This window comes from Caldisericia bacterium, assembly GCA_026414995.1.
Taxonomy (GTDB): domain Bacteria; phylum Caldisericota; class Caldisericia; order B22-G15; family B22-G15; genus JAAYUH01.
Genome location: JAOAHY010000004.1, coordinates 1 through 101,161 on the forward strand (window position 1 = coordinate 1; position 101,161 = coordinate 101,161).

Sequence of the window (101,161 nt, forward strand, 5' to 3'; positions counted from 1 at the left end):
AAGGTAAAGATCCACTTCCAAGAGATGTTATAGTAAGAATAATTAGAAAAGAAGTGCCATAAAAAGATTTGTAAAAAAATATTGAAATTTTAGGGAGATCATAAATTGATCTCCCTTTTTTAATATCTCTTGACAAAATTTAAAAATATGCTATAAAACTATTGGTAATTGACAATTAGGTAGGTTTTAGTACCAAGAAGCGATGAACCTTTGATCCCAATTTGGGCGTCATGGGACAAAGGGGAGCTAGTGACGCAACCGGCTTGGTATTTTTAATTTGGTACTAAACCAAGAGGCGTTGAACTCTTCACTCCAATATGGGCGCCAGGGAGGAAGAGTGAGCCAGTGGCGCAACCGGCTTGGTTTGTTTATTTTATAACAAACCACTTCAAAAATATTACCACTGGGAAAGCCTCTAACATGCTGGCGTTAGTATGTTTAGAGGTGTAAGTTGAGAAAAAAACTCAATAAATTTTTGCATGTCAAAAACAAAAAAACAATCTTCATAATCATATTTATTATCTTATTTATAAACTTCTTCTATTTGAATTCATTAAAAAACTCACAAATATATGGATTTGAAAAAGATAGTTATATAATTTTAAAACCAATAGTTTTACTTGTTGAATTTCCTGATTTAAAATCTAATTCAACAATTTCTACTCCAGAATATTATCAAAAAACACTTTTTGATAAAAATAATAAAAGTCTTTATGATTATTTTCAAGAAAATTCAAACAAAAAACTTGAGATTTTAGGAAAAGTTTATTTAAACAAAAATTCAGAATCAAAATGGTTTGTTGCTCCAAGAAATTATGATTTTTACGAAAATAATAGTTTTGGTATGGGTAAATATCCAAATAATACTCAAAAATTATTAGAGGATATAATAAACATAACTGACGAAATAATAGATTTTTCTCAACATGATGGAAATAATGATGGATTTGTTGATGGAATAATAATTATTTATGCTGGTTCATCAATTTCAACAAGTGATACAAAAAGAATTTATCCACACTCATGGTCTGTATCTTCTTTAATAAAAGATAAGATAAAAATTTCAAAATATGTTGTAATATCAGAGTATAAAAATAAACCAGGAGATTTCGTTATAGGTCCTTTATGTCATGAATTAGGACACCTCTTAGGAGGTATTGATTTATATGATTTAGATTCACATAAAAATTTTTACTATGATGGACATGTTTCAAATGGTTTAGGAAAATGGAGTATAATGGCTTATGGAATTTGGGGTAAAAAAGATATAAGAGGTGATACACCTTCACACTTCGATGCTTGGCATAAAATATATTTTGGGTGGATTGAACCAAAAATAATAAATGAAAAAGAAGTATATATATTAATTGAACCTGTGGAAAAAGGCGGTTTTATTTACAAAATAAATATTCCTCAAAATCCTAATAAATATATTTTAATTGAAAATAGACAAAAAATTGGTTTTGATTCAGATTTACCATCTGAAGGAATTTTGATTTATCTGGTTGATGAATCAGTAAAAAATAATTCACTTGCATATTCTCCTTATAAAGATACGCCAAATAAAGGTAATTATAAAGTTTCTATTTTACAAAAAGACAGTTTATTTGAACTTGAAAGAGGAAAAAATTATGGAGATGAAAATGATACTTTCAAAACAGGAGATGAATTTTCTTTGAGAAGTTATTTTAAAAATTTTAATTTATCAATAGAGGTTAAAATTAAAATATTAGAAAAAGTGGATTTATCTTATAAATTAAAAATTGAAATAATTGATTAATTTTCTTGACAATTGATAAGATTAAAATATAATGAAAATATAAAATTTCATAAATTAAGGAGGATTGAGCAATGAGAAAGAATCCACCTGAGAAGGTTACTGAAGATAAGGTGTGTTTTGATGTTTCTGAAATAGAACCAATTTTATCTGGACCATCTCTCCATTTGAAACCATGGAGTCCAAAAGCAATTAAACTCTCAACTGGTGAAACAATGTTAATAAGAGAAGCAAAACTTGAAGAGGCACCACTTCTTTTAACATACTTAAGAAAATTTTTAGATATTGATCATGATTTTTATGACATTGTAGGAGCAAGAGTTTATGCTGAGGTTCTTGGATGGTATAGAAATAGATTAAAAGATCCTTATACTCTTCTTGGAATAATAGATGGAAAAGTAGTTGGTTTTGCCAATGGAAGATTGATGAACAGAGATATCAATATTTCTCTTCATACAATGGCATTTAGACGTGGAGGAAAAATTGGTGCTGTAATGTATTACGCAAAAACATGGTATGCATTTGAAATTTTAGGTAACAAAGAATTTTGGGCTACTTATGAGAGTTATAATGGTTGGAAAAGATGGGGTATTGGAATGGCACAGCCTTCTTATCCATGGCCAGAATATCAACATGAACTTGGTGGTGCAAGAGTCTATTATGTAACAAAAGAATATTGGGATGCAGTTGTAAAAAATTATATTAGAGACATGGTTGGTGCTGATTTTGAAGAACCAACAGAAGACCTGATTAAAAGAAATGAAAATATTTACATGCCAGAAACTCTTGAGGAATAAGGTATAAATTTTTTTTAAAAGACTGCCCCCTATAAAATTAATAAGGGGGCTTTTTTATTTTTATAATCTAAAAATGTTATAATAAAACAATGAAAGGAATAAGACCAGAGAAACTTAAAAAGATGGTAAAAGAAGAAGTATCATTAATTTTAAGAGAAAAGATACAAGATCCAAGAATAAGAGAAAAATATTTAACTGTTACGGATGTTGAGTTTTCATCTGATCTTAAACATGTTGATATTTATATTTATGTTCATAATATAGAAGAAAAAGAATTAGTTTTTGCAGGATTAAAATCTGCATCAAAATTTATACAAGAAGAAATTGGAAAGGATTTAAGATTAAGATATACTCCAATTGTTCACTTTAAGGAAGACAAAACACTTGATAGAGGAATGAAGGTAATCGAAATTCTAAATAAAATAAAAGAAAAAGATGAAGAAGATAATAGAGACAATAAATAAACATAAAAAATTTCTTCTCATTTCACATGAAAACCCAGATGGAGATGCGGTTGGTTCTGTTTTAGGACTCTATTTTGGTTTAAAAAAAATTAAAAAGTTAGTTTTTCCAGTACTTCCAGATCCGGTTCCAAAAATTTATTCATTTTTAAAAGGTACAGAAAATATTAATAATGATTTTGAATTAGATGATATTGAAGTTGCAATAGTTCTTGATTGTGCTGATATAGGAAGAGTAGAAAATTTAAAAAGAAAATTAACCAAAATTCCTAAAAAGATCAATATTGATCATCATCCATCTAATTTTTCTTTTGGTGAAATAAATTATATTGATCCAAAATCTTCATCAACCTCAGAATTAGTTTTAAAGATTCTTAAAAGATTGAATATTGAAATTGATAAAGATATTGCATATGCACTTTATACTGGTTTAATGACGGATACAGGAGGGTTTAGATTTGCAAATACAAATTTAAATACATTTAAGGCAGCAACATTTCTTGTAAAAAAAGGAGCAAATCCATTTTATATTTCAGAGATGGTTTATAGTATGAAACCTTTAAAGGCTCTAAAACTTCTTGGAAGAGCACTTGAAAAACTCAAAAAAGAGAATGGAATAATATATTCAATTTTAACTCTTGAAGATTTTAAAGAGTTTGGAGCAGAAGAAGAAGATGCTGAAGGAATTGTTGAATATCTAAATAAATCAAATGAAGCTAATATTTCAATTTTATTTAAACAGAAAAATAATGGATTTTATAAAGTTAGTTTGAGAAGCAAAGGAGATAATGATGTTAAAAATATTGCATTAAAATTTGGTGGGGGAGGTCATATGAATGCAGCTGGTTTTGATATAAAAGATGATCCCAAGATTATTCTTGAAAAAATAATATTGGAGTTAAAAAATAAATGAAAGATATCTTAAGTGGAATTATAAATTCATTTAAACCACCTGGAATAACATCTTTTCAATTTATGAATACAATTAAGAAGTTATGTAAGTTTAAAAAAGTAGGACACGGTGGAATTCTTGATTTTATGGCACAAGGTGTTTTACCGATACTTATAGGAGAAGCAACAAAATTAACACCTCTTTTGTTTCTTTTACCAAAAGAATATGAAGGAGAAATAACATTTGGAATAAAAACTGATACTGACGACATTTGGGGAAATGTTTTAGATAAAAAAGATTCATCATTTATTAATTATGAAATAATAAATAAAATAAAAAATGAGTTTATTGGAAGATTAACTCAGGTGCCTCCCAAATACTCTGCAAAAAGAGTATCAGGACAAAGAGCATATGAATTAGCAAGAAGAGGAGAGACAGTTGATTTAAAAGAGAAAGATATAGAAATATATCAATTTGAGATTTTAGATTTCGAAGAAAGTGAATTTCCAAAATTAAAAATTAAAGTCCTTTGCTCATCTGGAACATATATGAGAAGTTTAGCAAGAGATATAGGCGAGAAACTCGGTACATATGGAACTCTATCTTATTTGATAAGAACAGCTGTTGGAAAACTTGAACTAAATGATAGTTTTCATCTTTATGAAATAGAAGATATTGTTATAAATAACGATTTAAACAAATTAATAATCCCTATTAGTGATTTTCTTGATTTCATTCCTAAGGTTCAACTTCCACATAAAAAACTTAATTTATTTATTAATGGATCTCAGATAAAATATGAACATCCATTTTTAAAGGGCGGTTTTGTACTTGTTATTGATAGTAATTTTGAGGCTATTGGAATTGGAAAATATATAGAGGAGAGTGGAGTACTAAAACCAATTAGAATATTAAAGACAAATGAAAGTATTTAAAGATTTTGAAATATTAAAAGAACCAATTGCTCTTTCAATTGGAACTTATGATGCAATTCATTTAGGACATCTTGAAATAATCAAGAAAATGAAAGAAAAGAGTTTAAAGACATGTATAATTTCTTTTTATCCTCCACCTTTTATTTTTTTTGGAATTGAAAAAAATGTTTTATTTACTCAAGAAGAAAAAATTAAAATTTTTGAAGAATTAGAGTTGGATTTTTTATTTATTATAAATTTTGATGAAAAAATTAAAAATCTTAAATCTGAAGATTTTATAAAAATACTAACTTCAAATTTAAATATTAAATATTTAATTGTAGGAAAAAATTTTAGATTTGGAAAAGACAAAGATGGAGATAAAGAAAAACTTGATAAATTTAGTAAAAAATATAATTTTATTCTTGAATTAATTGAAGAAAAGAAGATAGGAAAAGAAAAAATAAGTAGTAGTAAAATTAGACATCTTATAAGAATAGGAGATATAGATAGTGCTAATAAAATTTTATATAAGAATTATTTTGTTTTTATAAAAAATAAAAATGATAAATTAGAAGTTGACTCTCTTAAACTCTTACCACCTGATGGAAATTATAAAGTTAAAATAAATAAAAAAGATATGATATTAGAAATAAAAAACAGAAAATTAATTCTTAAAGAAAATGTTGATATAGAGCAACCTATTATAGAGTTTTTAAATAAATTAGGTTAAAACTATTTAAATAAAGAGAAATTTTTGTATAATTTCATTTATAAGAGTGAATTATCAATTTAGGAGGACTTTTTATGGATTTAGATAAAATTTATTCACCTAAAGAAGTCGAAAAAGAAATTTATGAGTTTTGGCTAAATGAAAATATTTTTTTTTCAAATAATAATAGCGAAAAAGAACCATACTCAATAGTCATGCCACCTCCTAATGTTACTGGTTCACTTCATCTCGGTCATGCATTCAATTCTACTCTACAAGATATTATGATTAGATATAAAAAAATGAAAGGCTTTGAAGTATTATGGCTTCCAGGAGTTGATCATGCTGGAATTGCAACACAACTTATGGTTGAAAACGACTTAATTAAAGAGGGAATAACTAAAGAAATTTTAGGAAGAGAAAAATTTCTTGAGAAAGTATGGGAATGGAAAGAAAAATATGGGAACAGAATAGTTGAACAACAAAAAAGATTAGGTATTTATGCTGATTGGTCAAGACATAGATTCACAATGGATGCACAATACCAAAAAGCAGTTCTAAAAGCTTTTGTTGCTCTATATAATGAAGGTTTAATTTACCAGGGAGAATATATGATAAATTGGTGTCCAGTTTGTAAAACATCGCTTTCAGATTTAGAAGTGGAACATATAGAAGAAAAAACAAAACTTTATTATATTAAATATCCATTTAAAAATTCAAATGATTATATTGTTGTTGCTACAACAAGACCTGAAACAATGTTAGGTGATACTGCAGTAGCTGTTAATCCAAAAGATGTAAGATATAAAAACTACATTGGAAAAATTTTAATTTTACCAATAGTTGAAAGAGAAATACCATTAATTGAAGATGAAATTGTTGATATGGAATTTGGTACAGGTGCCGTAAAAGTTACACCAGCACACGATCCAATCGATTACGAAATTGGATTAAAACATAACTTAGATAAAATAAATATTTTAACAGAAGACGGAAAAATTAATAAGAATGGTGGAAAATTTGTAGGTCTTTCTAGATTTGAAGCAAGAGAAAAAATAATTGAAGAATTAAAAAATAAAGGTTATCTCATTGATGTCAAAGATTATGTTCATACTGTTGGAATACATGATAGATGTAAAAATTTAATAGAACCATATATTTCAAAACAATGGTTTGTAAAAATGAAACCACTAGCAGAAAAAGGACTTGAGGCAGTAAGAGATGGAAGAATAAAAATTATTCCTGAAAGATGGCAAAAAGTATATGAAGATTGGTTAGTTAATATTAAAGATTGGTGTATATCAAGACAAATTTGGTGGGGACATAGAATTCCTGTATATTACTGCAAAAATTGCAATAAAATGTATGCAAGTGAAAATGAATTAAATATTTGTCCAGATTGTAAAGGAGAATTAGAAAGAGATAAAGATGTTTTAGACACATGGTTTTCTTCAGGTTTGTGGCCTTTTGCAACTCTTGGCTGGCCAGAAAAAACAAAAGATCTTGAATTTTATTATCCAACGTCTCTTCTTGTAACTGGATATGATATACTTTTTTTCTGGGTAGCAAGAATGGTTATGTTTGGTTTATATTTTATGGGGAGAGAGCCTTTCAAACATGTATTAATTCATGGTTTAATAAGAGATGAAAAGGGAAGAAAAATGAGTAAAACTCTCGGAAATGTTATAGATCCAATAGAACTTATTGAAGAATATGGTGCAGATGCTACAAGATTTACATTTTCTCAACTATTTACGCTTGGTGGGCAAGATGTAAATCTTTCAATCGGAAGAATAAAATTTTCAAGAAATTTTATGAATAAAATTTGGAATTCTGGGAGATTTGTTATTAATTTTCTTAAAAATTATAACCCTGAAGAAAAATTTGAAATTTCTTTAAAAAAAGAAGATAAATGGATTTTATCAAGAATGTATGAATTATCAGATCTTGCTAATAAATATATAGAAAATTATGAATTTGGAGAAATAACAAAAATTTTGTTTGAATTTTACTGGCATGAATTTTGTGATTGGTATATAGAATTATCAAAATTTAGAGAGGATAAAACAAATAAGCATGTATTGTTTACAGTTTTTGTAAATTCTTTAAAACTTTTTCATCCCTTCATTCCTTTCATTACTGAAAAGTTATATAAAATGCTTTTATCTAAAGAAAAAACAATTGTTTCATCAAAGTATCCTGAAAAAGAAGATTTTATATTTGATGAAAACTCTATTGAAGAGTTTAAAACTTTCATGGAGATAAATAAAAGTATAAGAAATTTAAAGAGTGTTTTAAATATACCTTTAAAGAAAAAAGAGAAAGTACATATAAAGTTTAATAAAGAGTTTATAGATTATTGGAAAAATTACATTGAGAAATTATCTTTTTGTGAAATTTTAAGTGAAGAAATAAATTTAAAAAGTATTAAAGATATAGTTCAAGGAGCTGAAATTTTTCTTTACATAGAAGAAGATTATCCTATTGAGGAAAGAATAAAAATTATGGAAAAAGAAATTGAAGCACTTAAAAGAGAGATTTCTTCATTAAAAGATAGGTTAAACAATAAAGATTTTCTCGAAAAAGCACCTTCTGAAGTTATAGAAGAAGTTAAAGAAAAATTGACTGATAATGAGAAAAGATATGAATTACTCTTAATGCATATTGATGAACTAAAAGATTAAATGTTCTCCTATTTTGAAGCACTTGAATTTTTAGGTAAAAGAGAAAGAAGAGGAATTAAACCAGGTTTAGAAAGAATAGAAAGATTATTAAATGCATTAAATAACCCACATCTTAATAAAAATATTATTCATATTGCAGGAACAAAAGGTAAAGGATCTACAGCAACTTTTATTACTAATTTGCTTATATCTCATGGTTTTAAAGTTGGGTTATATACTTCACCACATCTTCAATGTTTCAGAGAAAGAATTTCTATAAATAAACAATTAATCGAATCAAAGTATTTTGGAGAAAATATTTTTGAAATTAAAAAAATTTATGAAAATGACTCAAAATTTTCTGATATAGGAGAACCAACACTATTTGAAATTCTAACTGCTTTAGCATTCAAATATTTTGATGAAAACAATGTTGATTTTATTGTACTTGAAGTGGGATTAGGTGGTAGGTTAGATGCAACTAATGTAATCGAAAAATCTTTAGTTTCAATTATAACTACAATAGATTATGATCATATGGAGATACTTGGTAATACACTAAAACAGATTGCTTTTGAAAAGGCAGGAATAATTAAAAAAAATTGTCCTATTGTTGTTTCAAAACAAAGAGAAGAAGCAATGGAAGTTATAATAAATAGATCAAAAGAGTTAAATTCAGAAATTTTTATTGAAGATAAAGATTTCAAAGTATTTAATATAAATTTTTTAAAAAATAAAACTATTTTCTCATATAAATCTAAAGAGAAAACTTTTGAAGATTTAGAATTAAAATTACTGGGTAGATATCAAGTTTCAAATTCATCTTTAGCCATTAAAGCACTCGAAATATTAGAACTAAATGGTCTAATAAAAATAAATGAAAAAAAATTAAGGAGTGGATTATATAATAGTTTTATTGCAGGAAGAGGTGAAATAATAGAAAAATTTGGTAAAACTTTTATAATTGATGGTTCTCATAATGTAGTATCTATATCAGAACTAAAAGAGTTTATAAAAACATATTTTGATTGTGGTAAAATTAATTTGATTTTTGGTGTTTTGGGAGATAAAGACATCGAGGGAATTTTTAGAGTATTGATACCAATAATAGACAAAGTTATTTTAACTGCTCCAGAAGGAGCAAAAGAAAGAAGAGTATCACCAATAAAACTTGGTGAAATTTATAAAAATTTAAATCCAAAAGGAAATATTTTTATAGCAAAAAATATAAGAGAAGCTTTTGAAGAGTCATTTAGATTTTTTGATAATAAACTAATACTTGTAACTGGTTCTTTTTATGTTGCAGGAGAATTTAGAACACTTTTAAATAAATATAATATTTATTAGGAGGTGATTTTGGGAGAAGTTGTGAATGATATTTTTGAACCATTAATTAAATATACAACTTACTTTTATATTGTTCTTATTCTTTTAAATTTGTTGATTGCATACTGGGCATTTCAAGATTCTAAAAAAAGGGGATTTGGGCCATATTTATGGTTACTTTTAATTCTATTTGGCGGTATAGTATTTCCATTTATTTATAAATTAATCTCAAATCCATCCTGGATATTTCATATACTTTCAATACCAATTGGAGGGTTAATACCTCTTTTAATTTATTTATTAATAAGACCACCATGGACTAAAGAAGAACTTGAGATTGATAGGCTTGAAAGAGAGACCTTACAACTTGAAAGGGAATATTGGGCATATCTTCTATCAAGAGAAAAAGCAAAATGTCCTAATTGTGGAGCACCCGTAAGAGAAAATTATCTTATATGTCCATATTGTAAAACAAAATTAAAAAAAGAGTGTATTTTTTGTGGAAAACCAATAGAAATCGATTGGGACATCTGTCCGTATTGTAGTCATGAACAGAAAAAGAAGGAGGAAAAAGAATAGATGAAGACTTTAACATTTAAAAAAGGAGGGGTTCATCCAGAAGAATCAAAATTGACTAAAAACAAAAAAATAGAGGAATTTATAGATATTGAAGAAGTTATTATACCACTTCATCAACATACTGGTGCTCCAAATGAACCACTTGTAAAAAAAGGAGATTATGTTAAAGTTGGTCAAAAAATAGGTGATTCTAAAGCAAAAGTTTATGCACCAATTCATTCACCAATATCAGGTGAGGTTATTAGTATTGAGAATGTTATTTTACCAACAGGCAAACCGTCTCTTGCAATTAGAATTAAAAATGATAAGAAAGAGGAAAAAATTTTTGAACCTAGAACTTTATCTCAAATTGAATCATTATCTAAAGATGAATTATTGTATATTATTAAAGATGCTGGAATTGTTGGAATGGGCGGTGCAGCGTTTCCAACTCATATAAAACTTTCTCCACCACCTGATAAAAAAATTGAATATATGATTATTAATGGAGCAGAATGTGAACCATTTTTAACTTGTGATTATCAATTAATGATTGAAGAAAGCGAAAATATTGTTAAAGGAATAGAAATATTGAAAAAAATTATTGATCCTAAAAAGATATTTATTGGAATCGAAGACAACAAAATTGAAGCAGCAAAAGAATTAGATAGGTTCATTAAAACAAGCAATCTCGATGGTTCTACTGAAATTGTAATTCTTAAAACAAAATATCCTCAAGGGTCAGAAAAACATTTAATAAAAGCAATTACAGGAAGAGAAGTTCCATCAGGAGGTTTACCTTTTGATATTGGTTGTATTGTTCAAAATGTTCAAACAGTATTTGCAATAAAAGAAGCTGTCTATGATGGAAAACCTTCTATTGAAAGAGTTATAACAGTTAGTGGTTCTGGTGTAAAAGAACAAAAAAATTTAAGAGTAAAAATAGGGACTATTTCAGAAGAAATTATAAAGTATTGTGGTGGTGTAACTCAGAATCTTAAAAAAATAATTTTTGGTGGTCCCATGATGGGATTTTCATCTTATACTCTTAGTATTCCTATTACAAAGGGAACATCTGGAATTCTTCTATTTACAGATAAAGAGATAAAAGAATATGAGGAATATCCATGTATAAGATGTGGAAGATGTGCTGATTCATGCCCTATGTATCTTATGCCAATGCTAATCGATGCATATTCAAGAATCGAAGATTTTGATAAGGCAAAATATTATGGTGCATTAGATTGTATTGAATGTGGTGCATGTGCTTATATTTGTCCTTCTAAAAGACATTTAGTCCAAAGCATTAGATTTGCAAAAAGTGAACTTTTAAAGAAAAAGTAAGAGGAGGGAAAATGAGTGATTATAAAGTAATTGTTTCTTCTTCTCCACACATAAGAGATAAATTGTCAGTTTCTAAAATTATGAAAATGGTTTTTTTTGCTCTTCTTCCAGCAGCAATTTGGGGTGTTTATTCTTTTGGAATTCAAGCACTTTTTATTATTCTAACTAGTATTATAACAGCAGTTCTTTCAGAGTATCTATATGAAGTTATAACAAAGCAAAAAATAACAATAGGTGATTGGAGCGCAGCAGTAACTGGTTTACTTCTGGGTATGATAACATCCCCCTTTACTCCATTATGGATTATTGCTATTGGTTCTGCATGTGCTATTATAATTGCAAAACAACTTTTTGGTGGAATAGGATCTAATTTCATTAATCCTGCACTTTTTGGAAGAGCAGTAATATTTTTATCATGGACAGGTATATTAAATAAGTGGGTTGAGCCACAATATAACTTTTTTAAAGTTTTATATAGAAGTAGCGCTACACAAATTATTACATCTGCAACACCGCTTGATCTTTTCAGATCTGGACAATTAAAAATTACCTCTTCTTTATACCTTGATCTTTTCTTTGGAAGAATTGGTGGTTCAATAGGAGAAACTTCTAAATTCCTTCTTATCATTGGATTTATTATTTTAATTTTAATTAGAAGAGACATTATTGATTTAAAAATACCAATTTCTATTCTTCTAACAATTTCAATTATTTCATTAATTTTTAGACAAGATCCTCTTTTTCATATACTATCTGGAGGTTTAATTATTGGTGCTCTTTTTATGGCAACAGATTATGTTACAAGTCCAATAACAAATTTAGGAAAAATAATTTATGGAATAGGTATAGGTGCATTAACTTTTATAATTAGAAATTGGGGAATATATCCAGAAGGAGTTTCTTTTGCAATTTTGTCAATGAATGTAGTAACTCCATTTCTTGATCAACTTAAACCAAGAATTTTTGGAACTGGAGGTAAAAAGTGAATAAAATAATTAAATCTGGATTAACTGTTTTTATAATAGCAACAATAGGCGCCCTTCTTTTATCCTGGGTTTATTCTTTTACCTCTCAAAAAATTGAAGAACAAAAATTTGAAACAATAAAAAGTGCTATAAGTGAAATATTTCCAGATGAATCTAGTTTTGAATTGTTGTCTAATTTTTCTAATAAAGAGATAGGTGGAGGTATAAATATTATTGAAGTTTATAAAGTTGTTCTAAAAGATGAGAATATTGGTTTTGTTATTAGAGCAAAATTCTCTGGTTATGGAGGTAAAATTGAATCACTTATTGGTTATGAAGGTGATAAATGCAAGGGTATATATGTATTAGAACACAGTGAAACTCCAGGATTAGGTTCAAAAATAGTTGAAGGTTCTTTTAAAAACCAATTTATTGATAAAAAATTGAGTGATCCTTTTAAGGTTAAAAGTGATATAACACCTATTTCTGGTGCTACAATATCATCTAACGCAGTTTCAAATGCTGTTAAAAAAATTGGAGTTTTCTATCTTGAAAATTTAAAAGGGAGGCAATAAATGAAAAAAAATCTTTGGAAAGAATTAGCCAAAGGTTTAACAAGAGAAAATCCAATATTGATTTTGATGTTAGGATTATGCTCTGTTCTTGCAGTTTCAACTGATGTTGCAAATGGTGTGGGTATGAGTTTAGGTTTTAGTTTTGTTTTAATAACTGCAGAACTTCTTTCATCTGCATTTAGAAAAATAATTCCAAATGAAGTTAGAATTCCTATTTTTTTAATATTTATTGCTGTTCCAACTACAATTGTTGATTTAATAATGAAAGCCTATTTTCCACCTTTATCAAAATCTATGGGTGTTTTTATACCTTTAATTGTTGTTAATTGTATAGTTCTTGGTAGAGTTGAGGCTTTTTCTTATAAAAGGTCTTTTTCAGAAACTTTAATGGATTCATTAGGAATGGCAATTGGATATTCATGGGTAATTATTTTGTTAAGTGTTATTAGAGAAATTTTAGGGAAAGGAACTTTTCTTGGAAAAGAGGTTTTTTCAAAAAATTTTCAACCAATGTCAATACTATCTTTTCCACCTGGTGGATTTTTCTTAATAGCAGTTTTTATTGCTGTTTTAAATGCAACTTTAAAAAGGAGGAAATAGATGTTAAATAATTTAATTAAAATTATAATTGCTGCAACTATAGTTGACAATATGGTTTTTATTAGATATCTTGCTCTATGCTCTTATGTAGGAATAACAAGTTCAATTGATGCATCAATTGGTATGACTTTTGCAGTTATATTTGTTCAAACACTTGCAACAGCGATAACTTGGATCATTTTCCATTTCTTTATGAAAGGTCTTGAATATTTACAAATAATTGTATTCATCTTTACAATTGCATCACTTGTTCAACTTGTTGAAATCTATTTGAAAAAAAATGTTCCATCTCTTTATAAAGCCATGGGAATTTATCTTCCTTTGATTACAACAAATTGTATGATTCTTGCAGTAACTTTAATAAATATTGACAAAAATTATAATTTCATTGAAAGTTTAGTATATGCAATTGGCTCTGCATTGGGTTATGGTCTTGCGCTTTTGATTCTTGCAGGTATAAGAGAGAGATTAAAGATTTCAAATGTTCCAAAATTTTTTAGAGGATATCCTCTTGTTTTTGCTTCTATGGCTCTTATAGCAATTGCATTTTTAGGGTTTAAAGGTCTAATTAAATAGGAGGATAAATTTATATGAATATAATTTTAAAATCTGTTGTTATAATGGGGGGTATTTCAATTATTTTTGGAATTCTATTATCTTTTTTTAATAAAATTTTTGAAGTAAAAGTTGATGAAAGGGTTTCTGAAATTCAATCACTTCTTGCTGGTGCAAATTGTGGAGCTTGTGGTTATCCTGGATGTGAAGCATTTGCAAACGCAATAGTAAATGAAGGAATAGATCCAACAAAATGCAAAGTAACAAATGGAGATAATATGAGCAGAATTCTTGAAATCGTGGGTAAAAACCCTTTAAATATTGATAAAGAAAGACCTGTATTAAAATGTGTTGGAGACATATATACAGAAATTAAAAGAGCAAGTTATTCTGGAATTGAAGATTGTCGAGAAGTTCAATTTGCTTTTAATGGTGATAAAAATTGTGAATATGGGTGTGTTGGTTTTGGAACATGCGAAAGAGCATGCCCTTTTGATGCAATAAAAATGAAAGATGGTCTACCAGAATTTGATTACGACAAATGTACTGGATGTGGAATTTGCTCTAGAATTTGTCCAAGAAATGTAATAATAATGTTAAAATGGAGTAATTATGGAATTATTATGTGCAATAGTCCCAAAAAAGGAATTGATGTTAGAAAAGAGTGTAAAAGAGGTTGTATTAAATGTGGTATTTGCATTAAAGTTTGTCCAACTAAAGCAATTTCATGGGGTGAAAATGGTTTACCTAAAATTGATATGAATTTATGTGATCTTTGTAAATTATGTGTTGAAAAATGCCCAACTCATGTTATAAAAATACAAAGAGATGATGTTATACTAATATATGAGGAGGAAAAAATAAAAGTTTGAAATTTAAGAAAATTATTTACAACAACATTATGTTAAATTATAATAAAAATGTGAAAAAAATAATAATTATATTTATTTTATTAAATTTAATTTTTGTTATTCCAAAAATAGGTTATTCAGAAGAAAAGGGATATAAAAAAATTATAACAATAAAAGAAAACGGAGGAATTTTAAGAAACCCAAATTTTATATATTTAACAATAGAAGATGAAAATTTAAAAAAAGATTCAAATTTTATTCTAATTGATTCTAAAACTAATAAAGAAATACCTGTTCAATTAATAAATCAAGAGGATAAAAAGGTTAAAATAAGATTTGAATTAAATTTAAATAAAGGTGAAGAAAAAAAATTAGAATTTAGATTTGCAACTAAAGAAAAAAGAACAGAATTAGAAAATATATATTTTTCATATCCAAATTTTATTGGAACTGAATTTTATGGTATTTCATTTGAAAAAATTTATATTGTTGGTTTGAAAGAATGTGATGTAAAAGTAATTACAAAGGATGGAAAATCTCTTTTTGAAGGAAAAGTTAAATATGGGCAATTTAAAAGAATAGATCTTTCAAAACCTCAAATTTTTTATGTTAAATCAACAGGTCCAATTATGGTCATTTCTTCTTCAATTGGTGATACAAATATAAATGAACCGCAAGATAAAAGTGATGATGATTTAACTTATTATATTGGAAGCGAAGGTGTAATTTTTACTAATAAAGATATGTTTATTTCTTCTTTTGCTGATAATAATAAAATTTATATAGAAGATGCTGGAGGAAAATTAATATACAATGGAAAAATTGATAAGTTAAATCCACTCACATTCTCTTTTAAATATGCTTCAGTTATTTTATTTAAATCTGATTATCCTGTTTTAATTCAATATGGAAATTTTGATGATTCACCTTTTTTGCCAATGATTTCTTATAAAGGAAATTTAAATGCATTCTCATTTAAAGATTTAACTGTTTTTTCTCCAATTTCTGATATAAATTACAATATCAATTTAATAAAATCGAAAAAAAATTTAAAAGGTACAATAAATAAATCAGAAATTAAAGAAATTGAGACAGAAATTGAGGGATTTGATCTTAATATACAAAAATTGTCATATATTTATACATTCGGAACTTCATCAAATTTTGGTGGAGAACAAATACTATCAGTAACAGGAATTCCAAATGAAAAAGAGTTTAATTTTATTACTGGAAAAATTTCAACAAAATTCTCAAAAGGCCACAAAAGAGTTATTTATGTTTTGGCATTAGAAGATGATACTGAAGTAAATTTAATTGATTATAACAATAATAAAAATCAAAAAGTTACACTTCAAAAAATGTCTATTTTTCAATATGAAACTGAAATATCTAAATCTCAAATTTCAATTAAATCAAATAAAGATGTACTTGTTTTTGAATCAACAAATCACCTTACAAGGGAAATATTATTTAATATTTCACCAGTAAAGGATGAATCTATTTTAATAGATATAGGAAAAACAGAACCTATTGGTACAGGAACAACACCACCATCGAAACCTGAAACACCAACTGGAAAACCCCCAAAAGTTGAAATACCAGAGGGTCTAATAAATATAATATTATGGGAAATTACTCTTCTGCCACTAAGATTTACTAATTTTATTAATAATTTAAAAATTGTTAGTGATTTATTTAAGAATATTGAATTTATAAAAATTGCTTTACCAAAATTTTCTATTAAACTTCCAGCTTTTATTGATGAGATACTGCCTCCATTTTTAAAAGGTTTTAACTTTTTCTTATTAATTATTTTAATTATTCTATTATTAATTTTGATAATTCTTTTAATGAGAAGAAAAAAGATAGAAAAACCAAAAGCACAAATTGAAGAAATTGAAGAGATTGAAATACCTGGTGTAGAAAAAATAAAAAAAGAGCCTAAATTAGAAGAAGTTCAACAAAAACAAGAACAGATTGAAGAAATAAAATTAGAAAAAGAGGAAGTAATAGAAATTAAGCCAGAAGAGAAAGAAAAAGAAACAATAGAATTTAAAAAGGATTATGAGATAAAAGAAGAATCAAAATTTGAAGAAACTATACCAGTTATTTCGATACCAGAAAAACCAAAAGAACTTATACCAAAAGAAATAGTTTCAGAAAAAATTATAGATACAACAATTTTAAAAGGTAAAGTTGTCATTGATAGAAAAACTTTATTAAAAATAATTGAATTAGATTTATTTCCATTTCTACAAGAAGCGTATATCGATTCGAAAGCTGTTTCAGATTTGCCAATTAAATATAGAACTTCTGAAAAAATTAAACCAGTTGAATTAACTAAATATGAAGAAAGTATGGCAGAAGACCTTGGTAAAAGAGTAGGTGGTTCAAAAGAAACAGGAGAAGCTATTGCAATTGCGTTAAGAATGAAAATTGATAAATGCATAGTAGGTGAAAAGTTTAATAGAGTATTTCAAAATATAAATATATATTCTTATGAGAAATTAGGGTGAGTTATGAAATTTTTAATTGGAGGTATTTCTCCACATCCCCCACTTTTAATACCTGAAATAGGTGGTTTAGAAAGAAAATATGTAAAAAAAACCGATGAAAGTTTATTTATTCTTGCTGAAAAAATTATAAAACAAAGAGTTGAAACCATTCTTTTCATGTCACCTCACTCTCCTTTTATTAGAGATGGTATAACAATTTTTTCAGGAGATACCTTATATGGAGATTTTTCACAATTTGGAGCAAGTGAGGTTTGTTTTGAATATAAAAATGATATTGAACTTGTTGATTCTATCATAAATATAGGAAAAAATTTCGGAATTAAATTTTATAAACTTCCACCTGATTATACACTTGATCATGGTATTTTAGTTCCACTTTATTATCTAGATAAATTAAAGGATTATGAATTTAAAATTGTCTGTATGAGTCAACATTTTACACTTGATAGAGATAAATTTAAAATTTTTAAAGAAATTTTTAATGAGATTGATTTACCTGATAAAAGAATAGCTTTTATTGCTTCTGGAGATATGTCTCATAGATTACTTTCAACAGGTCCTTATGGATTTCATCCAAGTGGACCCAAATTTGATAATTTAGTTATAGAAGCAATTAAAAATGAAAATTTTGAAGATTTACTATCTATACCAGAAAATTTAATTGAAGAAGCAAGCGAATGTGGTTATAGATCTATTCTAACACTTTTTACATTAATGCCATTTGATGAATTTAAAGCAGAAATTTTATCTTATGAAGGACCATTTGGAGTAGGATATTTAGTTTGTATAGTAGAAAGGAGAGAAAATGCATAAACTTGTAAAACTTGCTAAAAATACAGTTGAACTATATGTAAAACAAAGAAAGATTTTTATACCAAATTTAGATGAATATAAAGAGTATTTAAATATCAGAAAAGGAGCTTTTGTTACTATTCATAAAGGGAAAGATTTAAGAGGTTGTATTGGTACATATCTACCAACAAGAGAGAATGTAATTGAGGAAATTATATACAATGCAATTGCATCTGCAACTGAGGACCCTAGATTTCCACCAGTTTCTCAAAATGAACTCGATGAATTAACATATTCTGTTGATTTGCTTGAAGAGCCAGAAGAAGTAAAAGATTTAGAAGAACTTAATCCCCAAATTTATGGAGTAATTGTTTCAAAAGGTTTTCGAAGAGGTCTTCTTTTACCTAATATTGAGGGTGTTGATAGTGTGGAAGAACAATTAAGAATTGCAAAACTTAAAGCAGGTATACATCCAAAAGATACAGATGTAAAAATATATAAATTCAAAGTTACAAGATTCCATTAATAAATGAATAAAAAAGATGAAATTTATATGAAGGTAGCCCTCTATGAGGCAAAGAGGGCTTTTTTAGAATATGAGGTACCTGTTGGAGCTGTAATTGTAAAAGACGGAATAGTAATTTCAAGAGCACATAATAAAAAAGAGAAAAATAAAGATTCTACATCTCATGCAGAAATAAATGCAATAAGAATTGCAACTAATAAATTGAATGATTGGAGATTAAATGGTTGTGAAATTTATATAACTAAAGAACCTTGTTTAATGTGTGCAGGTGCAATTATTGAATCTAGAATTAAGAGAGTTATATTTGGTTTTTTTGATAAAGAACATGGCGCTTTTGGAGGTAAAATAAATATTTTGGAATATTTAAATGCTAAAATTATAATAGTGAATGGAATTCTTGAAAAGGAGTGTTTTGAAATATATAGAAATTTTTTTGAAATTTTACGGAGAGGTGGCTGAGCGGTCTAAAGCGCCTGCCTCGAAAGCAGGAAAGCGGATTTTATCCGCTTCGCGGGTTCAAATCCCGCCCTCTCCGCCATATATTTAGGAGGAAAAAATGAAACCATTTGTTCTAGTAGTTGACATGATTCATGATTTTATTGATGGTAAATTTAAGAATGAAAGGGCAAAAAAAATAATTCCAAACATACAAAAACTAATTGAATTTGCAAGAGAAAAGCAAATTCCAATTATTTATTTAAAAGATTCTCATGAAAAAGGAGATCCTGAAGAGAAACTTTGGGGCGAACACGCTTTAAAAGATTCAAAAGGAAGCGAAATTATTGAAGAACTTAAACCTAAAAAAAATGATTATATAATTTTAAAAAGAACTTATTCAGGTTTTTTTAAAACTGACCTAGATCTTTTATTAAAAAAATTAGAGGTTGATACTGCTTTTGTAGTTGGAATTTCCACTGACATTTGTGTTCAAAATAATGTTGGAGAATTATTTTATAGAGGATTTGATATTTATGTTTTAAATGATGGAACAGCATCAATAAGTGAAGAAAACCATGAAATTGCATTGAATTATATGAAAAATATTTTTAATGCGAAAATTATCTCTCTTGAAGATGCACTAAAACTTCTTGAGGAGGTAAAATGAAAATTTTTAGAGTACCAACAGAAGAAGAAATCAAACAAGGATTATGCACTGATGCATATTTTGTAAGAACAGAAGAAGTATTAAAAGGACTAAACGATGAAACAGAAGTAACTATGGAACTTATGACTAAAAAATTTCCTGATAAAAATTATACATTTGGAGTTCTAGCAGGGCTTTATGAGGTTGCAAAACTTCTAGAGGGTTTGCCAGTCGATGTGGATGCTATGGAAGAGGGAGATTTTTTCTTTCCAGAGGAACCTGTTTTAAACATTTCAGGTAAATATATTGATTTTGTTAGATATGAAACATCAATATTAGGTTTTATATGTTCATATTCAGGTATAGCATCAAAGGCAATTAGAGTAAGAATTGCAGCAAAAAATAAAACAGTTCTCTCATTTGGAACAAGAAGACAACATCCATTTCTTGCTCCAACAATTGAATATGCAACATACATAGCAGGATTTGATGGAGTATCTAATGTAATTGGTGCTAAATATTTAGGCAAAGAAGCAGTTGGAACTATGCCTCATGCATTAATTCTTGTTCTTGGAGATAATAAAAAAGCATTTAAAAGCTTTGATGAAATTGTTGATAAAAAAATTCCTAGGATATGTTTAATAGATACATCAGGCTCACCTATTACAGAACTTGAAGATGCATTAGAAGTTTTAGGTAAAAATTTAAAGGGTGTTAGAATTGACTCTGGTAATTTAAAAGCAATTGGAAAAGAAATAAGATGGTATTTGAACCTGAAAGGTAGAAATGATGTTTTGATATATTTCAGTGGTGGTTTAGATGAATATTCTATCGTAGAATTAAATGATGTTGGTGATGGCTTTGGAGTTGGAACAAAAATTGCTGATGCTGATGTTATTGACTTTGCATTAAAAATTATAGAAGTAAATGGAAATCCTAGAGCAAAAGTTGGAAATTATCCAGGAAAGAAACAAGTATTAAGAAATGAAAAATTTGAAGATATAGTAACATTATATGGCAATAAAAAAGAGGGGTTTAAAGAGCTTTTAAAACCATTGATCAGAAATGGTAAATTAGTAAGAGAAATTCCTGAACCAGATAAAGTTAGAAAAAGAGTCTTAGAAAATTTAACTTTATTACCAGATTATTTAAAAACAATAGTTGGGGAGAAAGAATTTCCTGTTAAATTGATACCTAATTTAGTATAATTATATATGGAACTTGGAAGAAGAGATGGTCGCAGTTAACCTCTTTAAAGGTTAACTGAGGAAAGTCCAGGCTCCATGGGCAAGAGTGCTGAACGCAAGTTCAGCGGGAGTAATCCCGGGAAAGTGTCACAGAAACTACACCGCCAGGATCTTTTAATCCTGGTAAGGGTGAAAAAGTGTGGTAAGAGCACACTATGGGATCAGGTGACTGATCCCATGGACAAACCCCACTCGGAGCAAGGTCAAATAGGAGAACTTTGCCCAATTATATAAGTTCTCGGGTTGACCGCTTAGATAGATGACCATCTTAAACACAGAACCTGGCTTATCTTCTTCCAAGTTCCTATTTACATTCCTTTAAAGGTTAATTCTATTGCTGTATCTATAGATCTTTGTAATATTTCAGGCAGACCCTCAATTTTAACATTTAAAAACCCTCTTAAAATTAGTGAGATAGCGTCATCTTCTTTTATTCCTCTTGACATTAGATATTCAATTTCATCTTTAGCAATTTTTCCAACAATTGCTTCATGACTCATTTCAACATCTTTATTTTTAGAATATAATTCAGGAATTGTAATAATTTCTCCTAAATCTTTTAACATAATTCCGTTGCATTCCATATGTGCTTTAATATTCTTACCTTTTCCTATAAGTGACCCTTTTGAAATTATTTTTCCACCATCACTTATAACTCTACTTATTATTTCACCACTTGTTTCGTCACCATTCAAGAAAATTTTTCCACCAATATCAAGATGTGTATCTTTATCAGCAAAAAGAATTGAAACAAGTTTTGCTTTTGCTCTTTTTCCTACTAAATAAATATTAGGTTCACTTTGAGTACTTCTGACTTTCTTTAATGAAACATAATTTGAAATAAATATTCCATCTTCATCTACAAGTGCTGCACTTCTAGGTCTAACAATAACATTGGGTGCCCAATCATGAATCATAGTAAAAGAAATTTTTGCGCCTTTTTTAACATAAAATTCTGTAACTGCAATATGGGAACCTCTATCTGAATATGTTGCAGCTGCGCAACCATTTATTAAGTTTAACTCAGAGTTCTCTTCTGCTATCACTATATTATGAACTATTTGTGAATAACCTATCTTCTTGATCAAAAAACATGTTTGAATTGGTAAATGAGTTTTAACATTTGGTAAAGTTCTAATAAAAAAACCAGATAAGCCTTTTTTTGCTACTAGTCTAGTATAAACATCTTTATCTTTATCTATTATTCTAAAAATATAATTATTAAGTTCAGGATACTTTTCTAATGCTTCTTTAAGTTGTAAAATTTCAACACCTTCTTGCTTCAAACTTATATTATATATACCTTTATCAATAAACAAAAATGATCCAATTCTATTTTTTTCTTCTATATCTACTCCAACTTTAAGGAGTTTTTCTATATCTTCTTTTTTTAAATCTTCATCTATGTTATACATCTTTCACAACCTTTAAATCCATTTTCTTTTATGTTTCTTAAAATTTCATTTGGATTTCCTTCACATAAAATTTTTCCATCATATAAAACATAACCTCTGTCAACTTCAACAAATTCAAGAATACCACCTGTATGTGTTATTATTATTCCAGATTTTTTTCTATTAACAATATTTAAATCTTTTTGTAAAAGTTTATTTATTGTATCACCTATAATTTTTATATTTTCAAGGTCAACTCCAGATTCTGGTTCATCAAAAATTATAAAATCTGGGTCTTGAGCAATAAGTTGAATAAGTTCAGATCTTTTTAATTCTCCACCTGAAAAACCTAAATTAATATCTCTTTCAAGAAGGTCATTTAATTTTAAAATATCAATGTAATTCTTATAATTACTGTTATTTGATATAATTTCAAGAATCTTTTTAAATTTAATTCCTTTTATCGAAGGAGGCTTTTGAAATAAAACTCCAATTCCTAACTTTGCTCTTTCATCAATTGAAAGATCGTTTAATAATTTATCTTTAAATATTATTTCTCCTTTTTTTATTTTATAACCACTAAAACCAAGGATTGTTAAAATTAGAGTTGTTTTGCCACTACCATTTGGGCCAAATATAGATATTGTATCACCTTCTTTAATTGTAAGGTTTATTCCTCTTAAAATCTCTTTACCATCAACTTCAACATAAAGATCATTTATTCTTAAAATTTCTCTTTTCTCCATATAAGACCTTTTTAAATTATAACACTAATATTATAATTGATATAATTTAACAAAAACAAGAGGTGTGTCATGCTTGAAGTTGAAGAGAAAGCAAAAAAAGCATTTTTATCGAAAATAAAATTGGGTGAGTTAAGTAGTGAAATAAAAAATCATGTATTAAATATTATGGCTGATAAATTAATTCAAAATATTGAAAAAATTTTATATGAAAATAAAAAAGATATTTTAAATGGAGAAAAAAATGGTCTTTCGAAATCTTTGCTTGATAGATTATTGCTTAATGAAAAAAGGATTTTAGATATGGCACAAGGCATTAAAAATTTAGTATCACTTCCAGATCCAGTTGGTGAAATTGTAGAAGGAACTACAAGGCCAAATGGATTAATAATTTTAAAAAAAAGGATCCCAATAGGTGTTGTTGGAATGATTTATGAAGCTAGACCAAATGTTACAGTTGACGCAATTTCTATTTGTTTAAAAAGTGGAAATGCAGTTATCTTAAGAGGAGGTAGTGAAGCAATTAATTCTAATCTTATCCTTTATAAAATTTTAAGCGATGTTGCTTATAAAAATGGAATTCCTGATGGAGCTATTCAAATGATTGAAAATACAGATAGAAAAGAAGTAGAAGCAATGTTTAATTTAATTGAATATATTGATGTAATTATACCAAGGGGAAATAAGAATTTTATAGATTTTGTTAAAAGAAATTCAAAAGTTCCAGTTATTGAAACAGGAGCAGGTGTTGTTCACATATATATTGATAAAGAATTTGACTTAGAAATAGCTAAAAAAATATTAGTAAATGCAAAGGTTCAAAAGCCATCTGTTTGTAACGCAGTTGAAAAACTTTTAATTCATAAAGATATTCCAAAAGAATATGTAATTGAAATTTTAGATGAATTAAAGAATAATAATGTTGAAATTATTGGAGATAAATATATAAATTCAATTTATAAAGATTCAAAACCTGCAACTACAGAAGATTGGGATTTAGAATATCTTGATTTAAAAATAACAGTGGGTATTGTTAAAGATATTGATGAAGCAATAGAACACATAAATAAACATAGCACACATCATTCTGAAGCAATAATATCAAATAATTATGAAAACATAATGAAATTTTTGAATTTAGTTGATTCTGCTTGTGTATATGCAAATGCATCAACAAGATTTTCAGATGGTGGCGAGTTTGGATTAGGTGCAGAAATTGGAATTTCTACACAAAAATTACATGCAAGAGGACCTATGGGTTTAAGAGAATTAACTTCAACAAAATATATTATTTTAGGTTCAGGTCAGATAAGAAAATAATTGTTTATGCTAAACTTATATTGATTAAACCTTCTAAGGAGGTTAGAAATATGAAAATAAGTTTTTTTGGTGCAGGAAAAATGGGAGAAGCAATTTTATCAGGTTTAATTAACAAAGGTTTTAATAAAGAAGAAATATTTGTTTCTGAAATTGTTGAAGAAAGATTAAAATGCATAAAAGAAAAATATGGAATTAATGGTTCAAATAAAAGTTTAGATGCTTTTAACTTTGGTGACATTTTAATTTCTGCTGTTAAACCTCAAAACTTAAAAGATTTATCAGAGGAACTTAAAGAACAGGATTTTAAAGATAAAATTTTACTTTCTATAATGGCAGGTGTAAAAATAGAAAAATTATTAGAGTCATTTAAAGTAAAAAAAGTAGTAAGAACTATGCCTAATATAAATGCACAAATTGGTGAAGCTGTAACTCTATGGACAGATATTGGATTAAATGAAAGTGAAAGAGAATTTGTGAGAAAGATTTTATCATCATTTGGTGAAGAGATTTATGTTTTAAAAGAGGATCACATTGATATTGGAACATCAATTAGTGGTTCAGGTCCTGCTTATGTTTTTTATTTTCTTGATGCTTTGATTGATGCAGGAGTTTATCTTGGTCTTTCAAGAGATGTTTCAGAAAAACTTTCAATTCAAACAATTTTAGGATCTATTTTACTTAAAAAACAAACTCAAGAAGAAGCACATAAATTGATTCATATGGTAACATCCCCAGGTGGTACTACAATTGAAGCATTATATAAATTTGATGAGAATAGATTAAAATATACAATTATGAGTGGTGTTATTGAAGCATATAAAAAGAGTAAATTGCTTGGTGAAAGCAAAAAATAACATTTATAAGTGATAATAGCAATTATGTTATAGGAGTTAATAATGTATGAAAACATAAAAGTTAAAAAAGTTATTGAAAGAAATATCAAAGAATGGGATGGTAAAGGTGCTACAATTTTATATCTTGGTGGATGCAATTTTAGATGTCCTTATTGCAATCAGAGGGATTTAGTTTTAAATCCATCTTTACTTCCTGATATACCTTATGAAGAGATAAGAAATTTTTTATTGAGTAATAGAAAATGGATTGAAGTTGTGGTTATTAATGGTGGTGAGCCTTTTTTAAATCCTTCTCTTTTACCCTTACTTCAAGATTTAAAGAAATTAGGCTTTTTAACAAAAGTATTAACTAATGGTTCAAATGAAGCATTAATTAGAAAATTACTTCCAACAAAATTAATTGATTTACTTTCTATTGATATTAAAGCTCCAATAAATGAATCAAAATACAAAGAAGTTGCGAAAGTAAGTATTGATTTAAGAAATATTAAAAATTTGTTACTTTTTTTAAAAAATAGTTCTTTTGATTATGAAATTTCAGTAACTCCTCATCCATCAACTATGAGCGAGGAAGATTTTGAAGAGATTATTGACAATATTGGTAGTATAAAAAGATTTGTTATTAGAAAAATCGAAAAAGGTGATTTTTTAGATGAAAAAATTAAAAATATAGATACATATTCAGATGAATTTATCCATATGCTTTATTTAAAAGCAAAAAGATGTTTTAAAGATGCATTAGTAAGATTGATCTAAAAATTGTAAATTTAAATTATATTTTAACTTTTAATAATATGAATGATTTATTAAAAAAAGATTTAGATATTGAGAAATATATTAAATTAAATAGATATTCAGAATTACTATTGAATTCACCAAAGAAAATTCCCATTATGTGTGAATTGAATTTAGATAAAATTTATAAAAAATATATTGAAGAGTCATTTTACTATATAGATTATATAAATGATGGAGAAAAAGTTTTAGATTTAGGAAGTGGCGCTGGTTTCCCTGGGATACCTTTATCAATTATTCTTGAAAATTCTGATTTTTATTTAATTGATAGAAAACAAAATGTTTGTAAATTTTTAAATTATATAAAAGAAAATCTTAATTTAAATAATGTTTATATTTTAAACTTAAGAGCAGAAGAATTAAAAAAAGAAAAATTAAAGTTTAACAAAGTAGTTGCAAGAGCATTTAATAGAATAAATTATATTTTAGATCTTATAGATGAAATAATATATAAAAATGGATTAGTGATTCTTGGAAAAGGAAGAAATTTAGACAATGAAATTAACTCTCAAATTAACAAAAATTTTATGTTATATAAAAAAATAAAAACATATTTTGGTTATATTGTTGTTTATAAGAAAATTAATTAAATATTATTGAAAAAAATTAAATTTAATATAAAATAAAGAGAGGTCGGGGCGTGGCGCAGGTTGGCTAGCGCACCAGCATGGGGTGCTGGGGGCCACTGGTTCAAGTCCAGTCGCCCCGACCATTTTAATTTAAATTACTAAAAACGGGATATGGCCCAGTTTGGAAGGGCGCTTGGTTCGGGACCAAGAAGTCGTGGGTTCGAATCCCACTATCCCGACCAGGAAGTGAAAAATGGATAAAAGAATCCCTTTACTTTTTGCATTAAAAAATTATATTGATAAAAAAAGACCTGCATTTCATATGCCAGGTCACCACAGAGGAAAGGGTGTTCATAAATTTTTAAAAGAACTCTGGGGTGAAAATATATTTTTATTTGATATTACAGAAGTTGAAGGTATGGATTACCTTCATAAACCAGAAGGTGTAATAAAAGAGGCACAAGAATTAGCAGCAAAGGCTTTCGGTGCAAAAAAAACTTTCTTTTTAATAAATGGAAGCACTGTAGGGAATCTTGTCATGCTTGTTTCAACATTGAACCCAAAAGATAGTGTGATACTTCAAAGAAATTCCCACAGATCTATTATTGGTGGTCTCGCAGTTTTTGACTTAATTCCAGTATATATTCAATCTGAAATACATGAAACTACTGGTATTCCATGGGGTATTAAACCAGAAACATATGAAAAAGTTGTTAAAAATAATAATTCAAAAGTATCTTTTATAACTTCACCAAACTACTACGGAATGTGTGAAAATATTGAGGAGATATTAAAAATAGGTAGAAAGTATAATCAAACTATGCTTCTTGATGAAGCTCATGGTGTACACTTTCCTTTTAATTCAAAACTTCCAATTAGTGGAATAAAATTAGGATATGATATGATAGTTCAATCTGCTCATAAAACTCTTCCATCATTAACTCAAACTTCATTTTTACATATAAATGGAGAAAATATTGACATGGATAGAGTTTTTGATGCATTAACTTTTCTCGAGTCATCATCTCCAAGTTATCTTTTTATGACATCATTAGATGTTGTAAGATATCAAATGGAAACAGAAGGAGAGAAAATTTGGAATGAGGTTTTAGAGTTAGCAGAGTATACAAGAAATGAAATAAATAAAATAGATGGTTTGTACACTATTGGTAAAGAGATTCTTAATGATGGAATATATGATCTTGATTTAACAAAGATTACTGTTAATACAAAAAATATTGGTCTTACCGGATTTGAGGTTGAGGAAATTTTAAATAAAGAATATAATATAGAGATAGAACTCTCTGATTCAAATAATATACTTATATTTTTAACACCTGGAATAACTAAAGATGAGATTGATGCTCTTATTTTAGCTTTGAAAGATATAGTTATGAAAAAAAGAAAAAAACCAATTGAAAATAATTTTGTTTTACCAGAAATACCACCTATGGCTGCAACTCCTAAAGAAGCGTTTTTAAGAGAAAAAGAAATTATTGAACTTACTAATGCAAAAGGAAGAATATCAGGAAAAATTGTTTCAGCATACCCTCCAGGTCTTCCAATTCTTGTTCCAGGTGAAATAATAACTGAAAATATTTTGAATTATTTATTAGATCTTAAATCACAAGGAGCTAATCTTCAAGGATTTATGGATAAAGATTATAACTTTATTAAAGTTTTAAAATAATATATAATAATAAAGTTGGTTTTTTAGGAGGGTATATGGAGGTTGACTTTATACAAAAGATTTATGAAAAAGAAAAGGAAATAGAAGATAGAATTGAGAAATTTAAAAAGGATTTAGAAGAAGAAAGAAAAAAGTTTATAAAAGAAAATGAAGAATATTTAAAAAAAGTAGAAGAAGAATTTTCAAAGAAACTAGAAGAAGAGTTATTAAATTTAGAAAAAGAGTATGAAGATAAATTAAATCAAAAAATTGAAACAATAAAAGAAGATTTCAAAAACAAAAAAGAAAAATTTGAAAAGAACTTTGAAAAAGCATTTGATTTTATTTTAGGGAGGATTCTAGAATAAATGGCAATAGATAGAATGCTTGAAATTCATATCTTTTTGCCAAAAAAAGAATTTTCTAAATATTATCAATTTTTAAAACTCGAAGGCAAAGTTGAAATTGATGAAATCCAAAATATAAATGGTCTTTCATATTTTAAAGATAAAGATCCAGAAAAATATGATGAAATATTAAAACAAATTGAATTTTTAATACAAGAATTATCAAAATTTAAAAAGAAAGGTAATTTTATAAAAGATTTTATTCCAGAAAGAATTGAGTTAAGTTTTAGTGAACTTCAAAATTTAGTACACAATTTTGATATTAAAAAAGTTTATGAAAAAATACATAGTATAACAAAAAAAGAGGAAAAAATTAAAGATGAAATAAAAGATATAGAACATAAATTAAAAGTTCTTTCACCATATTATAACTTAAATTTAAATATTGAAATTTTATCACTTATAAAAACTTTGAATTTAAAAATTGGTGAATTAAAAAAGGTAAATTTTAAAAAAATAGAAGAGAATAAAGAAAGATGCGAGACAAGAATTATTTCAGAAGATAAAAATAATTTTTATATTTTAATTGGTTATAAAAGAGAAGATTTTGAATTTGAAAAATTACTCGAAAAATTGGAATTCAAAGAATTAGAGATTAAGAATTTCAAAGGAAAACCTAAAGAAATTGTTGATATGTATAAAGATAAATTGATTTCATTAAATAAGACTCTTGAGGATTTGGCTAAAGAAAAGAAAAAAGAATCTAACTCTATAAAAAAAATTGAAATAATAAGAGAGTATTACTTAGATAAAAAATATGAAGAAGAAACTAAATCAAAAATAGTTGAGTCAAAATTCTTAACCTATATATTCGGATATATTAGGGAAAAAGATTTTAATGAACTAAAAAATAAAACAAAAGAGAAATTTCAAAGAGTTTTAATATATGCTCAAGAACCAAAAAATATAGAAAAAGTTCCTGTTTCTCTTTCAAATAATAAATTTATTAAACCCTTTGAGATGCTTGTTAATATGTATGGTTATCCTAAATATAGAGATTTTGATCCAACTCCTTTTTTAGCACCATTCTTTATTTTATTCTTTTCTCTTTGTTTTGGTGATGTAATATATGGATTGCTTCTAATACTAGGCTCTTTTTTTATAATTAAAAAATTTAATGTTCATGAAAAAGACAGGAATTTCTTTTATTTCTTTATAATTCTTGGTATATTTTCAACTATTGTAGGAGTGTTAACAAATTCATATGCAGGTGATTTAATATCTTTTCCAAAACTTGCAATAATTGACCTTCTTGAGGAAAAACCAGGTGAAACTCCAGGTCTCATAAAAATGCTTATTTTTTCTCTTGCTGTTGGTTTTATAACACAAATTTTTGGTTTAATTTTAAAAGCATTAGATAATATCAGAAAAGGAAATATATTAGATGCAATATTTGATCAATTTTCTTGGATTATTGCATTAATTGGAATTATTCTTTATATTGTTTTATCAAAAAATCCAATTTTATCTAAAATTGGTTTATATTTATTCATATCAGGAATTTTAATAATAGTATTAACTGGTGGAAGGAGTTCTAAAAAACTAACCGGAAAAATAATTGGTGGGATTGTTTCTTTATATGGTATTGTGAGTTCATATGGTTTTTCTTCAGCATTAGGAGATATTCTTTCATATTCCAGATTACTTGCATTGGGATTTTCAACAACAGTCTTGGGAATTCTTATAAACACAATCGCAAGGATGTTTTCAAAAGGAATTTTAGCACTGTTAATAATTCCATTAATTTTAGTATTAGGTCATGGATTAAATATATTTATGGGTCTTTTGGGATCATTTGTTCATCCAACAAGGTTAATATTTTTAGAGTTTTTTGGGAGATTTTATGAAAATGGTGGAAAGAAATTTACACCATTTAAGTTTAAGAGTGAAAAAGTGATAATAAAAAACTAAAGAAAGGAGTGGTTAATATGTCAGAAGTTTATGGGTTAGTTTTTGCAATTTTAGGTATGGCCTCTGCGATTACATTAGCTGGAATTGGATCTGCAATTGGTATTGGAATTTCAACAATGCAAACTGCTGGTGTTCTCTCAGAAAAGCCTCATTTATATGGAAAACTTTTCGTTATTACTGCACTTCCAGGAACACAAGGTTTTTATGGTTTCATACAACTTTTCTGGATTGCAACAAGAATAGGTTTGTTTGGAGGAGTTCCTAAAATACCAGTTAATACCGGAATGCAGCTATTTTTTGTAGGTCTTGGAATGGGTATGGTTCAACTTATTTCTGCGATTTGGCAAGGAAAAGTTTCTGCAGCATCAATTAATCTTGTTGCAGAAAAAGAAGAAGAGGCAGGTAGAGCAATAATTTTACCAGGTCTTGTTGAAATTTATGCAGTCATATCACTTATTGCAGCAATCTTAGTAACTCAGTTTATAACCCAAGGTCTATGAATATAGATGAATTAATTAAAGAAATTGAAATAGAGGGGGAAGAAGAGATAAAAAATTTAAATGAAAAATTTAATCAAGAAATAGAAAAATTAAAAAAGGATTATGAAGAAAAAGTCAAGTTTATTCAATTAAAATGGAATGAGTTGATAGAAAAGGAAAAAACTTCTTTTAGAGAAAAGAAAGAACTAGATATTAAAAATAAAATAGAATTAATAATTCTAAATTTCAAAAATGAAATTTTAGAAAGTTTTAAGAGTTATTCATATCAGTTATTAGAGTCTCTTTCTGTAAAGAATTTAAGAGATTTTTATAAAAAAGAAATAATAAAAAATGTCGAATCATCAGATGTTGAGGTTCACTTCGATAAAAAGATAAAAGAGATTTTTAATGAAAATTTTAAAAAAGAGATTACAGAAGAAATAGAAAAGAGATTTCCAAATACCCATATAAAATTTATAGAAGATAATGAAGTTTTTGTGAAAGGAAAAAGTTATATCTCAAAAATCTCTCTTGTTGATAAATTTAATGAAATTTTTAATGAGAATATTCTCAAAATTTCAAAAATTATATTTGAAGAAACATGAAACTGAAATTTAGTAACTATTCTTATTTATCAGCAAAATCAATCATACTTATAAGTTATTTTCCAAAAGTAGAAACATTAAAATCATTTTTATCTCTCTCAAAAGAAGTTTTTTTAGATCATATTAAAAAAAGTTATGAAATTGAAACTGAAAGTTTAAATTTAGATGAAATTTTACTTCTTGACTGGAACGACACAATAAAAAGATTTAAAAGAATTCTTTCTGATGAAAATCTGTATAAATATTTCGAGATTGAAAAAGAATATGAAATTATTAGAGATGAAAATAATCTATTTGAAAAGGAATATGAAAAAATTAAAAAAGAACTCTTTCTTTTAAACTTTTCAGATTTCTTTAAAAATTTTATAAAGTTAAAAATTGATTTCTATAATATTTTAAGTTTCTTAAAACACAAATATTTTGGTACTTATTTTAGATTTATTGATAGCGGAAGGCTAAATTACAGATTGTTCAAAAATTATGAAAAAGAATCATTAGATAGTTTTATTGAATTTATTAATTTAAAATATCCTGAAACTTATGAAAAAAATCCAATAATTTTTTTTGAACTATTCGACAAAAAAAGAGATGACATATTAATAAATTATCTGAAAAATTCAAAATTTTTAGTATTTGGCCCTGAGATAATTTTTTCCTATCTTGTTCTTAAAAGCTTAAATAATATAAATCTTAGATTAATTTACCATGGAATTACATATAATTTACCTCATGATGAAGTGCTAAGGAGGTTAAGAGTTATAAATGAGTAAAATTGCATATTTTGGAGATGAAATAATTTCTAAATTTTTATCTTCTTTTGGAATAAAAACTTTTAGTGAAAATATTATTGAAAATTTTATAAATTCATATAAGAATGATGAATATTCAATATTGATAATATCAGAAGAAGTTTCTCATGAAATATTAAAAGTTTATGAAGAATTAAACAAGAAAATTTTACCAGTTGTTTTATTTTTACCTTCAAAAGGAAAAAGAGAGGAAATAAATTATAAGTATATTAAAAAACTTACTGAGAAAGCAATTGGAGTTGATATTCTTGAAAAAGGAGAATAAATCATGGAAAAAGGAATAATTTCAAAAGTTTCTGGTCCTCTTGTTGTAGCAAGAGGGCTTAAAAATGCAAAAATGTATGATGTTGTTTATGTTGGAAAACTAGGTCTTCTTGGAGAAATAATTCAAATTAAAGAAGACCTATCATTTATACAGGTGTATGAAGAAACAAGTGGAATAGGCCCAGGTGAAGAGGTTATAACATCAGGTGAGCCACTTTCTGTTGAATTGGGTCCAGGTCTTATTGGTTCAATTTTTGATGGAGTTCAAAGACCACTTGACATCATAAGCTCAAAACATGGTTCTTATATTGTAAGAGGTGTTAAAGAAAATTCAATTCCAAGAGATAAAGAGTGGGAATTTGAGGCAATAATAAAGGAAGGAGAATTCGTTGAAGAGGGGGACATAATTGGAGTTGTACAGGAAACAGAGATTGTTAAACATAAAATTTTAGTACCAATTGGAATTAGAGGTAAGGTAAAAAAAGTATTTAAAGGTAAATTGAAAGTAGAGGATCCAGTTGCAATTATTGATTCTGATGGAAAAGAAATAGAAATTAAAATGTTAACTCATTGGCCTGTTAGAATTCAAAGACCATTTAAAAAGAAACTACCACCAGATATACCTTTAATAACTGGTCAAAGAGTTATAGATGGTTTCTTTCCTATTGCAAAAGGCGGCACTGCTTGTATACCTGGTCCTTTTGGTTCTGGTAAAACTGTAACTCAACATCAACTTGCAAAATGGGCTGATGCAGATATTATAGTTTATGTTGGTTGTGGTGAAAGAGGAAATGAAATGACAGAAGTTTTAATAGAATTTCCAGAACTTAAAGACCCAAAAACAGGATATCCTCTTATGAAAAGGACAATATTAATTGCAAATACATCTAACATGCCTGTTGCTGCAAGAGAAGCTTCAGTTTTTACTGGGATTACACTTGCAGAATATTTTAGAGATCAAGGATATGATGTTGCTCTAATGGCTGATTCAACTTCAAGATGGGCTGAGGCAATGAGAGAAATTTCAGGTAGATTAGAAGAAATGCCCGGAGAGGAGGGGTATCCCGCTTATCTTGCATCTAGAATCGCTTCTTTTTATGAAAGAGCAGGAAAGGTTATTTGTCTTGGAAAAGATTCAAGAATATCCACTTTGAGTGTTATTGGTGCTGTTTCTCCACCAGGAGGTGATCTTTCAGATCCTGTTGTGCAATCAACTTTAAGAGTAACAAAAGTTTTTTGGGGACTTGATGATGCACTTGCTTCACAAAGACACTTTCCTGCTATTAATTGGTTAACAAGTTATTCTCTATATACAGTTGACTTAGATCCTTTTTATAAAAAAAATATAAGTGAAGAATTTCCAAAATTAAGAGAAAAAGCAATGGAAATTCTTGAAAAAGAAGCAGAACTTGAAGAAATTGTAAGGTTAGTTGGTATAGATGCTTTATCTCCAAAAGATAGATTAATACTTGAAACTGCAAAATCAATTAGAGAAGATTTTTTGCATCAAAATGCTTATCACGAAATTGATACATACACATCATTAAATAAACAATATTTTATGCTTAAAGCAATTCTTTTATTTTATGAACTCGGAAATATAGCATTAGAAGAAGGTGTTGAACTTGAAAAAATAATAAATCTTCCATTTAGAGTTGATATTGCTAGAGCTAAATATATTGATGAGAAAAGATTAGAACTTTTTGATGAACTATACAAAAAAATAAAAGAAGGTTTTAATGAAGTTATGAATGTTAAGGAGGAAATTAAATAAATGGCAAAAGAGTATTTGACAACAAGCGAAATCGCTGGTCCATTAATGGTTGTTCAAGATGTTTCAGGTGTTAAATATGGAGAACTTGTTGAAATTACTCTCAAAAATGGAGAAAAAAGAAGAGGACAAGTTATGGTTGCTGAAGAAAATAAAGCGCTTATTGAACTTTATGAACCTTCAATTGGAATAGATCCTAAAGAAGCAAGAGTAAAATTTACAGGAAAAGGTCTTGAAGTTCCAGTTTCAAAAAATATTTTAGGTAGAATTTTTAATGGTTTTGGAGAACCAATCGATGATGGACCAAAAATTATTCCTGAAGATTTAAGAGATATAAATGGAAATCCTATTAATCCATATTCAAGAGACTATCCAAATGAATTTATTCAAACAGGAATATCTGCTATTGATGGATTAAATACTCTTGTTAGGGGACAAAAATTACCAATTTTTTCAGGAAGTGGACTTCCTCATCCAAGACTTGCTGCTCAAATAACAAGACAATCTAAAGTTTTAAAAACAGGAGAACAATTCGCAGTTGTATTTGCTGCTATGGGTATCACTTTTGAAGAAGCAAACTTTTTCATTTCAGACTTAAGACAAACTGGTGCAATTAATAAATCGGTTTTGTTTATAAACTTAGCAAATAACCCAGTTATTGAAAGAATTGCTTTACCAAGAACTGCTTTAACAGTAGCAGAGTATCTTGCATTTGATCTTGATATGCATGTTCTTGTTATTTTAACAGATATGACGAACTATTGTGAAGCACTTAGAGAAATTTCTGCTGCAAGAAAAGAAGTTCCTGGAAGAAGAGGTTATCCAGGTTATATGTACACAGATCTTGCAACAATTTATGAAAGAGCAGGAAGAATTAAAGGAAAAAAAGGTTCAATAACACAAATTCCTGTTGTTAGTATGCCTGAAGATGATAAAACACATCCAATTCCAGATTTAACAGGTTATATTACAGAGGGTCAAATATTTTTATCTAGAGAACTTTATAAAAAGGGAATATATCCTCCAATTGATGTAAGACCCTCTCTTTCAAGATTAAAAGATAGAGGAATAGGAAGAGAAAAAACAAGAGAAGATCATTCAGATTTAATGAATCAATTATATGCAGCATATTCAAGAGGAAAAAACGCTGAAGAGTTAGCAAAAATTTTAGGAGAAACTGCATTATCAACTGTTGATAGAATTTTTGTAAAATTTGCTGAAAGATTTGAAAGAGAATTTGTAAATCAAGGTGAATATGAGAATAGATCTATAGAACAAACATTAGATATTGGATGGAAACTTTTATCTATGATCCCAATACCTGAATTAAAGAGAGTAAGAGAAGAATATATTGAAAAGTATCTTAAAAGATTCTTAAAAGAGGAGAAAGTATGAAGTTAAGAGTAAATCCAAATAGAATGGTTTTGCTTACTCTAAAAAAGAGACTTACAGTTGCAACTCGCGGTCATAAACTTCTTAAAGATAAACTTGATGGAATGATTAAAGAATTTGTTTCTTTAATAAAAGATTTTAAAGAAAAAACAAAAAATTTGGATGAAGAATTTTTAAAACTTGAAAAATTAATAATATTATCTTATTCTCAACTTGGAAAAGAAAGATTTGATTTATTAACTAAAAAAAGATTAGAAATATCCTTAACCTATGAAAAGAAAAATATTATGGGGGTTAATGTTCCTCAATTTAAAATAAAAAGTATTAGTGAAATTTTTAACTATCCTTATACACTTTCAAATTTTGAGTTTGATTTAGCAAATCAAGTTTTTAAAAATTTTATTGAAAAATTAATTGAATATATAAATATTTATAAAACATTAGAAGAACTTGCTAAAGACATAGAAAGAACAAGAAGAAGAGTAAATGCACTTGAATATATTTTAATTCCTTCTCTTAATGAAACAATAAAGTTTATAAAAATGCGACTTGATGAACTTGAAAGGGAAACACACGGGAGATTAACAAGAATTAAGGAGATAATAAGAGGAGAGGCAGAAAGATAAACTGCTTCTCCTCCTTTTTAATTATTAAATTTCAAATTTTGAAATATCTATTAATTTTCCACTACTTATAACAAATTTTGGTTCTCTGTGATATCTTAATGCTTCTAAAACATTGTCTTCATTTAAAACTACAATATTTGCAGGATTCCCCTCTTTTAATTCATGATTTTTAAGACCTATTGCTTTACCTGCATCAATAGTAATCATATCATATAACCTTTCCATATCACTTTTTGTTGTCATCCATAAAATATGAGATACAAGAAATGCGACTTCTAACATATTGTTTCTTCCATAGGGATAGTATGCATCAGATATATCATCTTGTCCTAAAACAACAAGAACACCTTCTTCTAACATCTCTCTAACTCTTGCATGTAGTGGGCCTGTATGTGGATCAGTAACAACACCAACTCCTCCCTTTTTTAATAAAGCAATTAATTTCATAAGATATGGAGTTGGATAAAATTGCATTGCTCTTGCATGATGAGCAAGAACTCTTCCAATAAAACCTTCTTTGATTGCTTTTAAAGTTAACATTTCAAGTGTTTTAAGAGTAGGATCACCTGCATCATCTACAAGCATTGATATATCTCTATCATATTTTTTTGCAAGTTCAAACATTTTATCAATGTGTTCTTTTTCATCTTCATCTGTATATTCAATCCAAGGAATTCCACCAACAACATCAGCTCCCATTTTTAAACTTTCTTCAACAAGTTCAAAAGCTCCTTTTTCTCTTACTACACCATCTTGAGGAAAAGCAACTACTTGAAGATCTAAAACACCTTTAAATTCATCCTTTGCTTTTAAAAGCGCTTTAACACCTTCTAATTTTGCTTTTGAATCAACATCAGCAAAACCTCTTACATGCAATACACCATAACGAACTGCATGATTTAAAGCTCTTTTCACATTAGGGAAAATCCACTTTTCATCATATTTAGATTTTACAAGTGCTGCTAATTCTATTGCAGTCATAGCTTTACCCATATTTTCACCATGATAATCTTTTAGTGCTTCCTCTTCCATCATCATAAAGGTGTAGACTTTACATAGATGAAGATGTGGATTTACAAATGATTCTGTTACAAGTTTACCTTCAGCATCAATCAAAGTATTAGCATTCTCGTTTAAATTTTTTGAAATTTTTTCAATTTTTCCATCTTTAATCCCAATCGAATAAAGACCTTCCATTTTTCTTAATTTTGCATTTTTAATTACAATATCATACATATAAACCTCCTATTATTTATTTTGTTTTAAATATCTTTGAGCAAGTTTTGCACCATCTAAAATAGATTCATAACCTGTGCATCTGCAAAGGTGTTTATCTAATGCATCAATTATTTCATTTTCATCTGCATCTATATTTTTACTGTAAAGAGCATATAGTTCCATTATTATACCTGGAATACAATATCCACATTGAACAGCACCAGAATCAATCATTGCTTTTTGAATTGGATGCAACTCTCCATTTTTAGATAGACCTTCAATTGTTAAAATTTCCGCATCATTTAATTTTTTAACTGAATATATACAACTTTTAACTGCTTCACCATTTACTATAACTACACATGTTCCACAAGAAGCATCATCACACCCTCTTTTTGTTCCGGTTAAATTTAATTTTTCTCTTAAAATATCTAATAAATTTTCATTTCCTTCAACTTCTAAAACCTTTTCTATTCCATTAACTTTAAATTTAATCTTTTCCATTTTTAAACTCCTATTTTTTCATTTTGTTTTTCTTTAATAATCTCTAAAATTTTTTCTTTTGATACTGGAACTTCAAATAGATCAACACCTAAAGCATCATAGATTGCATTTAAAATTGCTGGAGCAACTCCTAAAACTGGATGTTCACCTATTCCTCTTGCGCCATAAGGACCGATTGATTCAGGTGTTTCAATAAAAATAACTTCATATTTTTTAGGCATATTTTTAATTGTTGGAAATTTGTAAGTTGAGAAATGTGGATTTACTAATCTTCCGTCTTTATCAAATTTTAGTTCCTCATAAAGTGTACTTCCAATTCCCATCATAACTCCTCCAACAATTTGACCTCTTAATTGAACTGGATTTATAACTCTTCCTATATCAAATGCTGAAACAAAGTTATCTATAATAATTTCTCCTGTCTTTTTATCAATTCTAATCTCACAACCTTGCGCACCAAAAGTGTAAGACACCCCAAGATTACCTTCACCAGTTTCTGGATCTGGATTTGAATATCTTGGTAATCTTGCATCTGCTGTTGCTTGAACCACTTCTCCAACAGTAATGCCATCTTTATCAATATAACCTCTTACAAGATCTGGTATATTAACAAATATTTCTGGATTATGTTTAAAATAAATTTTTTCACCATCATACTCAAGCATATCTTTATCAACTCTCAAGGCTAATGCTGCATTTTCTTTTAATTTCTCAATTGCTCTTAAGCATGCTCTAATTAACGCTCTTCCTCCTTGAACTGTAAACATAGAACCAATTGTTTGCCACTCCCATGGAGAAAATTGAGTATCGATTTCTGTATAAACATGAATTTTTTCAGGTGAAATTTTTAGAATTTCAGCTGCAACCTGTTGAACTACAGTTCTTAAACCTTGTCCTACTTCAGCACCACTCATAACAACATTAACGCTTCCATCTCCATTAAATTTAATAAAACACCCTTTTGAAGAATTTGGAGCGCCTTTTGGACCTTTAACAACTGCTGCAAATCCTCTACCATAAAAATAATTTTCATCTTCTTTAGGTTTTTCTTTATTGTATATGATTTCTTTAACTGCATCTGAACATTTTTTAACATCACCATAGTCTTCAGTATAGATTTCTCCTGAGCCAAATTTTTTGCCTCTTTTTAAATAGTTTTTTTCTCTTAGTTCAATTTTATCTATATTAAGTTTTCTTGCTAAAATATCCATTAGTCTTTCAATAGCAAAATGTGCATATTGATAACCATAACCTCTAAATGCACCAACAGGAGGTGTATTAGTATATACAGTAAATCCTTCACAATAAGCAATAGGAAATTCATATACTCCCAATGTATGAGTTGCTGCCATTGTTATATTAACTCCTGTATCAGCATATGCTCCAGTGGAGTGATAAACTTTTGATTTAACAAATACTAATGTACCATCTTTTTTTGCGCCGATTTTCATTTGAATTCTAACTCCATGTCCGATTAATGTGCTTGTATAATCTTCTTTTCTTGATGCTACCCATTTTACAGGATAACCTTTTACATGACTTGCAATATAAGCAACAGTTTGTTCTATTGTCACATCAGATTTATAACCAAAACATCCACCAATTTCTGGAATATGAACTCTAACATTTCCAGAAGGCACTCCATAGGTTTTAGCTAAATCATCTTGAATAATGTGAGGACAAATTGAGGATGACCAAACTTCTATTGTGTTGTCTTCATGAAACCAAACTATTGCACCATGTGGTTCAATTGCACTTGATGAACCAAATTTATAATTAAATTCTCCTTCCACAACAACATCTGCTTCTAGTTCGCCTTTTTCCATATCTCCTCTTTTTAATAAATAATAATTTGCAATATTTGTCTTTGGTATAGGTTTATATGTTGGAAGATGCCAATATTCACCATTTCTTTCATGTATCAATACTGCATTTTCTTTTAGTGAATCTAATGCATCTAAATAAACTGGTAATTTTTCATACTCAACTTTAATTTTTTTCACTGCTTGTTTTGCATGTTGAGGAGTATCTGCAATAACAGCAGCAACTGGTTCTCCGATATATCTAACCTTGTCAACAGCCATTGGATATCTATCTTTTATGCAATCTCCATATGTAAATTTGCAATTTTTCCCAGTCACTACTTTTACAACTCCTTCACTTTTTTCTGCTTCAGAGGTATCAATTGATAATATTTTAGCGTGAGCATATGGTGGAGTGAGAATTGCTGCATAAAGCATGTTAGGAAGTTTTATATCATCGAGGAAAATTGCTTTACCTGTAACTTTTTTTATAGCATCAGGCCTTTTTATATATTTTCCAATATAATTAAAATTATACATTTAATATATCACCTCCTTTTGGGTATATTTTATTTATAAATAATAATTATAAAATTGTCAAACTTAAACTTTTAATAAATCAGAGACCTTTTTTGTTAATTTTTTTAAATCTTTTGGAGTAATGCCTAATTCAGGTTTTAATAATAAAAATAAAACATTTGTTTCTCTAGTATATCCAATATGCCTTAAATTTTTAAATCCAACTGTATCTTTAGAAAGTTCAATTAAGTTTTCTAAATCTATTTTATTTTTATAAAAAACATAAAACTCTTTTCCATCAAATGTCATATTTTCTTTTTTATATGTTTCTATATTATCTATCATAGGTCCTGGGAAATAAAAATGTTTCTTAATTATATGCGCATCATATCCAAATTTTTCATTTAATCTTAAAACTACATATAATCTATCATGTTTTCTTGTTAAATAAGAAATAGGTAGATATAACAAACTATGTCTAGGTAATAATGTTAATGTTAATTCTAATTTTTTTATAAGTTTGTCATTAAAATCATAATTTGCTTTAAATCCAATATAACCACCAATATAAGTGTAAAGTTTATCTTTTGGTTTTAAATTTTCTTCAAAATCTCTAATATATTTGACCATCATTAGAGTATTTAATTTTCTTCCTTTAAAAAATTGAAGGGAGGTTAAACCTCCCAAAATTAACATTAAAAGTATGATCTGTCCTTGTGTCATCTAAATCTCCTCTTTTCCGCTTAAAACTATTACTTCAGTGAAACCCTCTTTATTAAGTGTGTCAACAATTTTTTTTGCTATAGTATTTAAAATATATGATTTCATAAAAAGATATGAAGGAGAGAAATAATCTGGATAAAAAGATTTTAATTTAATTTCAATTCTTGTAAATTCAATTTTTATTTCTCTTATATAATCTCCAGTTATTAAATCTAAACCTGTTGTAGGTTCTTCAATTTTTGATAAAATTCTTTTTATTCTTTTTATTAATTCTTCATCTCCTACGGTTCTCATACTAATATATAATTATCATAAAATTTTATTAACTCTTCAATACCACGAGGTGATTTAGAAAGAAGAGGTATTTGTTTAATTTTTATATTTTTAATTTCATCTTCCATTTTTTTTATTACACTATCTTGTTCTTCAATTTTTCCTTTTATAACTTCAGGTGGATTTTCACATATTAAATATTTATTCAAATAAATATTTTTAATTTTTATTCCAAATTCAGATAATGCTTCTATAATTCTTTTAGTTTCAAAAAGAGCAAGATCTTCTGGCATTGTAACAATATTTATTGAAGTTGAATTACCAGAGAAAAGATTCATCATATTTTCCATTTCATTACTATATTTAACAAGTTCTATCATTATTTGATCTTCTCTTTCGTCTGATGTTAAATTAATTACTTCATCATCTAACTTTGCTTCTATTTTACCTTTTACATTTTCAACCATTTTTCTCCTATCAAGAATTTTTCTTCTTATTCCCATTAATCTTTTTGACCAAAGTAAAGTTAATTTTGGTAATGCAAGAACTCTAGTTGTTATTCCAGTTGGAGGTGTATCAAAAACTAGAATATCATATTCATGACATTCTACATATTTTTTAATTGCTTCAAGAACAGCATATTCTTCAATTCCAGGTGAATATCTTAATATATCAAAATATCTATCTAAATTAAAACTTGTAAGGTATCTATAGGTATTTTTTAAATTCCTTGATAAGTCTTCAAGATACTCTTTTATCATTTTGTCTAAATCAACTTCTACTGCAAAAAGATTTTCTGTAAGTTTTCTAACTTTATTCGAGAGTTCTATATCAAATGCATCTCCAAGATTATGTGCTGGATCAAGGGATGCTATCAAAATTTTTTTATCTTTGTTATATACAGAAATACCAGTGGCAAAACTTGCTGATATTGTTGTTTTTCCAACTCCCCCTTTTCCAAGAAAAAAATATATTTCCATATATAATTCACCTTTAATCTATATCAAACATACCAGCTGTTTCAGCAAACGCATCATCTAGATTTTTACTTCTTGTTATCATAACAAATATCTCTTTTTGCATAAATGGTAGAATTCTTAAAATTATTCCAGTTGGAGGAGAAGGAATGCCTGCAAATGTGCCCATTGTTAGAAGTGCAAAAACATTTTCTAATTCTTCTAGCTCTTTTTCAATAAGGGAGGTAGAAACCTCCCTTAATCCCAGATCTAATCCTATTAAAATTTTTTTAAGGAGGTCGAAGAGTCTTTTCATTAAATTTTATTTTGTTTCTACCTCAGGGATTGCTCCCTTTCTCCATCCACCCAAGAAATCTATTACGAGGATTACATTAAGAGCTAACATTACAATAGTAAATCCACCAAGCATATATCTATTAAATACTGGTGTTGTTTTTGGTATTACGACAATAAGATACCAGAACAATGCAACTGTAACTGTAATCCATAAGAACAATGCTGGGATGAGAACTGCCATTTGCCATGCAGGTTTCGCTTTTTGAACTTGTTTTACCCATACTGCTGCTGTTATCATAGCAATTGAAGCAAGCAATTGGTTAGAACCTGCAAATCCTGGCCAAAGTACTGTATAACTTCCACCCCAAATTAATAAAAGACCAAGACCTGCAGCGATAATTGAACCAACCCATTTATCAGCAATTACTTTATAGAATCCTTCACTTACTTTTTTAACAGGTTCCCAAATTTCGCCCCATGCATATCTTGCTAATCTTACTGAGGTATCAAGTGTTGTTAAAACAAATGCTGATACCCATAGACCAGCAAAAGTACTACCAACATTTTCTGGAAGTCCAACTGCAGTTGTCATTTTTCCAAATGATCTTGTCATAACACCAAGAGCACCACCAACTGCACCTGCTGCTTTAAGGTAATTGTTTCCAAGATAAACTTTATCTGTCATTAATGCATTAAGATCAACTTTTAATTCTGTTAATTTAGCAGCTGCTCCTTGGAAAACTTGCATACCAAATGCTGCAATAGAAGTAATAACAAGTGTTGAAAGAAATCCTTCTGTAAACATACTTCCATATCCTACAAAAAGTCCTGACAATTCATTATCTAACTGTTTTGAAGAAGTTCCTGATGCAACAATTGAGTGGAATCCTGAAAGTGCACCACATGCAATAACTAGTGGAACAGTTGGCCAGAAAGGAGATGGTTGACCTCCTACAGTTCTAGCTGAGAAAATTGTAAATACAGGCCAATTAAATCCTCTAAATGCAAAAACTGCTGCGACTAATCCTAAAATTAATCCTGCCCATAAAATATAAGCATTAAGATAATCTCTTGGTTGTAAAAGAATCCAAACAGGTAGAGATGATGCTAAAATACAATAGATTGCTAAAATAATATACCATGTTTTTGCATTTGTTATTTTAACAAATGGAAATGCAAATCCGATATACAAACATAAAATAAGCATTATTATTCCTATAATAGATGCGACTGTGAATGAAAGTTTTGTTCTATAAAGTAATATACCCTCAATTATAGCAATAAATATGAATAGAACTGATGCTGTTGCAATTGATGGGTTTGTTGTTGCAAGACCTGTAAATACTCCCATAAATGCAGAAATAACAAGTAAGAGTGCAAAGTATATAAATAATTCAAACGAATATTTTGTTCTGGCTGTCATTAATTTTCCAGAAACCCATTGAATTGATTTTCCATCATATCTTACCGATGCCATTAAGGCAAGATAATCATGAACACTTCCAATAAAAAGATTTCCAAACCAAACCCAAAGAAGACCTGGAACCCAACCCCATGCCATTGCAATTGCAGGACCTGTTATTGGTCCAGCACCTGCTATTGAAGCAAAATGGTGACCATATAAAACCCACGGTTTTGCAGGAACATAATCAACATTATCTCTTAATTTTACTGCTGGGGTTGGTCTATTGGGATCTGCTTTTACAACTTCTTTTTCAATTCTTTTACCATAAATAAAGTAAAATAAAACATAAAAAGCTAACCCGATAACCGCAATTAATGCTGTCATTTGTTAATTTACCTCCTTTTTAAAATTTTCAAAGAGCCAAAAAGACCCTTCGACCTCCACTGATATTTTAATACAATATTATTTAATTTGTCAACTATAATTCTTCATATATTTCTGGGAGGTCGTTTTCAAATAAAATAATGTCGTTTGGTTTAATGAAATTTTTTAAATAATTATTTGCTTCATAAAAATTTTTAAAAATTGATATGTTTTCCAATTTAAATCCAACTTCTTTTAAACCTTCATATATTGGTTTTATTCTTTTTCCCCCAACTAAAAAAACATAATCAACTTTATTTAACAAATATTTTCCTAAATTTTTATTTTCTTCATATTCACTTTTACCAAGTTCAATAAATCCTGGTGTTATTATTATCTTTCTTCCTTCTTTATATTTTGATATTAAATCTATTGCCATTCTTGCGCCAATTGGATTAGAATTATATGCATCATCAACTACTATTACATTACCACTTTTTAATACATTTAATCTATGATTAAAGGGTTCTAGAATCTTGACTTTTTTAATAATTTTTTCTATATCTATTTTAAAATTAATTGCAACCTCAATTGCAATCAATAAATTTCTTATTGTTTCTAATCCTACAAGTTTTGTTTCAAAGAAGGTTTCAAAATCTAAAAATTTTGTTTTAAATTTTGTTCCATAAAGAGTCTCTTCTATTATTTCAATAAATGGATAATTTCCTTTATAAATTGATATTTTTGAAATTTTCTCATTTTGAAAATTTTTTAAAAATTCATCATCTCCATTCAAAATCAATTTTTCACATTTATTAGAAGAAATACTATATTCAATTAAATATTTAAATTCATTAAAAATTTTCTCCTTTGTACCAAATTCCTCTAGATGTTGAATTCCAATTGAAGTTATAACAAGAATATTAGGCTCAATTAATCTAAGTAATCTTTTAAAACCACCTTTTTCATTTTCAGCAAGTTCTACAACAAAAATTTCTGTTTCATTTTTAAGATTCTCTCTTATAAATTTAGTAATTCCCATTGCAGTGTTATAACTTTCAGGAGTCATTTGAGTTTTAAAATTATCTTTTAATAATTCATAAATGAAATATTTTGTGCTGGTTTTTCCATAACTTCCTGTTATTACAATTATAAATGGTTTATATTCTTTAATTATTTTTATTGCATCATTAAAATATTTTTCATTTATTAAACTTTCAATTGGATAGATTAAAATATTTAAAATTAATAAAATAAAAGGAGATAAAAATATAAGATAGGGAGTTAAATATAATGAATGATTAAGGTAAATTAATATTAAAACTATTAATAAAAAAATAGTTGTTAAGATAAAAATTCTTTTGCATCTTTTAGTAAATTTTAAACCTTTTTTTGAAAATTTCTTTCTTTTTTTATATAAATTAAAATTATAAAATAGAGAATAAAAAAGAAAAATCAACAAAATTAAGTTTAATAATACTCTATTTATCTTTAATAAAAAACTTAATGAAATTAGGATTATCAAAATTATTAATACAATATCATCAAAAATATAATCTTTTGATCTTTTGAATAAATGTCTTAAGTATTTAATATTAAAATATTCTAATATTTGTAGAACTTGAAGATACCAAAGAATTCTTAATAGTAAAATTAAAAATGTTATTATAAAAATTGATAGTTTAATAAAAGTTTCAATTATTATCATTATATATTTCTCCTAAAAAATTTTTTATTTCATAGATTGTTTTTGATAAGTTGTTAAGATAAGGAAAATGTCCTGCATTTTTTATAATTACAAGTTTTGAGTTTTTTATATTTTCTTTAATTAAATATGCATGTTTTAAAGGAAGTTCTTTATCATTTTCTCCCCAAATTATAAGTGTTTTTGTTTCTACCTCTTTCATTATAGGTAATAAATCTTCATTAACAATTTTAACAAGTGTATCTCTCATAACTCCATCAACGCTTTTATAATCTTTTGAACCAAAAATTTTCCTTAAACTATTTAATAATTTTTCTTGTTTTTCACCTTTTATTGTCTTAATTATTATTTTTTTAAAAAATTTAAAAGTATTCTCGGAAAACCTTTGTTTCAATGTTTTTTTATCTCTTATTCCAGCGCTATCTATTAAAATAAGACCTTTAATTTCACTTTTTCTATTTGCAGCAACTCTTATTCCAATTCTTCCACCAAATGAGTGTCCAATAATTGTGTAATCTTTTAAATTAAGATAATCAATAAATTTTAAAATTAAATTTTTATAATCCTCACCATTAAAGGATCTATAAGGTATATCACTTTTACCAAAACCAGGAAAATCTATTAATATAACTTTATATTCATTTTTCAAAATATTTGATATTGGATATAAAGAATTTGTATTTCCACCCCATCCATGAAAAAATAAAATAGGTTTTCCATCACCATATATTTCATAATAAATTTTCAAATTATCGATTAGAGCAAACATTACTTATTAACCTTTTTTCACATCTTTAAAATCTTGAAGTAGTATATCAGTATCAATAGATGTTATGTTTTTATTTTTATCTTCAAAAATTTCTATGGAAAGGTTAATTAAATTATCAATTAATTTATCAAATGATATTCCTGATGCTTCCCATAAATAAAAAGATAATGCACCAGGTAGTGTATTTATTTCATTTATATAAACTTTTTCTGTATCCCCTTCCATTAGAAAATCAACTCTTGCTATTCCTTTGCAATCTATTGCTTTAAATGCTTTAACAGCAAGATCTTGTATTTCTTTTGTTTTTTCATCGCTTAATTCTGCAGGAATTATATGTCCAAATCTTTTAAACATTGAGCTTCCTTTTGTATTAATTTTATATTTTGAATCATAATCGAGGAAAACTTTTGGAGTTTTCACTTCTTCAAGTTTTGAAGGTATCACTTCAATATTCCCTAAAACAGAGCAATTAATCTCTCTTAAATTTTTTACCCCTTCTTCAACAATTATTTTTGAATCATAATGTTTAGCAACTTCAATTCCATAAAAAAGTGTATCTTTGTTTTCTGCTTTTGTAATTCCAATACTTGAACCAAGATTTGCTGGTTTTACAAATAAAGGATATTTAAGATAATTTTCTATTTTTTTTAAAATTTCATCTTTATTTTTTTCCCAATCATATCTTGTAAACCAAAAGTAATTTACGATTGGTAAATTGTTAGCTTTAAAAATTTCTTTCATAATTACTTTATCCATTCCTATTGAAGACGAAAGAACGCCGCACCCTACATACGGAATATTCAACATTTCAAAAATACCTTGTATTTTACCATCTTCACCATAGGTTCCATGTATTACGCTAAATGCTATGTCAATAAATAATTTTTTACTTATAATTCCTTCTAATTCTAGAGTTAATATATTATCATTTGTTATTTTTATACCTATAATTTTTTGAGAAATTTTTGGTATATTTGATAGATTTCTGAAATTTTCTATTTTAAGCAAATTTTCTCCTGTAAACCATTCACCATTTTTTGATATATAAATAGGAATTATTGAGTATTTTGATTTATCAATTGCATTGTAAACTTGTATTGCAGTAATTATAGAAATTTCATGTTCAACAGATTTAGATCCAAAAAAAAGACCAATTCTTTTTTTCATATCTTAAATATTTTAACATAAATTCTATTGTTATAATAAATTAAAAGGAGGTTATTATGGAATTAATAGAATTATTAAAAAAAGGAATACAAAGTGAAAATGAAGCTAAAAGGTTTTATTATAAACTTTCTGAAAAAGTTATTGATGAAAAAGTTAAAAAAAGATTAATTAGGTTTTTTAAAGAAGAAGAAAAACATGAAATATCATTAAAAAAATTACTTATAAAAAATTTTAATATTGAATTTAACGCAGATGAAAGTTTTAAAGAGAATCCAGAATTTTCTAATGTTAATGAAGATTTAGGCAAAGATATTAAATGTATTGATATTGTAAAAATTGCTATTAAATCGGAAATGAATGCGGTTGAATTTTATTCAAATATGGTGAATAAATTTAGAGATGGAAGAGATAGAAGAATTTTAAATTCACTGATTAAAATGGAAAAGAATCATGAAGAATTATTAAGAAGAGAATATGAGTTGCTTAAAAAAGAAGATTATTGGATAAAACCATCGATGGAAAACCTTGGTGATTTAAGATTATAAAATTAATAATTTATTTAAAAAGTAGTAAAATAATATTAATTTATTTTTTTAAAGCTCTTTTTATTGTTAATAAGGAGTTGAAATATGTTATCTATTGAGGAACAATTAAAGATTATTAAAAGAGGTACTCTTGAAATAATAAATGAAGAAGAACTTATAGAAAAACTTAAAAAAGGGAGACCGTTAAGAGTGAAACTTGGTGTTGACCCTACATCACCTGATATTCATTTAGGTCATACTGTAGTTTTAAATAAACTTAGAGACTTTCAGAATTTAGGTCACAGAATAATTCTAATTATAGGAAATGGCACTGCTGTTATTGGAGATCCTTCTGGAAGAGATCAGACAAGAGCACTGTTAACTCAAGAAGAAATTGAAAAAAACGCTAAATATTATAGTGAACAAGCTTTTAAAATCTTAGATAAAGAAAAAACCGAAATAAGATATAATGGTGATTGGCTTCTTCCATTAACACTTAAAGATATTGTTTCTATAGCCTCACATTTTACAGTTGCAAGAATTCTTGAAAGAGATGATTTCTTTAATAGATATAAACAAGGAAATGCTATATATTTACATGAACTTCTTTATCCACTTATGCAAGCATATGATTCAATTGTAATTGATGCTGATGTTGAACTTGGAGGAAGCGATCAAAAATTTAATCTTTTATGTGGAAGAGAACTTCAAAAAGAACTCGGAAAAGAACCACAAATAGCAATTTTAATGCCAATTTTAAGAGGTATAGATGGAGTTAAAAGAATGGGTAAAAGTTTAAAAAATTATATTGGTATAAATGAATCTCCAAACGAGATGTTTGGAAAAATTATGAGCATACCAGATCATTTAATTATTGAGTATTTTGAATTATTAACAAATATTGATATTCAAGAATTAGAAAACATCAAAAATGCGATGGAATCTGGTGAAAATCCTATGAAATATAAATTGAGATTAGCCAGAGAAATTGTAAAAAGATATCATTCAGAAAAAGAAGCAATTGAAGCAGAAGAAGAATTTATTAGAGTGTTTAGTAAAAAAGAGATACCTGAAGATATAGATATATATGAAGTGTATGATGAGGAAATAAATCTTCTTGATTTTCTAAAGGAAAAAAATTTAATTCAATCAAAAAGTGAAGGAAGACGTCTTTTTGAACAAGGTGGAATTTATGTTAATGGTGAAAGATTTGAGGAGCCATCATTTATTTTAAAAATTGATGGTGAAAAAGTAATTAAAATTGGTAAAAGAAAATTTATAAAGGTGGTCAAAAAATGATAAAAGGACCAAAAGGCGCTCCAGATATTTTGCCTGATAAAAGTAGAAAAATTGAAAAGGTTATAAATAAATTAAGAAAGTTTGTAGAAAATTTTGGCTATAGAGAGATAATACTTCCAATTTTTGAACATGCAGAGATTTTTGAAAGAAGTGTAGGTGAAGAAACTGACATAGTACAAAAAGAGATGTATACTTTTTACGATAAAGGGGGTAGAAAACTCTGTTTAAGACCTGAAGGAACTGCACAAGTCGTTAGATCTTATATTGAGAATAATTTTAAACAGCTACCTCAACCAGTAAAACTATATTATTATGGTCCGATGTTTAGATATGAAAAACCACAAAAAGGAAGATTTAGAGAATTTTATCATTTTGGAATAGAGGCATTAGGAGAAGATAGTCCTAGTCTTGATGTTGAGATTATATATATTTCAATTAAATCACTTGAAAATTTAGGATTGAAAGACCTTTTTATTTATATTAATTCAATAGGTGATATAGAGGATAGAAAAGAATATAAGGAAGTTTTGAAAAGTTATTTAAAAGATAAAGAAAATTATCTTTGTGATGATTGTAAAAAAAGATTATATTTAAACCCCTTAAGAGTTCTTGATTGTAAAAATGAATTATGTATTAAAACTACTGAAAATGCACCAAAAATTTTAGATTATATAAAAGGTGAAAGTAAAAAACACTTCGATGAAATTATAAAAAAATTAGATGAACTAAAAATTAATTATATTTTAAATCCTAGATTAGTTAGGGGGCTTGATTATTATAACAGAACAGTTTTTGAAGTAATTTCACAAAATCTTGGTTCGCAAAATTCAGTTTTGGGTGGAGGAAGATACGACTATTTATCATCCTTTTTAGGAGGAGATAGAGTACCAGGAGTTGGTTTTGCCATAGGAGTTGAGAGACTAATATTAATTCTTGAAAAAGAAAACTTAATACAAGAAAATATTGAAAAAATAATATCAATAACACCTTTAAACAAAGAATATTATGAAGAAAGTTTTTTATTTTATTTAACTCTTGGTGAAAAAGGCTATAATGTAATTTTTCCATATAATTTTAAAAATTTAAAAGAGTCAATTTCATATTCATTAAAAAGAAATGCTAGTTTTTTGATTATTTATGGTGGCGATGAGTTAAAAGATGGTTATTTATTATTTAAGGACCTTAAAAAAGAAACTCAAATAAGAATTAAAAAAGATGAAATATTTAAACATTTAAATGAGGTGAAAGATGCTTAGAACTGATTATTGTGGAGAAGTTACAGAAGAAAAATTAGGAAAAGAGGTCATTTTATGTGGATGGGTTAAAACAATTAGAGATTTAGGAAGTTTAATATTTATTGAATTAAGAGATAGAACTGGCTATATTCAAATAGTTATAGATTATAAAAATAAAGAAAATTTTGAAAAAGCAAAAAAGTTAGGAAATGAATATGTATTAAAAGTTAAAGGAATAGTTAGAGAGAGACCAAAAGAAAATATAAACGAAAAAATAAAAACTGGAAAAATTGAAGTTTTGTGTAATGAAATAGAAATTATTAATGAGTCTCTTCCGCTACCATTTGATCTTGAATCAAGAGAAGAGATAAATGAATTATTAAGATTAAAATATAGATTCTTAGATTTTAGAAGAGAAGAGATGAAAAATAATTTATATATTAGATTTAAAACTACAACATTAATAAGAAATTTTTTAAATGAAGAAGGATTTTGGGAAATTGAAACTCCAATTCTTACAAAAAGCACTCCTGAAGGCGCAAGAGATTTCCTAGTTCCATCAAGAATAAATCCTGGTAAATTTTATGCTTTACCACAATCTCCACAATTGTTTAAGCAAATTTTAATGATTTCTGGAATTGATAAATACTATCAAATTGCAAGGTGTTTTAGAGATGAAGATTTAAGAGCTGATAGACAATTAGAATTTACACAAGTTGATATAGAAATGTCATTCATAGATGAAAATGACATAATGAATTTAATTGATAGATTATTTAAAAAGCTATTTAATGAAATTTTAAATGAAGAACTTGAAATTCCAATTCCAAAAATGAGTTTTTATGATGCACTGAATAATTATGGAAGTGATAAACCAGATTTAAGGTTTGATTTGAAAATTGAAGATTTTACTGATGTTTTTATAAAATCAGAATTTAAAATAATAAGAGATGGAATACAAAAGGGAGATAAAGTTAAGGGTCTAATATTAAAAGAAAGAATTATCTCAAGAAAAGAAAAAGATGAGATTGAAAATATAGTTAAGGAGTCTGGTCTTAATGGTGTTATATTTTTTAATATTGATAAAAAGATAAGTTCTTCATTAAATAATTATATAAGTGAAGAAGAAATTAACAATTTAAAAGAAAAGATAAATAAAAATGATACCTTACTTTTATTTATTGGAGAGGGTGAAGAATTTTTAACAAATCTTGGTAAAGTAAGGCTTTCTTTAGGAAATAGATATAATTTTATAAATAAAAAAATTCATAAACTTTTATGGGTTATAAATTTTCCTTTATTTGAGTGGAATAAGGAAGAAAATAGATGGGATTCAAGACATCACCCATTTACATCACCTAAACCAGAGCATATTGATTTATTAGATACTGATCCATCAAAAGTTTTAGCAAGAGCATATGATTTTGTTATGGATGGTTTTGAAATAGGAGGAGGAAGCATAAGAATTCATAATATTGAACTTCAAAAGAAAATTTTCAAACTTCTTGGTTATTCTGAAAAAGAAGTTGAAGCAAGATTTGATTTCTTTATTAATGCATTAAAGTATGGAGCACCTATTCATGGTGGAATTGCACTAGGTCTTGATAGAATTGTTATGCTTTTTGTAAATGGTAATAGTCTAAGAGATGTAATTCCTTTCCCAAAAACACAAAAAGGAACATGTCTTCTTACAAATGCACCATCTGAAGTAAGTGAAAAGCAACTAAAAGAGTTAAAAATAAAAATTGAATAGTAAAATTGTTATAATTAAATTGTGAACTTAATTGTTACACATTCAACAGCAGATTTTGATGCTCTTGCATCGCTTGTTTTAGCAGGGAAAATTTTCCCTAATTCAATTTGTCTTATACCATCATTTTCTTCATCTGTATACTCATTTTTTTCTCTATATGGGAATCTTTTTGAAAATTTAAAAAATTTAAAAGATATAGATTTAACTAAAATCGATAGAATAATTATGGTTGATACTCAATATCCTGAAAGAGTTCCAGGTTTAACTGATTTTATTTTGAATCATAAAAATGTATTAATAATTGATCACCATTATCCAGATGAGGAAGTTAAAATAAATGCAAAAAGGATAACAAAAGAAGTTGGTGCAACAACATCAATTTTAATACATATGCTAAAAAATAAAAAATCAATTGACATAAAATCTATTGAAGCCACACTTTTTGCTTTGGGAATATATGAAGATACTGGAAATCTTTTATTTATTACAACGAAACAATATGATATTGAAGCATTATCTTATATTTTTAAATATGATGTTGATTTAAAAATAGTTTCAAAATATCTTATCACATATTTAACAGAACAACAAAAAATAATTTTTGAAAAAATTCTTGCTAACTTAAAAATTGAAGAAATAAATGGTTATAAAATCGGAATATCAAAAGTTAAAATTTCAGAATATGCTGAAGGAGTTGGATTTCTTGTTCACAAAGTATTAGAACTTCTTGAGCTAGATGCTGTATTTTCAATATTAATAATGGATAAAAAAACTGTAATCATAGGAAGAAGTAGAAGTGAAGATGTAAATGTTAAAAAAATTCTTGATTATTTTGGAGGAGCTGGACACAAAACAGCAGCTTCTGCAAATTTTAATACAATTAAAAACTCAAGAATTTATGATAAGTTGATAAAAGTAATAAAGGATAATGTAAAAATAAAAATTCTTGCAAAAGATATAATGAGTTCACCTGTTAAAACTATAGATGAGGAAGCCACTCTTGAAGAGGCAAGAAATTTAATGCTTAGATACAATTACTCAGGATTGCCTGTTGTTAAAAATGGAAAAATTATAGGTATTATTACAAGAAGTGAAATATCAAAAGTAGAGCTTTTGGGTTTGACAAATTTAAAAGTCAAAGATTTTATGATTGAGAAATACTATTTTGTATCACCTGATTCACCAATTGATGAAGTTGAAAAAATAATGGTTGAAAGGAATATTGGAAGGGTTCCAGTTGTTGTAAAAGGAAGGGTTGTTGGTATTATAACAAGAAGTGATATATTAAGAGGTCTTTATTTAAAAAGTGAAGAGATTTTCTCGCCATTAGAACAAGAAAAAGTTATTAAATTAATTAATAAAATAATTTGTAAAAAGACTATAAAATTACTCAAAAAATTAGGAACACTTTCTGATAAATTAAATATGAGAAGTTATGTTGTTGGTGGGTTTGTAAGAGATTTATTTTTAAATAAGGAAACAAAAGATATAGATATAGTTGTCGAAGGAGACTCAATTTTGCTTGCACAAGAAATAAAAAAAGAAATGGATGTAAACATTCATATTTATCCAGATTTTAAGACTTGTACAATAAATTATCCAGACGGATTAAGAATAGATATTGCTTCTTCAAGAAGAGAATTTTATAAAGAACCAGCATCACTTCCAAGAGTTGAAATAAGTCATAGTTTAAGAGAAGATCTTTTAAGAAGAGATTTTACAATAAACACACTTGCGATTTCTATTAATAAAAATTCCTTTGGAAAATTAATTGACCTTCTTGGAGGTTATAAAGATTTAAAAGATAAAAAAATTAGAGTTTTACATAAATTGAGTTTTATAGATGATCCATCAAGAATTATGAGAGCTATAAGATACTCATCAAAATTAAAATTTAAAATTGAAAAAGAAACAAAAAATTTAATTATAAGTACAATTAAAACAGGTCTTTTTACAGATGCAAGAAATACAAGAATTAAAGAAGAGTTATTTATGATTCTAAATGATAAAGATACTGCAATTAGTGGTCTAAAACTTATGAAAAAATTAGGAGCACTTAAAATGATACATAGGAAATTAGAACTTAAAAAAGAGACTTTAAATTTAATTGAAAAAAGCCAAAGATTAATAGATGAACTTATTAAAAGAGGAGAGGTAATTAAAAGAGATGAGATAAACTTTTTCCTTTTAATTACTGAATTAAGTAATTTTAATAGGAAAGAAATGATTGAAAGATGGAATTTGAAAAAAGATTTTATAAAAGATGAAAATTATTATCTTGAAATAATAGAGAATCTTAAAAATGTAAATAAAAACTATGATATTTATAACACACTAAAAAATCTTTCAATTTATGAATTGATTTATTTGTCTAATTTTAAAGAAACTGAAGATAAAGTTAAAAAGTATTTATTTGAGTTAAAAAATTTAAAATTAAGAATAACAGGAAAAGATTTAATAAAATTGGGTTTTAAACCTTCAGTTGAATTTAGAGAAATATTTGAAACATTAAAAAAAGAACTTCTTGAAGGTAATATAAAAACTTATGAAGATGAAATAAATTTTGCTAAGAAATTATACGAAATGAAAGGAGAAAAAGTATGTTAAAAAATTTAATTGAGATAATTTTCTTATTACCAAGTATAATAATAGCAATAATTTTTCATGAAGTAGCACATGGATATATAGCTTATAGACTTGGAGATGAAACACCTAAAGAGTATGGAAGGTTAACTCTTGATCCCACAAAACATATTGATTTATTTGGAACTATTCTTCTCCCTGTTTTACTTTTGATAAGTTCTAACTTTAAAATTGCATTTGGTTGGGCAAAACCTGTTCCTATAAATTTTTACAGATTTAGAAAAATAAGAAGAGATCTTATTCTTGTTTCAATCTCTGGTCCACTTATTAATTTTATCTTAGCAATATTGTTCGGACTCATTTTTAAATTTTTAGTTTTACCATTTCCAAGAATTGCATCTTCCTATATTTCAATTTTTGTACAATATAGTGTTTTAATAAATTTAATTCTTGCTATATTTAATCTAATACCAATTCCACCTCTTGATGGTTCAAGAATACTTTATAGTATAATTTTTAAGTATCCACAAGATGCATTAAGAAATAAAAATTTAGAGATTTATGGCTCTTTAATTTTAATAGTTTTGCTATTTTTTGGAGTTATTAATAGAATATTATCACCTATTATATCTAAACTATCTCAATTTTTATTATGGTAAATACATTAAATTATATAAAAGAGAATAGAGCTATTTTAGTTGGATTTATTAAAAATGAACATAATGAGTTTCTTCCAGAAGAAACATTAAATGAATTAGAACTTTTAACAGAAACATTAGGTCTTAAAGTTACATATAAGGTTTTAAAAAGATTAAGAGAAATAAATCCAAAATATTTCATGGGAAAAGGAATGTTAGAAGAAATTACTCTAATAGCAAGAAAGGAAAATGCAAGTTATTTAATATTTGATGAAACATTATCATATTCACAAATTAAAAATATTTCTGATTATACAAACCTTTTTGTTCTTGATAGACCTCATCTTATAATTGAAATATTTGAGAAAAGGGCAAAATCCAATGAAGCAAAAATTCAAGTTGAACTTGCTAGATTAAAGATGGAACTTCCAGCTATTATAGGAATTGGCAGAAGCTTAGATCAACAAATGGGAATTGTTGGAATAAGAGCAGGAAGAGGAGAAAAGTTAGTTGAACTTAAAAGAAGAGCAATAGAAAGAAGAATTAACACTTTAAACAAAGAACTTAAAAAAATAGAAAAAAGAAGAGAAATAAGAAGAAAATTAAGAGAAAAATCAGACATACCAATAGTTTCAATAGTTGGTTATACTAATTCTGGAAAGTCAACTCTCTTTAATGCACTAACAAATGAAGAAACCTATACAGAGAATATGCTTTTTGCGACACTTGATACTCTTATTAGAAAAATGTACTTAAATAAATATGAAAAAGAATTACTTGTTGTTGATACAGTTGGTTTTATTCAAAAATTACCACCACTTCTTATTTCATCTTTTAAATCAACTCTCGAAGAGATAAATTATTCTGACCTAATAATTCATCTTATTGATGCTTCACATCCTTCATATAAGAAACACATGATTTCAGTTAAAGAAATTTTAGATGAAATACTTTATAAAGAAATAAAAATAATTAATGTTTATAATAAAATAGATTTGTTAAAAGAATATCAAATAGAAAGAATAAGAAAAGAAGATGAAAGTGGAATTTTAATTTCTGCTTTAAAAAAGATAAATATCGATGAACTCAAAGATAGAATAGGATTTGAAATTTTTGAAAAATCAAATATTTTAAACTTTTAATTTTTCTCTTTTGAATGAGGATGAAAATTATCGTATATTTTTTTTAAATTTTCTTTTGTTAGATGAGTATATATTTGGGTTGTTGAGAGTTTAGTATGTCCAAGAAGTTCCTGTACAACTCTTAAATCAGCTCCATTTGTTAATAAATGAGTTGCAAAGGTATGTCTTAATGTATGTGGAGTAACCTTTTTATATGGTATAACCTTCTTTGCATATTTTTCAACAAGTAGTCTTATTCCTTTATCTGTCAGTGGTTTGCCATTTCTATTAATAAATAATACATTTGAATTTTTCTTTCTTTTATTAAGATATACTTTAATCATATCCTTCAATTCTTCAGTTAAAAATATAACTCTATCTTTTTTACCTTTTCCAGTAATAATAACTTCACCTTTTTCTAAATTGAGTTGTGAAACTTTTAAACTAACAATTTCAGAAACTCTCATACCTGTAGAGTATAAAAAAATTAAAATTAATTTATCTCTAAAACCTATTAATGTTTTATCATTCGGATAATTTATCAATTTAACAACCTCTTCTTCTGTTAAAAATGTTGGGAGTTTTTTATCTATTTTTGGAAGTTCAAGCGAAATTATTGGATTTTTGTCTATAACTCCGTCTTTTAAAAGGAATTTATAAAAACTTCTTATTGATGATATCTTTCTTGAGATTGATCTTTTATCTAATCCTTTTTCTCTTAATTCTATTAAAAAACCTCTTAATGAATTTCTAGAGATGTTTTTATAATCTAATTCGTTCTTTTTAACATATTCATAATAATCAAGTAAATCTCTTTTATATGCCCTTAATGTGTGTTTCGATGAATTTTTTAGTTTTTCCATATAAATGAGAAAATCAGATATTTTTTCTTTCAAAATTAACCTCCAAAAAATAAAAGAAGAAAAAGAGAGTTAATAAAGTTATTATAGTTAGATAAATAATTCTAGTAAATGATCTGATAAAAAATTCAATAGGTAACAAAACAATTAGTCTATCTTTTTCAGGATCTAATAACCATAAGTCATTTTTAAAAAATATTTTGTGAAAAATTGTGAATGATTGATCAAATGAAAATATAAAAACAATTAAAATAAATATAATAATTGGGATTAATGAATAAATAAAAATATATGGTAAATCTTCTTTTTTAATTAATAATATAATTAAAAATGAAAAAACAATAGATGAAATGATAGTATATTTAAATATATTTTTAACATCTTCCATATGAAGTAACTCCTTCTCGTTGAAAAAATTTTTAAAACCTGGTATATCAAGATTATTTCTCTTTCCCATTAAATATTCTGGTATCACTTGTGCAGCATATCTTATATATTTAGGATCAATATTTAAAGTAGCTTCTGGTTTAATTCTTTGAAATTCAAGCATATAATAGTTTTTTGAGAAAGCAATTGATAAAGTAAAAAGAAGTAATAAAGTTATTGGAATTAATATTATTAAAATTATTTTTCTCACTTTCTAAAAATTAAATTTAAAATTATTGTTAATATTAAAGATAGTAATATCATTGAAACTATTGGTATATAAATTGTTAAATTCTTTTTTCTTATAACTATATCACCTGGTAGTTTAAATAAAGGTAATTTATCGCTAAAATAAGAAAGAATACCTATTAAAAGAATAATTATTCCAAAAATTATCAAAATTCTTGAAAATTCCTTTATCATCCTCCACCTCCAAATCTTTCTATTTCAGAAAATATACATCCACAATACTTCTGTCTATATAAATTATAATCCTTTGATAGTTTAACCCCATCGAAATATTTATCTCTTAAGTCAAAATATATGAAATTTAATTTGTAATTATTTGCTATAATTTCACCTATGCTTTTTATTGATTCATGTTTTTGATATGGTGAATAAAGCATAGTTGTTGTAAAATTCATAATATTTAATTCTATTGCTATAATTGCTGTTTGGTTTAATCTTAACTGATAACAAAATAGGCATCTATCATTTAAATTTTTTGTAACATTTATAAAATAATCTTTATATTCATATTTTCCAATTATATAATTTATATTTTGATTTTTAGAAAAAATTTTAAATGCATTTAACCTTTCAAGGTATTCTTTATATGGATGTATATTTGGATTATAAAAGAATAGGGTTAAATCATAATTTTTTTTAAAATTTTCAATAACAAGAATAGAGCATGGAGCGCAACATGTATGTATTAGTAGTTTCTCCATTAAAATATAGTCCTTTTTTTAATATCTAAATATTTATAAGCATTCTCAGTTGCAACTCTACCTCTTGGTGTTCTTTCAATAAAATTTATTTGAAGTAGATATGGTTCATAAATATCTTCTATTGTATCTTTGTCTTCATTTAAAATTGCACAAAGAGTTTCAATACCAGTTGGACCACCATTAAATTTTTCAATTAGAGTTTTAACTAGTTTTCTATCTTGAGGTGTTAATCCAAACTCATCTATACCAAGTGAGTTGAAAGTTTCAATTAAAATATTTTTATCTATTATGCCTTTATTTTTTATCTCTGAGAAATCTCTTACTCTTTTTAAAATCCTAATTGCAACCCTTGGAGTTCCTCTAGACCTTTTTGCTATTTCAATTGCATCTTCTTCCTTTATATCTAATTTCAAATATTTTGCTGCTCTAAAAATTATTTTTACTAAAGAATCTATAGAATAAAAATCAAGTTTTAGAACTATTCCAAATCTTTCTCTTAAAGGTGAGGTCAACATTCCAGCTCTTGTTGTTGAACCAATTAATGTGAATGGTTCTAAATTTATAGTTAAAGTTTTTGCTGATGGACCTTTTCCATAAACAATATGAAGTTTATAATCTTCCATAGCTGGATAAAGTGTTTCTTCAACTGGATGAGGAATTCTATGAATTTCATCAATAAAAAAAATTGAACCCTTTTTTAATGATGTTAAGATTGCTGCAATATCTCCTGGTTTTTCTAATGAAGGTCCTGTTACCTGCTTTAATTCTCTATTCATTTCTTTTGCTATTACATATGCAAGAGTTGTTTTACCTATTCCTGGTGGTCCATATAATAAAATATGATCTATAGGTTCTCCTCTTTTTTTAGCAGCGTCTAGAAAAACTTTTAAATTATTTTTAACTCTTTCTTGTCCAATATAATCTTCAAGAGATTCTGGTCTTAAATTAAAATCTTTAAACTCTTCACTCATTCTTTATCACCTTTAAAATTTCTTTTACATATTCTTCAAGAGATATTTTATCATACCCTTTTACCTTTCTTATTGCATCAACAACCTCTTCTTTTTCAAAACCAAGTGAAAGTAAAATTCTAACTGCATCAAGTGTCTTTTTATCTTTTATCTTTAATTCTTTCTCTTCTTCACTTAAAAATTTACAAATTTCTTCAAGTATTTTTTTTCTTACTCCTTTTACAAGAAGTGGCTCTCCATTTCTTATTCTTTCATAAATTTCGTTTAAATTATAATATTTAAAAATTTGTATTACAGATTTTGGTCCAACCTGTGGAATTTTTATTAATTTTTCGAATAATTCTACTTCATCAAAAGTTAAAAATCCATACAAATTTAAATCTTTTTCAGAAACAATTAGTGATGTAAAAATTTCATTTTTAATTCTATCTGGGTATGGAACAAAGATTTTAAAGCCAATTCCACTTTTTGTTAAAAATATAATAAAGTCTTCTTTCTTTATTAAAACTTCACCACTAAGATATGATATCACTTTTTTCTCTTATTGACTTTATATTAATAAAAGAAGTAGCAAGTGCTATTGCATCAACTGTATCATCTTCTTTAATTTCTTTTTTATATAAAATTTTAACCATTTTTTTCATGTTATTTTTATTAGAACCACCAAAACCTGTGAAATGTAATTTTACATTACTTGGATTTAATTCATAAATTTTAGAATTAAATTCTTTTGCAATTAATAAAATAACCCCTTTTACTTCTCCTATTTTAATCGCTGTTTTTATATTTTTTTTAAAATAGATATTCTCAATTATTGTGTAATCAGGTGAATAATTTTTATATATTTTCTTTAAATTTTCATATATTAATAATAATCTTTCCTCTTCTTTTAAATTTTTATCAGTTTTAATTAACCCAAAATCAACAAGTTCTGGAGGATCTTTGTCCTCAATAATTGCCCATCCAAGATTTGAAAGACCAGGATCAATTCCCAAAACATACATTATTTAAGTGTAAGTGCTATTCTTTCCATTTCTTCATCTGATATATCAAAATTAGCATAAACTTTTTGGACATCATCATGATCTTCAAGTTCATTTATTAATTTTAAAAGTTGCTCTGCTTTATCTCCTTCAATTTTTACACTATTTTTTGGGATCATTGTAAAATCAGATGATAAAACCTTTATTCGATTTTCTTCAAGTTTTATCTTTATTTTAAATAAATCTTGGGGAGATGTATAAATATAAACATCCTCACCATCTCTTTTAACATCTTCTGCGCCTAACTCTGCTGCTAGAAGTAGAAGTTCATCATCTGAAAGAGGTTTTGGATCAACCTTTATTTCTCCTTTTCTTTCAAACATCCAAGAAACACAACCACTTTCTCCTAAACTTCCGCCATGTTCATTAAAAATTTTTCTTATTTCTGCTGTTGTTCTGTTTCTATTATCTGTTGAAGCTTCAATATAAATTGCAACACTTCCTGGACCATATCCTTCATATGTTATTTCTTCGTATTTTTCTCCTTCTATCTCTCCTGTTCCTCTCTGAATAGCCTTTTTAATATTATCAGATGGCATATTTGCTTCTCTTGCTCTTTCTATTGCAAGTCTTAATCTTGGGTTTGTTTCAGGATCTCCTCCACCTTGTCTTGCCGCAATTGTTATTTCTCTTATTAGTTTAGAAAATATTTTTCCTCTCTTTTTATCTTCAGCAGTTTTTTTAGCTGCTATATTATGCCACTTTGAATGTCCAGACATATTTACCTCCTTTTTAATATTATATCAATAAACATTTTATGTATCCTTATATCATCCGTTAGTTCAGGATGAAAGGAAGAACCCATTATATTCCCTTCTTTTACTAAAACCGGACCTTCGTCAACTTTTGCAAGAACCTCAACATTATTACCAATTTTACTTACTACAGGTGCCCTTATAAAAACTGCTCTAAATGGTTTATCTAATCCTTTAATATCTAAATCTATTTCCATACTTTCTTTTTGACTTCCAAATGCATTTCTCTTAATAACTATATCTAAAACTTCAAGTAGAGGTTGATCATAATTTTGTTCTATTTTTTTAGACAAAAGAATTAAACCAGCACAAGTCCCAAAGACGGGAAATCCATTCTTAATTTTTTCTTTAAGGATATCTTTCATATTATACCTTTCGAGTAATTTGCCTATTGTAGTTGATTCACCTCCTGGAATAATAAGTCCATCAACAGTTTCAAGATCTTCTTTTTTCTTAACTAATACACCTTCCACAAAATCAAAATTTTTTAAAAAATAATAATGTTCAATAAAGGCTCCTTGAAGTGCTAAAACACCAACTCTTACCATCCTCTTCTTTCATACCTCTCTTCTTCTTTTAATGTTCTTATATCAATTCCAACCATTGGTTCTCCAAGATCTTTTGAAATCTCTGCAAGAATTTTTGGATCATCAAAATAGGTTACTGCATCAACAATTGCTTTTGCTCTTTTTTCTGGGTTTTTTGATTTAAAAATTCCAGAACCAACAAATACTCCATCTGCTCCTAATTGCATCATAAGTGCAGCATCTGCTGGAGTTGCTATTCCACCTGCTGCAAAATTAACGACAGGTAATCTTTTAAGTTTTTTAACTTCTAAGACAAGTTCAAAAGGTGCCCCTAAATTTTTTGCTTCACTATATAACTCTTCATCAGACATGGAAGATATTTTTCTAATCTCATCCATGATTTTTCTCATATGTCTTACTGCTTCAACGACATTTCCTGTTCCTGCTTCTCCTTTTGTTCTTATCATACTTGCACCTTCATTTATTCTTCTAAGCGCTTCTCCTAAATCTCTTGCTCCACATACAAAAGGAACTTTAAATTTCCATTTATCTATATGATGCTCTTCATCGGCAGGAGTCAAAACTTCACTTTCATCAATAAAATCAACTCCAAGTGCTTCAAGAATTTGAGCTTCAACGAAGTGTCCGATTCTAACTTTAGCCATAACTGGAATTGTAACTGCTTTTTTTATTTTTTCTATTATTACTGGATCTGCCATTCTTGCAACTCCACCTTCTTTTCTAATATCTGCTGGGACCCTTTCAAGTGCCATTACTGCAACAGCACCAGCTTCTTCTGCTATTTTTGCTTGTTCTTCATTAGTAACATCCATAATAACTCCACCTTTGAGCATCTGTGCTAATCCTCTTTTAACCTTTATAGTTCCGTATTCTCTCATCCTAAAACCTCCAAAAAATATTTTACCATCTAATTTAGTTTAAATCAATTGAATTTATGATTTGATTAAATTAATAGTTATAATCTACCTAGTGGCATTAAATATAAAGGAGATTCATCTTCTCTTAATTTTAAAATAATTTTAACTTCTTCATCAATAAATGCTCCTATTGCAACTGTTCCAATATTTAAAGAGGTTGCCATTAAATAAATATTTTGAGAAGAATGACCTGCTTCCATGTTAATATATCTTATACCTCTTTCTCCATATCTTCTAGTTGTTATACTATTGATTGATGTAATTATAATAATAGCAGAACTTTTTTTAATTGATGATTGATTAAGACATGCTTTTGTTAGAGGAGTTGTAATATCATTATCAAAGATTTTAATTAATGAGTTTTGTTCGTAATCGTAGTAATAAAAACCAAAAGGAATTCCAATTACTTTCTTAGAATAAATATAAAATCTTAAAGGATAAAGTGCTCCTGCTGATGGAATTTTTGTTGCAGCAAAAAGTATATTTGAAATTTCTTGAATTTCTAATGGTTCATCTTTATAATCTCTTATTGATTTTCTTTTTTTAATTGCATTTAATAAAGTAAAATTATTATCTAATGGTTCAGGCAAATTAATTTTTTCCATAATCATTCAAAATTATAAAAATTCAATATAAAATCATTAGTTCTACCCATTTCATCAATTGCTAGAATATTAATCTGTTCATTGATAATATTGTAATTTGGATAATTTGATAATATGTAACCTGTGATTTTTAAATTATTTTTTTCTATGTTAAATGAAAATTTAATATAATTATAATTTGAAGAAATGGACAAATTTTTTGTTAGTTGAGGAAGATTTTTTATAAATTCTATTGAATTGGAAACCAAATCTAAAACTAAAGGAAAATAATCAAGTGTTTCTTCAGGTAATTCTTTTTGATTGTAATAATATTTATCATCCTCTTTCTTAATTTCAACTTCTTTATTTAATAAAGGAGAGGTAATTTTAAAATAAAATTTTTCTAAATTACAATAGAGATTAAAATTTTCTTTATCTCCGTTTAAATTTCCTATAAAATTAACATAAAAACTTTTTGAGGTTGAAACTTTTTCAATAATTTTTTTAATTATTTCCTCTTTTTTTGAATTTAATGATATTAGTTTTATTTCAACATTTGAATTTTCTTTGTAATTTATAAATTCATCATAAGGAAGATAATTTTCTTTGTAAACAAAAATTTTAAAATTTTCTCCTTCGTTTTTAACTATCAATTCACCATTATTATCTGTTAAAAATTCTATATTATTTATTAAAATCTTAGCTTGAGATATTTTATTTCCTAATTCATCAAGAACTATAATTTTTATATTATTCTCTCTTCTATAGCATGAAATAGAAGTTGACATTATTAATATTATTATCACTAATATAAATTTTTTCATGATTCAAGATCTATTGCTTTAGCATCAACCCATATACTTTCAAGATTGTAATAAATTCTTTTAATTGGATTAAATATATGAATCATAACATCTCCATAATCCATAATAATCCATGTTCCTTCATCGCTTCCATCAATTTTTTCTGGTAACCTTTTAATTTCTTTTTTCATTTTCATATATATATTATCCATAATTGCTTTTGCTTGTATATCTGTGTCTGCAGAACATATAAATAAATAATCAAAAAGATAGGTTAATTTTCTCGTATCGAGACAGAGTATTTCATCACCCTTTTTTTCTTTTATTGCTTCATAAATAGTTTTTAATATTCTATTTTTTTTCTTTCCAGCCATGGATCCTCTTCTTTATATAAATTATTTTTATAAATATAATCTTCTACTTCTTTTGGTACTAGATATTTAATTGTATATCCATTTTTAATTCTTTGTCTTATTAAAGTCGAAGAGATTGATAGAGCTGGAACTTGAAGAGGAAATACTTTATCAATACAACACTCACCAATTTTACCTAATTTTTCTTTTAATCGTTTTAAACTATAACCAGGTCGTGTAGCAGCAATAAAATAACACATTTGAAGAAGTTCTCTTGGGTTTTTCCATGTTAGAATACTCAATACAGCATCTGCTCCAGTAATAAAATAAATATCATATTTATCTTCAGTATAAACTTCTCTTAATTCTTTAATTGTGTCATAAGTATAACATTTACCTTTTCTATCAATTTCAATTCTTGAAACATAAAAATTTGGATTTGAAATTGTTGCTAGTAAAGTCATAACAAATCTTCTTTCAGGATCAAGCAATTTTGTTCTTTTTTTATAACCTGGAATACCAACTGGAATAAAAATGACCTTTTTAAGGTTATATTTAACTCTAGCTTCTTCTGCAACAACAAGATGACCTATATGTATTGGATTGAAAGAGCCGCCCATAATTCCTATTGCCTCTTTACTCATAATATCTAAATTCAATACCTCCTATTATTACTTTATCTCCATTTTTAATTCCTTTCTTCTTCAATTCTTCTTCAATTAAATATTTTTTTGAGATTTCTTGCAATTTTTTTATTCCATATTGCGAATCTAAATCTATACCTTTCACTATTCTTTCTAATTCTTCACTTTCAACAATATATTTATTTCCTTCTTTTCTAATTTTAATTTCAATATCCCTTTTGATATCTTTTAATGTGTACTTTTTTTCTATTTCAATTTTCTCAAAAAACTTTCTAATTTCAACTTTGCCAATTCTATCTATAAGATCTTTTATTCCAAAATTTAAAACTGCTGAAAATTTAATTGTATCTATATTTCTTTCTTTAAAATAATTTTCAACTTCTTCTAAGTTATGAGTTGGTAAATCTATTTTTGATAAAACAACAAAATATTCTTTATTTAAAATTTCTTTATTATAATTCTCAATTTCATTTATTAAGTTTTCATATTGAATAATTGGATTCAATGCTTCTAAACTTGAATTCAGTACAAAAATCAAAAAATATGTTCTTTCAATATGTCTTAAAAATTCTAATCCAAGTCCTTTTCCTTGAGATGCACCATCAATAATTCCAGGCAAATCAACTATTGTTAAACTTTTTTTATCATCTATTCTTACCTCACCTATAACAGGAGTCAAAGTTGTGAATGGATATGGAGCAATTTTAGGTTTAGCATTACTTATTTTTGAAAGAATTGTAGATTTACCAACATTTGGATAACCAACAAGACCACCATCTGCTATTATCTTTAATTCAAGTAAAACTTTCTTTTCTTCGCCTTTTTCGCCTAATTCTCTAATTCTTGGTGCTCTATCTGTTGGAGTTGCAAAACTAGCGTTGCCTCTACCACCTTTTCCACCTCTGCACAAAATAAACTCTTCTCCATCCTCAGTAAGGTCTTTTAATAATTCTCCTGTTTCTAAATCCCAAACAAGAGTTCCTGGTGGAACTTCAATTATTAAATCTTCTCCATCCTTCCCCTTTTTGTTATCTCCTTCTCCATTTTTGCCATCTTCTGCTTTAAATATGTTTTTATATTTAAATTTAGTTAATGTATTTAGATTTGAATTGACTTTTAAAATAATATCTCCACCTTTACCACCATCTCCACCAGATGGTCCGCCATATGGAACAAATTTTTCTCTTCTAAATGCTATGACTCCATCCCCCCCATCACCTGCTTTACAATATATTTCAGCTAGATCAAATGAATATTTTTTACTATATTTCTTTGGGATAGACACTTACTCTTTTTTTACCTCTATAATCTTCAAATTTAACAACCCCTTCAATTGTTGCTAATATTGAATAATCTCTAGCAAGCAAAGTATTTAAACCAGGAATAACTTTTGTTCCTCTTTGTCTTACTATTATTGTTCCAGGTTTTACAAATTCTCCTTCAAAATATTTTATTCCTAGATATTTTGGATTTGAATCTCTACCGTTTTTTGCTCTGCCACCACTTTTCTTATGCGCCATATTAACCTCCTATTTCAATTTTTTCAATTTTAAGCATTGTTTTTGGTTGTCTATGTCCCAACATTCTTTTATGAGTTGTTTTTGCATGATAAAAGAAAACTTTTATCTTTTTTTCTCTTAACTGGTTAGTTATCTTACAATGAACTTTTACATTTTTAACATAGGGATTTCCAACTAAAAATTCACCATCTTTTTTAACAAAAAGAACATTATTAATAAGAATTTCACTTCCTATATCGCCTTTTATTTTTTCAACTTTAATAGAATCGTTCTCTTTAACTAGATATTGTTTTCCACCAATTTCAACTATCGCAAACACCTTATAACCTCCTAAATAAATAACTTTTTAAACTAATAATTTATAACAAAAAATTTCATTTAATTCAAGTAGTTTTGCATTTTATCATAAGTGAAACCTAATGGTTTTAAAAGTTTTTCAATATAATTTAAATTAACTTCTTTTCCTTTAAACTTTAAAAAATCTTTAATTATATCTATAAAGTTCTTTAAAAATTTATCCTTATCTTCATTGTATAACTTTTCAATAAATATTCCAAAAGTATCAGGTGCTATTTCTGTTTTTCCTCTAAATGAGAATAGTAAAAAACTAATATTGTTTAAATAATCTTCTGTTAATTTCCATAAATCAATAAGATTTAATTTTTCTAAATTTTCTTTGAAATTTTTTGATTGAAGATAATCTTTAAAACCATCTTTTATTAAATTATTAACTAAATTTGCAATTTTTTTATTTTGAATAAAACTCATATGCTTACCTCAAAATATGAATTTGAAATTTTATTAATAAACTCATTCCATTTTTCAATTGAAACAATACCACCAGTTGCTCTCTCATGCCCGAAACCTAAATCTTCTTCAATGCTTGGTTCAAGAAAATTTCTTAAAAATTCTAGAAGTGAAATATTTAATGATGTTCTCATAGAAAAACTTACTTTGTTTTTGATATATCCAAAGTTAGCACAAATAACAATATATTTATCTAGTATATTTTTCCAAATTTGGGCAATTACAGGGTGAATCAGATTTTCAGAGTTAATTTCTATTATTGCAATTTGTTTAATAAACTTTGGCTTAACTTTTTTCCACTTTTCTATATCTTTCTTAATAATCTCTTTATATATTTCAAGTTGTTTCTTATATGATGATTCAATTAACAAATCTGAAAAATTTTCAGATTCAATCAAATATTTAAATGATAATTCTATGTCAAATTCTTTTACTCTTCTTGCTGAATTAATAAGCGAAGAAACATATGAAATCTCTTTTTTCTTATAATTTTTAAACAATTCTTTAATCATTGGTGCATCAATATCTACACCATAATCACCAACTTCGCCTATTAAACCTATATAATCTTTTGGATTTAAATTAATTTTATTAAGCAAAAGATATGAGAGATATGAAGTTGATATGTAAGGTGGTGGAGGAAAACTTGAAAATAATATTCCATTATCAGGGATTCCCTCTGGTTTATGATGATCTATTAATATTATCCTTTTTATATTATCAAATTTAGTCTTATAAGAGCCTAAATCTAAAATAAATAGGAAATTTGGATTAATTTCCTTAATTCTTTTTTTTATACCTTCAGAATAACCATTTTCTCCTTTATTAGGAAATAAAATATTTATATTTTTAAAATTTAAAGAATTAAAAATTTTAAATATTATTGCACCACTAGAAACACCATCTGAATCAACATGAGTTAAAATTAAAATTTTATCTTCTTTACTTATTTCAGAAAAAACTTTTTCAAAATCTCTTGAAACTACTTCAAGATCAAGCATATATTATAATTATTATATGAAAGAGATAAAAAAGGAAGAGATTTTAAATATAAAAGAAGTTGTATCTGATGTTTGTTTATTTTGTGATGCTCCTTGCTGCAAGGAAAATTTTGTTCCTTTAACTACTGAAGAAGTCAAAAGTGGAAAGTATGAGGCAGTTTTTAATTCAATTTTTGATTTCAACACAAAGAAATTAGAAACTGGATACTTTTTAAAAAGAAAAAAAGATGGAAGTTGTATATATTTAAATGAAGTAAATTTATGCACTATATGGAGAGAAAGACCAAAAGCATGTAGAATATATGTCTGTGAAAAAATTAAAGAAGACGTGAACCATTAATATCAAGATGAAATTCACAATTTAGAACTTTTGAAGCATTTTTACACATAACCATTCTAGATAAAAATATTTCAAAGTACTCCATTGGTTTAGAGATTTCTGTATTAATGGTAAGTTCAAGTATTATTTCCTTTTTCTTTTCATTAACCCATAAAAAGGATTTTTCAACTGCATAATTTACTCTATCATGTATATCAAAATATTCTGGTTTTGTTCTAACTCTTGATCTATGAGCATCAGATTTATCTGCAAGTACCACTGCAGCAGTTATTGGATTTGAAATGTGTCCTATCTTTTCATCGTGATTACTAATTGCTTCCATAATAAGTGCTATATCTTCAGGTGGAAAGTTTAAATCTTTTAAAACATGAAATGCTATCAATGCTCCACCAATTGTATGAAAATCTCTACCAATAAAATTACCTATATCATGAAGATAAGCTGCAATTTTTGCAAGAAGTTGTTCTCTTTCTGAATATCCTAATCTTTTCAAAATATTTTCACTTATTTCTGATACAAGAGTTAAATGTCTAAATCCATGTTCAGTATAACCTAATGATTCAAGATATTTATCTGATCTTTCTATAAATGATTTAATTATTGGGTGATTTTTTACAATTTCAAACTTTTCAAGCATTAAAAGATCTCTTCAGATATTAACTCTTTATCCGTTTCAAATGAAAGTAAAACTGCATCTGGAAGATTTTGAAGAAAGTTTTCAATTTTATAAACTGTTGAGTCAAGTTCATTTTTTGATGTATTCAAGGTTATAAGGTAAATTTTTGAAAGTTCGCACTTTTCATTTTCTCTATCTTCTGCAAGAGCTACATTGAATCTATTTTTTAATTTTGTAATTACTGAACTTGTAACCCTTCTTTTATCTTTAAGAGTTCTTGCACCAGGTATGCCAATTTCAAAAATGATTAAAGCATAATACATCTTAGGACCCCTTTTCTTTTAACTCAAATAATTCAATTAAATCTCCCTCTTTTATATCTTTAACACCATCAACTTTAATACCACACTCATAACCCTCCATAACTTCTTTAACATCATCTTTAAATCTCTTTAATGAAGTTATTTTTCCTTCTCCGATTACTTTTCCTTCTCTTATTACTCTTACTGTACCATCTCTTATAATTTTTCCTTCTCTTACAATTGAACCTGCTATTATTCCTACATTACTTACATTAAAAAGTTTTTTGACTTCAGCTTTTCCAACAACAACTTCCACATATTCTGGTTTAACTAAACCCTTTACAAAATTTGAAACCCAATCTTGTAATTCATAAATCAAATCAAAAGTATAAATCTTTACTCTTGCTCTTTCTGGAAGCCTTTTTAACATAGGATTTTCTTTTGTGTTAAAACCTAAAATAATTGCATTTGAAGCAACTGCAAGTAATACATCTGATTCATTTATATTTCCTACTCCTGTATATATAAATTCTATTTTAACATCTCCAGTATCTATTGCATTTATAACGTTTTTTACTGCATCAAGAGAACCATAAGTGTCTGTTTTTAAAATAATGTGAAGTTTTTTCTCTTCTTCTAATCTTTCAAAAAGTTCATCTAAAGATATTGGTTTTTCTTTTATTGTTTCTTTTTTACTTAATTCAATTTTTTCAAGTTTTTCAAGAACTATATCTTCAGAATCATATCCGAGAAGAATTTCTCCAGGATGTGGTGTTTCTTTTAAACCTAATATTTCTATTGGAATAGTCTCATTTACTTCTCTTAAACTTTTTTGTGATTCAGTATTAATCATTCTTATTTTTCCATAAGTTTCTCCAACCATAACCCAATCACCACATTTTAAAACACCTGCTTGCAAAATTAAATTTGCAAGAGGACCCACTTTTGGATCAAGTTTTGCTTCTATAATAGTTCCTGCTGGTCTTTTTTCATCTGATCTTGAAATTTCTTCTATTTCTCCTAAAAGTAATATACTATCAAGTAAATCATTTACACCAACACCGCTTTTTGCTGATGTATTTACAAATATTGTATCTCCACCCCATTCTTCAGGAAGGAGACCATAATTTGAAAGTTGCTGTTTTACTCTTTCTGGATCTGCTCCTTCTTTATCTATTTTATTTACAGCAACTATTATAGGTACATTTGCTGCTTTTGCATGATTTAATGCTTCAATTGTTTGTTCCTTTACCCCCTCATCTGCTGCAACTACAAGAACAACGATATCTGTTACAAACGAACCTCTTACTCTCATTTCAGTAAATGCTTCATGACCTGGAGTATCAATAAATATTATTTTTTTATTTTTATAATTTATTTCTGATGCACCAATTTTTTGTGTAATTCCACCTTTTTCTCTTAATGCAATATTAGTTTTTCTTATGTAATCAAGAAGGGTTGTTTTTCCATGGTCAATATGTCCCATAACTGTTACAACTGGAGGTCTAGGTTTAAAATTTTGAGGAAGTGGAGGAATTATATCTGTAATTGGTTTTTTGAATTGATTTGCAATTCTTGCAGCAATTGGAAATGGAATTTCATCATCTATATCTTCTCTTACAATCCCCCATTTTAAAATATATGGAGTTATAATTTTAAATGATAAATTTAAATGTTTACAAAGTTCTCTTATTTTAATATTTCCTTTTACTTCTTTTTCTCTTCTTTCCCTTTCCTCTTTATCCTTCAAAACAAGTTCTTTAACAACATTTGCAGTATCTTCTTCTATTGTTGAAAGATTTCCTTTCACTTCAACACCAAGATCTTTTAAATATTTTACAAGTTCAGTTGTTGATATACCAATCTCCTTTGCTAAACTAAACACTCTGTATTTTTTCATTCTTCACCTCTTTTATATATTCAAAAAGTTCCTCTTTCATTCTAATTTTTAATTTAGAATCAATTTGATCAACTCTTAATACTTTTTCTAACCTTTTTTTAGTAAAAGCTTTATTAATACAATTTTTATCTTTACAAATATATGCACTTCTTCCAAAAATTTTATATTCATTATCTATTAAAATATTTAAATCTTTAGTTCTAACAACTCTTAAAAATTCTTTTTTTACTCTTTGTTTTTTACAAGAGATACATCTTCTTAAAATTTCTTTCATAATTTTATCTAAGTTCAATTGTGTAACCAGTAAGTTTTGAAGCAAGCTTTACATTAACTCCTTCTTTTCCAATAGCAAGAGGTATTTGATCTTGTGGAAGAATAACAATTGCCTTTTTATCAATTATTTCTACTTTTTCAACTTTTGCAGGAGAAAGTGCATATTTTATATATTCTTTAGGATCATCAGACCATCTTACAATGTCAATTTTTTCTCCTGCTAATTCTTTTGAAATACTTGTTATCCTAACTCCTTTTGCACCAATACATGCTCCAACTGGGTCAACATCGCTTTTATATGAATGTACTGCAACTTTTGCTCTTTCACCTGGTTCTCTTACAACCCCCTTTATTTCTACAATTCCATCAATAATTTCTGGTATCTCTTTTTCTAAAAGATATTTCAAAAGATTGTTATCAATTCTTGATAGAATTATATCCGGACCTTTTGGTGTTTTAACAACATCAACTATGTAAACTTTTATTTCCTTTCCAACAAAATATTCTTCTTTAGGAATTTTTAAATTTTTTGGTATTCTTCCTTCTCCTCTTTCAAATTTGACAAATATATCTGGGCCTATTATTCTAGAGACTTTACCAGTTAATACCTTTCCTACTTTATCTTTAAATTCATCATATATAGTCTCTCTCTCAAGAGCAACAATTCGTTGAATCAAGACTTGTTTAGCTACTTGCATTGCAACAAATCCGAGTTTTTCTGGAAGAATCTCTATATCTAATACTTCATCTAATACCACATCTTTTTTAATATTTTGAGCGTCTTTAAGAGAGATTTCTGTTGAATTTTGAGCGTCTTTAACTACTTTTACTCTTTTAAATATTTTAATTTCTCCTGTATCTTTATTTATATTAACTATAATATCTCCACTATTTGGAAATTTTTTTTTATAAGCAACTTTAATGGCATCTTCTAATGATGCCAAAATTTTTTCTTTTGGAATACCTTTTTGTTTCTCAAATTCTTCTATTGCTTCTATTAATTCGTTGGTCAAAACTATTCCTCCTAAAAACACTCTTAAACTATTATAGCATAAATATTTGTCTATTTTAAATTAGTTATTATATGAATTTTATGCCTAATCTTACTAAATTATTATTTATAGTGTATTTATATACTATTTGTCCCTTTCTATAAATATTTAATTCATGGATCGAAATATTAATATTATTATCAGTAAATGAATCTGGTTTAGTTAAAATTCCTAATCCACCATTACTATAATCTAATACCATAATAGGTTTATTATCAATTTTTGTAATAAAATTTAAATAAATTCTTGGATATGCTCTTCTATCATTCTCGTAACTTTTAATGATATTTAAATTGTGAATTTCCTCAATAGCATACCTTTCTGTTTTAACCCATTTTTTTATATTAAAAATTAATTTAATTATTGCCAACAAAAAACTAGGTAACCAAATATATGTATAAAATGCAAAAATTAAAATTAATATATATTTTTTAAGTAAATTAATTTTATAGAAACCGTTTATACCAGTTAAAAATATAGGTATAAATATAAATGAAAATAAAATTAAAACCAAAAATCCAACTATTGTATTAATACTGTAAAAATAATTTAAAATATAATTTTTTACATATATAACTTTAAAAAAACCAAAAATAGATAAAAAAATGCTTAAAAAGACAATAAAAATTGTAGATACAAATGTTAAATAAAATATTGAATCTAATTTTGTAAAAAATTTAGATTTTGAAAATATAATCTTTGGTATATATATCCAATTAGATAAATGACCTTGTAACCATCTGCTTCTTTGTCTTATTAAAGATAATAAATTTTCAACACCCTCCTGTTCAGTTATTATATCATCTGCATAACCTAATTTCATACCATAAGAAATAAATTTTAAACCTAATTCTAAATCTTCAGTTAATGTATATCCCCAAGGTGAATCGCCTAATTTAAGAAGAGAAGATAATTTTGTAAATTGACCATTTCCTCCCATTCCAACACTTCCCAAAATAGATCTACCTTTCTGAATTATTTGGCTAAAACCTAAAAATTCTATATCTTGCATTTTTGATAATAAATTATTATCCCTATTATAAATTCTAATCATAGTTTGAACAGCATCTATATCAAAATTTTTAAAATAATCACTTATTCTATTAAAAATATTTTGATGTGGTATAGCATCTGCATCAAAAACTCCTATAATAATGTTATTATAATTATATTTCTCATAAAAATTCTCATCTAAATTTAATGACTCTAAAAAATTGTGTCTTAATGAAAAAAGAATTTGACTTAATCCAAAATTTAAAACAGTTCCTTTGCCAGATTTGTCATTGAAACTAATTCTATCTAATAAAACTAGTCTATTATCTTTGTTTAAATACGAAAAAACAATTTCTCTTGTTCTGTCAATTGATTTATCATTTAAAATAATAATTCTAAAGTTTTGATTTTCTAATTTTAAAAAATTCTCAATGGTTCTTTTAATAACTTTTTCTTCATTTTTTGCTGGAATTAAAATAAAATAAAAATAATCATCTTGACCACTATTTAAAGGTCTCTTATATTGAAAGGATATGAGATAAAGAAATAAATAATACAATCCTATAAAAACTAAAATCAATGTAAAAATTGTTGAATTTATAATCATGTTAATATTATAAATTATTGATATAACAAATTCAATAAATGTTGAAAATTAATATTTTCTTTGTTAAACTTTTTTTAAATGAAGAAATTTTTAGGATATAATCTATATCCATTAACATTTGAAGAAACAAAAGAAAAAATAATTAGTTTCTTAAAAGAAGATAAAAAAAGGATAATTACACCAATTAATCCTGAAAAAATTGTTAGAAGTCTAAATGATAATAAATTGAAAGAAATATTAGAAAATTCAGATTTACTTTTACCTGATGGATATGGAATTGTTATAGCATCTAAAATTCTTGGAATTGGAATTAAGGAGAGAATTACAGGTATAGATATGTTTGAAGCGCTTATTGAATATGGAGATAAAGCAAATCTTTCAATATATTTTTTAGGCGCAAAGGATGAAAGTGTTAAAGGTGTTGTTGAAAGAGTAAAAAAAGAGTATAGAGGAGTTAAAATTGTAGGTTATCATAATGGTTTTTTTAATACTTCAGATGAAGTTATAAATGATATGAGAAATAAAAAAATAGATTTTTTATTTGTAGCAATGGGGAGTCCTAAACAAGAATATTTTATATATGATAATCTTAAATATATAGATGCAAAAGTTTTTATGGGAGTTGGTGGAAGTTTTGATGTTTTTTCTGGAAAAATAAAGAGAGCACCAAAATTAATTAGAAAATTGGGTCTGGAATGGTTTTATAGATTTTTACTAGAGCCAAAAAAAAGATTTCCAAGAGTTTTACTCCTCATTAAGTTTATTTTTATAGTTCTAAAGGAGAAATTTAAAATTGGAAAAAGTTGACATACTTGGTATCAAAATTGATAATCTAACTCACGAAGAGGCACTTCAAAAATTAGTCCAATTTATAGAAGAAAAAAAATTTCACCTAGTATTTACAATAAATTCTGAAAATGCAACTAAAGTTTTAGAGAATAAGAATTTTTTTGAGGTAATAAAAAATGCAGATTTAATAATTCCAGATGGTATTGGCATAATTTTAGCATCGAAAATATTAAAAAATCCACTTAAAGAAAGAATACCCGGAATAGATATCTCTTTTAAATTAATGGAAATTGCTAATAAAAAGGGTTATAAAATAGTTTTAATTGGAGGAAAAGAAGGTATTAGTGAAAAGGCCAAAGAAAATTTAAAGAGATTTTTTAATAATTTAAATATTGTTAAAACTTATAATGGATATTTTAATGAATATGAGGAAGAAAAAATTCTATCAGAAATTAAAGATATAAATCCTGATATATTACTGGTAGGAATGGGTTCTGAAAAACAAGAGCTTTGGATTTGGAAACATAAAGATGTTTTTAAAAATGTAGGAGTATGTATAGGAGTTGGTGGTACACTCGACATTTGGGCAGGAGAAAAAAAGAGAGCACCAAAATTTATTCAAAAAATGGGTCTTGAGTGGTTGTACAGAGTTCTTATTGAGCCAAAAAGAATATTTAGGATTTTTAAAATTTTTAGATTTATATATAAACTATTTATTGAAAGATGGAAAAAATCCTTTTAGGTGGGTATTTTGGTTTCGAAAACATTGGTGATGATGCAATTTTACTTTCAGAAATTTCTTTTTTAAAAAAAGAGGGTTTTAAACCTATAATATTGACAAATAAAGGAAGATCAATTTTTAATGAAGAAGCAATAGATAGATATAATTTTTTCAAAATTTTTAAAATTAAAAATGAGTTTAAATTTTTTATTCTTGGCGGAGGAGGTCTTTTTCAAGATAAAACAAGTTTTAGAAGTTTAGCTTATTACATATTTTTAATTAAATATATGAAACTTTTAGGTAAAAAAGTTATTCTTTTAAATGTAGGCATTGGGCCTATTATAAGAAATATCTCTAAAAAACTATTATATAATGTGTTAAAAAATTGTGATCTTATTTTTTTAAGAGATTCATATTCATTTGAATTTTTTAAAAATTTAAATAATAAATTTTTAAGTAGTGATTCTACTTTTTATTTTGATATTGATGAAGTTGAAAAGGAAAATAAAATAGGTATTTCTATAAGATATTTTGATAAATTAGATTTAAATAAAATTGAAAATTTCTTAAAAATCATAATAAAAAAAGTTAATCTTGAAGTTGAATTTATTGTCTTTTCAAAAGAGGAAATTGAAATAGCAAGAAAACTAAATTTAAATTATTTTTATTCTAATGATCCTATTAAAATAATTGAAAGAATTGGTAAATTGAAATTTTTAATAGGAACAAGATATCACTCAATTATATTTTCAATTTTAACAGAAACTCCTTTTATTGCTTTAGTATATGATATTAAAGTTAAAAACATAGTTAAAGAAATTGGGTTAAATAATTTAATTTTCCCTGAAGATGAATTAGAAACTTGGAGTACTATTTTTTCTGAAAATTTTAAAAAATTAGAAGATTTAAAAAATATTTTAAAGGAGAAAAAGAGAGAATTAAAAGAAAGATTAAATTTTTCATTTAAGAAAACAGTTGAATTTATTAAAAATGATTATTTTTAACTTTTTTCCATTTATTTTCATAAATGAATGTATATATTGTGGTAAAGAGTATGAAGGAACAATATGCTCAGATTGTAGAAAAAAACTTTTTGTAAGAGGAGTTAGTAGAACACAACTTGGAAATAAACTTTATTTTCTTACTATTTATAATAAAAATGGTGAGATTTTAGTTGATTATTTGAAAAATAAAAAATTTTTATCAATAACAAAATATCTTATTGAAGAAACACTTTTTTTAATAAAAGAAGATTTTGATTATATAACTACAATCCCCTCTCTTAATTTTTTATCATATATTCCTGAACATCTTGAGATATTTTCTAAGGAACTTGCAAAAAAGAAAAAAATTAAATTTATTGAGTTTATAGCAAAAAATAAAAAGATTAAAAGTCAAACAATTCTTCCAATAAATGAAAGATATTTAAATCCTAAAGATGCCTTTGTTCTAAGAAGAGATTATAAAAATTTAATAAATAGAAGTAAAATTCTTTTAATAGACGATGTTTATACCACAGGCTCTACTTTAAGAGAATGTGAAAAATTAATAATGAATCATGGAGGAGAAATAGTATCGCTTGTTATTTCAAAAGCAATTTTAAATTATTAAGGAGGGTATTAAATGGAAAGAACACTTTTAATTTTAAAACCAGATGCTTTTAAGAGAGGTCTTGTTGGTGAAATAATTAAGAGAATTGAAATGAAAGGTTTCAAAATTGTTAATATGAAATTTGAAATTCTTTCAAAAAATAAAGCTGAAAAACTATATAAAATTCACAAAGAAAAAGATTTTTTTGAAAGTTTGATAAAATTTATGACCTCTGGTCCTATACTTGCAATTGAGGTAGAAGGTGAAAATGCTATATTAATTATGAGAAAACTTATTGGAGCCACAAAACCAGAAGATAGGGAAATGGGGTCAATTAGAGGTGATTTGGCACTTGGACTTACTGAAAATTTGGTTCACGCATCAGATTCAAAAGAAAATTTTGAATATGAAAGAGAGGTTATCTTTGGGAGAGAATGACACATGTCAAATTTTAAAGATATAATGGAAAAACTATTTTCATTATATAGAGACGGAAAATATGAAGATGCTTTAAATTTAATACAAGAAAATAAAAAGAATTATTTAAAATATCTTTCAAGATTATTTTATTATGAAGCATGTTTTTTGAGTGTTTTAAATAAAAAAGATGAAGCTATAAAAATTTTAAATGACGCAATAAATTCTGGTTTCTGGTGGTCGGTTACTACATTAAACTATGAAAAAGATTTTGATTCAATTAGAGATAGTATTGAATTTAAAGAAATCATAGAAAAAATTAAAAAAATAGAAGATAATGAAAATAGATTAATCAAAAGAGAATATCTAATTTTTGAACCGATTGATCTTGATAAAAATAAAATTTATCCAATTATTATTTCACTTCATCCAAGAGATTCAAACATTTATGATTTTTCAAAATATTTTGAAATTGAAAACTTAAAGAAAAATTATTTTTTACTTTTTCCTCAATCTCCAATAAAAACATCTTTTGATGGATATTCTTGGGATAAATCTGAAATATGTTACAAAGAAGTTATTCAAATATTTGATGAAGTTTTAGAAAAATTTAAAAAAATAAACAAAAATGAAATAATTATTTCAGGTGCTTCTCAAGGAGCAAGAATTTCACTTGAAATTTATTTAAAAAAATTAATTGATATAAAAGGTTGGATTGGTATAATTCCAGCATTCAGAGATATAAATTATCTTTTACCAATTCTTGATTCAATCAATAAAAAGAAATTTAAATTTTCTTTTATAGTGGGCAAAAAAGATAATTTCTTTAGAATTGCAAATGAATTAAACAAAGAATTAATTAATAGAGGTTTTAAGACTTTATTTATTGAGAATGAAAATTTAGGACACTCAATCCCAAAAAATTTTGAAGAAGAATTAATCAAGTGCATAAATTTTATTCTAAAAGATTAATTAAAAAAACTTTAAGTTTTGGATATTAATATACTCTTAACTTAACTTTTTTCTTTTCATATATTATCTTATTTATTTGGGATATAAAATTGTAATTTTCTTTTCTTTTTCATCCCACAAAACACTTGCACCAAGAGATTCTGAAACAACTCTAATCGGGACAAAAACTCTTCCAGGAGGAAGTAAAAGTGGAGGTGAGTCCATCATAAATAGAACTGAATTTACATAATAATTTAATTTATTAACCCACATTGTTAAAGAGGTGTCATATAGAGTTATCATAACCTTTTTTTCATTTCCATCCCAAATAACTGTACCACCAATTGATTCTGAAATGAATCTTAAAGGAACATAGGTTCTTCCATTTCTTATAAATGGTGCTGTATCAAGTTTAATTTCTTTTCCATTAACAAAAGAAGTTATCTTTCCTATAAAAAGAAAAATTTCTTTCTTTTCAATTCTATAAACTACTCTTGTTGCTCTTATCTCATTTCCTGCTAAATCGACTGCTTTAATTTCAAATTTGTTATAACCAGGTGTTAATGGAAAATCTTTAAAGAAAGTGCCATCTTCTCTAAGCTTTACTTCAACTCCATTTATAAAAACTTTTGCATCTCCCTCAGTTCTACCTGAAACTGTAAAAGTTTGAGTTGTTACTTTATATATAGAAGGAACATTAAGCGTTAAAGTTGGAGGAGTTGTATCTCTTATTATTTTTATCAAGGTATCTTTTCTATTTCCAGCCTTATCAATTGCAGTAAATTTAAAATTATTTTCTCCTTCGTTTAATTTAACAAAAACTTTAAATGAACCATCCTCATTTAATTCTACATCTTTTCCATCTAATAAAATTCTTGCACCAATTTCTGTTTTTCCTTCAATAAAAAATTCTATTTTATTTGTAATTAAATTATTTTCAATATTAAAAATAATTTCTGGCGGAATAGTGTCTTTTTTAATTGAAAATTTAATCTCTATTTCTTTATAATCATCAAATGAGTAAATTTTTATTTTATCAATAATTTTATCACCTTCATTAAAAATAGAAGTGTCTATTAATCCTTCAATTTCTTCTTTTCCATCGAATTGATATTTATCAAGTTTTATATATTCTGGAGAAACCAATATCCCCTTACCTTGGATTGTAAATTTGAATTTTAATATCTCTCCTTTTTCAATTTCTCCAAAATCGAATTTATTTTGATTTAATTCAATTTGAGAAAATTTGATTACTTGAATTCTATGATTAAATGTATCAGTAATATAAATAGTTCTATCTTTAACTAAAATTCCTTCTGGTTTTAAAAATTTTCCTATATCTTTTTTATAAAAATTCTCATCAAAATTTTGTGTTATAAATCTTAAAAAAGGACCTCCTTGCTCTCCAAATGATCTAGTATAAACACCGTCAAAAGTAAAGAAATCCAGTCTACCTCCTTCATTTAAAACAACCAATTCATTTTCACTATATCTTGCGATAGAGACAGGATAAGATAAAATTTCTTTTCCAAAACTCTTTATAAATTTTCCGCTTTTATCAAAAATATGGACTCTGTTTCCAAAAGTATCACAAACATAAATTCTATAAACATCATCAAGAACAGTTATTCCTCTTGGACCATATCCAGATATACCATATTTATCAAGAGTTAAAGAGGAGGTTTTTGTAAATTGACCATCGCCTGATCCAATTCCTCCAAATTTAAATTTAAATTTACCATTTTCATCAAAAACTTGAACCCTTGCGTTAAAATCTGTTACATAAGACCAATTATCACTCCCAATTGCAATTGAAAGAGGATACATAAACTCTCCATCTGCTCCACCCATTCTTCCAAATGACCATAAATATTTACCATCTTTATCATATACTTCAACAACATGACTTCCTGTATCTAAAACAAAAATTTCATCTTTACTATTTACCGCAATACCTAATGGATATTGAATTTTCCCAGGTGCTGCACCAAAAGAGGAAAAAGATTTTATAAATTTTCCATTTTTATCAAAAAGTGAAATTGTTGATGTTCCAGAATTTGCAACAACAAGAGTTCCATCTCTTAGCATAGCGATACTTTGAGGAAAATAAACAGGAGATTTGATATCATCTCCTATTTTATTTATTACATTTCCTTCTAAATCAAGGATATAAATTTTTTCATCCTGAGAATTATATAAAATCATATAATTTTCAAATTTCTCAATACATTCAAGTTTTCCAAAATTATCTTTAACTTTTTTAATGAATTCTCCGTTTTTATTAAAAATTTGAATTCTTCCATTAGATTTTTCAACAATCCACAAATTTCCATTTTTGTCAAATGTAAAAGAGGTTGGAGAATAGAGTTTACCATCATCTAGACCCGGTGTTCCAAAATCATAAAGATAATTTCCATTAAGATTAAAAACTTGAACCCTTGAATTTCCAGAATCGAGAACATAAACTTTATCTTCATAAGTTATAATATCTAGAGGTGCTTTAAACTCTTTTTTACCACTTCCGCTCTTACCTATAATCATTTTCAATTCGTTATCAATTGAAAAAACTTTAACTGTATCATCTCTTCTATCTGTTATCCAGAGGTTAAAATTTGAATCCATCGCAATTGATGTTGGTAACATTTTAGGATATTCAATAAAGAAACCAGCAAATTCACCATTATGTCTAAAAACTTTTACTTTACCTGAATTAAGATCGCATACATATATAAAATCTTCATCAACTAAAAGAGAAGATGGATTAAGAAATGTATTTAATGAGTCTCCAAAACCACCAAAACTAAGTAGAAGATTGAAATTTCTATCAAAAATTAGTACTCTAAAATGCATTGAATCAAGAACAAAAAATTTCTCATTGAAATATTTTATATCTCTAACTGTATAAAAATTTTTATTAAGAGGTCCATACCCAAAAACACTTATATTATCTTGTGAAAATGAGGTTTGAATTTCTCTTATCACAAAAATTAGTATTAATAATAGAATAATTAAAACTAATAATATTTTTCTCATATCTTTATTTTAACATTAAATTATTTCTTCAAATGGATTAATAAATTCTTCTTTTTTCTTTGCAATTATTACATAAACCGAAAGTTCTCTTCCTGCATAAGTTTTTTCATAAAATGGTTTTTTAAACCCTATTTTTTCAAGAATTCCTATTGTTTCATTTATATCTGCTTTATGAAGTAGTTTTATCTTAAACTCTTCAAGTAATTTCATTTCTTTATCAAAAAGAAGATACAGCTTTCCTTCGTCTTTTAAAAATTTATAAGTTAAAGATAAATCTTCTAATATATCCCTTTTTCTCAAATCGATTGAAACCCAAATTATAAAGTCAAGAACTTCTTTTTTGATGTTATAGTATGATTTTTTTGTTATTGAAATTATGTTTTTTTGAAATCCAAACTCTCTAACTTTTTCTTTTAAATCTTTTATAAAATTAGTCAAAACTAAAATTTTTCCATCATAAACTTCTTCAGCAAGATCAAATAAAGAAACATAATCATTAGTATCAATTATTAAAATTTTTGAATCTTTATTAAATTTTTCTTTTTTTAAAAATATATTCTCTATTGTTTCATGACTATTAAATTTTAGATTCATAACTTATAAAATTAATGCAATCCCGATATCCATTACATTATTTCCTGTTGATCCTGTAATTATTAAATCATTTAGATTTTTAAAAAAATTGTATGAATCATTATTTTCTAAAAATTTATTATAATCGAGATTCAATAATTCTCCTCTATTTAATGTATCACCATCAACAATTGCTCCTGCTGCATCTGTTACCCCATCAATTCCATCTGTGCCAAAAGATAAAAATAAAATATCTTTATTTTTTATATATTTTGAAATTATGAGAGATAATTCTTGATTTCTCCCCCCTTTTCCAAATCCTTTTACAAAAACAGTTGTTTCACCACCAAAAATTAACGCAGCTGGTTTTTTAATATTAATTTTATTTTCATAAATATCAAGAATAATTCCACCAATAACCTTGCTTACTTCTTTAATATCTCCCTGAATTCTTGAACCTAAATATAAAGTTGAATATCCTTTACTATAAAAAAATTCAATTAAATTTTTACATGCTTCATAATTTGAAGAAATAATAAAATTTTTAACTCTCTCTTTTGGAAAATCCTTTTCTTTTAAAGTTTCTTCGATTTCATTTCTAATTCCTTTATTTATAATTTCAACAACACTTACTGGAACTTTATTAATTAAATCATATTTTTTTAGAATATTTAATGCATCTAAAAAGGTTGAATTATCAAAATATGTTGGACCAGATGCAATAACACTCAAGTCATCTCCTATTACATCTGAAATTATTAATGAATAAACCTTTCCTTTTAAGTATTTTAATAATTTTCCTCCCTTTATTTCTGAAATGTGCTTTCTAATAGTATTAATCTCTTCAATTGAAAGCCCTGTTTTTAACATTAATTTTGTTAATTCTATTAAATCATTTAAAGAGATTAAAGAATGTTCAACAAGAGAAGACCCACCACCTGAAATCATAATTAAAACTAAATCATTTTCTTGAATTTCTTTTGAAAATTTTATTAATTTTTTCCCAGCATAAATACTATTTTCACTTGGATATGGATGATCTCCTTTTATATATTCAATATTTCTTGGAAAATTTGAATAGTCAATATTACTAACAACTATTCCTTTATATATATCCAATTTAGATAAAACTCCTTTTGTCATCTTAATTGCTGCTTTACCGAAAGAAATTAAAAAATTTCTATTAAAATTTTTTAAATCTATATCTTCAAACAAAATTTTTAATTTATTACCATTTTTTATTAAACACTCTTTCACTTTATTTTCAGGATCAATTTTTTCTAATATATATTCAATTGATTTTAACGCATCTAATCTTAATTTTCTAAATTTTCCTTTGCCATTCAAAACAATTTCACTAAGATTATCTATTTTTTTCATAAATAAAATTTTAACAAATTATTAATATAATAAATTATTTTTAATTTTATACTATCATAATAAAATTTTACAATTAATGAAAATATATATTAAATTATTAAAATATTTTTTTGAGAAATTATTGTAAATAAGATAAAATATGAATTAAGGGAGAAATTTATGAAAAAATATCTTTTATTAACAATTATTTTAATAATAATTTTATTTGGATGCTCTAAAAAAGCTCAAAAGGAGTACATAAAAATTTTTTTAACAAGTGGAGTTATAAAAGAAAATAATTTAATACCAAAAGATTATACATGTGAAGGTAAAGATATTTCGCCTCAATTAGAATGGAGTAATGTTCCAAATGGAACTGTGTCATTCTGCTTAATTATGGATGATCCAGATGCTCCTGGTGGAGTTTTTACTCACTGGATAATATTTAATATCCCATCCACTTATAAATCTTTACCAGAAAATTTTCCAAAAATACCTGAATTTGAAAATGGAATAAAACAAGGAAAAAATGATTTTAATAAAATTGGATATAATGGACCTTGTCCACCAATCGGTTCAACTCATCAATATAGATTTACAATTTATGCTATAGATAAAATGTTAAATTTAGAAAGTGGCGTTAAAGTAGAAGAAGTGATGAAAGAAATTGAAAATCATATCTTGGGGAAGGGAGAATTCGTTTGTATATTTTCTCGTTAAAAGAGGTGATATTATGTGTGATACATTTGTCATTTTAGGAAAGAGAACTTTAAGTGGCTTTACAATTTTTGGAAAAAACTCAGATAGAGACCCAAATGAAGTACAAATCTTTACACTTATAAATAATAGAGGAATTTCAAAGGAAAATATTAAAACAACTTATATTGAAATTGAACCATATGAAGTAAAATTTAGAATTTTTCTTTCAAAGCCAACTTGGCTTTGGGGCGGAGAGATGGGAATAAATGAATGTGGAGTTTCAATTGGTAATGAAGCAGTGTTTACAAAGATAAAATATAAAGATATTGGACTTACTGGTATGGATATGATAAGAATTGCTCTTGAAACAAGTGGAACTTCTTTTGAGGCTGTTCAGAAAATCATTGAATTGAATGAAAAATATGGACAAGGTGGAAATTGTGGTTATGAAAAGAAAATTAAATATCATAATTCTTTTTTAATTTCAGATTCAAAAGATGCATATGTTCTTGAACTTGTTGATAAATATTACGCTTATAAAAAAATTGATGAATATTATAATATTAGCAATAAATTATCAATAGGTAAGGATTTTGATGGAATACATCCAGATTTAAAAAATGGTATAAATTTTGAAAAGTACTTTTCAAATAAGCTTTATACAATTTTAAGTGGTGCTATAGAAAGAGAAAAAAGAGGAAAATATCTTTTAGAAAAAGAAAAAAAACATTCAAGAGAAACTTTTATAAAAATTCTTTCTGATAGAGGAACAAAAAAGATTGCATCAATGAAAAATATATGTATGAATGCTGGAGGAGGTTTAATTTCAAGCCAGACAACATCTTCAATGATAGTTGAATATGGAAAGAAAAACATAATTTGGTTTACAATGAGCCCAAATCCAGAAATTTCACTTTTTAAACCAACTTTCTTTACAGATGACAATCCTCTTGATTATAAAAACGAAAAAAAATTAATTAAAATTTGGAAATTAAATAATTTATTTTTTAGAAAATATATTGAAAATTTTGAAGAAAATGAGTTAAAAATAAGATCTCTGAAATATGAGTATCAGAATAAAATATTTGAATTGCTTAAAGATATAGATTTAGAAAAATTAAAAGATTATGAGTTAAATAAAATAACAGAAAAAAGTATGGAATTTGAAAATGAATATAGAGAAAGAGGAATAAAGGAAATGGAAACCACAAAAAAGAAGAAATATTTCTATTTTACAAATTATTGGGATAAAGAAAATAAAAAATTAATTCAAAAAGAAAATGATTTGGATTTAAAAAATTTATATAAAAAACTACTCTTTTAATTTTCTTTTTAATTCATCTATTATTTTTACAGGGAGAGGTTCAATCCCTTTTAATAATGCTAATTTAATTGAAATATAATCTCCTAATGGAATTAAAGAATATAAATTAAAAAGTGGCTTTTCACCAAAAGATAAAAATTCTAAAACATTCCATCCTCTTTTTTTAAGTAATTCAACTGATATATCTATCCTCTTTTTCATTTGAGATATATCTAATTGATCTCTTAAAATTATAAAAATTAATTTATCTTTAAATTCTTTACAATCCCAAAAAACAGATTCATTATGATTTAATTCTGGGAAAGATAAATTATATGAAATATATTTTGAATTCTCGTTAATTTCTTGTTTCCATCTTAATGCAACAGGTGTTAAAGAATTTGAAGAGTAAATAATAGGTATTTTTTCTTTAATCAAATCTGAAATTCTATCACCTTCATTATCATTTTCTTTAAATTTTTCATAAAGAGAATTTATTTTATCAAAAAATTCATCTTCACCAAGATCTTCTTCTAAAAATAGTTTAAGAATAAAATAAACTGGATAAAACAAATATGGAAAAGCCATTCTAGGTGGATATGATGATGGAATTTTATAGGTCAAATATCTTTTTTCTGATAGTTCAAAAAGTTCACCATTAGAAGTAATAGAAATAATTTTTGCTCCCTTTTTTTCTCCTTCATAAAAATTTGAAAGAGTTTCTTCTGTATTTCCTGAATAAGATATCAAAAAAAGAAGTGTTTTGTTTGATATAAATTTAGGAAGTTTATAATCTTTGTTTATTATGATTGGTATCTTAATATAATCTTTGAAAAGATAGTAAATAAAATCTCCTGTAAAACCAGAGCCACCCATTCCAGATATAACTATATTCTCAACATCTTTTATCAGATTAAAATCTATTTTCTTTTCAAGCGTTAAACTTCTTGATAATTTAAAGTCAAGAGGAAATTTAAAGAAAAGATCAAACATATTTCACCTCACAATTGAGTTAATGAAATTTAAAATTTGCGAATTTAGATAATCAAATAGAGATTTATCTTGAGTTTCAAAATATACTCTTACAACATCTTCTGTGCCAGAAATTCTAAACAATATATATGTAAAATCACCTTCTAAATTTAATAACAGTCCATCTTTTTTATCAATATTTTTTATTTTTAAATTGAAAATAGAAGTTTCATTGAAATTATCAATGTAATTTTTCACTATTTCTCTCTCTTCTTTTTTAAATCTTAAATCTAATCTTTTTGTATAAAATTTTCCAAATTTTTTATATAACTCATCAATAAGTTCTTTAGGCGAGGAATTTTCTTTTTCACATATTTGAAGAACTAATAAATCTGCTAAAATTCCATCTTTTTCTGGAAGCCAACCTTTAATTGATAAACCTCCACTTTCCTCTCCTCCTATATAAATTTTTCCATCTCTTATAAGCATACCTATAAATTTGAATCCTACAGGTGTTTCAAAAACTTCAATATTGTAATAATTTGCTATTTTATCTATTAATCTTGTTGTTGAAATAGTTCTTCCAATACCTTCTTTTTTACCTTTTCCAAGATAATATGATAATAGTGATAAAACTTCATTTGGTGTTATAAATGTTCCATCAGATGATATAATACCAAATCTATCAGCATCACCATCAAGTGCAAGACCTAAAAAAGCATTTTTATTAATAACTTCATTTTTCAAATGAGATAAAAACTCTTCGTAAGGAACTGGTTCCAAACCACCAAAAAGAGGATCATGATTGTTGTGAATTATAAAAACATTATTAGAAAAATTCTCAAATATTTTATTAAAATATCTTATTCCAGTTCCAAACATCGGGTCAAGAATTATTTTGTGATTAAGTTCTAATTTATAAGGAAGAATTTTTAATAAATCTTCTATATAATCAATAAATGGATCAATTATTTCAATCAATCCTTTATTCACATAATAATCAAAATCTTCTTTTACTTCTTCCTCAGTTTCTTTGTTTAAAAAATCTTCAATTTTTTTAGTAACCTCTGGTTCAGCAGGACCTCCCCAAGAAGGTGAAAATTTAATCCCTGAATAATAATATGGATTATGAGATGCAGTTATATTTACTCCACCTGATGTTTTGTATTTTAAAATTGTATAAGAAATTACAGGTGTAGGAGATGGTTCTTTTAAAAATAAAACTTTTACATTACTTTGAGCAAAAATTTTAGAGACCTCTTTTGCAAACTCTTTTGATAAAAATCTTGTATCATAACCTACAACGATTCCTTTATCAAATATATTTTCATCTAGTAAATAATCTTTTATTCCCCTTGAAACTTTTCTAATATTTCCAAAAGTAAAATCATCTGCTATAACTCCTCGCCAGCCAGATGTTCCAAATTTTATTCTATTATCCATGATTTAATCTCCTTTTCTTCTTCCTCAAGTTTTTTTATTTCTTTATCTTTTGAAGTAAAAGATGAATAAATATGAATTACTGGTCTATCACTATCTGGTAAAATAAAAACAAAGCCATCATCATAAAGAATTTTTACTCCTTCAACTGTGTTTGGATCAAAAACTTTAGTTTCGGATAATTTTCTCATTACTGTTCCTTTTTTATCAAAAGGACAACTTATCTCTATATGGCTAGGATCTAATAAAGGTGTGTCTTCTTTAATCTTAGAGAGAGGAATTCCTACTTTTGAAAGAAGTTCCACAAGTTTTCCTATAGCAAACATACCATCAAAATATGGCACTTCTTTAACAAATATAAAACCACCAACAAGATCTGCACCAAAATCTGAATTAAGAGAATCTCTTATGATATTTCTTGATATTGTTGAAGTAAAGTTAATTTTCACTCCTTTTTCATTTAAAAATTGTATAAGTTCATAAGATGCATTGACAGGTATAGATACAGAAAGATTTTTATATTCAAAAAGAAGAAGTTTAATAAAGCATGCAACAAGTCTTGTGTTAGACATAATTTCACCACTATCATCAACTACAAATATTTTTTCACCATTTGCATCAATTAAAACACCAAAATGATTTTTTACTGATTTAACCATCATTGATAATGTATTTAACGCTTCTTTAAATTCCTGAAAACTTCTAACTGATTTTCTTCCATCCATAAATGCATTTAAAGAAAATATATCAATATCGAAATCGCCTAATATGTTTGGAAGATACATAACTGTTGAGCCAAAAGAGTAATCAATTGTAAATTTAAGATTAGCACTTTTAATTGTTTTTAAATCAAAAGATTTTGTAAAGAAGTTTTTATAAGTTTCAAGAATTCTAGTTGGTATATCAATTGTTCCTATTTCCTCAATAGTTGCTCTGTAAAATTCTTCTCTAAAAAATATCCTTTCAATATTTTGTTCGTTGGAAATTGAAAGATCAAAACCTTCTTTATCAAAAAATTTGATGTTTGTAAGATGTGGATCAAATGGAGACCTTTTAACGTGCACTCCACCTGATCCTCCAATTGTTCTTAATGAAAATCTTAAAATTGGCACTGGTACAGCTCTTAAATCTTGCACATCAACTCCTGCAGAAATTAATCCTGCAATCATTGCTCTTTTTAGCATTCTTGATGATTTATCAACATCTCTACCTGTAAAAACAGTAGCTCCCTTACCAAGAACTGTACCATAAGCACAACCAAGTTTTGCAGCAAATTCTGGAGTTACCTCAACATTATTTGCTCCTATTATTCCATATGATCCAAAGAGAGAAGTTGTCCATGCCTTACCCCAAACTAAACTATGTGTAACAACAGAATTATCTTCAACAATCTTTGAAGGCCAAATATAAACTCCTTTTTTAATTATCACATTCTTTCCAATTTCACAATCATCTGAAATTATATTATCTCCTTCTAACAGCGAGTCTTCTTTTATACTAACTTTTTTACATATTATTGAATCAAATATTTTACTTCCTTTTTGAATGACACTACCACTCCAAATTATTGAATTATTTATTTCTACTTTATCTTCGATTAATACATCATCTCCAATGAATGAATTGAAAATTCTTGCATCATGAATTTTAACATTTTTGCCTAAAACTACAGTTCCTAATAAATTTTTTAAATTTTTAATTTCGCAACCGCTTTCATGCCATATATCAGAACCAATTCTTAAAACTCTCTCACCTTCAATTTCAATTTCAACCATTCCTTTTATGATCTCATCATGAGCAATTTTATATTCCCTAACATTTCCTATATCTTTCCAATATCCATTTGATATAAAACCATATAGAGGGATACTCTTTTTAAGAATAATAGGAAAGAGATTTTTTGAAAAGTCAAACTCTTTTCTTTCTGGTACAAATTCAAATATATCAGGAGATAAAACATAAATTCCTGTGTTAATTGTATCTGAAAATACTTCCCCCCAAGATGGTTTTTCAAGGAATCTAACGATTCTTCCTTCATCATTTGTTATAACTATTCCAAATTGAAGAGGATTTATTGCTCTTGTTAATGTTATTGTAGCAATTGCTTTTTTATTGAAATGATATTCTATAATTTCGCTTAAATTAAAATCAGTTAATACATCTCCAGAAATAACAATAAAATCTTCTTTGAGATACTTTTTTGCAAGGTTTACTGCTCCACATGTGCCTAAATCTTCATCTGAAATAATATAATTTATGTTCACACCAAAATCTTTTCCATCCTTAAAATAATCTTTTATAATTTCTGGTTGATGATAAAGAATAACAATAAGATCTTTTATATTGTGTTTTTTTAATAATTTAACAATATGTAATAAAATGGGTTTATTTGCAATAGGAACCATAGGTTTTGGAATATTAATAGTTAAAGGTCTTAATCTTGTACCAAAACCACCTGCTAAAATAACACCTTTCATACTCATAGATTTAATACTCCCTCAAATTTCAATTTAACATATAATCAATTTTTTATCAATTATAAAAGTTATTTTAAAATTAAATTTTCATATAAATTCTTATATTCTAAAGATGAACTTTCCCAGGAATAATCTGAATTCATACCAATTTTAATTATTTTTAATAATTTATCTTTTTGATTGTAAGTTTTTTGTGCTCTTTTAATAGCATTTAAAAATTCATATTCATCATATTCATAAAACACAAAACCATTTCCACAATTAACCCTTTCATTAAATTCTATAATTGTGTCTTTTAAACCACCGATACCTCTAACTATTGGAACTGCTCCATATCTTAACGAAATCATCTGAGATAAACCACATGGTTCAAATTTTGAAGGCATAAGAAAGAAATCACTTGAAGCATAAAGTAAGTGCGATAAAGGTTCATCAAATTTATTTAGAAATAAAAATTTATCTTTATATAATGAACTTAATTCAAATAATTTTTTTTCATATTCTTTATCTCCAACACCTAATATTATTAAGTATAAATCAAGTTTCATTAAATCATCAAAAATGTTTATTAAAAGATCAACACCCTTTTGATCGGTAATTCTTGTTATCATTGTATATAATGGTAAATCAATATTAAAATTTAAATTTAAATTCTTATAAAGATTTAATTTATTAATTTTTTTGTTTTCAATTGATAGGGAATTATAATTAGCATAAATATATTTATCAGTTTCTGGATTCCAGAATTCATAATCTATTCCATTTAAAATACCAAAAATTTTATCTCTTTTTAATCTTAAGATTCCATCTAAACCAAAACCAAATTCTTCTTTTTGAATTTCTTTTGAATATGTCGGTGAAACAGTAGTTATTAAATCTGAAAAGAGAATCCCACCTTTTAATATATTGATTTTTCCATAAAATTCTAAAAAATCTATTGAAAAGAGGTTTTCTGGTAAGCCAAGTTCAAAAAGAGACTCTTTTTCAAAAATACCTTGATATGCTAAATTATGTATTGTTAAAATAGTTTTAAAGTTAAAATTAAATATTTTATTATAAATTTGAATAAAAGATGCTTGCCAATCATGTGTATGAATAATATCTGACTTAACATAATCTTTTATAAATTTTAGAGATGCAAGTGAAAAAAGTCCAAATCGTAAATAATTATCTTTATAATCAATATTATTTTCATTGTAAATACCATCTCTTAAGAAAAATTGGTCATTTTCAATAAAATATGTATCAAATATAAAATTTTCTTTGTCTATATAAACTTTAAAATCATAAATTTTATCATTAATATTAATATTGATATTATTTATATATTCTAAATTTAAATTTTTTTCTTTTATTGCCTTATAAAAAGGTAAAATAAGAGTTACATCAACTCCTAACCTTTTAAGATATTTTGGTAGTGAACCTGCAACATCAGCAAGGCCACCTGTTTTAATATATGGAACTGCTTCAGATACAACAAAGGTTATTTTCATTAAATCGCTCCTTTTTAAATTTCTGTCTCAAGTAGAAACTTTGCACAATCTTCAGGTTTTGTAGGATTTATATAAAAACCTGTACCCCATTCAAAACCAGCAACCTTTGTTAATCTTGGCATAATTTCTATATGCCAATGATAATGAGGTAAATTGTATTGATCAAGAGGAGCTGTATGTATAATTAAATTAAAAGGAGGATCATTTAAAACATTCTTTAATCTCAATAAACTTCTTTTCAAAACTTTACTCAAACTAACAACATCTCCTTTTGATACATCAATGAAATCTGAAGAGTGTTTTTTTGGAAGAATCCATAATTCAAAAGGGAACCTTGCAGCAAAAGGTACTATTGAAATAAACTCATGATTTTCTTCAACTAATCTTTCTCTATCTTCTAGTTCCTGTTGAATTATATCGCAAAAAACACATCTTTCTTTAAAATTAAAATATTCTTTTGAGCCATTAAGTTCCTGCTGAACTCTAATTGGAACTATGGGAAGGGCAATTATTTGAGAATGTGGATGCTCTAAAGATGCACCTGCCTGTGAACCTTTATTTTTAAAAATTAATATATATTTAAATCTTTTATCTTTTTTTAAATCTAAAACTCTGTCTCTCCAAGCCCATACAACCTCTTGAATTTGAGCTTCAGGCATATCTGCCATTTCTTCGAAGTGATTTGGAGTTTCAATCACAACCTCATGTGCACCAATTCCATTCATCATATCAAACATACCAACTCCTCTTTTGTCTAGTTCACCTTCAATTCTTAATGCAGGAAATTTATTTGGAACGACTCTTATCCACCAACCAGGCTCATTTTTATTTGTTCCAACTTTTCTATAACTTAAAATTTCTGGTGGCGTTAGATTCTCATTTCCTTCTTCAAAAGGGCATTTCGAAAGATCTTTATTTTTCTCTTCACTTTCAATTTTATAATCATGAGGCCTCAAGCTTCTTTCTGTAGCAATAATTACCCATCTTCCAATAACTGGGTCTTTTCTTAATTCTGGCATAGATTATTAAACCTCCTCAAATTCAATTGAGTTAAATACAAAATCATCTTTATTTATTTCTTCAGGTTTTACATTTTTATTTATAAGTTTTATAAATTTCTCATAATGTTCATTGAATCTTTTTATTGCATATTCTTTTGCAGTTGATGTTGTAACAAGGAATGGAAAATCAGAACTTTCAAGTAAAAATTTCTCTTTTAAAATAGAAAATTTTAAAATTTTATCTTTTATAGAGTTACTATTTTTGAAAAAGGTATCTTCTGCTATATGTATCTTTTCCCACATCCACATTGTTTCAGAATTATACCATGTATAATGAAAACCACCTAAGCCCCAAGAACTTTCTATAAATTTCCCTTTTTTAATTGGAACATTTTCTTCAATATTTTTTGATAATGTTGTCTCATACACTTTTGATTCAGAGGAATACTTTAAAAATTCTTTTAAGAAATAAACACCCTCATACCACCAATGACCGAATAGTTCAGTATCAAATGCAGCAACAATCAAACCATTCATATTATAGTTGTTATTAAAATCAATAAAAATCTTTTCTATTCTTTCTTTAAAATTTTCAGCATGAATTTTTGCTTTCTCAAATGCTCTTTCATAATTATAATAATCTTTTTCACCAAGAGAAACTCTCTTATCTGTAATTCTCCAATATTGAAAACCAGAATTTTCACTTTTTTTATGAAATTCTCTATAATCTCCATCCCCTGGATAACCATAATCTCTTGACCAAACTATTTCACTTGTTTCTGGATTTCTTAACAAAACATATATTCCAGAGTAAATTTCATATAAGAAAAGTGAAGAAAACTTATTTTTTGTTTGAATTTTTATAAAACCTCTTCCATATCTAAAAATATCTTCATTTTCTTCAACTAAAGAATGGTAATTTAAAATGAAATATTTGATTTTATTTTCTTTTAAAATCTTCTCAACTTCTGGTTTATAACCACATTCAGGCAACCAAAAAATCTCTGGATCTACCTTTAAATAATTTCTATATACTTTAATCCCATTTTTAATCTGTAAAATTCTAGAATCATCATATTTTAAAAGAGGAAGATATGAATGTGTTATTGCTGATGTTCCAATTTCAACAAATCCATCTTTTTTAAACTCATTAAATGCTTCTACAATATCATAATTTATTTTTTTAAATAATTCTTTTTTCTCATTTATCTCATTTAAATAATAATCTATTAGTTTTTTTACTATATTATCCTTATTATATTTTGAATAATCTTCTTTGCCTCTTTTTTCTTTTATATTTAAATATTCAATAAATTTCTCTTTGAAATAATCACTTTTAAGTTGATCCATGAGAACTGGTGTTATCCCTATATTTAATTTAAAATTTATATTCTCCTTTTTTAGTTCATAAAGAGATTTTAAAATTGGAATATAAGTTGATTCAGCAATTTCAAATAGCCATTCTTCTCCAAATGGCCACCTTCCCTTACCAAGTGAGTAAGGAAGGTGTGAATGAAGATAAATTAAAAATTTATTATTCACTTCTCTTCAATTACCTCCATATTAATTTTATTTATACCATCTTTTAATCTATATATGAAGATTATTGTTGAGCCTTGATATATTTTTTCAATACCACTTTCAGAATTTGATATAGTATAAATTTTTTCTATTTTAATATCTTTAAAAGAATTACTCCTTAAACTTAATTTAAAATCTAAAAAATCTATTTTAATTCCATCATCTATTAATTCATATCTATCCTCAGGAAAATAAAAGTTAAACTCTAATGCAAGTAAATTACTTAATTTATCACATGTAATTGAAAAATATAAACTTGAATTTGAAAATTTATATTCTAAATTAATTTCTGGGTTATTTAAATTTATTTTATTTTCTTTTATTTCAAAATTTAATAAACTATTATATGGGTGAGATTTTTCTAAATCATCTTCATTATCTAAAAAGTGTATAAGGAAATTTTCTTTGTAATAATTATCAAATTTAAGATAGTTTAATGCATCCTTATCTTTCAAAATAAATGTTTCGTGTATTGTCTTTATTCCACTATTCTCCTCGTGAGTTTCAGTTCTTTCAAAAAGTTTATCATGGTAAATTTCTTCGTATCTTGTAATAACATCAGAAATATTTTTGTTTAAATAGTCAAATTCTAAAACTTTTCCACCTAGTCTATGAATAAAAATTTTAATTTTATCATTTAATAAAATTATTTCATCATATCCATCTTTATTATAATCCAAAATTTTGATCTCTTTTCCTTTTAAAAATTTATTTTCTCCTTCTAAAATCTCTTTAAATATTGCCTCTCTTAAATGTGGGAGATATAAACCTCCAAAAATACCATGCCAATAAGCATCGTTGCATTGACTTTTTAGTACATTTTTATAAATTTTTTCGTTATTTGTATTAACTAATTCTCTCATAAAAAGCATTCTTTTATGCATTTTATTTGATTCGTGATATTTTCTTAAAAAATTTCTAAAGAATCCCTCTGACCAATCCTCCATCTCCTCATAAGAGGATGTATTTAAATAAATTCTTCCATTTGGAAAAAAGTTTTGAACTGCTTCATTAAACAATATTGTTTTAATATCTTCACTATTATTTAAAAATTCAAAAAATCTATCTAAGTATCCATTTTTATATACATAATCATATGTTCCTGGCCAGAGTCCAAATTTTTCTCCATCATCTCCATAAGTAAAAATCAATTCGTCCCCATTAAAAGATTTAAAATAACTTGAAAGTTCTATTATTTCTCTAAAAGGAATTAGATATCTTAAACTTTTAAGAATTGGAAAAATTTTGATTGAGTATCCTTCATTTTCAGTTATGTAATAACCAATTAAATCTTTCTCGCTTAAAAATAATTTTTTAAAAGCGTTATCATCTAAAAGAGTATATTCTATTTCACTTTTTTTAATATATTTAGGTAAATCTGGTTCCCACACCCTTTCTGTTAACCACATTCCTTTTGGAGTAAAGTTAAATTTATCTTTTAAATATTTATTCATAAGTTTTATTTGATTAATTTTATCCTCTTCAGGAATTAAAGTTAAAATTGCTTCATAAAATGTTCCACTAAAAAGTTCGATTCTATTTTCTTTTAAAAGCTCCTTAATTAAATCTTCATAATCTTTTATATTCTCTTCTTCCATAAATTCATAAAGACTTCCAGATGTATGTAATGAAATCTTCACATTTTTATATTTCAATACTTTCTCAAGAAATGGAATATAAGATTTGTAAAAGGCATTAAGAATAACATCTTTAAAATTTCCTACTGGTTGATGATTATGTATAAGTATTAAAAAATATTTCATAATTTATGCCTCCCAATTCTTTAAAAATTCTTTAGAATCTAAATTAATTTCAAAAATTCCAAATTGAGGCAATTTACTTATAACTTTACCGTTTATTTTTAAAAGAAGGAAAAAATTAATTAAATTATTTTGGCTTAAAAATTCATTTTTTAATGGAATTTTTATTTCGAGTAAATCTAAAAATTTAGCCTCTATATCTTTAAAATCGCTAATAATTTTTAAACCAAAATCATCTTTAAAAATTGTTATTGATTGTAAATTTGTTTTTCCCTCAATATTTAACAAAATTTCGAAACTTTTGAGATTTTTATTAATTTTTACTAATAAATATAAGTTATCTTTATCAAACCCTCCTCTTATAAATTCAATTATCTTCTTATCAAAATTCATACTTGAAAAAATCTCTTCGCCTTCATAATAAAATCCATTTAACCATTCAAAATAATCATTTATCTTTCCATCTATATTGGGAGTTATATAATTTTTAACTGATAAAATAATTTTTGAATTATCTTTTTTTATTATTGATTTCAAATTAAAATCTCTTTTAATTCCAGAGTAATAATAGAAGGTCTCTATATGTCTTCTATACAATAAATCAAAATCTTTTTTAATATCATCTCCATATGTTTTGCCATACCACCAATTCCAATCTGAACCTTCAATTATATATAAAATCTTTTTTAAGTTACTCTTTTTCTCATCCTCTAATGTCTCATAGTCTTCTCTAACCTGTTTTAAATAATTCCACGATAAATTATCTTCTTCATCGCCAATCCAAGTTTTAAAATCACCATTTATCCATGAACCAGATTCTATATAATTGAGTTTTTCCGAATTATTTTCATCTATAATTTCACTTAATTTAAAAATAATAATATCTTTATCCCTTTTTAGTTCACTATACAATAAATTAAGAAAATCTATTCCATTGTTCTTATAAAATTCCCATGGATTTTCGCCATCAAGTATAACAAAAACAAATTTATCTTCATTTGAAATTTTTTTAATTTCTTGTAATTTATCTATAAAATCTCTAACTGCTTCATTTTCATTCATCTGAGAATAAACAAAACCAATTGAATCAGAAAGAATTTTGTCTCTAAATAAAACATAAATTTTTTCATTATTGTATTCTAAAAAATATTTTTTATAAATTTTATTTCTATCTTTTATTTTGATAGTTTTAAAAAGAATATCTTCATCGGTTAGAAAATATTTAAATCCATTTTTTACAAAAAACTCAACAACCTCATTTGAAACTGCTCCTTCTGAAGGCCAAATTCCTTGAGGATATGTATTAAAATTTTTATAAAAAATTTCTTTTCCAAGTTTTATCTGACCATCTAGATCATCTGGATAAGAGAATCTATCAGGCAAAAATTTTTCACCACATTTTTTTGCGATATCAGTATCAATAATAAGTGGTGAAATAGGGTGTGCGTAAGGAGACATAGTTAATTCTATTAAATTATTATTTAATAAATCTCTATAAAGAGGCAATACTTTTTTTATTATCTCATTTTCCTTTTCTATAAGATAAAAAATATCATCTAAATTATAATTTTCCTTTTTTTCTTCTAATTTCTTTATCTTTTCGTCTTTTTCAATTTCAATAATTAAAGAGAGATTTAAATAAAATATTAAATCAATTAAATCATTTTCGTTTAAAACTTCTTTATTTTTTTGTAATATCTCTTTTAATCTAGAATAATTTTTTATAAAATTATTTGATAAATAAATTTTCAATTTATCAAATAATATTTCTTTGTTTTCTTTTAAATAATCTAAATTATTTTCAATTAATAATGTAAAAATATCATTTACATCATTTTTTTCATAATCATTTATCTGCTCAAGTAGAATAGGAGTAAAATTGAAATTCATTTTTATATTATTCATTTCAACAATTTTTGCCATCATATAATAATTTTTCACTAGATGGATTCTTGTATAAGGTAGTAAATAGAAATTATCCAAAAGGTCTTTATAGTATGGTTGATGAAAATGCCATAAAAATGAGAGAAAAATTTTATTCATTTTTTACAATTATCTTCCTTATTATATGAGATATCTCTTCTCCATATTGATCTTTTAAAACAAAAGTTATTTCATAAATTCCTTCATTTTCGAAAGAAATTGCATAATTTAACATATTTTTATTTAAAATTACACTTAAAGAATTATTTATATAAATTTCGATTGTTTCCCCATTTTCATTAATAAGTTCAACTGTTAAATTTATTAAAGTAAGAGGTTTTACAACACCACTTGGGAATATATAAACATTAAAATCACAAGAATAGGCATCATCATACTCTTTTGGTTCTTCTCCTTTTAAAAATTTTCTTATTTCAATTCTATCTTTAGGAGTACATGGTGTAGGTAATTTATTTGAATCAATACAGACAGCAACATCTATATATTCACTTCTGTGAATTGGACATTCAAATTTTGGTTCAAAACCACTTATGAAAATTTCTGTTTTAATATTTTTACAATATGAAGAGGGAAGAAGTCCTGAATCTGCACATACTTTTGAATAAGTAATCTTATCTGGCCTTTCCCAATCAGTTGGATTTTTTATTTTTATAAGTTCTTTAAATATATTTCTCCATATCTCTCCAGCAAATCTTCTTCCCCAATTTTTTACACCCTCAAGCCCAATTAATTCTTTATCAGATCCAATATATGTACTTACAACATAATCTTTTGTATATCCAATAAACCATCCACTTGTAAAATCTCCTGCAGTTCCACTTTTACATGCAAGAGGTACTTTTCTAAATTCAGGGAAATAGTAATAAGTTACACTTTTAAATAGATCTGTCATTAAATAAGATGCTTCTTTTGAAACAACTCTTACTGGATTTGGTTTACTTTCATAAATTACTCTTCCATCTCTTCCTAATATTTTTGTTATTCCTCTTGCATCAACTCTCTCACCCATATTTGCAAGAACTCCATAAGCAACTGCCATATCAAGTGGAGTTACTTCAAAGCCTCCTATTGTCATTGAGGGATATGGTTCAATTGGAGTTCTTATTCCCATTTTTCTTGCATAATAGACTACTCTATCAAGGCCTGTTCTAATACCAGTTTTAACTGCACAGATAT

At 26.2% G+C, this 101,161-nt stretch carries 101 protein-coding genes, 3 tRNA genes, 1 other RNA gene and 2 riboswitches; of the genes, 55 read left to right on the top strand and 50 right to left on the bottom strand.

Annotated features, from left to right (window positions below):
• The first annotated feature begins 186 nt into the window (after positions 1 to 186).
• A riboswitch (cyclic di-GMP riboswitch) is annotated at positions 187 to 273 on the top strand.
• Positions 274 to 282: 9 nt separating this feature from the next.
• A riboswitch (cyclic di-GMP riboswitch) is annotated at positions 283 to 369 on the top strand.
• Positions 370 to 451: 82 nt separating this feature from the next.
• The 23 genes from N3D74_02295 to rnpB all read left to right on the top strand — a co-directional run bounded on the left by N3D74_02295 (position 452) and on the right by rnpB (position 21,459).
• Entirely contained in the window at positions 452 to 1,780 is a 1,329-nt protein-coding gene (locus tag N3D74_02295) for a M6 family metalloprotease domain-containing protein (GenBank protein MCX8095009.1), read from the top strand.
• Between the two features lie 71 nt (positions 1,781 to 1,851).
• The gene (locus tag N3D74_02300) at positions 1,852 to 2,574 is read left to right on the top strand and encodes an N-acetyltransferase (GenBank protein ID MCX8095010.1); all 723 of its coding nucleotides are present in this window, start codon (positions 1,852 to 1,854) and stop codon (positions 2,572 to 2,574) included.
• An 89-nt stretch (positions 2,575 to 2,663) separates the two neighbouring features.
• Positions 2,664 to 3,038: a 30S ribosome-binding factor RbfA gene (gene rbfA / locus N3D74_02305; GenBank protein ID MCX8095011.1), complete on the top strand. Its 375-nt coding sequence runs from the start codon at positions 2,664 to 2,666 to the stop codon at positions 3,036 to 3,038.
• Entirely contained in the window at positions 3,010 to 3,948 is a 939-nt protein-coding gene (locus tag N3D74_02310) for a bifunctional oligoribonuclease/PAP phosphatase NrnA (GenBank protein MCX8095012.1), read from the top strand. The genes rbfA and N3D74_02310 overlap by 29 nt, the downstream gene beginning before the upstream one ends.
• A complete protein-coding gene (gene truB, locus N3D74_02315; protein ID MCX8095013.1) occupies positions 3,945 to 4,862 on the top strand; it encodes a tRNA pseudouridine(55) synthase TruB in 918 nt (305 codons plus the stop codon). The genes N3D74_02310 and truB overlap by 4 nt, the downstream gene beginning before the upstream one ends.
• Entirely contained in the window at positions 4,849 to 5,574 is a 726-nt protein-coding gene (locus N3D74_02320; protein MCX8095014.1) for an FAD synthetase family protein, read from the top strand. The genes truB and N3D74_02320 overlap by 14 nt, the downstream gene beginning before the upstream one ends.
• A 74-nt stretch (positions 5,575 to 5,648) precedes the next feature.
• On the top strand, positions 5,649 to 8,237 hold the full coding sequence (locus tag N3D74_02325) for a valine--tRNA ligase (protein MCX8095015.1): 2,589 nt from the start codon (positions 5,649 to 5,651) through the stop codon (positions 8,235 to 8,237).
• Positions 8,238 to 9,563: a bifunctional folylpolyglutamate synthase/dihydrofolate synthase gene (locus N3D74_02330; GenBank protein ID MCX8095016.1), complete on the top strand. Its 1,326-nt coding sequence runs from the start codon at positions 8,238 to 8,240 to the stop codon at positions 9,561 to 9,563. It begins immediately after the preceding gene.
• 9 nt (positions 9,564 to 9,572) lie between these two features.
• Positions 9,573 to 10,121 carry a zinc ribbon domain-containing protein gene (locus N3D74_02335; protein MCX8095017.1) on the top strand — a complete coding sequence of 183 codons (549 nt, stop codon included), beginning with the start codon at positions 9,573 to 9,575 and terminating at the stop codon, positions 10,119 to 10,121.
• Positions 10,122 to 11,444 (top strand): electron transport complex subunit RsxC, encoded by a 1,323-nt coding sequence (gene rsxC / locus N3D74_02340; protein MCX8095018.1) that lies wholly within the window; start codon positions 10,122 to 10,124, stop codon positions 11,442 to 11,444.
• An 11-nt stretch (positions 11,445 to 11,455) separates the two neighbouring features.
• Entirely contained in the window at positions 11,456 to 12,430 is a 975-nt protein-coding gene (locus tag N3D74_02345) for an RnfABCDGE type electron transport complex subunit D (protein ID MCX8095019.1), read from the top strand.
• Complete coding sequence (locus N3D74_02350) at positions 12,427 to 12,984, top strand: RnfABCDGE type electron transport complex subunit G (GenBank protein ID MCX8095020.1); 558 nt, start codon at positions 12,427 to 12,429, stop codon at positions 12,982 to 12,984. The genes N3D74_02345 and N3D74_02350 overlap by 4 nt, the downstream gene beginning before the upstream one ends.
• Positions 12,985 to 13,584 carry an electron transport complex subunit RsxE gene (rsxE, locus tag N3D74_02355; GenBank protein MCX8095021.1) on the top strand — a complete coding sequence of 200 codons (600 nt, stop codon included), beginning with the start codon at positions 12,985 to 12,987 and terminating at the stop codon, positions 13,582 to 13,584.
• Positions 13,585 to 14,160: an electron transport complex subunit RsxA gene (locus N3D74_02360; protein ID MCX8095022.1), complete on the top strand. Its 576-nt coding sequence runs from the start codon at positions 13,585 to 13,587 to the stop codon at positions 14,158 to 14,160. It abuts the gene before it with no gap.
• Between the two features lie 14 nt (positions 14,161 to 14,174).
• Complete coding sequence (locus N3D74_02365; protein ID MCX8095023.1) at positions 14,175 to 15,011, top strand: RnfABCDGE type electron transport complex subunit B; 837 nt, start codon at positions 14,175 to 14,177, stop codon at positions 15,009 to 15,011.
• Entirely contained in the window at positions 15,008 to 17,506 is a 2,499-nt protein-coding gene (locus tag N3D74_02370; protein ID MCX8095024.1) for an IgGFc-binding protein, read from the top strand. The genes N3D74_02365 and N3D74_02370 overlap by 4 nt, the downstream gene beginning before the upstream one ends.
• A gap of 3 nt (positions 17,507 to 17,509) precedes the next feature.
• The gene (locus N3D74_02375) at positions 17,510 to 18,319 is read left to right on the top strand and encodes an MEMO1 family protein (protein MCX8095025.1); all 810 of its coding nucleotides are present in this window, start codon (positions 17,510 to 17,512) and stop codon (positions 18,317 to 18,319) included.
• Positions 18,312 to 18,824 carry an AmmeMemoRadiSam system protein A gene (gene amrA / locus N3D74_02380; protein ID MCX8095026.1) on the top strand — a complete coding sequence of 171 codons (513 nt, stop codon included), beginning with the start codon at positions 18,312 to 18,314 and terminating at the stop codon, positions 18,822 to 18,824. Before N3D74_02375 ends, amrA begins: the two co-directional genes overlap by 8 nt.
• A 3-nt stretch (positions 18,825 to 18,827) precedes the next feature.
• Positions 18,828 to 19,283: a nucleoside deaminase gene (locus tag N3D74_02385; GenBank protein MCX8095027.1), complete on the top strand. Its 456-nt coding sequence runs from the start codon at positions 18,828 to 18,830 to the stop codon at positions 19,281 to 19,283.
• Positions 19,270 to 19,362 (top strand) — tRNA-Ser (locus N3D74_02390). Before N3D74_02385 ends, N3D74_02390 begins: the two co-directional genes overlap by 14 nt.
• Before the next feature lie 18 nt (positions 19,363 to 19,380).
• A complete protein-coding gene (locus tag N3D74_02395; protein MCX8095028.1) occupies positions 19,381 to 19,929 on the top strand; it encodes a cysteine hydrolase in 549 nt (182 codons plus the stop codon).
• Entirely contained in the window at positions 19,926 to 21,116 is a 1,191-nt protein-coding gene (locus N3D74_02400; GenBank protein ID MCX8095029.1) for a nicotinate phosphoribosyltransferase, read from the top strand. Before N3D74_02395 ends, N3D74_02400 begins: the two co-directional genes overlap by 4 nt.
• Positions 21,117 to 21,129: 13 nt before the next feature.
• Positions 21,130 to 21,459: RNase P RNA component class A (rnpB, locus tag N3D74_02405), an RNA gene on the top strand.
• A 4-nt stretch (positions 21,460 to 21,463) separates the two neighbouring features.
• Here the strand turns inward: rnpB and N3D74_02410 are convergent.
• Positions 21,464 to 22,570 carry a SufD family Fe-S cluster assembly protein gene (locus tag N3D74_02410; GenBank protein ID MCX8095030.1) on the bottom strand — a complete coding sequence of 369 codons (1,107 nt, stop codon included), beginning with the start codon at positions 22,568 to 22,570 and terminating at the stop codon, positions 21,464 to 21,466.
• A complete protein-coding gene (locus tag N3D74_02415) occupies positions 22,558 to 23,295 on the bottom strand; it encodes an ATP-binding cassette domain-containing protein (GenBank protein ID MCX8095031.1) in 738 nt (245 codons plus the stop codon). The genes N3D74_02410 and N3D74_02415 overlap by 13 nt, the downstream gene beginning before the upstream one ends.
• Positions 23,296 to 23,364: 69 nt before the next feature.
• Between N3D74_02415 and N3D74_02420 the strand changes: the two genes are divergently transcribed.
• The 16 genes from N3D74_02420 to N3D74_02495 all read left to right on the top strand — a co-directional run bounded on the left by N3D74_02420 (position 23,365) and on the right by N3D74_02495 (position 36,763).
• A complete protein-coding gene (locus tag N3D74_02420; protein ID MCX8095032.1) occupies positions 23,365 to 24,612 on the top strand; it encodes a glutamate-5-semialdehyde dehydrogenase in 1,248 nt (415 codons plus the stop codon).
• 50 nt (positions 24,613 to 24,662) lie between these two features.
• Positions 24,663 to 25,466, top strand: coding sequence for a pyrroline-5-carboxylate reductase (proC, locus tag N3D74_02425; GenBank protein MCX8095033.1), 804 nt, complete (start codon positions 24,663 to 24,665; stop codon positions 25,464 to 25,466).
• A 42-nt stretch (positions 25,467 to 25,508) separates the two neighbouring features.
• Positions 25,509 to 26,222 carry a radical SAM protein gene (locus tag N3D74_02430; GenBank protein MCX8095034.1) on the top strand — a complete coding sequence of 238 codons (714 nt, stop codon included), beginning with the start codon at positions 25,509 to 25,511 and terminating at the stop codon, positions 26,220 to 26,222.
• A 38-nt stretch (positions 26,223 to 26,260) separates the two neighbouring features.
• On the top strand, positions 26,261 to 26,851 hold the full coding sequence (gene rsmG / locus N3D74_02435) for a 16S rRNA (guanine(527)-N(7))-methyltransferase RsmG (GenBank protein ID MCX8095035.1): 591 nt from the start codon (positions 26,261 to 26,263) through the stop codon (positions 26,849 to 26,851).
• A 44-nt stretch (positions 26,852 to 26,895) separates the two neighbouring features.
• A tRNA-Pro gene (locus tag N3D74_02440) sits at positions 26,896 to 26,973 on the top strand.
• 22 nt (positions 26,974 to 26,995) lie between these two features.
• Positions 26,996 to 27,072 (top strand) — tRNA-Pro (locus tag N3D74_02445).
• Between the two features lie 11 nt (positions 27,073 to 27,083).
• On the top strand, positions 27,084 to 28,520 hold the full coding sequence (locus tag N3D74_02450; protein ID MCX8095036.1) for an aminotransferase class V-fold PLP-dependent enzyme: 1,437 nt from the start codon (positions 27,084 to 27,086) through the stop codon (positions 28,518 to 28,520).
• Between the two features lie 35 nt (positions 28,521 to 28,555).
• Positions 28,556 to 28,867: a chromosome partitioning protein gene (locus tag N3D74_02455; GenBank protein MCX8095037.1), complete on the top strand. Its 312-nt coding sequence runs from the start codon at positions 28,556 to 28,558 to the stop codon at positions 28,865 to 28,867.
• Entirely contained in the window at positions 28,868 to 30,817 is a 1,950-nt protein-coding gene (locus N3D74_02460) for a V-type ATP synthase subunit I (GenBank protein ID MCX8095038.1), read from the top strand.
• Between the two features lie 17 nt (positions 30,818 to 30,834).
• Positions 30,835 to 31,317: a V-type ATP synthase subunit K gene (locus tag N3D74_02465; protein ID MCX8095039.1), complete on the top strand. Its 483-nt coding sequence runs from the start codon at positions 30,835 to 30,837 to the stop codon at positions 31,315 to 31,317.
• Positions 31,314 to 31,901: a hypothetical protein gene (locus tag N3D74_02470; GenBank protein MCX8095040.1), complete on the top strand. Its 588-nt coding sequence runs from the start codon at positions 31,314 to 31,316 to the stop codon at positions 31,899 to 31,901. The genes N3D74_02465 and N3D74_02470 overlap by 4 nt, the downstream gene beginning before the upstream one ends.
• Positions 31,898 to 32,671, top strand: a complete 774-nt coding sequence (locus tag N3D74_02475; GenBank protein ID MCX8095041.1) for a V-type ATPase subunit — start codon at positions 31,898 to 31,900, stop codon at positions 32,669 to 32,671. The genes N3D74_02470 and N3D74_02475 overlap by 4 nt, the downstream gene beginning before the upstream one ends.
• Positions 32,664 to 32,975, top strand: coding sequence for a hypothetical protein (locus tag N3D74_02480; GenBank protein MCX8095042.1), 312 nt, complete (start codon positions 32,664 to 32,666; stop codon positions 32,973 to 32,975). The genes N3D74_02475 and N3D74_02480 overlap by 8 nt, the downstream gene beginning before the upstream one ends.
• Positions 32,976 to 32,978: 3 nt before the next feature.
• Positions 32,979 to 34,748, top strand: a complete 1,770-nt coding sequence (locus N3D74_02485; GenBank protein MCX8095043.1) for a V-type ATP synthase subunit A — start codon at positions 32,979 to 32,981, stop codon at positions 34,746 to 34,748.
• Entirely contained in the window at positions 34,749 to 36,140 is a 1,392-nt protein-coding gene (locus N3D74_02490; GenBank protein MCX8095044.1) for a V-type ATP synthase subunit B, read from the top strand.
• Entirely contained in the window at positions 36,137 to 36,763 is a 627-nt protein-coding gene (locus N3D74_02495) for a V-type ATP synthase subunit D (protein ID MCX8095045.1), read from the top strand. The genes N3D74_02490 and N3D74_02495 overlap by 4 nt, the downstream gene beginning before the upstream one ends.
• A 24-nt stretch (positions 36,764 to 36,787) precedes the next feature.
• Here N3D74_02495 and N3D74_02500 read toward each other — a convergent pair whose 3' ends face one another.
• From N3D74_02500 to N3D74_02550, 11 genes are all read right to left on the bottom strand, one after another.
• Positions 36,788 to 37,999, bottom strand: a complete 1,212-nt coding sequence (locus N3D74_02500) for an amidohydrolase family protein (GenBank protein MCX8095046.1) — start codon at positions 37,997 to 37,999, stop codon at positions 36,788 to 36,790.
• 12 nt (positions 38,000 to 38,011) lie between these two features.
• Positions 38,012 to 38,485, bottom strand: a complete 474-nt coding sequence (locus tag N3D74_02505) for a (2Fe-2S)-binding protein (GenBank protein ID MCX8095047.1) — start codon at positions 38,483 to 38,485, stop codon at positions 38,012 to 38,014.
• A gap of 2 nt (positions 38,486 to 38,487) precedes the next feature.
• Entirely contained in the window at positions 38,488 to 40,827 is a 2,340-nt protein-coding gene (locus N3D74_02510; GenBank protein MCX8095048.1) for a xanthine dehydrogenase family protein molybdopterin-binding subunit, read from the bottom strand.
• 63 nt (positions 40,828 to 40,890) lie between these two features.
• Positions 40,891 to 41,529 carry a hypothetical protein gene (locus N3D74_02515; GenBank protein ID MCX8095049.1) on the bottom strand — a complete coding sequence of 213 codons (639 nt, stop codon included), beginning with the start codon at positions 41,527 to 41,529 and terminating at the stop codon, positions 40,891 to 40,893.
• Entirely contained in the window at positions 41,530 to 41,823 is a 294-nt protein-coding gene (locus N3D74_02520; GenBank protein MCX8095050.1) for a hypothetical protein, read from the bottom strand.
• Positions 41,820 to 42,782, bottom strand: a complete 963-nt coding sequence (locus N3D74_02525; protein ID MCX8095051.1) for an ArsA family ATPase — start codon at positions 42,780 to 42,782, stop codon at positions 41,820 to 41,822. The genes N3D74_02520 and N3D74_02525 overlap by 4 nt, the downstream gene beginning before the upstream one ends.
• Positions 42,783 to 42,795: 13 nt before the next feature.
• Positions 42,796 to 43,074, bottom strand: a complete 279-nt coding sequence (locus N3D74_02530) for a hypothetical protein (protein MCX8095052.1) — start codon at positions 43,072 to 43,074, stop codon at positions 42,796 to 42,798.
• 6 nt (positions 43,075 to 43,080) lie between these two features.
• Entirely contained in the window at positions 43,081 to 44,844 is a 1,764-nt protein-coding gene (locus tag N3D74_02535; GenBank protein MCX8095053.1) for a carbon starvation protein A, read from the bottom strand.
• A 94-nt stretch (positions 44,845 to 44,938) separates the two neighbouring features.
• The gene (locus tag N3D74_02540) at positions 44,939 to 46,531 is read right to left on the bottom strand and encodes a Mur ligase family protein (GenBank protein MCX8095054.1); all 1,593 of its coding nucleotides are present in this window, start codon (positions 46,529 to 46,531) and stop codon (positions 44,939 to 44,941) included.
• Positions 46,518 to 47,297 carry an alpha/beta hydrolase gene (locus N3D74_02545; protein MCX8095055.1) on the bottom strand — a complete coding sequence of 260 codons (780 nt, stop codon included), beginning with the start codon at positions 47,295 to 47,297 and terminating at the stop codon, positions 46,518 to 46,520. The genes N3D74_02540 and N3D74_02545 overlap by 14 nt, the downstream gene beginning before the upstream one ends.
• Positions 47,298 to 47,303: 6 nt before the next feature.
• Entirely contained in the window at positions 47,304 to 48,464 is a 1,161-nt protein-coding gene (locus N3D74_02550; protein ID MCX8095056.1) for a D-alanine--D-alanine ligase, read from the bottom strand.
• Positions 48,465 to 48,520: 56 nt separating this feature from the next.
• On the opposite strand from N3D74_02550, the gene N3D74_02555 reads away from it, so the two are divergent.
• The 7 genes from N3D74_02555 (at position 48,521) to hflX (ending at position 57,638) form a co-directional block, all read left to right on the top strand.
• A complete protein-coding gene (locus N3D74_02555) occupies positions 48,521 to 49,009 on the top strand; it encodes a ferritin family protein (GenBank protein MCX8095057.1) in 489 nt (162 codons plus the stop codon).
• A gap of 84 nt (positions 49,010 to 49,093) precedes the next feature.
• Positions 49,094 to 50,287, top strand: coding sequence for a tyrosine--tRNA ligase (tyrS, locus tag N3D74_02560; protein ID MCX8095058.1), 1,194 nt, complete (start codon positions 49,094 to 49,096; stop codon positions 50,285 to 50,287).
• Positions 50,284 to 51,543, top strand: coding sequence for a histidine--tRNA ligase (hisS, locus tag N3D74_02565; protein ID MCX8095059.1), 1,260 nt, complete (start codon positions 50,284 to 50,286; stop codon positions 51,541 to 51,543). Before tyrS ends, hisS begins: the two co-directional genes overlap by 4 nt.
• Positions 51,536 to 53,275, top strand: coding sequence for an aspartate--tRNA ligase (gene aspS, locus N3D74_02570; GenBank protein ID MCX8095060.1), 1,740 nt, complete (start codon positions 51,536 to 51,538; stop codon positions 53,273 to 53,275). Before hisS ends, aspS begins: the two co-directional genes overlap by 8 nt.
• Before the next feature lie 21 nt (positions 53,276 to 53,296).
• A complete protein-coding gene (locus tag N3D74_02575) occupies positions 53,297 to 55,882 on the top strand; it encodes a CBS domain-containing protein (GenBank protein ID MCX8095061.1) in 2,586 nt (861 codons plus the stop codon).
• Entirely contained in the window at positions 55,876 to 56,517 is a 642-nt protein-coding gene (locus N3D74_02580) for a site-2 protease family protein (protein MCX8095062.1), read from the top strand. The genes N3D74_02575 and N3D74_02580 overlap by 7 nt, the downstream gene beginning before the upstream one ends.
• Entirely contained in the window at positions 56,511 to 57,638 is a 1,128-nt protein-coding gene (gene hflX, locus N3D74_02585; protein MCX8095063.1) for a GTPase HflX, read from the top strand. Before N3D74_02580 ends, hflX begins: the two co-directional genes overlap by 7 nt.
• On the opposite strand, the gene N3D74_02590 is transcribed toward hflX, so the two are convergent.
• From N3D74_02590 to N3D74_02680, 19 genes are all read right to left on the bottom strand, one after another.
• Positions 57,635 to 58,513: a tyrosine recombinase XerC gene (locus N3D74_02590; GenBank protein ID MCX8095064.1), complete on the bottom strand. Its 879-nt coding sequence runs from the start codon at positions 58,511 to 58,513 to the stop codon at positions 57,635 to 57,637. The two genes, hflX and N3D74_02590, sit on opposite strands and share 4 nt — an antisense overlap.
• A complete protein-coding gene (locus tag N3D74_02595; protein MCX8095065.1) occupies positions 58,494 to 59,114 on the bottom strand; it encodes a TIGR01906 family membrane protein in 621 nt (206 codons plus the stop codon). The genes N3D74_02590 and N3D74_02595 overlap by 20 nt, the downstream gene beginning before the upstream one ends.
• The gene (locus tag N3D74_02600; protein MCX8095066.1) at positions 59,111 to 59,326 is read right to left on the bottom strand and encodes a DUF2905 domain-containing protein; all 216 of its coding nucleotides are present in this window, start codon (positions 59,324 to 59,326) and stop codon (positions 59,111 to 59,113) included. The genes N3D74_02595 and N3D74_02600 overlap by 4 nt, the downstream gene beginning before the upstream one ends.
• Positions 59,323 to 59,853, bottom strand: a complete 531-nt coding sequence (locus N3D74_02605) for an epoxyqueuosine reductase QueH (protein ID MCX8095067.1) — start codon at positions 59,851 to 59,853, stop codon at positions 59,323 to 59,325. The genes N3D74_02600 and N3D74_02605 overlap by 4 nt, the downstream gene beginning before the upstream one ends.
• Positions 59,853 to 60,824 (bottom strand): Holliday junction branch migration DNA helicase RuvB, encoded by a 972-nt coding sequence (gene ruvB / locus N3D74_02610; protein ID MCX8095068.1) that lies wholly within the window; start codon positions 60,822 to 60,824, stop codon positions 59,853 to 59,855. The genes N3D74_02605 and ruvB overlap by 1 nt, the downstream gene beginning before the upstream one ends.
• Positions 60,817 to 61,356, bottom strand: a complete 540-nt coding sequence (locus tag N3D74_02615) for a hypothetical protein (protein ID MCX8095069.1) — start codon at positions 61,354 to 61,356, stop codon at positions 60,817 to 60,819. The genes ruvB and N3D74_02615 overlap by 8 nt, the downstream gene beginning before the upstream one ends.
• Positions 61,340 to 61,819 (bottom strand): crossover junction endodeoxyribonuclease RuvC, encoded by a 480-nt coding sequence (locus tag N3D74_02620; GenBank protein ID MCX8095070.1) that lies wholly within the window; start codon positions 61,817 to 61,819, stop codon positions 61,340 to 61,342. The genes N3D74_02615 and N3D74_02620 overlap by 17 nt, the downstream gene beginning before the upstream one ends.
• Before the next feature lie 8 nt (positions 61,820 to 61,827).
• Positions 61,828 to 62,586: a YebC/PmpR family DNA-binding transcriptional regulator gene (locus tag N3D74_02625; GenBank protein ID MCX8095071.1), complete on the bottom strand. Its 759-nt coding sequence runs from the start codon at positions 62,584 to 62,586 to the stop codon at positions 61,828 to 61,830.
• Positions 62,587 to 62,588: 2 nt separating this feature from the next.
• Positions 62,589 to 63,170: a pyridoxal 5'-phosphate synthase glutaminase subunit PdxT gene (pdxT, locus tag N3D74_02630; GenBank protein ID MCX8095072.1), complete on the bottom strand. Its 582-nt coding sequence runs from the start codon at positions 63,168 to 63,170 to the stop codon at positions 62,589 to 62,591.
• Positions 63,164 to 64,048, bottom strand: coding sequence for a pyridoxal 5'-phosphate synthase lyase subunit PdxS (gene pdxS / locus N3D74_02635; protein MCX8095073.1), 885 nt, complete (start codon positions 64,046 to 64,048; stop codon positions 63,164 to 63,166). The genes pdxT and pdxS overlap by 7 nt, the downstream gene beginning before the upstream one ends.
• A gap of 77 nt (positions 64,049 to 64,125) precedes the next feature.
• Positions 64,126 to 64,692 carry a SagB/ThcOx family dehydrogenase gene (locus tag N3D74_02640; protein MCX8095074.1) on the bottom strand — a complete coding sequence of 189 codons (567 nt, stop codon included), beginning with the start codon at positions 64,690 to 64,692 and terminating at the stop codon, positions 64,126 to 64,128.
• Between the two features lie 2 nt (positions 64,693 to 64,694).
• Entirely contained in the window at positions 64,695 to 65,495 is an 801-nt protein-coding gene (locus N3D74_02645; protein MCX8095075.1) for a hypothetical protein, read from the bottom strand.
• Positions 65,492 to 65,848, bottom strand: coding sequence for a ribosome silencing factor (gene rsfS / locus N3D74_02650; protein MCX8095076.1), 357 nt, complete (start codon positions 65,846 to 65,848; stop codon positions 65,492 to 65,494). The genes N3D74_02645 and rsfS overlap by 4 nt, the downstream gene beginning before the upstream one ends.
• Positions 65,818 to 66,471: a nicotinate-nucleotide adenylyltransferase gene (gene nadD, locus N3D74_02655; GenBank protein ID MCX8095077.1), complete on the bottom strand. Its 654-nt coding sequence runs from the start codon at positions 66,469 to 66,471 to the stop codon at positions 65,818 to 65,820. Before nadD ends, rsfS begins: the two co-directional genes overlap by 31 nt.
• Complete coding sequence (obgE, locus tag N3D74_02660; GenBank protein MCX8095078.1) at positions 66,464 to 67,756, bottom strand: GTPase ObgE; 1,293 nt, start codon at positions 67,754 to 67,756, stop codon at positions 66,464 to 66,466. Before obgE ends, nadD begins: the two co-directional genes overlap by 8 nt.
• Entirely contained in the window at positions 67,734 to 67,991 is a 258-nt protein-coding gene (gene rpmA / locus N3D74_02665) for a 50S ribosomal protein L27 (protein MCX8095079.1), read from the bottom strand. Before rpmA ends, obgE begins: the two co-directional genes overlap by 23 nt.
• Before the next feature lies 1 nt (position 67,992).
• Positions 67,993 to 68,310 (bottom strand): 50S ribosomal protein L21, encoded by a 318-nt coding sequence (gene rplU, locus N3D74_02670; GenBank protein MCX8095080.1) that lies wholly within the window; start codon positions 68,308 to 68,310, stop codon positions 67,993 to 67,995.
• A 59-nt stretch (positions 68,311 to 68,369) separates the two neighbouring features.
• Positions 68,370 to 68,759, bottom strand: a complete 390-nt coding sequence (locus tag N3D74_02675; GenBank protein MCX8095081.1) for a hypothetical protein — start codon at positions 68,757 to 68,759, stop codon at positions 68,370 to 68,372.
• The gene (locus N3D74_02680) at positions 68,756 to 69,799 is read right to left on the bottom strand and encodes a hypothetical protein (protein MCX8095082.1); all 1,044 of its coding nucleotides are present in this window, start codon (positions 69,797 to 69,799) and stop codon (positions 68,756 to 68,758) included. Before N3D74_02680 ends, N3D74_02675 begins: the two co-directional genes overlap by 4 nt.
• Positions 69,800 to 69,815: 16 nt before the next feature.
• Here N3D74_02680 and N3D74_02685 point away from each other — a divergent pair, with 16 nt between their 5' ends.
• Positions 69,816 to 70,139 carry a YkgJ family cysteine cluster protein gene (locus N3D74_02685; protein MCX8095083.1) on the top strand — a complete coding sequence of 108 codons (324 nt, stop codon included), beginning with the start codon at positions 69,816 to 69,818 and terminating at the stop codon, positions 70,137 to 70,139.
• On the opposite strand, the gene N3D74_02690 is transcribed toward N3D74_02685, so the two are convergent.
• The 6 genes from N3D74_02690 to N3D74_02715 form a co-directional block, all read right to left on the bottom strand.
• Positions 70,117 to 70,776: an HD domain-containing protein gene (locus N3D74_02690; protein ID MCX8095084.1), complete on the bottom strand. Its 660-nt coding sequence runs from the start codon at positions 70,774 to 70,776 to the stop codon at positions 70,117 to 70,119. The genes N3D74_02685 and N3D74_02690 overlap by 23 nt on opposite strands.
• Entirely contained in the window at positions 70,776 to 71,078 is a 303-nt protein-coding gene (locus N3D74_02695) for a DUF503 domain-containing protein (protein MCX8095085.1), read from the bottom strand. Before N3D74_02695 ends, N3D74_02690 begins: the two co-directional genes overlap by 1 nt.
• 1 nt (position 71,079) lies before the next feature.
• Entirely contained in the window at positions 71,080 to 72,957 is a 1,878-nt protein-coding gene (gene infB, locus N3D74_02700; protein MCX8095086.1) for a translation initiation factor IF-2, read from the bottom strand.
• Positions 72,935 to 73,231 (bottom strand): YlxR family protein, encoded by a 297-nt coding sequence (locus tag N3D74_02705; GenBank protein ID MCX8095087.1) that lies wholly within the window; start codon positions 73,229 to 73,231, stop codon positions 72,935 to 72,937. The genes infB and N3D74_02705 overlap by 23 nt, the downstream gene beginning before the upstream one ends.
• Positions 73,232 to 73,235: 4 nt before the next feature.
• Positions 73,236 to 74,243 (bottom strand): transcription termination factor NusA, encoded by a 1,008-nt coding sequence (gene nusA / locus N3D74_02710; protein ID MCX8095088.1) that lies wholly within the window; start codon positions 74,241 to 74,243, stop codon positions 73,236 to 73,238.
• A gap of 67 nt (positions 74,244 to 74,310) precedes the next feature.
• Complete coding sequence (locus N3D74_02715; protein ID MCX8095089.1) at positions 74,311 to 75,882, bottom strand: glycosyltransferase; 1,572 nt, start codon at positions 75,880 to 75,882, stop codon at positions 74,311 to 74,313.
• A 78-nt stretch (positions 75,883 to 75,960) separates the two neighbouring features.
• Here N3D74_02715 and N3D74_02720 point away from each other — a divergent pair, with 78 nt between their 5' ends.
• The 6 genes from N3D74_02720 to N3D74_02745 are packed head-to-tail and all read left to right on the top strand — an operon-like array spanning position 75,961 to position 80,371.
• The gene (locus N3D74_02720) at positions 75,961 to 76,689 is read left to right on the top strand and encodes a WecB/TagA/CpsF family glycosyltransferase (protein ID MCX8095090.1); all 729 of its coding nucleotides are present in this window, start codon (positions 75,961 to 75,963) and stop codon (positions 76,687 to 76,689) included.
• The gene (locus tag N3D74_02725; GenBank protein ID MCX8095091.1) at positions 76,676 to 77,413 is read left to right on the top strand and encodes a WecB/TagA/CpsF family glycosyltransferase; all 738 of its coding nucleotides are present in this window, start codon (positions 76,676 to 76,678) and stop codon (positions 77,411 to 77,413) included. Before N3D74_02720 ends, N3D74_02725 begins: the two co-directional genes overlap by 14 nt.
• Positions 77,395 to 78,396, top strand: coding sequence for a polysaccharide pyruvyl transferase family protein (locus N3D74_02730; GenBank protein MCX8095092.1), 1,002 nt, complete (start codon positions 77,395 to 77,397; stop codon positions 78,394 to 78,396). Before N3D74_02725 ends, N3D74_02730 begins: the two co-directional genes overlap by 19 nt.
• On the top strand, positions 78,383 to 79,003 hold the full coding sequence (locus tag N3D74_02735) for a hypothetical protein (protein ID MCX8095093.1): 621 nt from the start codon (positions 78,383 to 78,385) through the stop codon (positions 79,001 to 79,003). Before N3D74_02730 ends, N3D74_02735 begins: the two co-directional genes overlap by 14 nt.
• Positions 79,004 to 79,015: 12 nt before the next feature.
• The gene (ndk, locus tag N3D74_02740) at positions 79,016 to 79,420 is read left to right on the top strand and encodes a nucleoside-diphosphate kinase (protein ID MCX8095094.1); all 405 of its coding nucleotides are present in this window, start codon (positions 79,016 to 79,018) and stop codon (positions 79,418 to 79,420) included.
• Positions 79,421 to 79,423: 3 nt separating this feature from the next.
• Positions 79,424 to 80,371 (top strand): hypothetical protein, encoded by a 948-nt coding sequence (locus N3D74_02745; GenBank protein MCX8095095.1) that lies wholly within the window; start codon positions 79,424 to 79,426, stop codon positions 80,369 to 80,371.
• Between the two features lie 72 nt (positions 80,372 to 80,443).
• On the opposite strand, the gene N3D74_02750 is transcribed toward N3D74_02745, so the two are convergent.
• The 3 genes from N3D74_02750 to N3D74_02760 are packed head-to-tail and all read right to left on the bottom strand — an operon-like array spanning position 80,444 to position 85,336.
• Positions 80,444 to 83,383: a stalk domain-containing protein gene (locus N3D74_02750; protein ID MCX8095096.1), complete on the bottom strand. Its 2,940-nt coding sequence runs from the start codon at positions 83,381 to 83,383 to the stop codon at positions 80,444 to 80,446.
• A gap of 15 nt (positions 83,384 to 83,398) precedes the next feature.
• Complete coding sequence (locus tag N3D74_02755; protein MCX8095097.1) at positions 83,399 to 83,977, bottom strand: hypothetical protein; 579 nt, start codon at positions 83,975 to 83,977, stop codon at positions 83,399 to 83,401.
• A gap of 3 nt (positions 83,978 to 83,980) precedes the next feature.
• Entirely contained in the window at positions 83,981 to 85,336 is a 1,356-nt protein-coding gene (locus tag N3D74_02760; GenBank protein MCX8095098.1) for a glycerate kinase, read from the bottom strand.
• Between the two features lie 159 nt (positions 85,337 to 85,495).
• Here N3D74_02760 and N3D74_02765 point away from each other — a divergent pair, with 159 nt between their 5' ends.
• Together N3D74_02765 and N3D74_02770 are read left to right on the top strand one after the other, a co-directional pair.
• The gene (locus tag N3D74_02765; GenBank protein ID MCX8095099.1) at positions 85,496 to 86,035 is read left to right on the top strand and encodes a YbhB/YbcL family Raf kinase inhibitor-like protein; all 540 of its coding nucleotides are present in this window, start codon (positions 85,496 to 85,498) and stop codon (positions 86,033 to 86,035) included.
• A gap of 13 nt (positions 86,036 to 86,048) precedes the next feature.
• Positions 86,049 to 87,338: a carcinine hydrolase/isopenicillin-N N-acyltransferase family protein gene (locus N3D74_02770; GenBank protein MCX8095100.1), complete on the top strand. Its 1,290-nt coding sequence runs from the start codon at positions 86,049 to 86,051 to the stop codon at positions 87,336 to 87,338.
• On the opposite strand, the gene N3D74_02775 is transcribed toward N3D74_02770, so the two are convergent.
• The 9 genes from N3D74_02775 to N3D74_02815 form a co-directional block, all read right to left on the bottom strand.
• A complete protein-coding gene (locus N3D74_02775) occupies positions 87,327 to 88,310 on the bottom strand; it encodes a bifunctional phosphoglucose/phosphomannose isomerase (protein MCX8095101.1) in 984 nt (327 codons plus the stop codon). The genes N3D74_02770 and N3D74_02775 overlap by 12 nt on opposite strands.
• A gap of 3 nt (positions 88,311 to 88,313) precedes the next feature.
• Complete coding sequence (locus tag N3D74_02780; GenBank protein ID MCX8095102.1) at positions 88,314 to 89,732, bottom strand: phosphoglucomutase/phosphomannomutase family protein; 1,419 nt, start codon at positions 89,730 to 89,732, stop codon at positions 88,314 to 88,316.
• Positions 89,717 to 92,212 carry a sugar phosphate nucleotidyltransferase gene (locus N3D74_02785; protein MCX8095103.1) on the bottom strand — a complete coding sequence of 832 codons (2,496 nt, stop codon included), beginning with the start codon at positions 92,210 to 92,212 and terminating at the stop codon, positions 89,717 to 89,719. The genes N3D74_02780 and N3D74_02785 overlap by 16 nt, the downstream gene beginning before the upstream one ends.
• A 62-nt stretch (positions 92,213 to 92,274) precedes the next feature.
• Entirely contained in the window at positions 92,275 to 93,699 is a 1,425-nt protein-coding gene (glgA, locus tag N3D74_02790; GenBank protein ID MCX8095104.1) for a glycogen synthase GlgA, read from the bottom strand.
• Between the two features lie 14 nt (positions 93,700 to 93,713).
• A complete protein-coding gene (gene galT, locus N3D74_02795) occupies positions 93,714 to 94,718 on the bottom strand; it encodes a galactose-1-phosphate uridylyltransferase (protein MCX8095105.1) in 1,005 nt (334 codons plus the stop codon).
• A 6-nt stretch (positions 94,719 to 94,724) separates the two neighbouring features.
• Positions 94,725 to 96,242 carry a DUF1957 domain-containing protein gene (locus N3D74_02800; protein MCX8095106.1) on the bottom strand — a complete coding sequence of 506 codons (1,518 nt, stop codon included), beginning with the start codon at positions 96,240 to 96,242 and terminating at the stop codon, positions 94,725 to 94,727.
• Positions 96,239 to 98,044, bottom strand: a complete 1,806-nt coding sequence (locus N3D74_02805; GenBank protein ID MCX8095107.1) for a DUF1925 domain-containing protein — start codon at positions 98,042 to 98,044, stop codon at positions 96,239 to 96,241. The genes N3D74_02800 and N3D74_02805 overlap by 4 nt, the downstream gene beginning before the upstream one ends.
• Before the next feature lie 3 nt (positions 98,045 to 98,047).
• Positions 98,048 to 100,084 (bottom strand): glycoside hydrolase family 57 protein, encoded by a 2,037-nt coding sequence (locus N3D74_02810; protein MCX8095108.1) that lies wholly within the window; start codon positions 100,082 to 100,084, stop codon positions 98,048 to 98,050.
• On the bottom strand, positions 100,077 to 101,161 hold a 1,085-nt coding region (locus N3D74_02815; GenBank protein MCX8095109.1), incomplete at its 5' end, for a penicillin-binding transpeptidase domain-containing protein. The genes N3D74_02810 and N3D74_02815, both read right to left, overlap by 8 nt.

Bases quoted from the DNA above. Each gene is read 5' to 3' on its own strand.
- N3D74_02300 (MCX8095010.1), top strand. From the start codon at position 1,852: ATGAGAAAGAATCCACCTGAGAAGGTTACTGAAGATAAGGTGTGTTTT.
- rbfA (MCX8095011.1), top strand. From the start codon at position 2,664: ATGAAAGGAATAAGACCAGAGAAACTTAAAAAGATGGTAAAAGAAGAA.
- N3D74_02310 (MCX8095012.1), top strand. From the start codon at position 3,010: ATGAAGAAGATAATAGAGACAATAAATAAACATAAAAAATTTCTTCTC.
- truB (MCX8095013.1), top strand. From the start codon at position 3,945: ATGAAAGATATCTTAAGTGGAATTATAAATTCATTTAAACCACCTGGA.
- N3D74_02320 (MCX8095014.1), top strand. From the start codon at position 4,849: ATGAAAGTATTTAAAGATTTTGAAATATTAAAAGAACCAATTGCTCTT.
- N3D74_02325 (MCX8095015.1), top strand. From the start codon at position 5,649: ATGGATTTAGATAAAATTTATTCACCTAAAGAAGTCGAAAAAGAAATT.
- N3D74_02330 (MCX8095016.1), top strand. From the start codon at position 8,238: ATGTTCTCCTATTTTGAAGCACTTGAATTTTTAGGTAAAAGAGAAAGA.
- rsxC (MCX8095018.1), top strand. From the start codon at position 10,122: ATGAAGACTTTAACATTTAAAAAAGGAGGGGTTCATCCAGAAGAATCA.
- N3D74_02345 (MCX8095019.1), top strand. From the start codon at position 11,456: ATGAGTGATTATAAAGTAATTGTTTCTTCTTCTCCACACATAAGAGAT.
- rsxE (MCX8095021.1), top strand. From the start codon at position 12,985: ATGAAAAAAAATCTTTGGAAAGAATTAGCCAAAGGTTTAACAAGAGAA.
- N3D74_02360 (MCX8095022.1), top strand. From the start codon at position 13,585: ATGTTAAATAATTTAATTAAAATTATAATTGCTGCAACTATAGTTGAC.
- N3D74_02365 (MCX8095023.1), top strand. From the start codon at position 14,175: ATGAATATAATTTTAAAATCTGTTGTTATAATGGGGGGTATTTCAATT.
- N3D74_02375 (MCX8095025.1), top strand. From the start codon at position 17,510: ATGAAATTTTTAATTGGAGGTATTTCTCCACATCCCCCACTTTTAATA.
- amrA (MCX8095026.1), top strand. From the start codon at position 18,312: ATGCATAAACTTGTAAAACTTGCTAAAAATACAGTTGAACTATATGTA.
- N3D74_02385 (MCX8095027.1), top strand. From the start codon at position 18,828: ATGAATAAAAAAGATGAAATTTATATGAAGGTAGCCCTCTATGAGGCA.
- N3D74_02395 (MCX8095028.1), top strand. From the start codon at position 19,381: ATGAAACCATTTGTTCTAGTAGTTGACATGATTCATGATTTTATTGAT.
- N3D74_02400 (MCX8095029.1), top strand. From the start codon at position 19,926: ATGAAAATTTTTAGAGTACCAACAGAAGAAGAAATCAAACAAGGATTA.
- N3D74_02410 (MCX8095030.1), bottom strand. From the start codon at position 22,570: ATGTATAACATAGATGAAGATTTAAAAAAAGAAGATATAGAAAAACTC.
- N3D74_02415 (MCX8095031.1), bottom strand. From the start codon at position 23,295: ATGGAGAAAAGAGAAATTTTAAGAATAAATGATCTTTATGTTGAAGTT.
- N3D74_02420 (MCX8095032.1), top strand. From the start codon at position 23,365: ATGCTTGAAGTTGAAGAGAAAGCAAAAAAAGCATTTTTATCGAAAATA.
- proC (MCX8095033.1), top strand. From the start codon at position 24,663: ATGAAAATAAGTTTTTTTGGTGCAGGAAAAATGGGAGAAGCAATTTTA.
- N3D74_02430 (MCX8095034.1), top strand. From the start codon at position 25,509: ATGTATGAAAACATAAAAGTTAAAAAAGTTATTGAAAGAAATATCAAA.
- rsmG (MCX8095035.1), top strand. From the start codon at position 26,261: ATGAATGATTTATTAAAAAAAGATTTAGATATTGAGAAATATATTAAA.
- N3D74_02450 (MCX8095036.1), top strand. From the start codon at position 27,084: ATGGATAAAAGAATCCCTTTACTTTTTGCATTAAAAAATTATATTGAT.
- N3D74_02455 (MCX8095037.1), top strand. From the start codon at position 28,556: ATGGAGGTTGACTTTATACAAAAGATTTATGAAAAAGAAAAGGAAATA.
- N3D74_02460 (MCX8095038.1), top strand. From the start codon at position 28,868: ATGGCAATAGATAGAATGCTTGAAATTCATATCTTTTTGCCAAAAAAA.
- N3D74_02465 (MCX8095039.1), top strand. From the start codon at position 30,835: ATGTCAGAAGTTTATGGGTTAGTTTTTGCAATTTTAGGTATGGCCTCT.
- N3D74_02470 (MCX8095040.1), top strand. From the start codon at position 31,314: ATGAATATAGATGAATTAATTAAAGAAATTGAAATAGAGGGGGAAGAA.
- N3D74_02475 (MCX8095041.1), top strand. From the start codon at position 31,898: ATGAAACTGAAATTTAGTAACTATTCTTATTTATCAGCAAAATCAATC.
- N3D74_02480 (MCX8095042.1), top strand. From the start codon at position 32,664: ATGAGTAAAATTGCATATTTTGGAGATGAAATAATTTCTAAATTTTTA.
- N3D74_02485 (MCX8095043.1), top strand. From the start codon at position 32,979: ATGGAAAAAGGAATAATTTCAAAAGTTTCTGGTCCTCTTGTTGTAGCA.
- N3D74_02490 (MCX8095044.1), top strand. From the start codon at position 34,749: ATGGCAAAAGAGTATTTGACAACAAGCGAAATCGCTGGTCCATTAATG.
- N3D74_02495 (MCX8095045.1), top strand. From the start codon at position 36,137: ATGAAGTTAAGAGTAAATCCAAATAGAATGGTTTTGCTTACTCTAAAA.
- N3D74_02500 (MCX8095046.1), bottom strand. From the start codon at position 37,999: ATGTATGATATTGTAATTAAAAATGCAAAATTAAGAAAAATGGAAGGT.
- N3D74_02505 (MCX8095047.1), bottom strand. From the start codon at position 38,485: ATGGAAAAGATTAAATTTAAAGTTAATGGAATAGAAAAGGTTTTAGAA.
- N3D74_02510 (MCX8095048.1), bottom strand. From the start codon at position 40,827: ATGTATAATTTTAATTATATTGGAAAATATATAAAAAGGCCTGATGCT.
- N3D74_02515 (MCX8095049.1), bottom strand. From the start codon at position 41,529: ATGACACAAGGACAGATCATACTTTTAATGTTAATTTTGGGAGGTTTA.
- N3D74_02520 (MCX8095050.1), bottom strand. From the start codon at position 41,823: ATGAGAACCGTAGGAGATGAAGAATTAATAAAAAGAATAAAAAGAATT.
- N3D74_02525 (MCX8095051.1), bottom strand. From the start codon at position 42,782: ATGGAAATATATTTTTTTCTTGGAAAAGGGGGAGTTGGAAAAACAACA.
- N3D74_02530 (MCX8095052.1), bottom strand. From the start codon at position 43,074: ATGAAAAGACTCTTCGACCTCCTTAAAAAAATTTTAATAGGATTAGAT.
- N3D74_02535 (MCX8095053.1), bottom strand. From the start codon at position 44,844: ATGACAGCATTAATTGCGGTTATCGGGTTAGCTTTTTATGTTTTATTT.
- N3D74_02540 (MCX8095054.1), bottom strand. From the start codon at position 46,531: ATGATAATAATTGAAACTTTTATTAAACTATCAATTTTTATAATAACA.
- N3D74_02545 (MCX8095055.1), bottom strand. From the start codon at position 47,297: ATGTTTGCTCTAATCGATAATTTGAAAATTTATTATGAAATATATGGT.
- N3D74_02550 (MCX8095056.1), bottom strand. From the start codon at position 48,464: ATGAAAAAAAGAATTGGTCTTTTTTTTGGATCTAAATCTGTTGAACAT.
- N3D74_02555 (MCX8095057.1), top strand. From the start codon at position 48,521: ATGGAATTAATAGAATTATTAAAAAAAGGAATACAAAGTGAAAATGAA.
- tyrS (MCX8095058.1), top strand. From the start codon at position 49,094: ATGTTATCTATTGAGGAACAATTAAAGATTATTAAAAGAGGTACTCTT.
- hisS (MCX8095059.1), top strand. From the start codon at position 50,284: ATGATAAAAGGACCAAAAGGCGCTCCAGATATTTTGCCTGATAAAAGT.
- aspS (MCX8095060.1), top strand. From the start codon at position 51,536: ATGCTTAGAACTGATTATTGTGGAGAAGTTACAGAAGAAAAATTAGGA.
- N3D74_02580 (MCX8095062.1), top strand. From the start codon at position 55,876: ATGTTAAAAAATTTAATTGAGATAATTTTCTTATTACCAAGTATAATA.
- hflX (MCX8095063.1), top strand. From the start codon at position 56,511: ATGGTAAATACATTAAATTATATAAAAGAGAATAGAGCTATTTTAGTT.
- N3D74_02600 (MCX8095066.1), bottom strand. From the start codon at position 59,326: ATGATAAAGGAATTTTCAAGAATTTTGATAATTTTTGGAATAATTATT.
- N3D74_02605 (MCX8095067.1), bottom strand. From the start codon at position 59,853: ATGGAGAAACTACTAATACATACATGTTGCGCTCCATGCTCTATTCTT.
- ruvB (MCX8095068.1), bottom strand. From the start codon at position 60,824: ATGAGTGAAGAGTTTAAAGATTTTAATTTAAGACCAGAATCTCTTGAA.
- N3D74_02625 (MCX8095071.1), bottom strand. From the start codon at position 62,586: ATGTCTGGACATTCAAAGTGGCATAATATAGCAGCTAAAAAAACTGCT.
- pdxT (MCX8095072.1), bottom strand. From the start codon at position 63,170: ATGGTAAGAGTTGGTGTTTTAGCACTTCAAGGAGCCTTTATTGAACAT.
- pdxS (MCX8095073.1), bottom strand. From the start codon at position 64,048: ATGAGAGAATACGGAACTATAAAGGTTAAAAGAGGATTAGCACAGATG.
- N3D74_02640 (MCX8095074.1), bottom strand. From the start codon at position 64,692: ATGGAAAAAATTAATTTGCCTGAACCATTAGATAATAATTTTACTTTA.
- N3D74_02645 (MCX8095075.1), bottom strand. From the start codon at position 65,495: ATGAAAAAATTTATATTAGTGATAATAATATTAATAATGTCAACTTCT.
- rsfS (MCX8095076.1), bottom strand. From the start codon at position 65,848: ATGGCTGGAAAGAAAAAAAATAGAATATTAAAAACTATTTATGAAGCA.
- nadD (MCX8095077.1), bottom strand. From the start codon at position 66,471: ATGAGTAAAGAGGCAATAGGAATTATGGGCGGCTCTTTCAATCCAATA.
- rpmA (MCX8095079.1), bottom strand. From the start codon at position 67,991: ATGGCGCATAAGAAAAGTGGTGGCAGAGCAAAAAACGGTAGAGATTCA.
- N3D74_02675 (MCX8095081.1), bottom strand. From the start codon at position 68,759: ATGAGTTTTATTCAAAATAAAAAAATTGCAAATTTAGTTAATAATTTA.
- N3D74_02680 (MCX8095082.1), bottom strand. From the start codon at position 69,799: ATGCTTGATCTTGAAGTAGTTTCAAGAGATTTTGAAAAAGTTTTTTCT.
- N3D74_02685 (MCX8095083.1), top strand. From the start codon at position 69,816: ATGAAAGAGATAAAAAAGGAAGAGATTTTAAATATAAAAGAAGTTGTA.
- N3D74_02690 (MCX8095084.1), bottom strand. From the start codon at position 70,776: ATGCTTGAAAAGTTTGAAATTGTAAAAAATCACCCAATAATTAAATCA.
- N3D74_02695 (MCX8095085.1), bottom strand. From the start codon at position 71,078: ATGTATTATGCTTTAATCATTTTTGAAATTGGCATACCTGGTGCAAGA.
- infB (MCX8095086.1), bottom strand. From the start codon at position 72,957: ATGAAAAAATACAGAGTGTTTAGTTTAGCAAAGGAGATTGGTATATCA.
- N3D74_02705 (MCX8095087.1), bottom strand. From the start codon at position 73,231: ATGAAAGAAATTTTAAGAAGATGTATCTCTTGTAAAAAACAAAGAGTA.
- N3D74_02715 (MCX8095089.1), bottom strand. From the start codon at position 75,882: ATGATTATAAATTCAACAATTTTTACATTGATTTTAGTTTTTATAGGA.
- N3D74_02720 (MCX8095090.1), top strand. From the start codon at position 75,961: ATGAAGAAATTTTTAGGATATAATCTATATCCATTAACATTTGAAGAA.
- N3D74_02730 (MCX8095092.1), top strand. From the start codon at position 77,395: ATGGAAAAAATCCTTTTAGGTGGGTATTTTGGTTTCGAAAACATTGGT.
- N3D74_02735 (MCX8095093.1), top strand. From the start codon at position 78,383: ATGATTATTTTTAACTTTTTTCCATTTATTTTCATAAATGAATGTATA.
- ndk (MCX8095094.1), top strand. From the start codon at position 79,016: ATGGAAAGAACACTTTTAATTTTAAAACCAGATGCTTTTAAGAGAGGT.
- N3D74_02745 (MCX8095095.1), top strand. From the start codon at position 79,424: ATGTCAAATTTTAAAGATATAATGGAAAAACTATTTTCATTATATAGA.
- N3D74_02750 (MCX8095096.1), bottom strand. From the start codon at position 83,383: ATGAGAAAAATATTATTAGTTTTAATTATTCTATTATTAATACTAATT.
- N3D74_02755 (MCX8095097.1), bottom strand. From the start codon at position 83,977: ATGAATCTAAAATTTAATAGTCATGAAACAATAGAGAATATATTTTTA.
- N3D74_02760 (MCX8095098.1), bottom strand. From the start codon at position 85,336: ATGAAAAAAATAGATAATCTTAGTGAAATTGTTTTGAATGGCAAAGGA.
- N3D74_02765 (MCX8095099.1), top strand. From the start codon at position 85,496: ATGAAAAAATATCTTTTATTAACAATTATTTTAATAATAATTTTATTT.
- N3D74_02770 (MCX8095100.1), top strand. From the start codon at position 86,049: ATGTGTGATACATTTGTCATTTTAGGAAAGAGAACTTTAAGTGGCTTT.
- N3D74_02775 (MCX8095101.1), bottom strand. From the start codon at position 88,310: ATGTTTGATCTTTTCTTTAAATTTCCTCTTGACTTTAAATTATCAAGA.
- N3D74_02780 (MCX8095102.1), bottom strand. From the start codon at position 89,732: ATGGATAATAGAATAAAATTTGGAACATCTGGCTGGCGAGGAGTTATA.
- N3D74_02785 (MCX8095103.1), bottom strand. From the start codon at position 92,212: ATGAGTATGAAAGGTGTTATTTTAGCAGGTGGTTTTGGTACAAGATTA.
- glgA (MCX8095104.1), bottom strand. From the start codon at position 93,699: ATGAAAATAACCTTTGTTGTATCTGAAGCAGTTCCATATATTAAAACA.
- galT (MCX8095105.1), bottom strand. From the start codon at position 94,718: ATGCCAGAATTAAGAAAAGACCCAGTTATTGGAAGATGGGTAATTATT.
- N3D74_02805 (MCX8095107.1), bottom strand. From the start codon at position 98,044: ATGAAATATTTTTTAATACTTATACATAATCATCAACCAGTAGGAAAT.
- N3D74_02810 (MCX8095108.1), bottom strand. From the start codon at position 100,084: ATGAATAAAATTTTTCTCTCATTTTTATGGCATTTTCATCAACCATAC.